Source organism: Streptomyces sp. DvalAA-43, assembly GCF_900091725.1.
GTDB lineage: Bacteria > Actinomycetota > Actinomycetes > Streptomycetales > Streptomycetaceae > Streptomyces > Streptomyces pulveraceus.
The window spans coordinates 1-114,905 of the sequence record NZ_FMBW01000026.1 but is presented as its reverse complement, the minus strand read 5'-3'; the positions used below and the strand labels follow the sequence as shown (position 1 = coordinate 114,905).

Below are 114,905 nucleotides of genomic sequence, written 5' to 3'. Positions count from 1 at the left end.
CGATCTTGTCGAGCAGCCGCGCCTCGACGTCCGGCAGACCGATCTGCTGGACGAGCTCGGCGAAGAAGCCGCGCACGACGAGCCGGCGGGCCTCCTCGGCCGGGATGCCGCGGGACTGGAGGTAGAAGAGCTGCTCGTCGTCGAAGCGGCCGGTCGCGGAGGCGTGGCCGGCGCCGACGATCTCACCGGTCTCGATCTCCAGGTTCGGTACGGAGTCGACCCGCGCGCCGTCGGTGAGGACGAGGTTGCGGTTCATCTCGTAGGTGTCGGTGCCCTCGGCCGCGGCCTGGATGAGGACGTCACCGATCCACACGGCGTGCGCGCCGTCGCCCTGGAGCGCGCCCTTGTACGCGACGTTGGACTTGCAGTGCGGGGTGTTGTGGTCGACCAGGAGGCGGTGCTCCTGGTGCTGGCCCCGGTCGGTGAAGTACAGGCCGAAGAGCTCGGCCTCGCCGCCGGTGCCCGCGTAGGCGATCCGCGGGTGGAGGCGCACGACGTCACCGCCGAAGGTGACGACGATCGACTTGAACGAGGCGTCCCGGCCGACCAGGGCGTTGTGCTGGCCGACGTGGACCGCGGTCTCGTCCCAGTCCTGCACGGAGACGACGGTGAGCTTCGCTCCGTCGCCGAGGACGTAGTCCACGTTGGCGGCGAGCACCGCGTCGCCGGTGTGGTCGATGACGACGACGGCCTCGGCGAAGGCACCCAGCTCGACGACCTGGTGCCCGTAGGCCACGCCGCCCTCGCCGTGCACCGCGATGCGGATCGGCTCGGTGAGCACGGCCTCCTTGGCGACCGTGACGACGGACGCCTGCTCGAAGGAGGAGTACGCCTGGGCCGCCACGCGGTCGACCGGGATGCCGGCCTTGCCGAGCCGGGAGTCGTCACGGCCGACGGTCTCGACGGTGACGCCCTCGGGGGCCTCGATCGCGACCTTCACGCCGCCGCCGGTGGCGGTGGCCGTGCCGTCGTGCAGCCCGCGCAGCCGTTCCAGCGGGGTGAACCGCCACTCCTCCTCACGGCCGTGCGGGACCGGGAAGTCCGCGACGTCGAAGGACGGGGGCGCGCTCATGCGCGTGGCGACGGTCGACTCGGCGGCCACCGCGATGGAACCGGTGGTGGTGGAACCCGCCGGGAAGTTCTGAGCCTCAGCCATGGCTGTCGTAGTGCTCGCTTTCTCTGTCAGTGGTCGGGGGATCCGGTCGTCAGGCTGCGCTAGCCGACCGAACCCTCCATCTGCAGCTCGATCAGCCGGTTGAGCTCAAGGGCGTACTCCATCGGCAGCTCCTTGGCGATCGGCTCGACGAAGCCGCGCACGATCATCGCCATCGCCTCGAACTCCGTCAGACCGCGGCTCATCAGGTAGAAGAGCTGGTCCTCGGAGACCTTGGAGACGGTCGCCTCGTGCCCCATCGACACGTCGTCCTCGCGGACGTCGACGTAGGGGTAGGTGTCGGAGCGCGAGATCGTGTCGACCAGCAGCGCGTCACAGAGCACGTTGGACTTCGCGCCCGGCGCGCCCTCGCCGATCTCGATCAGACCGCGGTAGGAGGTACGGCCGCCGCCTCGCGCCACCGACTTGGAGACGATGTTGGAGGAGGTGTTCGGCGCCATGTGGACCATCTTGGCGCCGGCGTCCTGGTGCTGGCCCTCGCCCGCGAAGGCGATGGAGAGCGTCTCGCCCTTGGCGTGCTCGCCCATCAGGTAGACGGCCGGGTACTTCATGGTGACCTTGGAGCCGATGTTCCCGTCGACCCACTCCATGGTCGCGCCCTCGTAGGCCACGGCGCGCTTGGTGACCAGGTTGTAGACGTTGTTCGACCAGTTCTGGATCGTCGTGTAGCGGCAGCGGCCGCCCTTCTTCACGATGATCTCGACGACCGCGGAGTGCAGCGAGTCGGAGGAGTAGATCGGGGCGGTGCAGCCCTCGACGTAGTGGACGTAGGCGTCCTCGTCGACGATGATCAGCGTCCGCTCGAACTGGCCCATGTTCTCCGTGTTGATACGGAAGTAGGCCTGCAGCGGGATGTCGACGTGGACACCCTTGGGCACGTAGATGAACGAGCCACCGGACCACACGGCCGAGTTCAGCGAGGCGAACTTGTTGTCGCCGACCGGGATGACGGTGCCGAAGTACTCCTTGAAGAGCTCCGGGTGCTCCTTCAGCGCGGTGTCGGTGTCGAGGAAGATGACGCCCTGCTCCTCCAGGTCCTCACGGATCTGGTGGTAGACGACCTCGGACTCGTACTGCGCGGCGACACCGGCGACCAGGCGCTGCTTCTCCGCCTCCGGGATGCCGAGCTTGTCGTAGGTGTTCTTGATGTCCTCGGGCAGGTCCTCCCAGGACTCCGCCTGCTTCTCCGTGGACCGCACGAAGTACTTGATGTTGTCGAAGTCGATGCCCGACAGGTCGGAGCCCCAGTTCGGCATGGGCTTCTTGTCGAAGAGGCGCAGGCCCTTGAGGCGCAGCTTCAGCATCCACTCGGGCTCGTTCTTCTTCGCCGAGATGTCGCGGACGACCTCCTCGGAGAGCCCGCGCTTGGCTGTGGCGCCTGCCGCGTCGGAGTCGGCCCAGCCGAATTCGTACGTGCCCAGACCCTCGAGCTCAGGGTGGGCAGTCTCCGTAGGGAGCGTCATGCGGGGTTCCTCCCGGCCGTGCTTGCAGATGCTGAATGGGTGGTCTGTGGTGCGGGGTGGCCGCTGCGCGGAATGTACGTCGTGCACACACCGTCGCCGTGGGCGATGGTGGCCAGACGCTGCACATGCGTCCCGAGGAGGCTGGAGAAGAACTCCGTCTCCGCCTCGCACAGCTGCGGGTACTGCTCGGCGACATGGGCGACCGGGCAGTGGTGCTGGCAGAGCTGCTCGCCCTGCTGCGGGCCGGGCGCGCTACGCGCCGTAGCAGCGTACCCGTCGGCGGACAGGGCCTTGGCCAATGCCTCGGTGCGGGCCTCGGGGTCCGCGGCCTCGACCGCCGAGCGGTACGCCTCGGACTGGGCCGCGATCCTGGCGCGGGCGAAAGCGATGACCGCTTCGTCGCCCGAGGTCTCGGCGATCCAGCGCAGGGCGTCCGCCGCGAGCTTGTCGTAGGACTGGTCGAAAGCGTCCCGGCCGCAGTCGGTGAGGGCGAACACCTTGGCCGGGCGGCCACGCGTCCGCGCCCCGTAGACCCGCTGCTCACGGGCCTCGACGACCTGGTCGGAGACAAGGGCGTCGAGATGGCGGCGGACCGCGGCCTGGGTGAGCCCGAGGCGCTTGGCCAGCTCGGCGACGGTGGACGGGCCGTGATCCAGGATGGAGCGCGCGACCCGGTTGCGCGTCGAGCGCTCTCCGGTCGCGAGTTCCTCCTGCGGAGCCTCGCCAACGTATTTCACAACGCCATTGTTGCGTAATTCATCCGGCCCTGACAACCACGGTCCGAAACGATCTATGGTGCCATTCATCACTTAGGGTTACCTAATTCGGCCCCGGGAGACGGGGTCATTCCGCCCCTGCCTAGACTTACCGGCCATGAAGAGCGAGTCGGCCGTAGAGGTCCGCGGCCTGGTGAAGCGGTACGGCCGCAAGACCGCTGTGGACGGCCTCGACCTGTGTGTACGCACCGGTGCCGTCACCGCCGTCCTCGGTCCCAACGGCGCCGGCAAGACCACCACCGTCGAGATCTGCGAGGGCTACCGCCGCCCCGACGCCGGGACGGTCCGGGTCCTCGGCCTCGACCCGGTCGCCGACGCCGCGAAGCTCCGGCCCCGGATCGGCGTGATGCTCCAGTCGGGCGGTGTCTACTCCGGCGCGCGCGCCGACGAGATGCTCCGCCACATGGCGAAGCTCCACGCCCACCCGCTCGACGTCGACGCCCTGATCGAGCGGCTCGGCCTCGGCAGCTGCGGCCGCACGTCCTACCGGCGGCTCTCCGGCGGCCAGCAGCAGCGTCTCGCCCTGGCCATGGCCGTCGTCGGCCGTCCCGAGCTGGTCTTCCTGGACGAGCCGACCGCCGGTCTCGACCCGCAGGCCCGCCGCTCCACCTGGGACCTGGTGCGCGAGCTGCGTGCCGACGGCGTGTCGACCGTCCTCACCACCCACTTCATGGACGAGGCCGAGGAACTCGCCGACGACGTCGCCGTCATCGACGCGGGCAAGGTCATCGCCCAGGGCAGCCCCGAGGCGCTCTGCCGCGGCGGCGCGGAGAACACCCTGCGCTTCACCGGCCGCCCCGGTCTCGACATCGGTTCGCTGCTGAAGGCGCTGCCCGACGGCACCGAAGCGGCCGAGATCCTCCCGGGCGCGTACCGCATCGGCGGCGACGTCAACCCGGAGCTGCTGGCCACCGTCACCTCCTGGTGTGCCCAGCACGGAGTCATGCCGTCCGGCATCTCCGTGGAGCGGCACACGCTGGAGGACGTCTTCCTGGAACTGACCGGCAAGGAGCTGCGCGCATGAGCGCCGGTACGTACACCCCGCGGCCGGGCGGTGCCCCGCTGGGCCGCATGATCACCGCGCAGACCGCCCTGGAGACGCGGATGCTGCTGCGCAACGGCGAGCAGCTGCTGTTGACCGTGATCATCCCGACGCTGCTGCTGGTGCTGTTCAGCGCGGTCGACATCGTGGACACCGGCGCGGGCGAGTCCGTCGACTTCCTGACGCCCGGCATCCTCGCGCTGGCCGTGATGTCCACGGCCTTCACGGGCCAGGCCATCGCCACCGGCTTCGAGCGGCGGTACGGGGTACTCAAACGGCTCGGGGCCTCGCCGCTGCCACGCTGGGCGCTGATGACCGCCAAGACCCTCGCCGTGCTGGTCACCGAGGTGCTCCAGGTGGTGCTGCTCACGGTGATCGCGTTCGCGCTGGGCTGGTCGCCCCAGGGCAACCCCTTCGCCGTCCTGCTGCTGCTGGTGCTCGGCACGGCGGCCTTCTCCGGGCTCGGGCTGCTGATGGCCGGGACGCTGAAGGCGGAGGCGACGCTCGCCGCGGCCAACCTGGTCTTCCTGCTGCTGCTGGTCGGCGGCGGGGTCATCGTGCCGCTGGACAAGTTCCCGGACGCGGTGCAGTCGGTACTCGGGCTGCTGCCGATCGCGGCCCTGTCGGACGGTCTGCGCGAGGTGCTCCAGCACGGGGCGTCGATGCCCTGGGGCGACCTCGGCATCCTGGCGGTGTGGGCGGTGCTCGGGCTGGGCGCGGCGGCGCGATTCTTCCGCTGGGAGTGAGAACACGCGCCGGGGCGCGACTGCGGGCGGCGAAGCCCCGGACGCGCTCCGTCGACGATTCGGGGTAACTCGTCCCCCTCGTGAAAGCTTGCACAAGCCGCCGCCTACGATGGTGCGCGTGCCCAAGCTGACCCGAGCCGAAGTCGCTCAAGCCGTGCGGAACCCGCTCCTGTACATCGCCGAGCGATGGACCCCTTCGCCCCGTACGGTCCGCCGTGCGGCCCTGTCGGCCGTCGTCATGGCCGTGCTCATCGTCGTGACCGGCGGCGCGGTCCGCCTGACCGGTTCCGGCCTCGGCTGCCCGACCTGGCCCAAGTGCACCGACGAGAGCCTCACCGCGACGAGCGAGATGGGCTTCCACGGCGTCATAGAGTTCGGCAACCGGATGCTGACGTACGTCCTGTGCGCGGCCGTCGGATGGGCGATCATCGCCGCCCGGTCCGCCAAGCCCTGGCGCCGCAGCCTGACCAGGCTCGGCTGGGTGCAGTTCTGGGTGGTCATGGGCAACGCCGTGCTCGGCGGCATCGTGGTGCTGGTCGGCCTCAACCCGTACACCGTCGCCGCGCACTTCCTGCTCTCCACGGCGCTGCTCACCGTCGCGATGGTGACCTGGCAGCGGACCCGCGAGGGCGACGAGGCGCCCCGGCCGCTGGTCGGCAAGGCGGTGTCCCAGCTGACCTGGCTGCTGACGGTCGCCGCGGGGCTGCTGATCGCGGTCGGCACGGTGGTCACGGGCGCCGGACGGCACGCGGGCGACTCCAGCGATGTGCACCGCATTCCGATCGACTGGAAGATGATCGCGCAGCTGCACGCCGATCTGGCCTGGGTCGTGGTGGCGCTGACCGTCGCGCTCTGGTTCGTACTGAAGGCCGTCGACGCGCCGGCCGGCCCGCTGCGCCGCGCCCGCGACCTCTTCCTGGTGCTGATGGCGCAGGGCGTGATCGGGTACGTGCAGTACTTCACCGACACGCCGGAGATCCTGGTCGGTCTGCACATGCTGGGCTCGTGCATGGTGTGGATCGCGGTCGTGCGGGTGCTCCTGTCGCTGCGCGAGCGCCCCGTGGCCCTGACCCCGGTGCCCGGCCCCGCGGCCGGGCAGCCGGAGCCCGCGGCGGCGGGCTGACCCCGGGCGGCCTCCCCCTCCGTACGCCGATCGCCGGACGGTTCCTTCCCGGAACCGTCCGGCGATCGGCGTACGGGGGAACTCCGCGGTCAGGCCTCGTCGGCGGGGCCGCCGATCTGGATGCCGGCCATCCGCGTCCACTCGTACGGGCCGGTGCGGACCTTCGCGGCGAACTCCCCGTCGAAGGAGTCGTGCATCGTGATCCCGGCCTTCCGCGTGGCGCTCTCGGCGATCGCGTAGGAGGGGGCGACCAGATCGCCCCAGCCGCCGTCCTCGCCCACGAGCACGATGCGGGCGCCCGTCTGCCCGAGGTAGGCGAGCTGTCCCTCCGCGCCGCCGTGCGCCTTGGAGAAGGCGCCGATCTCCTTGGCGAGCTTCGCCGCCCTGCGCTCCGCGCGGGCCGCCTGCTTGCCGCTCTCCACCTGGGTCTCTGCCGTCTCAGCCATGTCCAGGATGCTACCGACGAGTAGCCCGACGCGCGACGGGCGGGGTGCGTGGCCTGGGCCACGCACCCCGCCCGTCGGCAGGGATCGAGGAGCGGACTACCTCAGGAAGGGGTCGACCGCCACGGCGACGAAGAGCAGCGAGACATAGGTGATGGACCAGTGGAACAGCCGCATTTCCTTGAGCTTGCCCCCGGTCACGCCGGCCTTGGCCCGGTTCTGGAGGCCGTGCGCCTCCCAGAGCCAGAACCCGCCGGTCGCCAGCGCCACCACCGTGTAGAACCAGCCGGTGTAGCCCAGCGGGGTCAGCAGCAGCGAGACGGCCACCATCACCCAGCTGTAGACGACGATCTGGCGGGCCACCACCCGGTTGGACGCGATGACCGGAAGCATCGGGACGCCGACCCGGGCGTAGTCCTCCTTCACCTTCATGGAGAGCGGCCAGTAGTGCGGCGGCGTCCAGAAGAAGATGACGGCGAAGAGGATCACCGCGGCCCAGGACATCGAGTTCGTCACGGCCGACCAGCCGATGAGGACCGGCATGCAGCCCGCGATGCCGCCCCAGACGATGTTCTGCGAGGTCCGGCGCTTGAGCAGCATCGTGTACACCACGACGTAGAACAGCAGTGCGCCGAGCGACAGCGCCGCCGACAGCCAGTTCACCAGCAGCCCGAACCAGACCGTCGAGATCGCCGCGAGGGCGAAGCCGAAGGCCAGGCACTCGCGCGGGCTGACCATGCCGGTGACCAGCGGGCGCTGCGACGTACGGTCCATCAACGCGTCGATGTCACGGTCGATGTACATGTTCAGCGCGTTGGCACCGCCGGCGGAGAGATATCCGCCGATAGTGGTAACGACAACGAGCCACAGGTCGGGCACGCCCTGAGCGGCGAGGAACATCACCGGAACAGTGGTGATCAGCAACAGCTCGATGATCCGCGGCTTGGTCAGCGCCACGAAAGCCTTGACACGGGCCCCGAACGGGCGATGGCCCCCTGGGCTGGGAGTCAAGGCGACCCCTGCGGGTCGGGACTCGACGGCCGTCACGCACACCCCTGACAGAGAAATCCCAGCAAGCTCCGGGCGTGAAGGCCCAGTAAAGACTTGCGCGAACCAGACCACTGTAGACGTTGGGGACAGGCCGATCTTCGCGGGGGTGGGTCGTGTTGAAGCGGCACGGGAGCGGACCCCTGAGCTGGGGGTCCCGTCCGGCGGAGCGACGCATGAATGCCGGGGCCCGCTCATCGGAGTGGCGCATAAGTAAGGAGAAGCGCTCATCGGAGTGGCGCAGAAGTGAGCCGTCGCGCTCATACGGGAGGCGAACTCCGCAGGCCGCCTGCACCCTGGAAAGCAGCGGAAAATGCTTGTTCCGGCGGGGGTAGGCTCGACAACGCCCGGTGCGGTCACAGTCACCGGTTTACAACAGTGGAGAGGAGCCCTGACTCAGGGTGAGCACCAAGCCGACCACCACAGACCTCCAGTGGACCGAATTGGACCAGCGGGCCGTGGACACCGTCCGTGTCCTCGCGGCGGACGCCGTACAGAAGGTCGGAAACGGCCACCCTGGTACGGCCATGAGCCTCGCTCCCGCCGCGTACACCCTCTTCCAGAAGGTGATGCGCCACGACCCCGCCGACGCGGACTGGGCCGGCCGCGACCGGTTCGTACTCTCTGCGGGTCACACCAGCCTGACCCTCTACATCCAGCTCTACCTGGCCGGGTACGGCCTGGAGCTCGACGACCTCAAGGCCTTCCGTACCTGGGGCTCGAAGACCCCCGGTCACCCGGAGTACGGCCACACCACCGGCGTCGAGACGACCACCGGCCCGCTGGGCCAGGGTGTCGCCAACGCCGTGGGCATGGCGATGGCCGCCCGCTACGAGCGCGGCCTGTTCGACCCGGAGGCGGCCCCCGGCACCTCCCCCTTCGACCACATGGTGTGGGCCATCGCCGGTGACGGCTGCCTCCAGGAGGGCATCTCCGCGGAGGCGTCCTCGCTGGCCGGCCACCAGAAGCTGGGCAACCTGGTCCTGCTCTGGGACGACAACCACATCTCCATCGAGGGCGACACGGAGACCGCGGTCTCCGAGGACACCCTGAAGCGGTACGAGGCGTACGGCTGGCACGTCCAGCGCGTCGAGCAGCTGCCCAACGGCGATCTGGACCCGGCGGGTCTGTACCGCGCGCTCCAGGCCGCCAAGGCCGAGACCGGGCGCCCGTCGTTCATCGCGGCCCGCTCGATCATCGCCTGGCCCGCGCCGCACGCCCAGAACACCGAGGCCTCGCACGGCTCGGCGCTCGGTGACGAAGAGGTCGCCGCCACGAAGCGGGTCCTGGGCTTCGACCCGGAGAAGACCTTCGAGGTGGCCGACGAGGTCATCGCCCACACCCGTGAGGCGCTGGACCGCGGCCGCGAGGCCAAGGGCGAGTGGGAGAAGTCCTTCGCCGCGTGGCGCACCGCCAACCCGGAGCGCGCCGCCGAGTTCGACCGGATCTCCGCCGGCGAGCTGCCCGCGGGCTGGGAGGACAAGCTCCCGGTCTTCGAGCCGGGCAAGGGTGTCGCCACCCGTGCCGCCTCCGGCAAGGTGCTCCAGGCGCTCGGCGAGATCATCCCCGAGCTGTGGGGCGGCTCCGCCGACCTCGCGGGCTCGAACAACACCACGATCGACAAGACGTCGTCGTTCCTCCCGGCGGGCAACCCGCTGCCGGGCGCGGACCCGTACGGCCGCACGATCCACTTCGGCATCCGCGAGCACGCCATGGCCGCGGCCATGAACGGCATCGCGCTGCACGGCAACACCCGCATCTACGGCGGCACCTTCCTGGTGTTCTCCGACTACATGCGCAACGCGGTGCGCCTGTCCGCGCTGATGCACCTGCCGGTGACGTACGTGTGGACGCACGACTCGATCGGTCTCGGCGAGGACGGCCCGACCCACCAGCCGGTGGAGCACCTGGCCTCGCTGCGCGCCATCCCGGGCCTGAACATCGTCCGCCCGGCCGACGCCAACGAGACCTCCATCGCCTGGCGCGAGATCCTGCGCCGCTACACCAAGGTGTTCGGCAAGGGCGCCCCGCACGGTCTGGCGCTGACCCGCCAGGGCGTGCCGACGTACGAGGCGAACGAGGACGCGGCGAAGGGCGGATACGTGCTCTTCGAGGCCGAGGGCGGCAAGCCGCAGGTCCTGCTGATCGGTACCGGCTCCGAGGTCCACCTCGCCGTCGAGGCGCGCGAGGAGCTCCAGGCGGCCGGCATTCCGACCCGGGTGGTCTCGATGCCGTCGGTCGAGTGGTTCGAGGAGCAGGACCAGGCGTACAAGGACAGCGTGCTGCCGCCGTCCGTGAAGGCGCGCGTCGCCGTCGAGGCCGGCATCGGCCTGACCTGGTACCGCTACGTCGGTGACGCCGGCCGGATCGTGTCGCTGGAGCACTTCGGTGCCTCGGCCGACGCCAAGGTCCTCTTCCGCGAGTTCGGCTTCACCGGCGAGCACGTCGCCGCCGCCGCGCGGGAATCTCTCGCGGCAGCCACGCGCTGACGCCGTTATACGACTAGTAGGAGATGCAATTCTCATGACAGACGCACTCAAGCGCCTCTCCGACGAGGGCGTGGCGATCTGGCTCGATGACCTGTCGCGCAAGCGGATCACCTCGGGCAACCTCGCCGAGCTGATCGACCAGCAGCACGTCGTGGGCGTCACCACCAACCCGTCGATCTTCCAGAAGGCGATCTCGCACGGCGACGGTTACGAGCAGCAGCTCACCGACCTCGCCACCCGCAAGGTCACCGTCGACGAGGCCATCCGCATGATCACGACGGCCGACGTACGGGACGCCGCGGACATCCTGCGTCCGGTCTTCGACGCCACGGACGGCCAGGACGGCCGGGTCTCCATCGAGGTCGACCCGCGTCTGGCCCACCGCACCGACGCCACCGTCGCCGAGGCCAAGCAGCTGGCCTGGCTGGTGGACCGGCCCAACACGCTCATCAAGATCCCGGCGACGAAGGCCGGTCTCCCGGCGATCACCGAGGTCATCGGCAAGGGCATCAGCGTCAACGTCACGCTGATCTTCTCGCTGGAGCGCTACCGCGAGGTCATGGACGCCTACCTGGCGGGCCTGGAGAAGGCGAAGGCCGCGGGCCTGGACCTCTCCCTGATCCACTCGGTGGCCTCGTTCTTCGTGTCCCGGGTGGACACCGAGATCGACAAGCGCCTCGACACCGTCGGCACCGACGAGGCCAAGGCGCTCAAGGGCAAGGCGGCACTCGCCAACGCCCGGCTCGCCTACCAGGCGTACGAGGAGGTCTTCTCCTCGGACCGCTGGGCCGCCCTCGACCGGGCCCACGCCAACAAGCAGCGTCCGCTGTGGGCCTCGACCGGCGTCAAGGACCCCGCGTACAAGGACACCCTGTACGTCGTCGACCTGGTCGCCCCCGGCACGGTGAACACCATGCCCGAGGCCACCCTGGACGCCACGGCGGACCACGGCGAGGTCACCGGCAACACCATCGCAGGCACCTACGAGCAGGCCCGCGCCGAGCTCGACGCCGTGGCGAAGCTCGGGATCTCCTACGACGACGTCGTCCAGCTTCTTGAGGACGAGGGCGTCGAGAAGTTCGAGGCGGCCTGGATCGACCTGCTCAACTCGACCGAGGCGGAGCTCAAGCGCCTCGCCCCTTCGGAGGGCTGACCACCTTGTCTGGTGTTCCCGGAGCCAACCCGCTTCGTGACCCCCAGGACCGACGGCTCCCGCGCATCGCGGGGCCGTCGGGTCTGGTGATCTTCGGGGTCACGGGCGATTTGTCCCGCAAAAAGCTGATGCCCGCTGTCTACGACCTGGCCAACCGAGGCCTGCTGCCGCCGGGGTTCTCCCTCATCGGTTTCGCACGCCGCGAATGGCAGGACGAGGACTTCGCACAGGAGGTCCACGACGCCGTCAAGCAGCACGCCCGTACGCCGTTCCGCGAGGAGGTCTGGCAGCAGCTCATCCAGGGGATGCGCTTCGTCCAGGGCAACTTCGACGACGACGAGGCCTTCGAGCAGCTGAAGACCACGATCCAGGAGCTGGACAAGGCACAGGGCACGGGCGGCAACTTCGCCTTCTACCTGTCCGTGCCGCCGAAGTTCTTCCCCAAGGTCGTCCAGCAGCTCAAGAAGCACGGGCTCGCCGACCAGAAGGAGGGTTCCTGGCGGCGTGCCGTCATCGAGAAGCCCTTCGGCCACGATCTGAAGAGCGCTCAGGAGCTCAACCAGATCGTGCACGACGTGTTCCCGCCCAACGAGGTCTTCCGGATCGACCACTACCTGGGCAAGGAGACCGTCCAGAACATCCTGGCGCTGCGCTTCGCCAACACGATGTTCGAGCCGATCTGGAACAGGTCGTACGTCGACCACGTCCAGATCACGATGGCCGAGGACATCGGCATCGGCGGCCGGGCCGGCTACTACGACGGCATCGGCGCCGCCCGTGACGTCATCCAGAACCACCTGCTCCAGCTGCTGGCGCTGACCGCGATGGAGGAGCCCGGCTCCTTCCACCCGAAGGCCCTGGTCGCCGAGAAGCTCAAGGTGCTCACGGCGGTGGAGCTGCCGGAGGACCTGGGCAAGCACACCGTGCGCGCCCAGTACGCGCACGCGTGGCAGGGCGGCGAGGAGGTCCCCGGGTACCTCGAAGAGGACGGCATCGACCCCAAGTCGAAGACCGACACCTACGCCGCGATCAAGCTGACGATCAACAACCGCCGCTGGGCGGGCGTGCCGTTCTACCTCCGTACCGGAAAGCGGCTCGGCCGCCGGGTCACGGAGATCGCGGTCGTCTTCAAGCGGGCCCCGTACCTGCCCTTCGAGTCCGGCGCCACCGAGGAGCTGGGCAGCAACGCCCTGGTCATCCGGGTCCAGCCGGACGAGGGCGTGACCGTGCGGTTCGGCTCCAAGGTGCCCGGCACCTCCATGGAGGTCCGGGACGTCACGATGGACTTCGCGTACGGCGAGTCCTTCACGGAGTCCAGCCCGGAGGCCTACGAGCGGCTCATCCTCGATGTGCTGCTCGGCGACGCCAACCTCTTCCCCCGGCACCAGGAGGTCGAGCTGTCCTGGAACATCCTCGACCCGATCGAGGAGTACTGGGACAAGCACGGCAAGCCCGCGCAGTACCCGGCGGGCACCTGGGGCCCGGCCGAGGCCGACGAGATGCTCGCACGAGACGGACGGAGCTGGCGCCGGCCATGAAGATCGATCTCACGGAGACCACTTCCAGCAAGATCAACCAGGCGCTGGTCTCGGCCCGCCGAGCCATCGGCACCCCGGCCATCGGCATGGTGCTCACCCTGGTCATCGTCACCGACGAGGAGAACGCGTACGACGCGCTCAAGTCGGCCGGTGACGCCTCGCGCGAGCACCCCTCGCGGATCATCGCGGTGATCAAGCGGGTCAGCCGCTCGCCGCGCAGCCGCCGGGACGCCCGGCTCGACGCCGAGGTGCGGGTCGGTTCCGACGCGGGCACCGGCGAGACGGTCGTGCTGCGCCTCCACGGCGAGCTGGTCAACCACGCCCAGTCGGTGGTCCTGCCGCTGCTGCTGCCGGACGCCCCGGTCGTGGTCTGGTGGCCCGAGGACGCACCCGCCGACCCGGCGAAGGACCCGCTGGGCGCGCTCGCTCAGCGCCGGATCACGGACGCGTACTCGGCGGAGCACCCGGGCGAGGAGCTGGCGGTCCGCGCCGACTCGTACACCCCGGGCGACACCGATCTGGCCTGGACCCGCATCACGCCGTGGCGCTCGATGCTGGCGGCCTCGCTCGACCAGCAGTCCGCCCAGGTCGTCTCGGCGACGGTCGAGGGCGAGTCGGAGAACCCGAGCTGCGAGCTGCTCGCCATGTGGCTCGCGGACCGGCTCAAGGTGCCGGTCGAGCGCACCGTCTCCGCCGGCCCCGGTCTGACGGCCGTGCGGATGGAGACCAAGAACGGCGTCATCGTCCTGGACCGTCCCGACGGTTCGCTGGCCACGCTCTCGATGCAGGGCCAGCCGGACCGCGCGGTGGCGCTCAAGCGGCGGGAGACCGCCGAGCTGCTCGCCGAGGAGCTGCGCCGTCTGGACCCGGACAACACCTATGCGGCGACGGTGAAGTTCGGCGTGGCGAAGCTCGCCGGACAGGCGGCACCGACGCCGGCCGAGCCCGCTGCTGCTGCCGCCCCGGCCGCGGCGAAGAAGACCGCGGCCAAGAAGGCGGCGTCGAAGTGAGTGCTCCTCAGCTCGTCGTGCACCGCGACAAGGAGCTGATGGCGCAGGCCGCCGCGGCCCGGCTGATCACGAGGATCGTGGACGCCCAGGCCGCACGCGGCTACGCCTCGGTGGTCCTCACCGGCGGGCGCAACGGCAACGGCCTGCTGGCCGCGCTCGCCGCCGCCCCCGCCCGGGACGCGATCGACTGGTCGCGGCTCGATCTGTGGTGGGGTGACGAGCGGTTCCTCCCGGAGGGCGATCCAGAGCGCAATGTCACGCAGGCCCGTGAGGCCCTGCTGGACTCGGTGGAGCTGGACCCGTCCCGGGTGCACGCGATGCCCGCCTCGGACGGCCCGTACGGCAACGACGCCGACGCGGCGGCGGCCGCGTACGCCGAGGAGCTGGCCGCCGCGGCCGGTCCCGAGGACCACGGCCCGGTGCCGACGTTCGATGTGCTGATGCTGGGCGTCGGCCCGGACACGCATGTCGCGTCGCTCTTCCCGGAGCTGCCCGCGGTACGGGAGACCGAGCGCACCGTCGTCGGTGTGCACGGTGCCCCCAAGCCGCCGCCCACCCGCGTCTCGCTCACGCTGCCCGCGATCCGGGCTGCGCGCGAGGTGTGGCTGCTCGCCGCGGGCGAGGACAAGGCGGAGGCCGCGGAGATCGCGCTCTCGGGTGCCGGGGAGATCCAGGCCCCGGCGGCCGGTGCGTACGGACGCAGCCGCACCCTGTGGCTGCTGGACGCGGCGGCGGCCTCCCGGCTGCCGCGTGCGCTGTATCCGCCCGCCTCGCCCTGATCGACCGTCAGTACGCCGACGCACAGGCCCGGTTCGCTCCTCGGAGCGGCCGGGCCTGCCGCGTGGAAGACTCGGCCCATGGTGCGTATCGGAACCGTGGTGATGGGTGCGTCGGACGTACGGCGGGCGGCGCAGTTCTGGAAGGCGGCGCTCGGCCTCGTCGAGCGCGAGCCGGCGGAGGACGACTGGGTGGTGCTGGTCCCGGCCGAGGGATCCGGCGTCGGGCTGGCCCTGGGGCGCAGCGACGCGCCGGTGCAGGAGGTCCCCCGGGTCCACCTCGATCTGTACACCGGGAAGCAGGACGCCGAGGTGGACCGGCTGATCGCGCTCGGCGCGGTGCGGGTCGACTGGGATCTGTACCCGGACGACCCGGACTTCGTCGTACTGGCGGACCCCGAGGGCAATCGCTTCTGCGTGATCGACACCACGCGCGGCTGACCCGGGTCAGCCCAAGGGCGGGACGCGCTCCAGGAAGGGCTCCAGCAGGCCGGGCACGGCCTCGGCGGCGAAGCCGAGCCCCTGGCTCACACCGGTGTCGTGCGCCGTGTACGCGCCCGCTCCGGCGGCCGTCGTCGCGGTGACGCTCAGCACCCCGGACCGCCGCTGGAAGTACGTCTGCCGGACGGTCCAGCCGATGACCCCGGCCCGCTCCAGCGCGGCGGTCGAGCGCCGGACCGTACCCGCCCTCACCACCAGGTAGTCGCCGCTGACGGCGTGCCCGAGGCCGCGGTAGGCGTCCCGGGCCAGGAGGACGCCGACCGGCAGCCCCACGACGGCACAGCCGAGCGCGGTCCAGAGCAGGACCGGGGTCAGCAGCGCGCCCAGCAGGGCCAGGACGGAGACCGGGGCCCCGACGGCCCAGCATGCCCGGCGCAGCCTGCGGCCGCGGGCCGCGAGGGGGTGTGCGGTCAGCGGGGCTCCGGTCGGGGACGTGGTCTCGCGCAGGACGTCCGCGGCCACCGCGTCGGCGACCCGCCTGGGCACGGCGGGCAGCAGGGTGTTGTGGTCGCCGTGCTGCTCCTCGTCGTCCTTGACGAGTCCGGTGGTGATCGCGTCGACCCGGGCCGCGCCGAAGGTCCGGATGCCGAGCGGTTCGACGAGGTCGACCCCGCGCAGCCGCCTCTCCTCGATGGAGACGGACCGGGAGGTGAGCAGTCCGCGCCGGATGCGCAGGGTGCCGCCGGGCTCGCGCTCCAGCCGGTAGTTCCACCACATCTCGACCCACAGACCGAGCGCGCCGACGACCCCGGCGACCACCGCGGCGAGGGCGAGGAGCACGATCATGGTGAGCAGCGAGGTGTCCCGGAAGCGCTCGCCGATCCACTCGATCACCTGCCCCTGCGCCCCGAACCAGTCGCTGACCTGGAGCACCGCGCCGCCCGCCGCGCAGCCGAGCGCGGGGGCGACGAACGAGACCGGTGCGTAGCGGATCCAGCGCGGGTCGAGGGCGGCGAGCTCGCCCTCGCGATGGGTGCCCGGGGAGCCGGCGGCCGCGCGTTCCAGCAGTGCGCGGCGGAGCCGTTCGCCCTCGGGCCGGGTGACCGGGTCGAGTTCCAGGGTGGAGTCGTTGCCGGAGTGCTCGCCGGTGCCGATGCGGACGGTGACCAGGCCGAGGATCCGTTGCAGCAGATGGGCGGTGAGGTCGACGCTGCGGATGCGCTCCCGGGCCAGCGAGCGCTTCTTGACCAGGAACAGCCCGGTGTGGAGCTCGACCCGCTCGGCGCCGATGCGGTAGCGGGTGCGGCGCCACCGTACGTAGTCGCCGCCCGCCGCGGAACCGATCAGCAGGAGGGAGCCGGTGAGGACCCAGGCGACGGCGGCCCCGAAGCCGAGGCGCCCGGACAGGCCGAGCGTGGTGGGCACGGCCGCTCCGGCCACCACCCCGCCGGTGACGAGCGCGCTGGCGAGGACCGTGCGCCGGTCCAGCCGCCGCCAGTCGGCCGGGGCGGCCGCGCCGGGGCCCTGGGCGTGGCTCCGGTCCCGGTCGTCCCCGGCTTCCGGGGAGGGGGAGAGCGCCGCCTCGGAGCTCATGTGGCGTCCCCGGGGGTGTCCTGGGTGATCCGGGTCAGCCGCTCGGCCAGGCCGGCCGCCGTCTCGTGGTCGAGGCCCTCGATCCGCACCGCGCCCTTGGCCGACGCGGTGGTCACGGTGACCGTGGCGAGCCGGTAGAGCTGTTCGAGCGGTCCGCGCACGGTGTCCACGGTCTGGATCCGGGACATCGGGGCGATCCGCCACTCCTGCCGGAAGACCCCGGTCCTGACATACACCGCTTCGTCGGTGACCTCCCAGCGGTGGGTGCGGAACCACCAGGCGGGGAGGAGGACGGCGCAGCCGGTGCCGAGGACCGCGAGGACCGCGGCGGGCAGCAGCAGCCAGAACCTGGCGGGTGCGATGAGCGCGCCCAGCAGGGCCAGGACGACCACGGGGGCGGCGGTCAGCAGCAGCCACTGGGCCCGCCACCACCCCACGGCCCTCGGATCCAGCGTGTTGTTCGGCGGCCGCAGCCGCACCGTCCCCTCCCCCGTGGTCATCGGCTCAGCGCCCCCGGCGGGCGCGGTACGCCTCGACGAGCGCGGCGGTCGAGCTGTCCAGCTGCTCGCCCCCCTCGCCTCCGGTGAGCACCGGCTCGATCTTCTTGGCGAGGACCTTGCCGAGCTCGACGCCCCACTGGTCGAAGGAGTCGATGTTCCAGACGGCGCCCTGGACGAAGACCTTGTGCTCGTACAGCGCGATCAGCTGGCCGAGGACGGACGGGGTCAGCCGGTCGGCGAGGATCGTCGTGGTCGGGTGGTTGCCCTTGAAGGTCTTGTGCGGCACCAGCTCCTCGGCGACGCCCTCGGCACGGACCTCGTCCGGCGTCTTGCCGAAGGCCAGCGCCTGGGTCTGGGCGAAGAAGTTGGCCATCAGCAGATCGTGCTGGGCGACCAGGCCGGGCAGCAGGTCGGCGACCGGCTCGGCGAAGCCGATGAAGTCGGCCGGGATGACCTTGGTGCCCTGGTGGATCAGCTGATAGTAGGCGTGCTGACCGTTGGTGCCGGGGGTGCCCCAGACGACCGGTCCGGTCTGCCAGTCGACCGGATTTCCGTCCCGGTCCACGGACTTGCCGTTGGACTCCATGTCCAGCTGCTGCAAGTACGCGGTGAACTTGGACAGATAGTGGCTGTACGGCAGCACGGCGTGCGACTGGGCGTCGAAGAACGCGCCGTACCAGACGCCCAACAGGCCCAGCAGCAGCGGGACGTTCTCCTCGGCGGGGGCGGTGCGGAAGTGCTCGTCGACCAGGTGGAAGCCGTCGAGCATCTCGCGGAACCGGTCCGGGCCGATGGCGATCATCAGCGAGAGGCCGATGGCGGAGTCGTACGAGTAGCGACCGCCGACCCAGTCCCAGAACTCGAACATGTTGGCGGTGTCGATGCCGAACTCGGCGACCTTCCCGGCATTCGTGGACAGCGCCACGAAGTGCTTGGCGACCGCGTCCTGACCGGCGTTCAGGCCGGTCAGCAGCCAGTTGCGGGCGGAGGTGGCGTTGGTGATGGTCTCGATCGTGGTGAAGGTCTTCGACGCGATGACGAAGAGCGTCTCGGCCGGGTCGAGATCACGTACCGCCTCGTGGAGGTCGGCGCCGTCGACGTTCGACACGAAGCGGACGGTCAGCTCGCGGTCCGTGAAGGAACGCAGCACCTCGTACGCCATGGCGGGGCCGAGGTCGGAACCGCCGATGCCGATGTTGACGACGTTCTTGATGCGCCTGCCGGTGTGACCGGTCCACTCCCCCGACCTGACCCGGTCGGAGAACGCCGCCATCTTGTCCAGCACGGCGTGCACACCCGGCACCACGTTCTCTCCGTCGACCTCGATCACGGCGTCGCGCGGGGCACGCAGCGCGGTGTGCAGGACGGCGCGGTCCTCGGTGGTGTTGATCTTCTCGCCGCGGAACATCGCGTCCCGCAGCTCGGCCACCCCGGTGGCGGCGGCGAGCTCGCGCAGCAGCCGCAGCGTCTCGTCGGTGACCAGGTGCTTGGAGTAATCGACATGAAGATCGCCGACCCGGAGGGTGAATCCGGTACCGCGCTGCGGATCGTCCGCGAAGAGCTCTCGCAGATGTGTCGTTCCCAGCTGCTCACGGTGCTTGCCCAGAGCGGTCCACTCGGGCGTCTGGTTGAGCCTGGTGCGGCTTCGTGTATTCATCCCGGATATCAGCCCAATTCTTCTCGTGCCTGCAGATGCCCCGCTGCACCTCCAACCTAATTGATCAGAAGGGCCGACGAGACAAATGCAGACCCGCGGCACGGCAAAGGCCCGTCCGGCGGATCTGGGCCGGACAGGCCCGGAAGCGGCCCGGCCGGACACCCTGTGGGTGCCCGGCCGGTGAACTTCTAGATTTCGCCCCGGAGTTTCGCCAGGGCCTCGGCGAGGATCGCCTCGCCGTCCGCGTCGCTGCGCCGTTCCCGTACGTACGCGAGGTGTGTCTTGTACGGCTCGGTGCGCGGCGGGTCCGGGGGGCTGTCCCGGTCCTGGCCGGCCGGGAAGCCGCAGCGCGGGCAGTCCCAAGTCTCCGGTACCTGCGCGTCACTGGCGAAGCTCGGCTGCGTCTCGTGCCCGTTCGAGCACCAGAAGGAGATGCGGAGGCGAGGCGCGGACTCGCCGCGCTCGGCCTCCCCCATCGGCCCCGCTCCGACCCGGCTTCCCCGGATCGCGTTGCCACTTGCCACGGTCGTAACTCCCTGCGTGATGGTGCTCGAAGATGCCCCAGTCTACGTAAGGCCCAACGCGCGTCCAGTGAAAGGAGTTACACCGTCACCGGGAATCGCGTACGACGGGTCAGTTGTCCAGCTTGATCAGCAGACCAAGCACAACAATGCACGCGAACCACGCCAGGCCGACGACCACGGTGATCCGGTCGAGGTTCCGCTCGGCGACCGAGGAGCCGCCGACCGAGGACTGCATGCCGCCGCCGAACATGTCGGAGAGGCCGCCGCCCTTTCCCTTGTGCATCAGCACCAGCAGCATCAGCAGCAGGCTGAAGACGATCAGGGCGATCTCGAACGCCAAAATCACGGCTGGTCCCTACTTTCCGGAATTCCTCTGGACTGCATGTACGAACAACGGGGGCCGGGAGGCTACACCCTCCACGGCCCCCGCAAGGGTACGACGGATCCGCGCTACCGCATACTCACTGGTCGCGGAAGCGGACGATCTTGACGAACTCGTCGGCGTCCAGTGCGGCACCGCCGACCAGCGCACCGTCCACGTCCGGCTGCGCCATGATCGCGGCGACGTTGCCGGACTTCACCGAGCCGCCGTACTGGATCCGGACGGCGTCGGCCAGCTCCTGCGAGTACAGCTCGGCCAGCCGGCGGCGGATCGCACCGCAGACCTCCTGGGCGTCCTCGGGGGTGGCGACCTCACCGGTACCGATGGCCCAGACCGGCTCGTACGCGATCACGATGGACTCGGCCTGCTCGGCCGGGACGTCCTTCAGACCGCCGTCGAGCTGCGCGAGGGTGTAGGAGACCTGGTCACCGGCCTTGCGGACGTCCAGGCCCTCACCGATGCAGAGGATCGGGGTCAGGCCGTGCTTGTACGCGGCCTTCACCTTGGCGTTGCAGATCTCGTCGGTCTCGCCGTGGTACTGACGGCGCTCGCTGTGGCCGACCGCGACATAGGTGCACCGCAGCTTGGCGAGCATCGGGCCGGAGATCTCACCGGTGTAGGCGCCGGAGTCGTGCGCCGAGATGTCCTGGGCGCCGTACTTGATCTTCAGCTTGTCGCCCTCGACCAGGGTCTGCACGGAACGCAGGTCGGTGAAGGGCGGCAGGACGGCGACCTCGACGGCGTCGTAGTCCTTCTCGGTCAGCGCGAAGCCGAGCTTCTGGGTGTGGGCGATGGCCTCGAGGTGGTTGAGGTTCATCTTCCAGTTGCCCGCCATCAGCGGGGTACGAGTGGTCATGAAAGGTCAGTCCTCCAGTGCGGCGAGGCCGGGAAGCGTCTTGCCCTCGAGGTATTCGAGGCTGGCACCGCCACCGGTCGAGATGTGTCCGAAAGCATTCTCGTCGAAGCCCAGGGTGCGGACGGCCGCGGCGGAGTCGCCACCGCCGACGACACTGAAGCCCGAGGAGTCGACGAGGGCCTGGGCGACGGCCCGGGTGCCCTCGGCGTAGTCGGGGTGCTCGAAGACGCCCATCGGGCCGTTCCAGAAGACGGTGGCCGCGTCGGCGAGCTTCGATGCGTACAGCTTGTTGGTCTCGGGGCCGTTGTCCAGGCCGATGAACCCGGCCGGCATGGCGTCCGCGGGCACCGTGCGGTGCTCGGTCGGGGCCTTGGCCTTGAGGTCCGGGAACTGCTCGGAGACCACGACGTCGACGGGGAGCACGAACTCCACGCCCTTGTCCTCGGCGCGCCTGAGGTACTCCAGCACCGCCGGGATCTGGTCCTCCTGGAGGAGGGAGCTGCCGACCTCGTGGCCCTGGGCCTTGAGGAAGGTGTACGCCATGCCGCCACCGATCAGGATGCGGTCGGCGCGCTCCAGGAGGTGGTCGATGACGCCGAGCTTGTCGGAGACCTTGGAGCCGCCGAGCACCACGGCGTACGGACGCGCGACGTTCTCGGTGAGCTTCTTCAGGACGCCGACCTCGGTGGCGATCAGGTCACCGGCGGCGTGCGGCAGCCGGGCCGGGAGGTCGAAGACCGAGGCGTGCTTGCGGTGCACGGCTCCGAAGCCGTCGCCCACGTACAGGTCGGCGAGCTCGGCGAGCTGGTCGGCGAACGCGCCGCGCTCGGCGTCGTCCTTGGACGTCTCACCGGGGTTGAAACGGAGGTTCTCGATGACGGCGACCTCGCCGTTCCCCAGCGCGGCGACCGTGGCGCGGGCGGACTCGCCGACCGTGTCGGTCGCGAAGGCCACGTCGGCGCCGATGAGTTCACCGAGGCGGGCGGCGGCGGGCGCCAGCGAGAAGGCCGGGTCCGGGGCGCCCTTGGGGCGGCCCAGGTGCGAGGCGACGACGACCCGCGCGCCGGCCGCGACGAGCTTCTCCACGGTCGGCTGGACGGCACGGATACGGCCGTCGTCGGTGATGGTGGTGCCGCTCAGCGGCACGTTGAGGTCGGCGCGGACGAATACGCGCTTGCCGGTGACCCCTTCGGCGATCAGTTCGTCGATCGTCTTCATCTTGCTGGACTCCTTGGAGGGCGGGAGAGCGTGCGACGGGGCCCGAACGGCGCGTCGTTGCGCTGTTCGAGCCCCGTGCTCACATCGAGGTGCCTGCCGGTTCGACGGTCAGAGCTGGTTGCCGACGAAGACGGTCAGGTCGACGAGGCGGTTGGAGTAACCCCACTCGTTGTCGTACCAGCCGAGGATCTTCACCGACTTGCCCTCCTGAACCATGGTCAGCGAGGAGTCGAAGGTGCAGGACGCCGGGTCACCGACGATGTCCGAGGACACGATCTGGTCCTCGGTGTAGTACAGGATGCCCTTGAGGTCGCCGTCGTCGGCGGCCTTCTTGAACGCGGCGTTGACCTCGTCCTTGGTGACCTCGCGCTGCAGCTCCACGACCAGGTCGGTGGCCGAGCCGGTCGGGACCGGGACGCGCATGGCGATGCCGTCCAGCTTGCCCTTGAGCTGCGGGAGCACCAGGGCGGTGGCCTTGGCGGCACCGGTGGTGGTCGGGATGATGTTCTCGGCGGCGGCGCGGGCGCGACGCAGGTCCGAGTGCGGGAAGTCCAGGATGCGCTGGTCGTTCGTGTACGCGTGGACCGTCGTCATCAGGCCCTTGACGATGCCGAAGTTCTCGTCGAGAACCTTGGCCATCGGCGCGACGCAGTTGGTCGTGCAGGAGGCGTTGGAGATGACGTGGTGGTTGGCCGCGTCGTACTTGTCCTGGTTGACGCCCATCACGATGGTGATGTCCTCGCCCTTGGCCGGAGCCGAGATGAGGACCTTCTTGGCGCCGCCGGCGATGTGCTTCTCGGCGTCGGCCTTCTTCGTGAAGATGCCGGTCGACTCGATGACGATGTCGACGCCCAGCTCACCCCAGGGGATGTCGGCCGGGTTGCGCTCGGAGAGCACCTTGATCGTGTGACCATCGACGGTGATGGTGTCGGCGGTGTGGCTGACCTCTGCCTTCAGACGACCCAGAATGGTGTCGTACTTCAGCAGGTGGGCCGTGGTCGCGGTGTCACCCAGGTCGTTGACAGCCACGATCTCGATGTCCGCACCCTGCTCCAGCAGCGCGCGGAAGTAGTTACGACCGATGCGGCCAAAGCCGTTGATGCCTACGCGGATCGTCACGAACCGATCTCCTCGTTAGGTACGCGGGGCTTTCACCCCGGCGAGTTGTATGAGATGTCCCCGACCGCCTCCGACCCTACCTCTCCGAGGGGCCCGGGGTGACATCGAGCGGGGCCGTAAGAACCGCCGAGGCCCGTACTCCTCGGTAGGAGTACGGGCCTTCGAACGCTCGGCCGCACACGCAGCCGCCATTACGCAGCGTCAACACCCCGGGAGGCTCCGCGCGTCCCGGATCCGGCCGGAATCACCGCCGTCGGGGCTCAGCCCACCAGGCCGTCGGCGAGCTCCTCGCTGAGGGTGGATTCGGTGCCCGGGATACCCAGGTCCTGGGCCCGCTTGTCGGCCATCGCCAGCAGCCGGCGGATCCGGCCGGCGACCGCGTCCTTGGTCAGCGGCGGGTCGGCGAGCGCGCCCAGCTCCTCCAGGGACGCCTGCTTGTGCTCCATGCGCAGCCGGCCGGCCGCCGCGAGGTGCTCGGGCACCTCCTCGCCCAGGATCTCCAGCGCGCGCCCCACCCGGGCGCCCGCGGCGACCGCGGCCCGCGCGGAACGGCGCAGGTTGGCGTCGTCGAAGTTGGCCAGACGGTTGGCGGTGGCGCGGACCTCGCGGCGCATCCGCCGTTCCTCCCAGGCCAGCACCGAATCGTGGGCGCCGAGCCGGGTGAGCAGGGCGCCGATCGCGTCGCCGTCGCGGACGACGACCCGGTCCACCCCGCGCACCTCACGGGCCTTGGCCGCGATGGAGAGCCGGCGCGCGGCGCCGACCAGGGCGAGCGCCGCCTCCGGGCCGGGGCAGGTCACCTCCAGCGAGGAGGAGCGGCCCGGCTCGGTGAGCGAGCCATGGGCGAGGAAGGCCCCGCGCCAGGCGGCCTCGGCATCGCAGGTGGCCCCCGAGACCACCTGCGGGGGCAGTCCGCGGATGGGGCGGCCGCGGCCGTCCACGAGACCGGTCTGCCGGGCCAGCTGGTCGCCGCCCGCCACCACCCGTACGACGTAGCGGGAGCCGCGGCGCAGCCCGCCGGGCGCCATCACGATGAGCTCCGAGCTGTGCCCGAAGATCTCCAGGATGTCCCGCTTGAGCCGGCGTGCCGCCATCGAGGTGTCCAGTTCCGCCTCGATCACGATCCGGCCGCTCACCAGGTGCAGCCCACCCGCGAACCGAAGAATCGCCGAAACTTCTGCCTTCCTGCAGCAGGTCCGGGTCACGGGAAGCCGAGAGATTTCGTCCTTCACCGCCGGCGTCATCGCCATGGGCCGATCCTTCCATGCATCCGAAAAATACGGTCGTACGCGGCGGCCAACAGCTCCGGGTCGTGAATCGGAACGCCGTCGGGTGAGGCCACCGGCGCCAGCTCGACCGCGGCGCCGAGCCGTTTGGCGGCATCGGCGAGGGACTCACGATCGGGCACAGCGGCTTCGTCGGCCAACACCACGTCCAGGGCGAGTTTAGGGGCGTGTCGTCCCAAAACCTCCAAATGACGCTGCGGGGAGAAGCCATCAGTTTCACCGGGTTGCGGTGCGAGGTTGAGCGAGAGGACCTTGCGGGCCTTGGTCTCGACGAGCGCGTCGAGCAGTTCGGGGACGAGCAGGTGCGGGATCACGGAGGAGAACCAGGACCCCGGGCCGAGCACCACCCAGTCCGCGTCGAGGACCGCGGCGACGGCCTCGGGGACGGCCGGCGGGTCGTGCGGGACGAGGTGGACGGACTGCACCTCGCCGGGGGTGAGCGCCACGGTGGCCTGTCCGCGCACGGTGTCCACGTCGTCCGGACGGGCCGGGTCGTGTCCCCGGACGAGCGCCTGGAGCTCCAGCGGCACGGCGGACATGGGCAGCACCCGGCCCTGCGCCCCGAGGAGGCTGCCGACCAGGTCGAGAGCCTGGACATGGTCGCCGAGCTGCTCCCAGAGGGCGACGATCAGCAGATTGCCGACCGCGTGCTCGTGCAGGTCGCCCTTGGACTGGAAGCGGTGCTGGATCACCCGGGCCCAGGTCTGGCCCCAGTCGTCGTCGCCGCACAGGGCGGCGAGCGCCTTGCGCAGGTCGCCGGGCGGCAGGACGCCGAGCTCCTCGCGGAGCCGGCCGCTGGAGCCGCCGTCGTCGGCGACGGTGACCACGGCGGTGAGATCGCCGGTGATCCGGCGGAGCGACGTGAGCGACGCGGACAGGCCCATGCCGCCGCCGAGGGCGACGACCTTGGGCTGTGCGCCGCGCTTGCGGCCGGACAGCGCGGAGGCGGCCCTGCGCAGCCGCCGCAGGCGCAGGTTGCGGCTGGTCACTCGCGCCCCATGTCCCGGTGGACGAGGACGGTCTCGATGCCTTCGGTCGCGAGCCGGGCCGCCAGCTTCTCGGACATGGCGACCGAACGGTGCTTGCCGCCGGTGCAGCCGACGGCGATCGTCACGTAGCGCTTGCCCTCGCGGCGGTACCCGGCGGCGATGAGCTGGAGCAGTTCCGTGTACTGGTTGAGGAACTCCTTGGCGCCGGGCTGGTCGAAGACGTAGGCGGAGACCTCCTCGTTGAGCCCGGTGAACGGGCGGAGCTCGGGGACCCAGTGCGGGTTGGGCAGGAAGCGGCAGTCGACCACCAGGTCGGCGTCGACCGGCAGGCCGTACTTGAAGCCGAACGACATCACCGTGGCGCGGAGCTCCGGCTCCTCGTCGCCGGCGAACTGGGCGTCCATCTTGGCGCGCAGCTCGTGCACGTTGAGGCTGGAGGTGTCGATCACCAGGTCGGCGTCGCCGCGCAGCTCGCGCAGCAGGTCGCGTTCGGCGGCGATGCCGTCGACGATCCGGCCGTCGCCCTGGAGGGGGTGCGGGCGGCGGACCGATTCGAAGCGGCGGACGAGGGCGTCGTCGGAGGACTCCAGGAAGACGATCCGCCGGGTGACGTGCTTGGACTCCAGGTCGGCGAGGGAGTCGCGGAGATTGTCGAAGAAGCGGCGCCCCCGGACGTCGACGACGACGGCGATCCGCGCCACGTTGCCCTGCGAGCGGGCGCCGAGCTCGACCATGGTGGGGATAAGGGCGGGCGGGAGGTTGTCGACGACGAACCAGCCGAGGTCCTCCAGGCACTTTGCGGCCGTGCTGCGGCCGGCGCCCGACATCCCCGAGATGATCACCAGCTCGGGAATGGTCGCGTTCCCGTCGCTCGTCTCGATGGTGGTGCCCGTACTCACGTGTCCTGCTCCGTCTGCTCGGTCGGTGCCGTCGTGCTCGACTTCTTGCTCGCGCTCGACTTCTTGCTCGCGCTCGGCCTTTTGCTCGCGCTCGGCTTCGTGCGCGTTCTCACGCTCGGTCATGTCGTGCTGCCCCCGTCGTTCTCTTCAATGATCTCTCCTGTCGCCGTGTTCACGGCGGGCGCGGCCGGGGCGGTCGAGGCGAGGGCGACGGCCACTGATTCCGCCGTCCTGCGGCCTATTCCCGGAACCTCGCAGATCTCGTCGATTGTCGCCTGCTTCAGCTTCTTCACGGAGCCGAAATGCTTGATCAACGCCTGTTTCCGGGTTTCGCCGAGACCGGCGACGGCGTCCAGGGGGCTGGAACGGATGCGTTTGGCCCGCTTGGCGCGCTGGTACGTGATCGCGAAGCGGTGGGCCTCGTCACGGACGCGCTGGAGGAGATAGAGGCCCTCGCTGGAGCGGGGCAGGACGACGGGGTCGTCGTCCTCGGGCAGCCAGACCTCTTCCAGGCGCTTGGCGAGGCCGCAGACGGCGATGTCGTCGATGCCCAGCTCGTCGAGGGCCCGCTTGGCCGCGGCGACCTGCGGCTGGCCGCCGTCGACCACGACCAGCTGCGGCGGATAGGCGAACCGCTTGGGCCGCCCGTCGTCCTCACGGGGCTCGACGTCCGGCTCGGAGGCGGTGTCGGGGGCGGCGGTGGTGTCGGGGGCGGTGGTGTCCGCACCGGGCGCCGGGACCGGTCCGCTCGGCGCGGGGGTCTCCTCCCACTCCCCCGTCCGCTCCTTCTCCTGGAGGTACCGCTTGAAGCGGCGGCCGATCACCTCGTGCATGGACCGGACGTCGTCCTGGCCCTCGAAGCCCTTGATCTGGAAGCGGCGGTACTCGCTCTTGCGGGCGAGACCGTCCTCGAAGACGACCATGGAGGCGACCACGTCGTCGCCCTGGAGGTGCGAGATGTCGAAGCACTCGATGCGCAGCGGGGCGGTGTCGAGGCCGAGCGCCTCGGCGATCTCCTCCAGGGCGCGGGAGCGGGTGGTGAGGTCGGAGGCGCGCTTGGTCTTGTGCAGCCCGAGGGCCTGCTGGGCGTTGCGCTGGACCGTAGCCATCAGGTCCTTCTTGTCGCCGCGCTGCGGGATGCGCAGGCTGACCTGGGAGCCCCGGCGGCCGGCGAGCCACTGGGAGACCGCGTCCGGGTCCTCGGGCAGGGCCGGGACGAGGACCTCCTTGGGGACGGAGTCGCCCGTCTCCTCGCCGTAGAGCTGCTGGAGGGCGTGCTCGACCAGGCCCGAGGTGTCGACGTTCTCGACCTTGTCGGTGACCCAGCCGCGCTGGCCGCGGACCCGGCCGCCGCGGACGTGGAAGATCTGGACGGCGGCTTCGAGCTCGTCCTCGGCGACCGCGATCAGGTCGGCGTCGGTGGCGTCGGCGAGCACGACGGCGCTCTTCTCCATGGCCCGCTTGAGGGCCTCCACGTCGTCGCGGAGCCGGGCCGCCCGCTCGTACTCCATCTCCTCGGCGGCCGCCATCATGTCCTTCTCCAGGCGGCGGATGTACGTACCGGTGCGGCCGGCCATGAAGTCGCAGAAGTCGTCGGCCAGTTCGCGGTGTTCCTCGGGGGTGACGCGGCCGACGCAGGGGGCCGAGCACTTGCCGATGTAGCCGAGGAGGCACGGGCGGCCGGTCCGGGCGGCGTTCCTGAAGACCCCGGCGGAGCACGTACGTACCGGGAAGACCCGGAGCATCAGGTCGACGGTCTCGCGGATCGCCCAGGCGTGCCCGTACGGGCCGAAGTAGCGCACGCCCTTCTTCTTGGCACCTCGCATGACCTGGACGCGCGGGAACTCCTCGTCGAGCGTGACCGCGAGATACGGATAGCTCTTGTCGTCGCGGTACTTGACGTTGAACCGCGGGTCGAACTCCTTGATCCAGGAGTACTCCAGCTGGAGGGCTTCGACCTCCGTGGAGACGACCGTCCATTCCACCGAGGCGGCCGTGGTGACCATCGTGCGCGTACGCGGGTGGAGCGCGGCCAGGTCCTGGAAGTAGTTGGCCAGGCGCTGGCGCAGGTTCTTGGCCTTGCCGACGTAGATCACCCGGCGGTGTTCGTCGCGGAACTTGTAGACCCCCGGGGAGTCGGGGATCTGTCCCGGCTTGGGGCGGTAGCTGGAGGGGTCTGCCATGTGTCCCACCCTACTTGCGGGCAGTGACAGTACGGCCGGTCCGGACGTGGTGCCGTGCTCCGGGGCGCGGATCGCGGGAGCGCGCCCCGGAGCACGGTGTCAGTGGCCGGCCGTGCCCTCCCGACGGCGACGGCGGTTGCGCAGGGCGGTGAGGCCGCCGAGGGCGAGCACGAGGAGGGCGCCCGCTCCGGCGGCGGTCGAGGTGGCGGTCAGCGCGGGGCCGGACGCCGTACTCGCGGCGACCGCGCCGTGCTCCCGGCCGCCGGGCTCCGGGGCGGTGGACGGGGCGTAACCGCCCGCCTTGCCGGAGCGGGCGTATCCGGATCCGGGGAGCTTGTCGCCATAGGCGGCGCGCACCCGGGCGCGGTAGGCGGCCAGCGTGGTGCCGCGGGCGCCGACCGCGCGGACCGCGTCCTGGTCCAGCGGGAGCACCCGGGTCCCCTTCTGGACGAACCAGGCGTCCACCTGTGGCTCACGGAACACCGTCCCGCCGGGCAGCTTCCGGGCGCCGGCGGCGGCGTACCGCGTCTCGTCGTCGCCGGTGGCGATGTTCACCACCTGCCAGCCGCCCTCCTTCCCTTCCTTCGGAAGGGTCCACAGGGACGCCTTCTGGCCGTCCGAGGAGACGGCCGTGGTGGCGAGGTAGTCCAGCCGCGCGACGGGCGCCCCCGGCTTCCCGGCCACGAAGTCCGGATCGAGGCTGTGCACGGGGACGGCGGCGCCCTCGATGCGTGGTGCGGCCGCCGACCTGGCGATCGTGCCCTCGCGGGAGAAGAAACGGGCCAGGGTGTCCAGGGTCGCGGGGTCGGTGGCGGCCTGCCGGGCGGCGGCCAGGGCGGCCGGTCCGGCGGTGGGTCCGGTGGCGGCGGCCGCTCCGGGGGCCGCGACGGTGAACAGGGCGGCGCCGGCCAGAGCGCCGGTGGCGGCCAGGGCGGCGGCCGCGGACCGGGCGGCCCGCGGGGGCCGTGCGGCGTGTGCGGACCGTATGAGGCGTGCGGTGCGTGCGGTCTCGTGGCTCATCCCGTCACGCCCCGATCCGGTAGAGGGAGTGGGTCCAGGAGAACTCGTTGTTGTTCACGTACCAGGCGTGCGAGGCCCAGTTGTAGCGGTTGCTGGAGGGCCAGGGATCGCCCCAGTAGACCCAGCTGTTCGCGTCGTCGTACCCGTACAGGACATGCATGTGGCCGCCGCCCGACGACCACTGGATCCGGGTCTCGACGGGGCGGCCCGCGGCGATCTCGGCCTGGACGGTGGGGTAGCGCAGCCAGCCGGTGACGTAGGAACCGGGGTTGATCCCGGCCCAGTACAGACCGTCCTGGACATTGCCGAGCGAGGCCTGTGAGTTGGGGCAGTCGTAGCCCTGCGCACGGCCGAAGGCGGCGTTGCAGAACTGGTTCTGCGAGTAGTTCCGGCCGAACCAGGTGGCGATGGTGTTGCCGGACGCCGCCCAGCACCAGTTGGTCTTCTGCTGGGCCTGCATGGTGATGTTCAGCCGCTGTGTGGCGGCGACGGCAGGGCCGGCCGGGGAGGCCGGGGCGGGGGTCCGTGCGACGGAGACGCCGGTGGCGGGTGCCGGGGCCGCCGAGGCGGTCGCCATCGGCACGGCGAGGAGTACGGCGGCCAGGGCGGCGGTGGCCGGGAGCCGTCCCTTGCGGATTCTTCGGTTACGCATGACGTTCCTCCGAGGCGGGGGTGTGGGATCGGGGGAGCGCGTCCGGACGCTGTCCGAGGAGCATCAACCGTTGTCCGGGGCGGGTCAACACGCTTCAATGCGGGGGAACATCGCGGTGTGAACGGCGTGGCGGACACGTGAACGGCCCTCCCCCGGCCACCTGCGGCACCGCCCCCACCGGCGTGGTCCTCCCAGGCCGCGTCGTGAACGTTCACCTGGAGGACTCATGCAGCACACCGAGGCCGAACTGGCGCAGGTGCTGCACACCGGCCCGTTCCATCTGGCCCTGCGCACCGCGCTCTCGGTGCGGGGGCTGCCGCTCCAGCGGGTGCAGCACCATCTCGCGCACCGTGGGGTCAAGGTCGGGGTGACGAGCCTGAGTTACTGGCAGCAGGGGGCCAGGCGCCCACAGCGTGCCGAGTCCCTGCGGGCGGTGAAGGCGCTGGAGGAGGTGCTGGGGCTGCCGGAGAACTCGCTGCTCCGGTTGCTGGGGACGGAGGGCGTGCGCCCGGAGACCGGCCGTCCGGCGGCGCGTTCGTACCGTTCCCTGCTGGAGTCGTCCGGCACCGTGGAACGGCTGCTCACGGCCATGGGGGCACCGGTGGACGGCGGCCTGCACACGGTGGGGCACCACGAGCGGGTGCGGATCGGTCCGGGGCGTGAGCTGCGGCAGCGCGAGTCGCAGCATGTGGTGCGTGCCCACCGGGACGACATCGACCGCTACCTCGCCGTCCACCGGGGCGATCCGGGCTGCGATCCGGAGCGGGTGGCGGTGACCGCCGGGGAGAACTGCCGGACCGGGCGGGTCCGCTGGGACCGCGGGACGGGGGTGCTCGTCGCCGAGCTGCTCTTCGACACCCGGTTGCGGGCGGGCGACACGTACCTCTTCGGCTACGGCTTCGCGGACGGCACGGGAGGGCCGAGCCGCGAGTACGTGCGGGGGTTCAGCTTCGGCGGTGGGCAGTACGTGCTGCAGGTGGCCTTCGACGAGGCCGCGCTGCCGGTGCGGTGCCGGCGCTTCGCCCAGGTCTCGGCGGGGGCGCCGCGCGGCGCCCGTACGGATCTCACGCTGACCGGCCGGCACCGGACCGCTCACCTGGTCGAACAGGGGGTACGGCCCGGTCTCGTCGGCATCGACTGGGACTGGGAGTGAACCGAACCCCCGTGCGGTGCCGGGGGTTCGGTCCCCGGCCGGTGTCCTGATGCTCGGTCCCGGCCGGTGTCCGGCGTTCGGTGCCGGACGGGTCAGGCGTCGGGGCCCGCGACCAGCTTTCCGCTCTCGACCCTGACCGGGACCGAGGGCAGCGGCGCGGTCGCCGGGCCGTGCATCGCCTTGCCGGTCGTGGTGTCGAAGTGGCTGCCGTGGCAGGGGCACTTCCCCACGTTGTCCTCGACCTTGTCCAGCAGACAGCCCGCGTGGGTGCACTGGGCGCTGAACGCCTTGTACTGGCCCTTGGCCGGGCAGTTCACGATGACCCGCGCGTCGCGGTAGAGCTTGGACCCGCCGACCGGGACCTCGTCCGGCGCGCCGAGCTCGACGGGTGCGGTGGGCGTCGGCGTCTCGGCGTGGCCGAGCTTCGATTCGGTCGAGCAGGCGGACACGCCCAGCCCGGCGGCGCCGACGAGAGCGGCCCCCTTCAGCACGGTGCGGCGGGCGGCGGGCTGGCCGGACATGCGGTCTCCACTGGTCGGAGGGGCTGATGGGCACCGGGCTCGGCTGGAGCACCGCGCGTACCAGGAGTACCGCGGGGATCGGAGCCCATCGGTGCCATCGGTGACAGAACCGACGATACCGGCGGCGGCGGACGGCTCTGCGGGCGGGCCACCCGAGGCGGGTTGTCCCTGGTCAGCGGATCAGCTCGTCCCTGGTCGACGGATCGGCTGGTTCCCGGTGAACGGATCGGCTTGTTCCTGGTCGGCGGATCGGCGGCGGCAGAACGGGAGCGGCGGCCCCCGGAGATCCGGGAGCCGCCGCGCCGCGAGGGTGTCAGGCCTTGCGGGCGCGGGTCGCCTTCTTCGCCGCGGGCTTCTTCGCCGCGGCCGCCGCGGCGGTCTTGCCCGTCCCGGCCGTCTTGGCGGTGGCGGACTTCGTCGTCCGTCCCGCGCCCGTCCTGGCCGTCGCCGTCTTCCTCGCCGGGGCCGCCTTCGCGGCGACCGCCTTCTTCGCGGCCGTCTTGCGCACCGGCTTGCGGGCCGCGGGCACCGCGGCCTCGCTCACCCGCTCCGGGTCCAGGATGCCCTGGAGGAACTTGCCGGTGTGGCTGGCCGGAACCCCGGCGACCTCCTCCGGCGTCCCCTCGGCGATGACCAGACCGCCGCCGCTGCCGCCTTCGGGGCCCATGTCGATCACCCAGTCCGCGGTCTTGATCACATCGAGGTTGTGCTCGATGACGATCACCGAGTTGCCCTTGTCGACCAGCCCGGAGAGGACCTTGATGAGCTTGCTGATGTCCTCGAAGTGCAGACCCGTGGTCGGCTCGTCCAGGACGTAGACCGTGCGGCCGGTGGAGCGCTTCTGCAGCTCGCTGGCGAGCTTCACTCGCTGGGCCTCACCGCCGGAGAGCGTCGGCGCGGACTGGCCGAGCCGCACATATCCGAGGCCCACCTCGTTGAGCGTACGGAGGTGGCGGGCGATCGTCGGAACGGCCTCGAAGAACTCCAGGCCCTCCTCGATCGGCATGTCCAGCACCTCGGCGATGGACTTGCCCTTGTAGTGGACCTCCAGGGTCTCCCGGTTGTAGCGCGCTCCGTGGCAGACCTCGCACGGGACGTACACGTCCGGCAGGAAGTTCATCTCGATCTTGATGGTGCCGTCGCCGGAGCAGTTCTCGCAGCGGCCGCCCTTGACGTTGAAGGAGAAGCGGCCCGGCAGATAGCCGCGCACCTTCGCCTCCATCGTCTCCGCGAACAGCCTGCGGACATGGTCGAAGACGCCGGTGTACGTGGCCGGGTTGGACCGGGGCGTGCGGCCGATGGGCGACTGGTCGACGTGCACCACCTTGTCGACCAGGTCGTCGCCGTCGACCCGGGTGTGCCGGCCGGGCACCGACTTGGCGCCGTTCAGCTCGCGCGCCAGGTGTGTGTAGAGGATGTCGTTGACCAGCGTCGACTTCCCTGAACCCGAGACGCCCGTGACGGCCGTGAGCAGGCCGAGCGGGAAGGAGACGTCGATGTCCTGGAGGTTGTTCTCCCGGGCACCGTGCACCGTGAGCACGCGCTGTGGGTCGACGGGGCGCCGGATGCCGGGCATCGGGATCGACTTCTTGCCGGTCAGATACTGACCGGTGATCGACTCTCCGTTGGCCAGCAGCTCCTTGAGCGATCCGGAGTGGACCACCTTGCCGCCGTGCTCACCGGCGCCGGGGCCGATGTCGACGACCCAGTCGGCGACCTTGATGGTGTCCTCGTCGTGCTCGACGACGATGAGCGTATTACCCATGTCGCGGAGCCGGACCAGGGTCTCGATCAGCCGGTGGTTGTCCCGCTGGTGCAGGCCGATGGACGGCTCGTCCAGCACGTACAGCACGCCGACCAGACCGGAGCCGATCTGGGTGGCGAGCCGGATGCGCTGGGCCTCGCCGCCGGACAGGGTGCCGGCCGCGCGGTTGAGCGAGAGGTAGTCGAGGCCGACGTCGACCAGGAACTTCAGCCGCTCGTTGACCTCCTTCAGCACCCGCTCGGCGATCTTCTTGTCGCGGGCGTTGAGCTTCATCCGGCCGAGGAAGTCGGCGCACTCGCTGATCGACATCGCGGCGACCTGGGCGATGGACTTCTCCATCACCGTCACCGCGAGGACGATCGGCTTGAGCCGGGTGCCCTCACAGGCCGGGCAGGGCACCTCGCGCATATAGCCCTCGAAGCGCTCCCGGCTGGAGTCGCTCTCGGCGTCCGAGTGCCGCCGCTTGACGAACTGCACCGCGCCCTCGAAGGCCGGGGTGGTGTACGCGCGCTCCCGCCCGTAGCGGTTGCGGTAGCGGACCTCGGTCTGGATCTTGTGGCCGTGGAGCAGGGCCTTCTTGGCCCGCTGCGGCAGCCCGGCCCAGGGGATGTCCGTACGGAATCCGAGGGCGTCGGCGAGCGCGTCGATCTGTCGGCCGAAGTATTCCTTGGTGTGGCCGTGCGACCAGGGGTGGATCGCGCCCTCGTCGAGCGACTTCTCCTCGTCGGGGACGATCAGCTCCGGGTCGACCTCCATCCGCGTGCCGATGCCCGTGCAGTCGGGGCAGGCGCCGAAGGGCGAGTTGAAGGAGAAGGAGCGCGGTTCGAGCTCCTCGAAGGAGAGGTCGTCGTACGGGCAGTAGAGGTGCTCGGAGTACATCCGCTCGCGCTCGGGGTCGTCCTCGGGGAGGTCGACGAAGTCGAGCACGACCATGCCTCCGGAGAGGCCGAGCGCGGTCTCGACCGAGTCGGTCAGCCGGCGCTTGGCGCTGTCCTTCACCGTGAGACGGTCGATGACCACCTCGATGGTGTGCTTCTCCTGCTTCTTCAGCTTGGGCGGCTCGGAGAGCTGGATGGTCTCGCCGTCGACCCGGGCCCTGCTGTAGCCCTTGGTCTGCAGATCGGCGAAGAGGTCGACGAACTCTCCCTTGCGCTCGCGCACCAGCGGCGAGAGCACCTGGAAGCGGCTGCCCTCGGGCAGGCCGAGCACCTTGTCGACGATGGCCTGCGGCGACTGGCGCGAGATGGGCCGGCCGCACTCCGGGCAGTGCGGCTTGCCGATCCGGGCGAAGAGCAGCCGGAGGTAGTCGTAGACCTCGGTGATGGTGCCGACCGTCGAGCGCGGGTTGCGCGAGGTCGACTTCTGGTCGATGGAGACGGCGGGCGAGAGGCCCTCGATGAAATCGACGTCCGGCTTGTCCATCTGACCGAGGAACTGGCGGGCGTACGAGGACAGGGACTCCACGTAGCGCCGCTGGCCCTCGGCGAAGATCGTGTCGAACGCGAGAGACGACTTGCCCGACCCGGAGAGCCCGGTGAAGACGATCAGGGAGTCGCGGGGGAGGTCGAGCGAGACGTTCTTGAGGTTGTGCTCGCGAGCGCCACGGACGATGAGACGGTCGGCCACGCCGGTCCGCACCTTTCTGGAGAGAAATGGGGGAACTGAGCCCCTGTCCCAGGGTATGGGGGGCGCCACAGCGATGTACGAAGCTTTCGACTCCGAGCGTATAGCACGCACATTCGATTTATGGACGGCCACGGACTCCTTCACCCGAATGAGTGGCGAGGCTAGGCTCAGCCTCATGATTGATCATGCGCGCGACCTGGACGCCGTACGTGAAGCAACCGATCGACTGCTCAGCGCCACCGGAAAATTGGACGCCGACGCACTCACCGAGCCGTCGCGGCTGCCGGGCTGGAGCCGGGGCCATGTCGTTGCGCACCTCTCTCGTAACGCCGACGCGCTCGTAAATGTTCTCCAGGGCCGGCCCATGTACGCAGACAGCGAAACCCGCGACCGCGACATCGAGCGCGGCGCGCCCCGGTCGCAGGCCGAACAGCTGGCCGACCTGGCCGGGAGCGCGGACCGCTTCGAGGCCGCCGCCTCGGCTCTGGCCGACTGGTCCCGCACGGTCACCCTGCGCAACGGTGTGACGGACTCCGCCTCCCGGCTCCCCTTCCGCCGCCGCGTCGAGGTCGAGCTGCACCATGTCGACCTGGGGATCGGCTACGAGCTGGAGGACCTGTCGGACGAGTTCGTCTCGCGGGAGATCGACTTCCTCGCCGAGCGGTTCGGCGGGCACCCCGATGTCGTGTCCACGGAGCTGTCCGACGACCGGGGCCGGGTGTGGACGACGGGCGGCGGCGCGGAGGGCGGTCCGGTCGCGGTGCGCGGCACGGCCCCCGAGCTGCTCGGCTGGCTCAGCGGGCGGCGGGACGGGGCGACGCTGACCGTCGAGAACGGCCCCCTGCCCGCGCTGCCCCCGCTATAGGCTGAGCCGTATGACGTACAGCGGAGCGGTCAAGGTCGGCGGACCTGCGGAAGTGCATGAGCTGACGGATCTGATGATCTCCAAGGTCGCCGTCGGCGCGATGAACAACAACGCGTATCTGCTGCGCTGCCGGGCCACCGGCGAGCAGCTCCTGATCGACGCGGCCGCCGAGCCCGGGACGCTGCTGCGGCTGATCGGTGACGACGGCATCGCGTCCGTCGTCACCACCCATCGGCACGGCGACCACTGGCAGGCGCTGGACGAGGTGGTGGCGGCGACTGGGGCGCGCACCTACGCCGGGCGGTACGACGCCGAGGGCATCCCGGTCCCGACCGATGTCCTCGTCGACGACAACGACACGGTCCGGGTGGGCCGGGTGACCCTGACCGCCCGCCATCTCGTCGGTCACACCCCGGGCTCCATCGCGCTGGTCTACGACGACCCGCACGGCGCCCCGCACCTGTTCACCGGTGACTGCCTGTTCCCCGGCGGGGTCGGCAATACGCACAAGGACCCCGACGCCTTCGCGAGCCTGCTCCACGACGTGGAGACCAAGCTCTTCGACCAGCTGCCCGACGAGACCTGGGTCTACCCGGGCCACGGCCACGACACCACGCTCGGCGACGAGCGACCGCAGCTGCCGCTGTGGCGTGCCCGCGGCTGGTGACAGCGGCCGCACCGGGCCCCTGCGCATGAGGTGAGAAGCACCGGCCGGGACGGGCAACGAACCGTTGCGCGCCCCGGCCGGTGCCGGTTCCCGTCCTGCTGGACGGCTGTCCAGCCGTCCAGCTGTCCGCCGGGATCAGGCGTCTATGCCGGCGCCTTTGTCCGCGGTCTCGTCGGCGTCCTCGGCCGCTTCCGTCCGGGCCTGCTTCTTGTTGGCGACCAGGCTGGTGATCGTGGTGATCACCAGCACGCCGCAGATGACGCCGAGGGACACCGGGATGGAGATCTCGGGGACGTGCACACCGGACTCGTGCAGTGCGTGCAGCACCAGCTTCACGCCGATGAACCCGAGGATGACCGAGAGTCCGTAGCTGAGGTGGACCAGCTTCTTCAGCAGCCCGCCGATCAGGAAGTACAGCTGCCGCAGCCCCATCAGGGCGAAGGCGTTGGCGGTGAAGACGATGTACGGGTCCTGGGTCAGGCCGAAGATCGCCGGGATGGAGTCCAGGGCGAACAGCACATCGGTGGTGCCGATGGCGAGCATGACGACCATCAGCGGTGTCAGGACGCGCTTGCCGTTGTTCCGGATGAAGAGCTTGGTGCCGTGGTAGCGGTCGGCCACCCCGAAGCGGCGCTCGATCGTCTTGAGGAGACGGTTCTCCTCGAACTCCTCCTCTTCCTCGTCGGCCCGCGCCTCCTGGATGAGCTTCCAGGCGGTGTAGATCAGGAACGCGCCGAAGATGTAGAAGACCCACGAGAAGTTGGCGATCACGGCGGCGCCGGCGGCGATGAAGATCGCCCGCAGCACCAGCGCGATCAGCACACCGACCAGCAGCACCCGCTGCTGGAGGTGCGAGGGGACCGAGAACTTCGCCATGATCAGGACGAAGACGAAGAGGTTGTCGACACTGAGCGACTTCTCGGTGATGAAGCCGGCGAAGAATTCGCCCGAGGCCTGGCTCTCGCCGAAGAGCAGCAGGCCGAGCCCGAAGAGGGCGGCCAGCGCGATCCAGACGATCGTCCAGATTCCGGCTTCCTTGGTCGTCACGTCATGGGGCTTGCGCCCGATGAAGAAGTCGACGGCGATAAGGGCTGACAGACCAAGAATGGTCAGCACCCAGAGGGTCCATGAAACGTCCACTGCGCCTCCGGCAGTTCGCTACGGCTACTGATCAGCGTCGTCGCTGCCGGAGGTCTCTTCCACCCGGGCGCACGGGATGCGCGCCTCGGGCCGACGCCCCGGGACCGGTCACGGTCCGTATTGACGGGAACGCCGCGTATGGGAGTACTCCCCTCCGCTCAATGAACAGTACAGGGAACACCAAGGAAAGGTAAAGAGCAGGGTAAAGATCTTTCAAATGCACAGGTCAGGGCGGTGCGGGGGCGGAGCCGGTACGCCCGGCTCAGGAGCGCCGGGAGCGGCGGGCCGCGGCCACCTGGGCGAGCACCTGCTCCAGGACCCGGCTGCCCTGCGGGATCCGCGGCGGCTCGTACGTCCAGGCGTGCCCCACCCAGGGGTCGGCCAGGTGGTCGTCGGCGACCGGGGTGATCCGCAGCAGCGAGCGCCACAGCGGGTCGAGCACCGGCCCGTACGCCCTGGCGTCCTCCCGGTCCGCGACCATCATCAGATGGACGCCGACCGAGGGCCCCTCGTCGGCGAGGTAGCGCAGCTGGGTGACGGACCGGTCGTCGAAGCCGTGCGGGAAGTCGTTGACGATCAGCAGCTGCTCGCCCGTGTCCAGATCCGGCGGGAGCGAGTCGGCGGCGCCGGCCCGGATCGCCATCTGCACCAGGTCGACGCGCCGGGTGAGCCGGGCCAGGACCGAGGCCACGCCTCCGGCCCCGGAGGCGGGCGGACCGGCGAGCGCCCCGGACCGGACCAGAGGTGCGAGCGCCCCGGCCGCCGAGCCCGCGGGGTCGATGACATGGACCGAGAACTCGTCGGCCGGGTAGACGGCCAGCAGCCGGGCCGCGTGCGCGACCGCGGTCTCCATGGCGAGGCCGCGCAGCCGGGCGCCGTCCGTCAGGGCCGCGTCCTCGGAGGAAGTACGGCCGCTGTCGACCCAGATGCCGCGCTCCAGCGGCAGCCGGACCAGCAGCGGGATGCGCAGGCCGGGGTTCTCGGGCAGGTGGAGGTCGCCGATGCGCAGCGCCATGGGGATCTCCATCGGGACGCGGTAGGCGTGCCAGACGGGGTTGTCCCAGCCCGCGAACGGGGCGGGCAGCGCGGGTTCCACCACGGCGGCCTCGGCGGCGAGCTGGGCGAGGTCACGGTCGAGGGCCTCGCGTGCGCGCGTGGTCAGCTCGTCGCGCTTGGCCCGCGCCTCCGCTCGGGCCCGGTCCCCCGCGCCGCCGATCCGGCTGCGCGGGTCGGACAGGGTGCGTTCGAGCTCCTGGTCCATGCGGGACTCGGCGAAGTCGACGGCGCTGCGGTAGGCGGCGGTGGTGCGGGCCAGGTCCTCGAACATGCCCCAGATCTGGTTGTAGAGGCGCTCGTCCATGGACCAGCCGGTGGCGTCCCCTGCGACGGGCTGTGCGGGGCGGCCCGGCTCGGCGGGCGGCGCGGTGGGCGGGGGCGGCGGGGGCGCGGATGCCTGGCGGCGCGGGTGCGCGTAGTTGATGGGGCCGCCGGTCGTGGCGGCGGACGGCGGGGTGACCGGCTCCGCGAGCGGCTCGGGCGGCTGGGCGGCGGGCCGACGACCGTCCGGGGGCAGCACGGGGCCGGCGCCGGATCCGACCCGGTCGGCGTCGGGGGTGCGCGGCGGGGGCGGGGTGACCGAGCGGGCCGTCGCCCGGGTGACCGCGTCCTGGATCGAGCGGGCCAGCTCGGCGGCGCGGGGCAGGCCCTGGTCGGCGAGCATGGCGTCGAGGCCGCCCGCGTAGCCCTGACCGACGGCGCGCACCTTCCAGGCGCCCTGGCGGCGGTAGAGCTCCAGGGCCGCGACCGCGGATTCGGTGTCCAGGCCGGTGAGGGTGAAGGTGGCGATCTCGGTGCCGTCGAGTCCGGTGACGGCGACGAACGGGGAGGCGACCGCGCCGAACCTGACCGGGCCGCCGATTCCTGTCGGCAGGGCCAGCAGGACGGTGACCCGGTGCACCGGGGCGGGCAGGGCGTCGAGGTCCACGGCGAGGCGGTGGTCGGCGGCGGCCTGCCTGGACACCTCGATCCCGGGGAGCTGGGGCGATCCCGGGTGGGCGATCCATTCGGTGCCGCGCACCGTGCCATGCTCGTCCGCCAGCGTGGCACCGGCCACGACGGGCGTGCCGGCCGCTACCCGGATCTCCAGACGGGTCTGGGGCAAGGTGTGGTTCTGCCCCCGGACCAGCTCGGCCGTCATTGCCCTGTCCCCTCGACGATTCGCTGCTGTGCTGTGCAGTGCTCTGCGGTGCTGGTGCGACGTGTGCGACGCGGCGTGGTGCCTGCCGACGCGGTGTGCGTGCGACGCGTTGTGATGCGTATGGGTGCGACGCGATGTGGTGCAGCTCCCGGCGGCCGATGCCTCCGGGAGCTGCGCGTACCGATGTGTACCGGCTTGGCCGGACCCTGGCTACAGGTGCGGCAGGATCGCCGGCATCAGGTCCTGGAAGGTGCGGCCGTTGGCCGGGTTGCCGAGGGCGGTCATCTGCCACCCGTTCCCCGAGCGGTGCACCTTCGCCATGATCTGGGCGGTGTACTGCCCGCCGCCGTCCAGCGTGTAGCGGGCGAGCTCCTGGCCGTTGGTCTCGTCGACGATGCGGCAGAAGGCGTTCTGCACCTCCTGGAACGTCTGGCCGGTGAAGGAGTTCACCGTGAAGACGATCTGGTCGATGTGGACCGGCACCCGCTGCAGGTCGACGAGGATCGCCTCGTCGTCGCCGCCGGAACCGGCGCCGCCGACCAGGTTGTCCCCGGTGTGCTTGACCGAGCCGTCGTCACTGACCAGATGGCGGAAGAAGACCACGTCGACCGGCTGCTTGTCGGCGAAGAGCACCGCCGACGCGTCGAGGTCGATCTCCCGCGTACGCGAACCGAACAGTCCCCGGCGCGGCGCCGCCTGCCAGCCCAGCCCCATCCGTACCGCGGTCAGGGTCCCCCCGTCGCTCTTCTGCAGGCTGATGGCCTGACCCTTGGTCATATTGACCGTCACGCGCTGTCCCCTCTCCGCTTTCCCCGCAACCGTCCGTGCGCGGTTTCCCAGCACCCTACGCAGTCGCGCCGGTGACGTGACCGCTCGGGGCCGTTTTGTGTCGGTCCTGCAACACACCGAGTGCGGCGGGCTCAGGCGAGACCCGCTTCCCGCATCTGGCGCAGTTCCTTCTTCAACTCCCCGACCTCGTCGCGCAGTCGCGCCGCCACCTCGAACTGGAGGTCCGCGGCGGCCGCCCGCATCCGGTCGGTCATCTCCTCGATGATCCCGGCGAGTTCGGTGGCGGGCCGGTCGGTGACCGTTTCGCCGCCGCCCTTGGCCTTCCTGGATCCGGCCGACTTGGCGCCCAGCGCGGGCACGGGGGCCTTGGCGCCCTTGGTCTGGCGGTAGCCGGTGCCGAGCAGCTGCTCGGTGTCGACCTCCTCGCGGGCGATCGTCGCGACGATGTCGTTGATCTTCTTCCGCAGCGGCTGCGGGTCGAGACCGCGCTCGGTGTTGTAGGCGATCTGCTTCTCGCGGCGGCGGTTGGTCTCGTCGATGGCCTGCGCCATCGCCGGGGTGATCTTGTCCGCGTACATATGGACCTGGCCCGAGACGTTTCGGGCGGCACGGCCGATGGTCTGGATCAGGGACGTCCCCGAGCGCAGGAAGCCCTGCTTGTCCGCGTCGAGGATGGCGACGAGCGACACCTCGGGCAGGTCGAGGCCCTCGCGCAGGAGGTTGATGCCGACCAGTACGTCGTACTCACCGGAGCGCAGCTCGCGCAGCAGCTCGATGCGGCGCAGCGTGTCGACGTCGCTGTGCAGATAGCGGACCTGGATGCCGAGTTCCAGGAAGTAGTCGGTGAGGTCCTCGGCCATCTTCTTGGTGAGGGTGGTGACCAGGACCCGCTCGTCCTTCTCGGCGCGGGTGCGGATCTCGTGGACCAGGTCGTCGATCTGGCCCTCGGTGGGCTTGACGACCACTTCCGGGTCGACGAGACCGGTGGGGCGGATGATCTGCTCCACGAAGCCGTCGCCCCGGGACAGCTCGTACTTCCCGGGGGTGGCGGAGAGGTAGACGGTCTGGTCGATCCGGCTCAGGAACTCCTCCCACTTCAGGGGGCGGTTGTCGAGCGCGGAGGGGAGCCGGAAGCCGTGGTCGACGAGGGTGCGCTTGCGGGAGGCGTCGCCCTCGTACATCGCGCCGATCTGCGGCACGGTGACATGCGACTCGTCGAGGACGAGGAGGAAGTCCTCGGGGAAGTAGTCGAGGAGGGTGTTGGGGGCGGTGCCCGGCGAACGGCCGTCGAAATGCATCGAGTAGTTCTCGACTCCGGAGCAGGTGCCGATCTGGCGGAGCATCTCGATGTCGTACGTGGTGCGCATCCGCAGCCGCTGGGCCTCCAGCATCTTGCCCTGCTTCTCCAGCTCGGCGAGGCGCTGCTCCAGCTCCCGCTCGATGCCGTTGACCGCCTTCTCCATGCGCTCGGGGCCCGCGACGTAGTGGCTGGCGGGGAAGACGTGGAGGGACTGGTCCTCGCTGATCACCTCGCCGGTGAGCGGGTGGAGGGTGGAGAGCGCCTCGATCTCGTCGCCGAACATCTCGATGCGGACGGCGAGCTCCTCGTAGACCGGGAAGATCTCGATGGTGTCGCCGCGGACCCGGAAGGTGCCCCGGGTGAACGCGAGGTCGTTGCGGGTGTACTGGATCTCGACGAAGCGGCGCAGCAGCTGGTCCCGGTCGATCTCGTCGCCGACCTTGAGCTGGACCATCCGGTCCACGTACTCCTGGGGCGTACCGAGGCCGTAGATGCAGGAGACGGAGGCGACCACGACGACATCGCGCCGGGTGAGCAGCGAATTCGTCGCGGAGTGGCGCAGCCGCTCGACCTCCTCGTTGATCGAGGAGTCCTTCTCGATGTAGGTGTCCGACTGCGGGACGTACGCCTCGGGCTGGTAGTAGTCGTAGTACGAGACGAAGTACTCGACGGCGTTGTTGGGCAGCAGCTCGCGGAACTCGTTCGCCAGCTGGGCGGCGAGCGTCTTGTTCGGTGCCATCACGAGCGTGGGGCGCTGCAGCTTCTCGATCATCCACGCGGTGGTCGCCGATTTGCCGGTGCCGGTCGCGCCGAGCAGGACGACGTCCTTCTCGTCGGCGCGGATGCGCCGCTCCAGCTCGGCGATGGCCGCGGGCTGGTCGCCACTGGGCTGGTAGGGACTGACGACCTCGAAAGGCGCCACCGAACGTTCGATCTTCGAAACGGGCCGCATGCAACCACCGTACGACCCGCCACTGACAACCGGGCCGGGTCGGTCTGCGCACCGGGCCGAGTCGGCCGATGTACCGGGCCGGATCCGCCTGCCCACCGGGCCGGGGTCACCATTCGCCCGGCGGGGCGGGGTCGCGTGGCCGGGAGTGGAAGGATGCCGGGTCGGCGTGCGTCCCGAACCTCGGCACCTGCCGCTGGGCCGGGATGCCGGGGGGCCGGCCGGCCCCGTTCAGGGCCCTGGGGTCGTTCCAGTCCGGGGTGCCCATCACCATCAGCGGATCGAACATCACGACCACCGCGGCGAGGAGCAGGAAGCAGCCGGGGCCGATCAGCAGCGGCACGAGCGGTGCGGTCGCCCCGTCGGCCGTGGCGTTCTCGGGGAGGGCGCCGGGGTGCAGATGGACGCTGAGCGCGGCCATGCCGGTGTAGTGCATGCCGCTCACCGCGACGCCCATGACGACGCTGGCTCCGAGACTGGGCAGGAAACCATTGACGGCGACGGCCGCCCAGAGCGCGGCCGTGGCGGCCACCACGGCGATGACGACGGAGAGGGACACGGTGATCGTGTCGTACTCCAGCTGTCCTTCGAGACGTATTCCGGCCATCCCCAGGTAGTGCATGGTGGCCATGCCGAGTCCGGTGATGGTGCCGCCCGTCACCAGGGCCATTCTGGTGGCGCCGCGGTATCCGACGATGAAGATGCCGACGCCGACCATGCCGATGGCGACCGCGAGACTGGCGAAGGTGATCGGCTTGTCGTAGCCGATGGTCACCCCCTCGACGGTGAAGCCCATCATCGCGATGAAGTGCATCGTCCATATGCCGGAGCCGATGGAGGTCGCGCCGAGGGCCAGCCAGCCGGCCTTGAAGGAACGCTCGGTGCGCAGCGAGCGGTTCATACAACGCAGTCCGAGGGCTGCGCCGAGGCAGGCCATGAGGAAGGCCGCGACGGGCGTCACCGCTCCGTAGCTGAAACCGTCGATCGTGCCCTGCATGCTCGTACGCCCTTCGCGGAAGCCCGGGTTCGGGGTGACCCTAAGGCGCGAGTCCCGGCAAACAAACAGAAGAGCTGCATTTTATCGAGCAGGAATCCGGCCCGTGACCCGGTGTCGCCGGCCGCGTTCACGTTGTGGCCATCCTTCGCCTGTCCCCTGTTGGGGCGCGGCTGTCACTCTCGGCCCGTCCGCAACTCTGACGCAAGGAGTACACGTGTACGCACGCACCGCTACCGCCGCTCTCGCTGCCGCCGCCCTGATGGGAACCGGCGCCGTTCTGATGTCGACCGCCGATACGCGGACCGCGGACAGGGCCGGCGCCGGGCACGTGACCGCGGTCACCGGTGTCAGCACCGTGAGCGCCCTGACCACGAACGCGAAGCGGACCGCGCCCGTCGTCTTCGCCCACCGGGGCGCCTCGGCCTATGCGCCGGAGAACACCCTGGCCGCCGTCGACAAGGCCGATGCGCTCGGCTTCGACTGGGTGGAGAACGACGTCCAGTTCACCAAGGACGGTGTGCTGGTGGTCGTGCACGACACCGATCTGAAGCGGACCACCGATGCCGAGGAGGTCTTCCCGGACCGGACCTCGTGGGCGGTCAAGGACTTCACGGCGGCGGAGATCGCCCGGCTGGACGCGGGCAGCTGGTTCGGTCCGCAGTTCGCCGGGACCCGGGTGCCCACGCTCAAGCAGTACCTGGACCGGGTCGAGCGCAACCGGCAGAAGCTGCTGCTGGAGATCAAGAGCCCCGAGATCTACCCGGGCATCGAGAAGGAGACCCTTCGGGTGCTGCGCCAGAAGGGGTGGCTCGACCGCGCCCACGTGAAGAACCGGCTCGTGATCCAGAGCTTCGGCGCGGACAGCGTGAAGAAGGTGCACCAGCTGCGCCCGGACATCACTACGGGCTTCCTCGGCACCCCGGCGGTGGCCGAACTGCCGTCGTACGCGGCCTTCACCGACCAGATCAACCCCGCCTACACCTCGATCTCGGCCGACTACGTGGACGCGGTACACGCGCTGAAGGGCGCGCACGGCAAGAAGCTCCGGGTCAACACCTGGACGGTCAACGACGCCGAGACCGCCACGAAGGTGGCGGGCCTCGGCGTGGACGGGATCATCACCAACACCCCCGACGTGGTGCGCGAAGCCACGGGCTGACCGAGAACCGGGCCGGTTGTCAGTGGCCGGCCGTACGGTGGTTCCCATGGACAGCAACGGGGTCGTCGAGTGGGCCGTCGTCGGGAGCGACATCGGCCCGCTGCTGCTTGCCGCGACCGGCTCGGGGTTGGTGAGCGTGGTCTTCCACGCCCGTCCCGAGGTGCGGGAGAAGGCGGTCGGTCAGCTGAGGGTACGGCTCGGCGCGGAGCCGGTGGAGAGTCCCGGCTCCGCCCGGCTCGCCGAGCCGATACGTCAGCTCGCTGCGTATTTCGCGGGCTCCTCGCGGGAGTTCTCGCTCGGCCTGGACTGGTCGCTGACGTCCGGCTTCAACCGCCAGGTGCTCCGCGAGCTGGCCTCGGGGGTGCCGTACGGGACGGTCGTCGGATACGGGGATCTCGCCGGGCGGGTGGGACAGCCGGGGGCCGCCCAGGCGGTCGGGGTGGCCATGGCGTCCAACCCGCTGCCGGTGGTGGTGCCGTGCCACCGGGTGGTGGAGAGCGACGGCGGGCTGGGCGGTTTCGGCGGGGGGCTGGAGACCAAGCGGCAGCTGCTGGCCCTGGAGGGCGTGCTGCCCCAGCCGCTGTTCTGAAAGAGGGTGCTGGTCCGGCCGCCGTTCCTGAAGGGCGCAGGCGCCCCGGGGTGAGCCCGGTCCCGCGTGCCGGGACGGACCGGCCGGACCGTCCCGAACCCGGTTTCGTACCTGTGTGCGGGCTGGCACACTGCGCCAGTGACCAACACCCTCGACGCACCTGACACCCCCACCGGGCCCGGCAGTCCCGCCGCCCGGGTCCCGGCGGACGAGCTGCCCGGACTGCGGCGCAGAACGTCCGCGGTGCTCATCGGCAGCCAGATACTCGGCGGCCTCGGCGTGCCCATCGGCATCGCCCTGGCGCCCGTGCTGGCCACGGAGGTGAGCGGCTCCGAAGCGCTCTCCGGGCTGGCCCCGACCGCTTCGGTGACCGGGACCGCGCTGCTCTCGCTGCCGCTGGCCGCGCTGATGACCTCGCGTGGCCGGCGCCCCGGCCTCGTACTGGCGTATGTGATCGGTGCGCTCGGCGCGGGGCTCGTGGTCCTGTCCACCCTCGTGGAGAGCTTCCCGTTGCTGCTGCTCGGCATGGCCGGGTTCGGCGCGGGTTCCTCGGCCAATCTGCAGGCCCGGTTCGCCGCCGCGGATCTGGCCGAGCCGGACCGGCGCGGCCGGGCGATCTCCACCGTCATCTGGGCCACCACGATCGGCTCGGTCCTCGGGCCGAACATCGCCGCCCCGGTGGGCCACCTCTTCCGCGGCACCTCGATACCCGAGAAGGCGGGCCCGTTCGTCTTCGCGGCCGGGATCTTCCTGCTGGCCGCCGTGGTGGTCGGGGCGCTGCTGCGGCCGGACCCGCTGCTCACGGCAAGGGCGCTGGCGCCGCAGGGCGACGGGTCCCCGGCCGGCCGTTCGCTGCGTGCCGGGGTCACGGCGGTCCGGGCCTCGCCGATGGCACGGCTGGCGCTGGTGACGGTGGCCGTCTCGCACACCGCGATGGTGTCGATCATGGTGATGACCCCCGTCGACCTGAGCCATCACGGCGCCGGGCTCCAGCTGATCGGCCTGGTCATCAGCGGCCACATCGCGGGGATGTACGCGTTCTCCCCGGTGATGGGCTGGCTGTCGGACCGCTTCGGCCGACTCGCCGTGATCGGTCTGGCGGTCGGGCTGCTCTCCTGCGCCGCACTGCTGGCCGGAACCGCGGGCCCCAGCCACGGGCAGACGGCGGCCGGTCTCTTCACGCTCGGCCTCGGCTGGTCGGCGGGGCTGGTCGCCGGTTCGGCGCTGCTCACCGACTCCGTGCCGCAGGCGGCCCGCGCGGCCGTGCAGGGCCTGTCGGATCTGACCATGAACACGGCTGCGGGCATCGGCGGAGCCGTCGCCGGGGTCGTCGTCGCCCAGGCGAGCTACGGCTGGCTGAACGTGGCCGGGGCCTGTCTGCTGCTGCCGATGGCGGCGCTGGCGCTGCGCCGGGCGCTCGCCCGGCGCACGGAACCGGCTGCGCCCGCCGCGGCCGGTGCAGCCGATGCGGTCAATGCGACCGATGCGGTCGGCGCACCGGCACCTCCGCACGACGCCTGAGCACCCCAGGGGTTTCAGCGGCTCCCGGGGTTTCAGAGGCTGATGTGGTACGCCTTGCGCAGCGTCTCGTGCACGGTCCACGTCGTACGGTCGCCCTCGCGCAGCACACAGGCGTCACCCGGCCCGATCTCCAGCGTCGCGCCGCCCTCGACCGCCACGGTCGCGCGCCCGCTGACGACCACGAAGAGCTCGTTGGCCTCGGTGTCGGTGACGACGCCGGGCGTGATCTGCCAGATGCCGCGCAGCTGCTTGCCTTCGGGCGACTCCCAGAGCACCTTGCCGGTCACCACGGGCTCGCCCGAGACGATCTGCGCGGGGTCGAGCGGTTCCGGTTCGAGTTCGGCATCCGGAATGTGCACGGCGAAGGAGGCAGGAGCTTGATCAAATGTGGTCATGGCCGGTCACCTTAGCGACCGCCCGGTGGCGCCCCGGCAGCAGGATGCGCCGAGTCGCCTCCGGGCGGCCGGAAGCGAACCCGGCCGTCCGGTCCGGAGCCCGACGACCGCCCGGTCCACGGCCCGACAGCCTCCCGATCCGGAGCCCGGCGGCCCTCCGATCCGGGACCCGTCCGATCCCAGCCACACGGCTCCGCCGTCCCGGCCCGCACGTTTGAGGCGGGCGCGCCCGCGACAGGGATGTGGACATGTCATTGAACGCGTCGCACGGCGCACACCCCTGCGCCCCCGTCCTCTCCGCAGAGGTACGGGCGGCCCTCGCCACGCACCACCCCGTCGTGGCCCTGGAGTCGACGATCATCGCCCACGGTCTGCCGCGCCCCCGCAATCTGCGGGTCGCCGAGGAGCTCGAAGGGCTCGTACGGTCCGCGGGTGCGGTGCCCGCGACGATCGCCGTGCTCGACGGAAAGGCCCGCATCGGCCTGGACAAGTCCCAGTTGGAGCGGGTCGCCTGCGACACCGCGATGCGGAAGCTGGGGCACCGGGACCTCGCGCCCGCCCTGGCGGCGGGCGCGAGCGGCGCGACGACCGTGTCCGCGACGGCCTTCCTGGCCGCCCGTGCCGGACTGCGCGTCTTCGCGACCGGCGGCCTCGGCGGCGTACACCGGGAATGGACGCGGACCCAGGACGAGTCCGCCGACCTCCGGCTCCTCGCACGGACCGGCATCACCGTGGTGTGCGCCGGGGTGAAGTCGATCCTGGACGTCCCGGCAACGCTGCAACGACTGGAGACGCTGGGGATCCCGGTGCTCGGTTACGGCACCGACCGCTTCCCCGGCTTCTATCTGACCAGTTCGGGCGAGCCGGTCGACTGGACGGTGCGGACGCCCGAGGAGGTCGCGGCGGTGATGCGGGCCCAGGACGTGCTCGGCGGCCCCCGCTCCGCGCTGATCGTCGCCAACCCCGTCTCCCTGGCCGACCAGTTGGAACCCGCGCTCCACGACCGCGTGCTGGCGGAGGCCCTGGCGGAGTGTCAGGAGCGTGGCGTGGTGGGCCAGGCCGTCACACCGTTCCTGCTGGACCGGCTGATGCGGGGCACCGGGGGCGCCTCGCTCGAAGCCAATCTGGCCGCCGTGCGCGGAAACGTATCGCTGGCCGCGCGGATCTCCGGCGCGTGGACCGACGCGTCCGAGGACCCGGCGGCCGGGGCATGACCGACGGCGGCCTGCTCGTCATCGGGGACGTGGTCACGGACGTGGTGGCCCGGCACGGAACGGCGCTGGTCCACGGCACGGACACCCCGGCCCGGATCCGCACCCTGCCCGGCGGGGCGGGCGCCAACGTCGCCTGCTGGGCGGCACGTTCGGGATGTTCCGACGTACGGTTGCTGGCCAGGGTCGGCGCCGACAGCGCGGACTGGCACCGCGACGCGCTGCGGCGGGCGGGGGTGCGCTGCCTGCTGGCCGTGGACGACGACGTGCCGACCGCCACCGTCGTCGCGCTCGTCGATTCCGCGGCCGAGCGCACCTTCCTCACCGACAGCGGCGCCGTGCTCCGTCTCTCCCCCGACGACTGGTCGCCGTCGATGCTGGACGGCGTCGCCCATCTCCATCTCTCCGGCTATCTCCTCTTCGCCGCGACGAGCCGCGCGACGGCCCTGCTCGCCCTGCGGGAGGCACGGCGGCGAGGGATCCCGGTGAGCGTCGATCCGGCCTCGGCGGGCTTCCTCGCCGAGCTGGGCGTCGACCGGTTCCTGGCCGTCGTGGAGGGCGTCGATCTGCTGCTGCCCAACTCGGACGAGGCCCGACTGCTCACCGGACTGCCCGAACCGGCCGACGCCGCAGCCAAGTTGAGCCTCCAGGCGGACCGGGTGGTCGTCACGCTCGGCGAGGGCGGGGCGCTGCTCGCCACCGCGGGCGCGGTGACCCGGCGCGTCCCGGCCGTTCACGTGCGCGGGGCGGTGGACTCGACCGGGGCGGGCGACGCGTTCACCGGCGGATTCCTCGCGGCGTACCTGGCAGGGGCGGATGACGCCTCGGCCACGGCGGCGGGCTGCCGGGCGGGAGCGGAGGCGGTCACCACCGTGGGCGGCCGCCCCGACCCGCAGGACCGCGCCCCGGGCCCCTGACCACGGGGCAAACCGCCACCCCGCCCTCCCCACAACCACAACACCGAACCGTCAGGCCGTCGCTCCGCCCCATCCGGCCCAGGCCGGGTGCAGTGGGTCGTCGGCCCGTACGACCACGTCCGCGCGGTCGCCGGGCGCCGCCTCCTCCTCGTACCGCGCGAAGGCGGGCAGCGTCCAGTGCTCGGCCTGCCCGGTACGGCGCCGCAGCGCGCCCTGCGACAGCCGCAGATGGACGCTCAGGTCGAACGGGAACCAGTGCCCGAGCAGCAACGGGCCGTGCACCACCAGCACTCCGCCCTCGGGCAGCGGCCGGTACGGGCTGCGCGTGGCCCGGTCGGTCACCGGATCCCAGAGGTCGGGCAGCACCCGCCCGCTCCCCCCGGCCTCCAGCGGTCCGAAGACCTCACGCCACAGCGCGCCCGTGTCGAACCAGCTGTCGTAGTACGAATCGGGGTCCTCCTTGCCGTACTCGTACCGCAGACTCGCCGGACGCAGGAACCCTTCGGTGGACACGACCAGCACCGCCCGGCCCCGGACCCGCAACGCCTGCGCGACCCGCTCGGCCAGGTCCCCGGTACGGGCCGCCGGGGCACCGTCGACGGCGACCTTCAGCCAGGGTCCGCCGTCGGCGGGTCCGAGGGCGTCGGCACGCGCGGCGAAGGCTTCGGCCAGCCGCTCCCAGGTGATCGCTTGGAATCGCACCCGCCCATCATCGCCCCGGGTCCCGGGCTCAGTCCCGGCCGTCCCACCAGCGGGGGGCGTCCATATCGGGCTCGTCGGGGCCGACGAAGCGGAACGGGACGCCGAGCCGCTCCGCCAGCTCCCGTCCCGTCCGCGCCGCCTCGCCGGTCCCCGCCGCGCCGATCCGGAAGTCCGCCAGGGCGACGCCCTCCCACGGCCGGGCCAGCACGGCGGTCAGCACCACGATCCAGCCCCGGGTGTCACCGTCCCAGACCGCCTCGACGGCCACGGGGTCGCGGGGCAGGGCGCCGGCCGCGGCGGCCAGGGTGTCCACGTCGTGGCGGAGCGGGGGCGGCATGCGGTCCGCGAGCGCACGGTGGCGCCCGGTCAGCACGTCCATGCACAGGTGCAGGTCCGGACGGGGTTCGATGCCGCTCTCCCGCATCGCGTGGACGGCCTGGATGTCCCGGCCCACCAGGACCAGTTCGTCGACCCGCTCACGTACACCGGCGGGAAACGTCCACCACAGGAGCTGTACCAGGTGGCTCCCGGCGAGGCGCAGCACACGGTCGGCGAGCGGACTCAGGCCCGGTTCGCGGACGGCCGCCGTCTCGGCGAGACGGCAGATGTCGTCGAACCACCGCCCGGACGGGCCGTCCGGCGCTCCGGCGCGCCGGAGGCCGCGCTCCAGCAGCCCCTGGGCGTTCTGCGGCTGTCCGCGCAGTACGGCCTTGGTCGCCGCGACCGCGTTGGCCAGCGCGCTCGCGTACGGCGACCAGTCGTCACCGTGCGCCGCGGAGTGGCCCTCGCCCCGGGCGGCCGGGGACGCCGCGATCTCCAGATCCACCCGCCAGAACAGCGGAAGCCCCCGGAAGGCGGCGAAGACCAGCCGCCGCTCCCGGGAGTTCCGCGACTCCGGGTCCGTACGCAGGGAGTCCAGCGGCCGCACCGCTTCGAGCACCTCGCGGACCGAGGCGAGGCAGGCGTCGAACCGGTCGCCGGGCACGGTCCAGGCGAGGTCGATGTCGCTGTAGGCGTCCGCTGTTCCCCGGGCGAGCGAGCCGCGCAGCTCCGCCCGCGAACCGGGGCAGTGCGCGGCGAGCGCCCGCATCAGCTCCTGCGCGAACGCGGCGCGGCGTACCGGGTCGAGTTCGCCCTCACCCGTTCCGCCCCGAGGTTCCTCCCCGTTCATGGCCGCTCCCTCCCTCGCCAGAAAATGTGCCGTCCCCGGCGGGTCCGCCTTCTACGATCCCCTCATGGACCTCGAATTCGCCCGCACGTTCGCCGCCGAGTGGCTGGACGGCTGGAACTCCCATGATCTGGAACGCATTCTGACGCACTATCACGAGGACGTGACGTTCAGCTCGCCCGTCATCGCGCAGCTGACCGGCGACGCGTCCGGCACGGTGCACGGCAAGGAGGCGCTGCGGGCGTACTGGGCGACGGGGCTGGAGCGCATCCCCGAGCTGCGGTTCGAGCTGGTGGACGTCCGGGTGAGCGTCCATGCCCTGGTGATCGACTACCGCAACCAGATCGGCGGCCGGGTCAGCGAGGTGCTGGCCTTCCGCGACGGGCTGGTGATCTCCGGCTTCGGGGCGTACGGGGAGACGCTCGCCAACTGACTTCCGGCCAACCGGAATCCGACCAACTGACGTCCGGCCGGCCGCCGCCGGTGGCCTCGCGGGACGGGCGGCGGGAAGCCTTTCGGGCCGGCACCGATGTCGCGCGGGCCCAGCCACAGAGCCCCCCTCCGGACCGGATCGTCACTCGCCGCGCAGCTCGGCGGCGAGCGGCCCGTCGCCCGACACCTCTACGCGCCCGCCCGCGACGGCCTCGGCGAGGGTCAGCCCGCCCCGCGCCAGCTCCAGGCAGACCTCGACGTCGAGGGCGATACGGGCATCGGCGCGGGCGGCGGGACCATCCCCGTAGACGGCCGCCCCGCCCTCCTCGCCACCAGCACGTACATGGAACTCGCCCTCGTCCAGGTGCACTTCGACGGTCCCGGCGTGGGCCAGCCCGTCCAGCGCGCGCAGCAGCGGCAGGGCGAACCAGTGGGCCCGGACCGCGTCGGTGGGCCGCCGTTCGGCGAGCGCGGGCGCGCCCCACTCGGCGAGGGCGGCGAGTACCGGCATCAGCGCGTGGCCGCGCGCGGTCAGTTCGTAGACCGAGGCGGCGGCGGGCGGCGGAAGCCGACGGCGGGTGGCGAGGCCGCTCTGCTCCATGTCCCTGAGCCGGGAGGCGAGCACGTCCGTGCTGACGCCCGGCAGGTCGGCGTGGAGGTCGGTGTAGCGGCGCGGGCCCGCCAGCAGTTCACGGACGATCAGCAGGGTCCACCGGTCGCCCACGGAGTCGAGGGCACGTGCGGCGGCGCAGAACTGGTCGTAACTCCGGCGGCGGACCGGGCGTGTTGCGGGCTGTTGCTGACGTGGCATGCGACGCAGTCTAGACATGTTGTTGGACTTTCCAAGCCCAAGCTTGGTAAAACCAAGTATCGCAATCAGGTCGGGGAGGCCACCGCATGGAATTCCGGCAGTCCAGCAAGCTCGACGAGGTCTGTTACGAGATCCGGGGCCCGGTCATCGAGCACGCCAACGCCCTGGAGGAGGCGGGCCACAGCGTGCTCCGGCTCAACACGGGCAACCCCGCGCTCTTCGGTTTCGAGGCGCCGGAGGAGGTCGTCCAGGACATGATCCGGATGCTTCCGCAGGCCCATGGCTACACGGATTCGCGCGGCATCCTGTCCGCCCGCCGCGCGGTGGCGCAGCGCTACCAGGCGATGGGGCTGCCGGATGTCGGGGTCGACGACATCTTCCTCGGCAACGGTGTCTCCGAGCTGATCTCGATGGCCGTCCAGGCGCTGCTGGAGGACGGCGACGAGGTGCTCGTCCCGTCCCCCGACTACCCGCTGTGGACCGCGGTGGTGACCCTCGCGGGCGGCAAGCCCGTGCACTACACCTGCGACGAGGCCTCGGACTGGAACCCCGACCTCGCCGACATGGCGGCGAAGATCACCGACCGCACCAGGGCCGTCGTGATCATCAACCCGAACAATCCGACCGGCGCCGTCTACCCGCGCGAGATCCTCGACGGAATCCTCGATCTGGCGCGCAGGCACGGCCTGATGGTGTTCGCCGACGAGATCTACGACCAGATCCTGTACGACGACGCCGAGCACCACAGCGTCGCGGTCCTCGCCCCCGACCTGGTCTGCCTCACCTTCAGCGGTCTGTCGAAGACGTACCGGGTGGCGGGCTTCCGCTCCGGCTGGATGGTGGTCTCGGGCCCGCAACAGCACGCCCGCGGATATCTGGAGGGGCTGAACACGCTCGCCTCCATGCGCTTGTGCCCCAACGCGCCCGCGCAGTACGCCATCCAGGCGGCGCTCGGCGGCCGGCAGTCGATCCGGGAGCTGGTCGCGCCGGGCGGCAGGCTGCACGAGCAGCGCAACCGGGCCTGGGAGAAGCTGAACGAGATCCCGGGGGTGTCGTGCGTGAAGCCGAAGGGCGCGCTGTACGCGTTCCCGCGCATCGACCCCAAGGTGCATCACATCGTCGACGACGAGAAGTTCGTGCTGGATCTGCTGCTGCGGGAGAAGATCCAGGTGGTCCAGGGCACCGGCTTCAACTGGCCGCGGCCCGACCATTTCCGCATCCTCACGCTCCCGTACGCTGACGATCTCGACGCGGCGATCAGCCGCATCGGCCGCTTCCTGACCGGATACCGCCAGTGATCGGATGCTCCCGGTGACCTGCCCCGCCTGCCGCTTTCCCGTGCATACCCAGTTCGCCTCGGCCGAGCTCGTCGGCCCGATCGTGGAGGGCGGACTCGACCCGGCCACCGACCCGGCCTGGGCGGAGTCAGGGGCGGCCTCACCGGCCGAGTACGCGCGCTGGTCGGGCCATCTGTGCGGTATGACCTGCCTGCGCATGGCGCTCGGGGCCGGGGCCCCGTCCCTGTTCGCGCTGCGCGACGGGGCGCTCCGGTACGGCGCGTACACACAGGACGCGCAGGGGGAGATCCGGGGCCTGATCTACGCCCCCTTCGCCGAGTACGCACGCGAGGTGCACGGCGTGGACGCAACGGTGCACCGCCATCTCGCGGCACAGGAGATCCTCGGCCTGCTGGACGCCGGGCGCACGGTCATGGCCTCGGTGCACTACGGCATCCGGCACCCGGGGCGGCCGGCCCCGGGGCGGGGCGGGCACCTGGTGCTGCTGACGTCCCGTACGGCCGACGGCACGGGCGTCCACTTCCACAACCCGTCGGGCACGACGGCGGGGACCAGGGCCGCGGATCTCGCGCTGCCCGACTTCGAGCGCTTCTTCGCGGGACGCGGGGTGTCGCTGCCGACGAGCGTCTGAGCGGCGCCTCGCGGAAAACGGGAGCGGGCCCGGGGGCGTAGCCGGCCCCCGAGCCCTGAGGTGCCACCCATGCGGCACGCCGACACTTTTAAGGACCCGTGTCAGGTTGATGTCGCCGCGTCCTGCCTTTAGACGACCGCAGATCGAAGCTCTGCGGGCCGGAGTCGAACCGGCATCTCGACGCCCATGGGCACGGGCCCGTTTGATTCGGCGATGGGTGGCGAATGCTGAGTCTGGAGCAAGAGTCTGAGATTGATCGCGGTCTGCCTCTACCATTTGGGCCACCCCGGCCCGTTCGTGCGCCGGGGCGCACGGAGTGCCGGGGGGAGGACTCGAACCTCCACTGGAACCGCGTCGTCACGACAAGCTTCAGTTTCAGCTTGCGCTCCTCGCGCACCCCGGCCGCAATGAATCGGCCGGGGAATCAATGGTCGGTCACCCGAAGAGGTAACCGAATACCGCATCACCCACCCGCTGGTCCGTGACGTCCGCGCCGTTGGCCTCCTCGCGGGCGTACTTCACGGCCTGCTGGAGCTTCTCCACCCGGTCCAGCAGCTCGTTGACGCGCCGTGCGGGAAGGGCGCCGGAGAACTTCACCGTCGTCCAGTAGCCGATCGGGATGTCCTCGTAGTACACCTCGACCTGTGCCGGGTGCTTGTCGGTGGCCTCCGCCTTCACGTGGTTGCGGGGCACCTTCTTCGTACGGAGGGTCCGTACCGGCTCGGTCTTCCAGGAGTCCGTCGACGGGTCCTGGGTCCAGGCCTCGGCGGCGTCGAGCACCGGCAGCTTGCGGATGAAGGTGTTGAGGTCCGTCAGCTGCTTCTCCAGGAAGAGCAGATACGAGACCGGCACCTCGCTCACGAGCACCCGCCCGTCGACCTTGACATCCGCGCGGGCCGAGCAGTTGGCCCAGTCCTTCGTGGCGGTCACATCGAAGAGCCGGGTCAGGGTCGCCGCGGTCTCCCGCAGCACGTCCTCGGCCTTGATCTGCACCAGCGTCGACTCGGGCGGCAGCTGTTCGCCCTCCTCGTCCTTCGGCTGGTACGTCCGGGAGATCCCGGCGAGCAGGCCGGTCTTCTGGAGGCCGTGATGCGCCGCCGTCAGGTCCTGGTGAGCCTTGGACTTGACGCCCTTCTCCACTGCGATGATCTGATTGAGTTTCGCCACGTCGAGGAAGCTAGCAACGCCGCATCCATCAGAACAAACGCTTTTCCCACAGTCAGTTGGCCGAATTACCGAGGGGCCGTTGCCCGGATGACCGGACGGGGATCATCGGCCGGTAGTCCGGACGGGGATCATTCGCCGGGAGTCCGGGCGGGCAGGGCCGCGGTGAGGTCGACCTCGACGAGTTGTCCGGTGAATCCGAGCCGTGCGACTCCGAGGAGCGTGCTCGCGGTGGTGAACGCGGGCCCGATGACCGAGCCGGTCAGCCGGCGCCAGGCGGCCCCCAGGATCGCGACATCGTCGCTGACCACGTAGATCACCGAGCGGACGACCCGTTCCGGTCCGGCGTCCACGGCCGCCAGAGCGACGAGGGCGTTGGCCGCGACCTGGTCGATCTGGGCATCGAGGTCGCCCGGACCCACCAGGGTGCCGGAGCGGTCGAGTGGGCACTGCCCGGCCAGATAGGCGGTCCGGCCCGCCTCCACGACGGTGATGTGGTGGTAGCCGGGGGTGGGGTGCGACTTCTCCGGGTCGATCCGGCTGATGTCCGCGGTCATGAAGGCGAGTCTGGCGGCCGGGGCCCCGGGGTGCGACGGGAATTCCGGCAACGCCCCGGACCGACCGTACGGGTGGTTTCCCTCGGATGCCCATGTCCTTGCCGCTGTCCGGCGGGGGCCGCTTGTCACAGTGAGGCCGCGCATCAGCACCACCGGCCCGCAGGCTCCCCGCTCGCGCACGGACTCCGCCCTCGCGGGCTCTCCCCCGCCCGCGTCCGCACATCACCGGCCCACCGCCTCCCCCAGGCACCGAACGAAGGTATCCGCCGTGCCCCGTTTCCTCCCCATCACCGCCCCGAAGCGCCCCACCAGTACGAAGAAGCGCACCGCGCTCACCGCGACGACCGCCGCCCTGGCCGTGCTGGCCGTGGGAACGCCCGTCGCGTACGCCACACTCGGCGACGAGGCCCCGGCGGCCTCGCGGTCCACGGCGCGGGCCGCCGCCTCACGCGGGAAGGACTACATCGAGACCCGGCTCCTCTTCGGCACGGAACGCCCGGACGGTGGACCCGCAGTGACGGATCGTCAATTCCTGGCCTTCGTCGACGAGGAGGTGACACCGCGCTTCCCGAACGGACTGAACATCCAGGACGGCCGGGGACAGTGGCGCGACTCCCAAGGTGTCATCGGACGGGAGCGCAGCTACGAACTGACCCTGCTCTACCCCGCGTCCGAGGCCCGTGTGCGCGACACCCAGGTCGAGCGGATCCGCGACGCCTACGAGAAGGCCTACGCCCAGGACTCGGTGGCCCGGATCGAGGAGCGCACGACCGCCGACTTCTGATGCCCGTCCGCAGACCGCCGGTCACCGGTCGTCGGTCGTCAGCGTCCGGCGAACGGCGACCGCGCGGGTGTCTCCGTCGCCCGGTCGGGTACTGTGCCGCCGCCGGGTACGGGACCGGTCACGGGGCCGGTACACGAGGCCGGACGGACGCACGGAACGGGGAACGATCCACATGGGCACGCCAGTACGTCACTTCACGGCCACGACACCGGACGGCCAGGTGTTCACGGTCAATATCGAGCGGGACTTCCGGTTCGACCCGTACCGCGACTCCCTCGTCTGTACCCACTGCGACTGGTCGCCGTCACTGCTGACCATGAAGAAGATCGTCGACATGGCCGGGGAGCATCTGGCATCGGCGCACGGTGCCGACCGGGGCCTGTCCCAGCAGGACAACGAGGGGTTCCGCAAAGCACGGCTGATCATGCTGCCGTTCGTCGCCGTGTTGCTGATCGCTCTCTTCGTCTATCTGCAGAACTCCTGAGAGCAGGCCGGCACCGGTGCCGGCCTGATTCAGCCCCCGCTGAGTGCCATGAGCGCGTTCACCGGGTCGGTGTCCGGGGTGGCGCGGGGCCACCAGTCGTCCTCGCCCGGCTCGGACTCGTAGCCGTACCAGCGCCCGTCGTGGCCGAAGCGGAGCTGGAGCGTGCCGCTGGGGTGTGTGAGGTGGTTGCGCCGGGGCTGGAAGCGGGGGAAGCCGGCGGCGAAGAGCGCGGGGCGGGCCCGGTCGAACGGGCCGGCCGGGGGGTCCCAGGGAGTTTCCAGGACGGCCAGCCCTCCGGCGCCGCCCTGGCGCCAGGCCGCGACCGCTCGGGCCAGGTCGGTGGTGGTGCGACCGGTGGCGTAGGCCAGCTCGCGGTAGAGGGCGCGGGTGGTGGCGGTGAGCCCGGCGGTGGGGCGGGACGCGGCCAGACGGACCGCGTCCTGCCAGGGGGTGAGTCCGGCGAGCGGGTCGGTGCCGGTGGTGAGGAGCGCGTGGGCGCGGGCCGCCGCATCCGTGGCGAGGTGGTCGAGGGCGAGCGGGTCGCGTGCCCCGGGCAGGCTCGGGTACGAGGGTGGCTGCGCGGGATGCGGCAGCACCGGCAGCGGGGCGGGGAGCGGCGGGAGATAGCGGCCGGCGAGGGCTTCGCGGGCCGGTACGGAGGGGGCCGCGGGGGCCGCGGGGCGTTCCCGGGCGGAGTGGGCGGCGTTGCGGCGGCCCAGCTCTTCGAGGAGTTCTCGTTCGCCCCGGCCGCGCAGCAGCAGCAGGACGAACGGGTCGGTGTCCAGAAGCCGCGCCATCTGGTAGCAGAGCGCGGCCACGTGCTTGCAGGGCCAGCCGTGGTCCGGGCAGGAGCAGCCGGGGTCGAGGTCCCCCGCGGCGGGCAGCAGCCCGATGCCGGCCTCGGCCGCCGTGTCGGCCAGCGAGTGCGGCATCTCCTTGGTGAGCAGCGCGGCGAGGTGGCCGGGCCGCGCCGCGACCGCGTCGAGAAAGGTGTCCCAGTCGGGGTCGGCGAGGGTCCGCAGCCGCAGTTCGCAGCGGTAGGGGCGGGGGCGGCTGCCGTGGACGTAGGCGACGACCCGTCCGGGGGTGACGGTGATCGCGGCGACCTTTCCGCTGTCGGCGTACGTACGGCCCCGGGAGAGCCGGCCCTCGTCCATCGAGAGGGATTCCAGGGCGGCCACCCAGGCACGGCCCCACCAGCTGTCCGCGAAGGGTTCGTCGCCGACGGAGGTGCGGGGCGGTACGGCCTCGAAGGTGCGGCGCAGGTCGTCGGGGCCGGGGCGCGGGCGGGCGGCGGGACGGGGGTCGTGGCCGGGGTGCGGGCGGGGGCTCATGCCGGCCTCCGGAGCGAGACGAGATCGGCCAGATCGCGGACGCTGAGCTCGGTCAGCGCGGTCTCACCGGTCCCGAGGACCGTGTCGGCCAGGGCCCGCTTCGCCTCCAGCAGCTCGCCGATCCGGTCCTCGACGGTGCCTTCCGCGATCAATCGGTGCACCTGCACGGGCTGTGTCTGGCCGATGCGGTACGCCCGGTCCGTGGCCTGTTCCTCGACGGCCGGGTTCCACCAGCGGTCGTAGTGGATGACATGGGCGGCCCTGGTGAGATTGAGTCCGGTGCCCGCGGCCTTGAGGGAGAGCAGGAAGACCGGGACCTCGCCGGACTGGAAGCGGTCCACCATCCGTTCCCGCTCGGCGACCGGCGTTCCGCCGTGCAGCAGCTGGGAGGGGACGGCCCGCGAGGCGAGGTGGGCGGAGAGCAGCCTGGCCATGGTCACGTACTGGGTGAAGATGAGGACGGAGCCGTCCTCGGCGAGGATCGTGTCGAGGAGTTCGTCGAGCAGGGCGAGCTTTCCGGAACGGCCGACGAGGCGGGTCGGCTCCTCCTTCAGATACTGCGCGGGGTGGTTGCAGATCTGCTTGAGCGAGGCCAGCAGCTTCATGATCAGGCCGCGCCGGGCGATGCCCTCGGACGCCTCGATGAACGTCATCGTCTCGCGGACCGCCGCCTCGTACAGCGTGACCTGCTCGCGGGTGAGGAAGACGGGGTGGTCGGTCTCCGTCTTGGGCGGCAGTTCGGGGGCGATGCCCGGGTCGGACTTCTTGCGGCGCAGGAGGAAGGGCCGGACCAGGCGGGAGAGCCGTTCGACCGCTTCGTCGTTGGCGAGCCCGGCGGCCGTACCGGTGTTCTCGACGATACGGGCGTGCCGGGCCCGGAACGCCTTGAGGGGGCCGAGCAGTCCGGGGGTGGTCCAGTCGAGCAGGGCCCAGAGCTCGGAGAGGTTGTTCTCCACCGGGGTGCCGGTGAGGGCGACTCTGGCCGGGGCCGGGATGGTGCGCAGCGCCTTCGCCGTGGAGGACTGGGGGTTCTTCACGTGCTGGGCCTCGTCCGCGACGATCAGTCCCCAGCCGTGGCCCGCCAGTTGCGCCGCGCTGGAACGCATCGTGCCGTAGGTGGTGAGGACGAAGCCGCCGTCGGGTTCGGCGAGTGTGCGGTCGGTGCCGTGGAAGCGGCGCACGGGGACACCGGGGGCGAAGCGGTTGATCTCCCGGTGCCAGTTGCCCAGGAGGGAGGCGGGGCAGATCACCAGAGTGGGCGCGGGGTGGGCGCGGTGCAGATGGAGGGCGATGAGGGTGATCGTCTTACCCAGGCCCATGTCGTCGGCGAGGCAGCCGCCCAGGCCGAGCGAGGTCATCCGGTCCAGCCAGGCCAGGCCGCGGAGCTGGTAGTCGCGGAGCGTGGCGTCGAGGCCGGGCGGCGGGGCGATCGTGGTGTGCTCGGCGGTGATGCGCTCACGGAGTGCGGCCAGCGCGCCGATGGGCACGGCCTCGACCTGCTCGCCGTCGACCTCGGCGGTGCCGGTCAGGGCGACGGCGAGGGCGTCGACCGGATCGAGCAGACCGAGCTCCCGCTTGCGTGCCTTGCGGACGAGCGCGGGGTCGACCACGACCCACTGGTCACGCAGGCGCACCACCGGCCGGTGGGCCTCCGCGAGGAGGTCCATCTCCGCCTCGGTGAGCCGGTCGTCGCCCAGCGACAGCTGCCAGTTGAAGGCGAAGAGCTGCTCGGCGTCGAAGAACGAGGTGCCGTCGGTGGCCGAACCGGGCGCGGGCCGCACGACGGCGGAGGCGGTGAGCGAGCGGACGAGCTCCCTGGGCCAGTGGACACTCACCCCGGCCGCCGCCAGCCGGGCTCCGGCGTCGCCGAGCAGCTCGTACAGCTCGTCCTCGGTCAGGGCGAGCACATCGGGCACCGGCTGGTCCAGCAGCCGCTCCAGCGGCGCCCAGACGCGGGCGGCGCGGCGCAGGGCGAGCACGGCGTCGATCCTGGCCCGCGGGCCGAACGGCTCGCCCGCCCCGCCGTTCCACAGCGTGGCGGCGTCGGTGACATAGGTCGGATCGGCGAGGCTGTGCACCTGGGTGATGGCCGCGGCGGCGTGTCGGGCGGCGCCCGGGGTGCGGCCGCCGGGGCCGCCGGGCACGGTGAATTCGGCACCGTCAAGGCCGGGAGCGTCGGCGCCGTCGGAACCGGGGGCTCCGGAGGTGTCGACCGTATCGGCCGTATCGAAGAGCTCGTACGCCGACAGGTCGAGGCGCAGCGACACGCGGACGCCCGCGTCGAGCCCGGACGCCACCTCGACCGCCCATTCGCGGGCTCCCGGCAGATGCTGGGCCTCGCGGGCCGCGAAGGGTGCCCCCATCGCATACGCCGCTGCGGGCGTGCGGGGCAGGGTGTCGGCGACCGCGTCGAGGAACGATCCGAGCAGCCACTCGGGGTCGGGGAGGCGGAGCGGTGTGCGGTCCGGCAGCGGGACGGCGTGGCCCTCGGCCGGCATGGCGGCGGCGATGGCCCGGAGGTGGGCGATGTCCTCGGCGTCGCGCGGCCCTGCCCGCCAGGCGTCGTGGTCGTCCCCCGTCAGACCGGGGAGCAGCCTGCCGCGCGCCGCCAGGCCGAGCGCCTGGAGCGCGGCGGCGCCCCAGCACCGCGCGGCGGGGTGGGCGGACTCCTGGTGCCGGGCGCGCACCAGCAGCGGCAGCGCGTCGGCGACGGGCAGCAGAACCGCGGGGACCGTACGTCGGCGCACCCCGTCCCCCTGGCCGTGCCGGCCGACGACGGTGATCTCGGCCGTACGCGCGCCGGGGGCGGGACTTGCCGGGTCCGCCGGGTGTCCGCAGACCTCGCCGGGCTCCGGGAGCGGGCCGCCGTCGGGATCCCAGAAGGCGACGCTCCCCTCCCTCGGCAGCGCTGCGGGCAGGAACACGGCGGCACAGCGCAGAAGACGGGCGGCGGAGGCGTCCTGCCGGTGTGGTGCCGTGGTCATCGGTCCCGCTCCCCTCCCGCCCTGATCCTCGTGATCGCCTTGTTCCTCATGACTCCTGCGAGTCTAGGCGGGGGGTCTGACAACCGGTCGCGCGGCTGCATTTCAGCAGGTCAGGCACGATATGGAACGCCTCGGTCCGGGCTTGCCGGGCCGAGGCGGGGAACGCCGGACGGACGGTCCGGTTCAGTGCTTGGCCAGCGGCTTCGCACTCGGGCGGGAGGGCCGCACCGGAGCAGCGGCCGGGGGCGCGGGCATGGGCGCGGGTGCCGCCGCCGTCTGCTGCGACGGAGCCGGTGCCGGGCGCCGGGCCGGTCCGGGGCGCGGCCGTGGTGCGGGGCGGGGCGCCTGCGCGTGGAGCTGCTGCGTCGACTGCTGCGCCCGGACCGCCTGCGGCGGCTCCGCCGCCTGCTGCCGCACGGACTGCTGCTGTGCGGGCTGCTGCACGGGCTCCTGCGGTACGGGCCGCTGCCCGAGCTGCTGCTGTTGTACGGGCTGCTGCGCCCGCTCCAGGAAGCGGAGCAGCTCCACCGGGAACGGCAGCACCAGCGTGGAGTTCTTCTCCGCCGCGACCGCCACCACCGTCTGCAACAGACGCAGCTGGAGCGCGGCCGGCTGGGAGGACATCTCCTTCGCCGCCTCGGCGAGCTTCTTCGACGCCTGGAGTTCGGCGTCCGCGTTGATGACCCGGGCACGCCGCTCACGGTCGGCCTCGGCCTGGCGGGCCATGGAGCGCTTCATCGTCTCCGGCAGCGACACGTCCTTGATCTCCACCCGGTCGATCTGCACGCCCCAACCCACCGCGGGGCTGTCGATCATCAGCTCAAGGCCCTGGTTCAGCTTCTCGCGGTTGGACAGCAGATCGTCCAGATCGCTCTTGCCGATGATCGACCGCAGCGAGGTCTGCGCCATCTGCGACACCGCGAACCGGTAGTCCTCCACCTGGATCACGGCACTCGCCGCGTCGACGACCTTGAAGTAGATGACCGCGTCCACCCGCACCGTCACGTTGTCCCGGGTGATCCCGTCCTGGGCCGGGACCGGCATCGTCACGATCTGCATGTTGACCTTGCGCAGCCGCTCGACGCCCGGGAGCACCATGGTGAAGCCGGGCCCCCGTACGTCGTTGCGGAGCCTGCCGAGCCGCAGCACGACGCCCCGCTCGTACTGCTTGACGACCTTGGCCGCCGCCGCCGTGTACAGCGCGCATGCCGCCACCGCCGCCACTATCGCGATCACGAGCTCCTGGACCATGGTGGCCCCCTGAAAGCCGGAAACTGCCTGGGTCTTCCTGTGGCGAATGAATCACTCGCCCCTACCACGATATGCCCGATATGAACAGATATGAACACGGCCCGGTCTCCCGGCGCCCGGGGCCTCCCCCGCCCGGCCGCGCACCGGATGCCGGGGCGCCGGGGAGCGGGCAGGGTGACCAGCGTCAGCACGTACTCCGTACGTACTCCGCGGCCCGCCCGGCACCGGTGCCGGTGCGACGGGCCCGACGAGACACCGGACGAGACAGACGAGGACCCGCCCATGCCCGTGATCGCCCACCGACGCCGCCTCGGCATCGCAGCCGGGACCGCGCTCCTGACCCTCACCGTCGCCGGCTGCTCCGGCCTCGGCCGGACCGCGGTCGGGCCGGTCATCTACACGACGGAGCGGGACGCCGTGATCACGGTCCAGAGCCCGCCCGTGAAGGGCTGCCACCGGCTCGCCCCCGCGGGCGCCAAGGAGGTGAACAACGGCACCCTGGTCGACATCATCCTGTACCGCACCCCCGACTGCACCGGTCCGGGCACGACGTACCTCGCGAGGTCGTTCACCGATGTCAACGCGGGCTCCGCCCTGCCCTGGCGCAGCTTCAGCACGGTCCACTGACCGGGCGGAGCGCCCCCGGCCGCTCACCGGAGCACGGCGCGCGTCCAGGTGCCGTCATCCGCCCGACCGCGCAGCCGTCGGGCGTGATCGCCCCGGGCCCCGTCCCCCGGACAACCCTCACGCACCAGTTGTCCGCTCACGCACGGCCGGACGAACGGCCGTTGACGGCGGTTCCGGACGCGAATTCCTCCGGCCGCCGGTCGCCGTTGCGCGTTCACACCGAGCGACGGGCCACCAGTGCCGCGCTGATGTGCTGGAGATCGGCCGGGCGGGCCGGGGAGAGGCCGGTCAGCCGGTCGATGCGGCGAATGCGGTAGTCGACGGTGTTGGGGTGGATGTGCAGCGCGGCCGCGGTGGCCCGCCGGTCCAGGCCCAGTTCGAGATAGGTCTCCAGGGTGCGCAGCAGCTCCGGCTTCACCTCCAGCGGCCTCAGCAGCTGCGCCAGCCCGTGCAGGGCCTCGCTGGGCCGGCTGAGCTGGTACTCCAGCAGGACATCGGCCAGCCGGTAGAGGCCGGGAGGCCGTCCGGTACGGGCGACCAGATCGACGATCTCGGCGTTACGGGCCACGGCGGCCGGTACCGCCTCCGGTTCCGCGGTCTCCGCGGCGGCCGTGATGGGCACACCGGCCGCACGGGCCGCCTCCTCGATCAGCGCGCACAGACCGCCCGGCCCGTGCCACGGCGGCGGTGGCTCGGCGGCGGGCAGCAGCACCGTGCCGCCGGAGGCGTCGAGGGCGGTGAGCGCCGGCGTACCGGCGAAGTGGTCGAGCGCCGTGCGGACGCGGCGGATCTTGCGCCGGGCCGCGATGCCCGAGCCCGGCCCCGGTGACTGGCCGAGTTCGTCGGGGTGCGGGGCCAGCGCGAGCGTCATGGTCAGATAGCGGGCGGCGGGGCGCAGTCCGGTGCGGTGGGTGAAGCGGTCCAGGGGTTCGCCGGTCAGCAGGGCGGCCATCAGGGCGTGCCGGCCGCCGTGTTCCTGGCTGTCGAGGATCTGCCGGGCCTCCAGGTAGGCGCTGCTGACGGCGGACGTCAGCTGCTGCTGGAGGACCATGATGCGGTCCATGATCTCCAGGACGGTGGGGAGATCGCCGGGCAGCGCCCCCTCGGCGGTCTCCTGCCAGCACATCGCCGTGCCGACCTGGTAGGCGGTGAGGATGGCGTCCAGCGGCACACCCTCCTCGGCGCGCTGGGCCGCCGAGTCGCGCTGCTGCGCGAGTTCGGCGTCCGTGGCGGGGCGGCGGTGCTCGACGACGTCCGCGAAGAGCCGCAGATTGTGCTGGACGATGTCGGCGATGTCGCCGGAGATCTCCTCGTGCGGCAGATCGGCGTAGACCGGCAGATCAGCCAGGAGCCGGGCGACGACACGGCCGGTCAGGGCGGGGACCCGGGCGCGCAGATACGCGGCCGCCGGACGCCCGCCGATGGTCAGCGGCCGGCCCTCCGGCCCCGCCGGGACACCGTGCTCCCCCGTGCTGACGAGCGGCCGCTTGTCACGCGTCACAAGGTCCCCCGCGGAAGTCTGCGTTACCCACCAGTTAAACGACGGCACTTGAGTCTGCATGATGACCGGCGTCACACGCCATCCCACGTCCCGCCCCCCACCGTCGGAGGATTCCGTGAACCTGCCGCAGCACAAGGGTTTCTGTCGATCCGTCAGGACCATCGTGGGCGCGCTCGCCCTGACCGGTCTGGCGGTGGGAACCGGCGCGGTTCCGGCATCCGCCGCCACCGAGGACGGCGCCACCTCCTATGTCGCGCTCGGCGACTCCATGGCCTCCGGGCCGCTCATCCCGGACATCACCGGGCCGGTGGCCTGCGGCCGCTCGACACACAACTACGCCCACGAACTCGCCTCGCGCCTCGGCGCGTCACTGCGCGACGTCACCTGCAGCGGCGCCGCGTCCAAGCACATGACCGAGAAGCAGTCGCTGTCGCTGCTGGACATCCCGATGGGTTCGGCACCGCCCCAGTTCGACGCGCTGCGCCCGGACACCGACCTGGTGACGCTGACCATCGGCGGCAACGACACCGGCCTGGTCGGCATCGCGCAGAAGTGCACCACCCTCGACCCGAACGCCACCCCGTGCAAGGAGAAGTACAACGAGGGCGGCGTGGACCAGGTGGGTCAGCGCATCGCCGAGTTCGCGCCGAAGCTGGGCGTCGTACTGGACTCGATCCACCAGCGTTCGCCGCACGCCCGGGTGATCGTCACGGGGTACGGGCTGTACATCAAGCCCGGCGGCTGCTGGCCGCTCCAGCCGGTCCTCCCTGTGGACGCCGACTTCCTCCAGGGCAGCGTCGACCGGATGAACACGGTGATCGCCGAGCAGAGCGCCGCGCACGGCGCCGAGTACATCGATCTCGCCACGCCCAGCAAGGGCCACGACTCCTGCCAGGCCCCGTCGGACAAGTGGGTCGAGGGCTACGTGCCGACCGCGGCCGCCGCCCCGCTGCACCCCAACCGGAACGGTGAGGAGAACTACGCCGCCCTCATCGGTGCCCACCTCCAGGGGAGCTGACCGGAGGTGCGACACCGCCTGCTGCGCGGGCTGACGGCGGCGGCGCTCTGCGCCGCCGCCGTGCTCGTCCCGGACTCCCCCGCGGCGCGGGCCGCCGGGGAGTCCGGGTCCGGCTGCGACCCGCTGGCCCCCGCCGAGTGCCTGCTGCCGTTCCCGAACGACTGGTACACCCGGCCCGACCCGGCCACCGACACCGGCCGCCGGGTGTCCTTCGGCGCCACCACGCTGCCGCACGCCGCGACCGGCCGCCCCGTCGACCCGACGGCCTGGAACCGGTCCGACGGCTTCTCCCCCGGCTCGACGCTGATCGCGCACGTCCCCGGCCTCGACCCGGCGGCGACCGGCACCGCCCCGCTCACCGACATCGGCCGCTCCCTCGCCCCGGACGCCCCCGTCGTACTGCTGGACACCCGGACCGGGGAGCGGTGGCCGTACTGGGCCGAGGCGGACGCCAACGCCACCGACCCCGCGCGCCGGGCCCTGCTGATCCACCCCGCACGCAACCTCCGCGACGGCCACCACTACGCCGTCGCCCTGAGACACCTCAAGGACGGCGCGGGGCACCCGATCCCGGCCGCCACGCCGTTCGCCGCCGTCGCCGGGAAACCGCTGCCCGCCGGAGATCCGCTGCACACCCGGCAGCAACGGCTGCGCCCGGCCCTCAGGGCCCTGCACCGGGCCGGAGTGCGGTCCGAAGGGCTGTACCTCGCCTGGGACTTCACCGTCGCGAGCACCCGCAGCCTCACCGGCGACCTCCGCACCGTCCGCGACGACGCGTTCCGTCGGCTCGGCGGCCGTTCGCCCGCGTTCGCCGTCACCGGTGTCACCGACTTCACGGCCGACCAGGACCCCCGGATCGCCCGGGAGGTGACCGGCCGGATCAGCGTGCCCGGCTATCTGGACCTGCCGGGCGGCCCGCCCGGCTCCGTACTGCACCGCGGCCCCGACGGCCTGCCGCGACGGCTCCCGCAGAGCACCCAGAGCGCCATGTTCCGCTGCGAGATACCGCGCTCCGCCTTCCGCGCCCCCTCGCACCCCGCCCTCTACGGGCACGGCCTCCTCGGCCGCCGCTCCGAGGTCGGCGCGGGCAACGTCAAGGCGATGGCGGCGGAGCACGACTTCACGTTCTGCGCGACGGACTGGATCGGGATGGCCGAGGAGGACATCCCCGTGGTGCTCGGCGTCCTCGCCGACCCGAACCTCTTCCCCGCCGTTCCGGAACGCACCGAACAGGGCATGCTGAACGCCCTCTTCCTCGCCCGCGCCCTGATCCACACCGACGGACTGACCACCGACGCGGCCTTCCGCGACGCGCACGGCCGCCCGCTCGTCGACATCCGGCACGGCATCGGCTACGACGGGAACAGCCAGGGCGGCATCCTCGGCGGCGCCCTGGTCGCCGCCTCGCCCGACATCCGGCGCGGCGTCCTCGGCGTCACCGGCATGAACTACGGCCTGCTCCTCAACCGCAGCGTCGACTTCGCACCGTTCCAGCAGGTCCTGGACGCCGCCTACCCGGACAAGCTGCGCCAGCAGATCGTCCTCCAGCTGTTCCAGATGGTGTGGGACCGGGGCGAGACCGACGCGTACGCCAACCACCTCACCGACCGCCACCAGGTACTGATGCACATCGCGTACGGGGACCACCAGGTCGCCAACGCGGCGGCCGAGGTGGAGGCACGCACCATCGGCGCCCGGCTGATCACCCCCGCGCTCGCCCCGGGCCGCAGCCCGGACACCGTCCCGTACTGGGGCATCGGGACCGTCGCCGCCGGACAACTGCCGTACCGGGGCTCCGCGATGACCGTGTGGGACAGCGGCACACCCACCCCGCCGCTCACCAACACCCCGCCCGCCGGGCCGCAGTACGGCCACGACCCGCACGCGGACCCCCGCAACTCGTCGGCCGCTCGTCAGCAGAAGGCCACCTTCCTGACCACCGGCCGTGTCATCAATGTCTGCGGCACCACGCCGTGCACCGCCGCACCCACCTCCTGACACCCCCCACACCCCGACAGGGACGCAGACAAGGAGCACCATGCGCACGCACCGCATCACCCAGGCAGCCGTCGCGGCCGTCCTGCTCGCCGGTACGGTCCTCGTCCCGCCCGCCCTCGCCGCCACCCCCTCCGGCGCACCGGCGGCGAGCACCGGGGCCGTACGGGCCGCCGCCGTGCCGTTCACCGCGGCCACCGCCCGGCGCTCCGCCGACGGCGGCTACACGCTCTCCTGGTCCTCCGCCGCCGGATCGGTGACCGTCACCGCCGTCACCTCCCCCGACGCCACCACCGGCACCCCGGTGGGCACCGCCCCCGGCACCGGCTCGCTGACCGTCCCCGCCGGAACCCTCGCCGAGGCGGGGCGCTGGTACTTCCGGCTGGTACCGGACAGCGGCTCCCCGCTCGTCGTCGCCGAACGCTCGCTCGGGATCGACTCCGCCCGCAACTTCCGGGACATCGGTGGCTACCGCACCACCGACGGGCGCTGGGTACGCCCCGGTCTGGTCTACCGCTCCAACAAGCTCAACAGCCTCACCGACGCCGAGCAGCAGCGCCTCCTCTCCCAGCACCTCACCCTCGACGTGGACCTGCGCAACGCGGTGGAGCGGCACGACGACCCGGACCGGGTGCCCGCCGGGGTGACGTACCAGGTCGCCGACGTGGTGTCGCTCAACCACGGCATCCGCTTCCACGACTCGGCGCTGATGACACTGGCCGAGGCCATCGCGGCCGGACTGTTCTCCGGCTCGTCCGACCTCGGCCAGTCCATCGGCTACCCGTTCATGGTCAACTTCGTGGGCGCCGACTACGCCTTCCGCGACCTGGTCACGGCCGTCGCGACCAACGACTCCGGCGCGACGGTCTACCACTGCAGTTCGGGCAAGGACCGCACCGGCTGGAGCACGGCCGTCCTGCTCACCCTGCTCGGCGTCCCGCGCGAGACCGTCGAGGCGGACTTCCTCGCCAGCAACGACTACCTGGGCAACCCGAAGGCCGTCGAACTGAGCTGGCTGCGCGCGGCGTTCGACGAGGTGGACCACCTGTACGGCGACTTCGGCACCTACGTACGCGAAGGTCTCAGGCTCGACGACGCGACGGTGGCGGCGCTGCGCACCAAGCTGCTCACCGGCTGACGCATCGACCGACGCACCGACCGACGCACTGTCACCATCCGGCGTACTGACCAGAGATGCCCCCGTCGCCCGGCGACGGGCCGCCGTCCGTCAGTACGCCGGGTAGCGGTCGGCCGGCCAGCCGACCGCGTGCTCGAACTCCACGCACAGATCGTCGGCCACCTCGGTGATCACGGCCCGGCCCTCGGTCGCCACCAGCCAGGACGGCGGAAGGCGCACATCGCCGTGGCGGGCGCCGAGCAGATTGCCGCAGACCGCCCCCGTGGAGTCGCTGTCGCCCGAGTGGTTGACCGAGAGCAGCAGTGACCGGGCCACCTGATCGGCGCCGGGCAGCACGAGGGCGCAGTACACGGCGATCGCGAGGGCCTCCTCGGCGACCCAGCCCGCGCCCAGCGTCTCCACCTTCTCGCCGGTCGGCGCGCCCTGTGCGGCCAGGTCGACGGCGGCCCGCAGCGCCGCCGTCGTCTCCTCGTGGCCCGGGTGGCGGCGCAGCAGCTCCATCGCCCGCAGGACGGCGCCCTCCGTCGAGTCGCCCTCCAGGAGGTACGCGACGATCGCGGCGAAGGCCCCGGCCGCGTACGCGCCGGTGGGGTGACCGTGGGTGATCTGCGCGCACCAGTAGGCGAGCCGGAAGCCCTCCTCGGCGTCCTGCGCCACCAGCCCGAAGGGGGCGGACCGCATCACCGTGCCGCACCCCTTGGACCCGGTGTTGACGGGCCCGGGGTCACCGAGCCGGCCGGTCGGTTCGGGAACGTGGCCGGTCGCGAGCCCGGTCAGGCAGGCGTTTCCGGGGGCCCGGCGTGCGTACAGCCAGGGCTGTTGCCTGAGCCAGCCGGTACGCACCGGGTTGTCGCCGCCGCGGGCCGGCGGCGCGGGGTGGTTCTGGGTGTCCAGCCAGCGCAGATAGGCGTTCCGTACGATCCGGGTTCCGGCGCCGCCGTCCTCGGTGCCACCGCCCTTCGACGCCGCCCGGGAATGGGCCCTGATCAGCCCTTCGGCCGTGAACAGGGTCATCTGCGTATCGTCCGTGACCCGTCCGACGACCCCCTCGTCGTCCGGGAGGAGTCCCTGTACGCCGTGCTCACCGTGCGCACGGCGGATACCGGCCAGGGACAGGAATTCCACCGGATTTCCCAGCGCGTCCCCGATCGCCCCGCCCAGCAAAGAGCCCCGGACCCGCGACCTGCGGCCTGTGCGGTCCTCCCACGATGCGCCGTTCACGCACGATCCCCTCGATCCGATGTCCACATGTCCCAAAACGCCGTCGTGGGTCCATCCTGGTAGGAGAGGCGATCGCCATGCGTACCGGCAATGAACCGACGACTGCCCGCAGTCCTTTGCGGCTGCGGTTCTGGCTGAGTCTATGGGGGCTGGTCTGGGCCGTCTTCGGCGTGGTCGCCTTCACGATGACCGGCCGGCCCGGCTGGGCCGCCGCATGCGGCCTGCTGCTCCTGCTGGTCCTGGTGGACCTGGCGGTGATCGTCCACCACATCCACCAGGGACCGCACTACCAGCCCGGCCGCAACATCCCACCGTACGAACCCGACCACGGCGGGCGCGGCAGGTACGGGCACTGACCCCGGGCCGGGGGCGCGCCCGCCCGGCCCGGACGTCAGTCCTGGGCCGGGAAGCGGGCCGCCTTCAGATACTCCGGATTCGGGTCGAGGGCGGCGGCCAGCCGGAAGTGGCGGGCCGCCCGCTCGGTGCGGCCGGAGCGCTCGAAGGTACGGGCCAGCGCGAAGTGCGCGAAGGCGTTGTCCGGTTCACGTTCCAGGACGAGTTCGAATTCCAGCTCGGCGGGGCGCAGCTGGGCGGCGGCGAAGAAGGCACGGGCGCGCAGCAGCCGGGCGGCGGTGTTCTCCGGATGGGCGGCGATCACCGAATCCAGCAGCTTGACCGCGCCCCGTGGGTCGCGCGCCGCCAGCAGGTGTTCGGCCGCGCGGAAGTCGATGACGTCGGTTTCCGGGGTCCTCTCGGGCACGGTGTCGTCCCTCCCTTCCTCACCGGGTCCTCAACGTCCGGCCGGGGTCCGGTATTCCGGGGCGGGGCCGCGGCCCGCACGCCGGGGTCAGCCGGCCGCGGCCCGCCCGGTCAGCTCCGACCAGACCTTGCGGACCTGCGGCTCCAGGTCCGCCAGCGGTCCGTCGTTGTCGATGATCAGATCGGCCACGGCCCGCCGCTGCTCCCGGGTGGCCTGGGCGGCCATCCGGGCGCGGGCCTCTGACTCGGTCATGCCGCGCAGCCGTACCAGCCGGTCGAGCTGGGTCCCGGGGCTCGCGTCCACGACGACGACCAGGTCGTAGAGCGGCGCCAGGCCGTTCTCGGTGAGGAGGGGCACGTCGTGGACGACGACCGAGTCGGGCCCCGCGGCCCGCTCCAGCTCGGCGGAGCGGACGCCGACCAGCGGGTGGACGATGGCGTTGAGGGCGGTGAGCCGGTCGGTGTCGGAGAAGACGATCGAGCCGAGCTTCGGCCGGTCCAGGGTGCCGTCCGCGGTGAGGATGCCGGCGCCGAACTCCTCGACGACGGCCGCGAGCCCGGGTGTCCCCGGCTCGACGACCTCACGGGCGATGCGGTCCGCGTCGATCAGCACGGCTCCGTATCCGGCCAGCAGCCGGGACACCTCACTCTTGCCGGCGCCGATCCCACCGGTCAGGCCCACTTTCAGCATGACCGGCAGCCTAGTACGCACGAGGCGTGGCGGAAGGGGTCGGAGCCTGTCGGATGACCTCCCACCGGGCGGCCGCGCCCTGGCACGCACGCTGTCCGGTCCGAGGTCACCCGACAGCCTCTCAGGCGTCGCCCTCGCGCTCCGCGAGAAACCGCTCGAATTCGAGGCCGATCTCGTCGGCGGACGGCAGATCCACCGGCTCGGCGACCAGATTGCCGCGGGTCTCGGATCCGGCGACCGCGTCGTACTGGTGCTCAAGGCCCTCGACGAGCGAGACGAGCTCCTCGTCGCCCTGGTCGATCTGGCGCGCGATCTCGGTCTGGGTGCGATGCGCCTCCGTGCGCAGCGCATGGGCGACGGTCGGCAGCACCAGGCCGGTCGCGGCCGTGATCGACTCCAGCGCGGTGAGCGCCGCGTCCGGGTACGCGGAGCGGGCGACGTAGTGCGGCACATGGGCGGCGACACCGAGGACGTCGTGTCCGGCCTCCATCAGCCGGTACTCCACCAGGGACTCCGCGGAACCGGGCACCTGCGCCTCGTCGAAGGGGCTGCGGTGGCCGGGCATGAGGTCCGTGCGGTTGCCGTGCGGGGTGATGCCGACGGGGCGGGTGTGCGGGACGCCCATCGGGATCCCGTGGAAATTGACGGCGAGGCGGACGCCGAGGCGCTCGACGATCTGCTCGACGGCGGCGGCGAAACGCTCCCACTCCACATCGGGCTCGGGCCCGGACAGCAGCAGGAAGGGCGCTCCGGTGGCGTCCTGCACGACCCTGACGTCGAGCGTCGGGGTCTCGTAGGCGGCCCAGCGGTCGCGCCGGAAGGTCAGCAGCGGACGCCGTGCGCGGTAGTCGACGAGACGGTCGTGGTCGAACCTGGCCACGACCTGGTGCGGCAGCGTTTCGAGCAGGCCGTCCACGATCTGCTCGCCGGTCTCACCCGCGTCGATGTATCCGTCGAAGTGGTAGAGCATGACCAGGCCGGCCGACTCCTGGGCGAGCGCCATGTCGACGACGGCCAGGCCCTTCGGCTCCCATTCGTACAAACTCTGCGGATCAGGCACGGTTACCGCTCCTCCTCGTGTTCGTCGAGAAGAACGTCCGGCAGGGCACATGCATTCCCGGACTGTGCCCTTTCACCCGCCGGTTCATGCCGGAACATCCGCCGGTTCACGCCGGAACCCGTGCCAACCCCGGGGCGCCGAGACCGCGGTGGGGCGCACGCCCCGCCTTCCAGGACACCGGCGTTGACGTTCATGTCACTGAACGGCCGGGCAGGGAAGCCGAGTTCAGGAGACGGCCGGGGCCGCCGGAGTCCTCGCCGGAGCCCGTCATGAGCCGTCGGCTTCCCGCGCATCACACGGGCGTTCCCCTGTTCACCCGACCCTCCCGGGCAATGGTCCAGACATTGACACGGCCACACCGCGTCCCTACCGTCACTGGGCAGAAAGTTCAGAGACTCGCCCCACATTCATGTACGAGAACCTCGAACTCCTTCGACGGGAAGGCACCCCCATGCGCACCCGCACGCTGCTCCCGGCCCTGCTGGCCACCACGCTCGCCACCGGCGGCCTCGCCCTCGCCTCCGCCACCACGGCCGGCGCGGCGACGGTCATCGATGTGAGCACCGCCGCCCAGCTCAAGTCCGCGCTCACCGCCGCGGCCCCCGGCGACACGATCCGCCTCGCGGACGGCACCTACACCGGCAACTTCAAGGCGACCGTCACCGGCACCGCCTCCGCCCGGATCACCCTCACCGGCTCCGCCAAGGCCGTCCTCACGGCCGGCGGGGGCTACGGGCTGCATCTCGACGGAGCCTCCTACTGGACCGTCAAGGGCATCACCGTCACCGGCGGCCAGAAGGGCATCATGGCCGACACCGCCACCGGCGTCGTCATCGATTCGGTGACCGTGCACGACCTGGACATGGAAGGCGTCCACTTCCGCAAGTCCAGCAAGGACGGCATCATCCGGAACTCACGGATCTACGACACCGGGCACGACGGCCGCGGCATGGGCGAGGGCGTCTACGTCGGCACGGCCGGCGATCTCTCCGACCGGAGCGACCGGGTCCAGATCCTGGACAACACCATCGGCCCGGGGGTCGGCGGCGAGAACGTCGACATCAAGGAGGGCACCACCGGGGCGCGGATCACCGGCAACACCTTCGACGGCAGCGGGCTGACCGGCGCCAACTACGACGACTCCTGGGTCGACGTGAAGGGCAATGACGTCCTGGTCGAGAACAACAAGGGCTCCCGTACGACCAACAACGGCTACGAGACCCACACCCAGCAGAGCGGCTGGGGCTGTGGCACCGTCTTCCGCGACAACACCTCGGACCTGACCGGCGCCAAGGGCGACAAGCGGATCGCCATCAACGTCACCAACTACGGCACCGGCTGCCCGACCACCGTCTACCGCAGCAACACGGTGACCGGCGGCAAGGGCCTGACCAACATCGCCGTCACCCCGTAACCGCCCCTGCGGAAACGAGTGTGGCCCGCTCCCCGGAGGGAGCGGGCCACACTTTCAGCTACTGCGGTCGATCAGCGACCGGAGGGGGTGCAGAGCGTCAGCTCTGGCCGCCCGCCAGCTTCTCGCGCAGGGCAGCCAGGGCCTCGTCCGACGCCAGGGCGCCGGAGTTGTCCGCGGACTCCGAGGAGTACGAGCCGCCACCGCTGCCGCCGGAGGCAGCCGGGGCGCCACCGGCCGGGGCGGCAGCGCCCTCGGCAGCAGCGGCCTCGTCGGCCTCGCGGGACTTGATGACCTGGGCCTGGTGCTGCTCGAAGCGCTGCTGCGCCTCGGCGTACTGCGTCTCCCACGCCTCGCGCTGGGTCTCGTAGCCCTCGAGCCAGTCGTTGGTCTCGGGGTCGAAGCCCTCGGGGTAGATGTAGTTGCCCTGGTCGTCGTAGGACGCGGCCATTCCGTACAGGGTCGGGTCGAACTCGACCGAGGCCGGGTCGGCACCGAAGGACTCGTTGGCCTGCTTCAGCGAGAGGCTGATGCGACGGCGCTCGAGGTCGATGTCGATGACCTTGACGAAGATCTCGTCGTTGACCTGGACGACCTGCTCCGGGATCTCCACGTGGCGCTCGGCCAGCTCGGAGATGTGGACCAGACCCTCGATGCCCTCGTCGACGCGGACGAACGCACCGAACGGAACGAGCTTGGTGACCTTACCGGGAACGACCTGCCCGATCTGGTGCGTACGGGCGAACTGCTGCCACGGGTCTTCCTGCGTCGCCTTGAGCGACAGGGAGACGCGCTCGCGGTCCATGTCGACGTCGAGAACCTCGACGGTGACTTCCTGGCCGACCTCGACAACCTCGGAGGGGTGGTCGATGTGCTTCCAGGAGAGCTCGGAGACGTGCACGAGACCGTCGACGCCGCCGAGGTCCACGAACGCACCGAAGTTGACGATCGAGGAAACGACGCCGGAGCGGACCTGACCCTTCTGCAGGGTCGTGAGGAACGTCTGGCGGACCTCGGACTGGGTCTGCTCCAGCCAGGCACGGCGGGACAGGACCACGTTGTTGCGGTTCTTGTCCAGCTCGATGATCTTGGCCTCGAGCTCCTTGCCCACGTAGGGCTGGAGGTCGCGGACACGGCGCATCTCGACGAGGGAGGCCGGCAGGAAGCCACGGAGGCCGATGTCGAGGATGAGACCACCCTTGACGACCTCGATGACGGTACCGGTGACGATCCCGTCCTCTTCCTTGATCTTCTCGATCGTGCCCCAGGCACGCTCGTACTGAGCGCGCTTCTTGGACAGGATGAGGCGGCCTTCCTTGTCCTCCTTCTGGAGAACCAGGGCCTCGATCTCGTCGCCGACCTTGACGACCTCGTTCGGGTCGACGTCGTGCTTGATCGAAAGCTCGCGGGAGGGGATGACGCCTTCGGTCTTGTAACCGATGTCGAGCAGGACCTCGTCCCGGTCGACCTTCACGATGACGCCGTCGACGATGTCGCCGTCGTTGAAGTACTTGATCGTCTCGTCGATCGCGGCGAGGAAGGCTTCCTCGTTACCGATGTCGTTGACCGCTACCTGCGGGGTGGTGGCGGTGGTCTCGGTGCTGCTCGTCATGTGGGAAAGGGCTCCGGTACGGACAGTGAGTCGTAGGTACTGCTACGCCGGGAGCCCGTATCACCTCTGCAGAAGCCGGACAGCTCGGGAAGCACCGAACCCGCCGGACGGGAGGCGCCTCGTGAACCGAGGGGACATACAACAGACGCGAGCGCGGCCTGCTAGGTCTGAGGCGCGCAGGCTCGCAGCGCAACTTGTAGCATACGGGGGCAGCCGGGCACGGTCAATGCGCGAAGGCGCACACCGGGGGCGCAACGGCTCATATCCGGCACAACTCGTGTTCCCCGAGGCCAGATCGGCCCCGGGAGACATTCCATGGGCACGGGAGCCGTGCCCACAGGTACCCCCAGGTACGTACCGCGTGCGGCGGGGTGAAGGCAAACTACAACGACGGACACGATGAGCCAAGAGATCTACGCGGCCGAACCCGAGGCGACCCGCCGCGACGCGTCGGAGGCCGAGAGCAGCCGGGCCAGTCGCGGCTGGTGGGACCGGAACGCCGACGAGTACCAGAGCGACCACGGCGACTTCCTCGGCGACGACCGCTTCGTCTGGGGTCCGGAGGGCCTGGACGAGGAGGAGGCCGGCCTGCTGGGCCACACCGCGTCGCTGCGGGACCTGGACGTCCTGGAGATCGGCGCGGGCGCCGCCCAGTGCTCGCGCTGGCTCGCCGCGCAGGGCGCCCGCCCGGTGGCCCTGGACCTCTCGCACCGGCAGTTGCAGCACGCGCTGCGGATCGGCGGCGGGGTCCCCCTGGTGGAGGCGGACGCCGGAGTGCTGCCCTTCCGGGACGGCTCCTTCGACCTGGCGTGCTCCGCCTACGGCGCGGTGCCCTTCGTCGCCGACCCCGTGCAGGTCTTCCGCGAGGTGCGCCGGGTGCTCCGCCCCGGGGGCCGCTGGGTCTTCTCGGTGACGCATCCGGTCCGCTGGGCGTTCCCGGACGAGCCGGGACCGGAGGGGCTCTCGGTCGCGGCCTCCTACTTCGACCGCACTCCCTACGTCGAGCAGGACGAGCGGGGCGACGCCGTGTACGTCGAGCACCACCGGACGGTGGGCGACCGGGTGCGGGACGTGGTGGCCGGCGGCTTCCGGCTGGTCGACCTGGTCGAGCCGGAGTGGCCCGCCTGGAACCACCAGGAGTGGGGCGGCTGGTCCCCGCTGCGCGGCAACCTCATCCCCGGCACGGCGATCTTCGTCTGCGAACGGGACTGACCCCGTACCGCCCTCGGGGTACGGGAGCGGAGGCGCACCGTACGAGACTGGGGGCGTGATCCGTACCGATGCCCTGGACCAGTTGCCCGTACGCACCGCTGTGCCCGCCCTGGGGCGGGCACTCGACGACCGCGGGGTCGCGGTGCTGTGCGCGCCGCCCGGCACCGGCAAGACGACCCTCGTACCGCTGGTCCTGGCCGGTCTGACCGGGGACGGGCCGGTGCGCAGGGTGGTGGTGGCCGAGCCCCGGCGGATCGCCGCGCGGGCGGCGGCGCGGCGGATGGCGTGGCTCATCGGCGAGCGGGCCGGCGGCCGGGTGGGGTTCACGGTCCGCGGGGAGCGGGTGGTGGGGCGCGACACGGTGGTGGAGGTGGTGACCACCGGTGTGCTGCTCCAGCGGCTCCAGCGCGACCAGGAGCTGGCCGGGATCGACGCGGTGATCATCGACGAGTGCCACGAGCGTCATCTGGACGCCGACACGGTCGCCGCGTTCCTGCTCGATGTGCGGGAGGCGATCCGGCCCGATCTGCGGCTGGTCGCCGCGTCCGCGACCACGGACGCGCAGGGCTGGGCCCGGCTGCTGGGCGACGCCCCGGTGATCGAGGCGCAGGGGGTCGCGCATCCGGTGGAGGTGGTCTGGGCACCGCCCGCCGTGCCGGTGCGCCCGCCGCACGGGATGCGGGTCGATCCGGCGCTGCTGACGCATGTGGCCGCGACGGTGCGCCGGGCGCTCGCCGAGCGGGACGGCGACGTGCTGTGCTTCCTGCCGGGCGTCGGCGAGATCGGCCGGGTGGCGGGCCAGCTGTCCGGGGCGGCCGCCGAGGTCCTCCAGGTGCACGGGCGGGCCCCGGCGGCGGTGCAGGACGCGGTGCTGGCCGGGTCGTCCGGCGAGGGGCGGCGGGTGGTGCTGGCGACCTCGGTGGCGGAGTCGTCCCTCACCGTGCCCGGAGTACGGGTCGTGGTCGACTCGGGCCTGGCCAGGGAGCCGCGTACCGATCACGCGCGGGGGCTGAGCGCGCTCACGACGGTGCGGGCCTCCCAGGCGGCGGGGCAGCAGCGGGCGGGCCGGGCCGGGCGGGAGGCGCCCGGGACGGTGTACCGGTGCTGGGCGCAGGCCGAGGACGGCAGGCTCGCCCGGTTCCCGTCACCGGAGATCAAGGTCGCGGACCTGGCGGCGTTCGCGTTGCAGGCCGCGTGCTGGGGCGATCCGGACGCGTCGGGGCTGGCGCTGCTCGACCCGCCGCCCGCGGGAGCGATGGGGGCGGCGCGCGAGGTGCTGACGGCGGTCGGCGCGGTGGACGCGGGCGGACGGGTGACCGGCCGGGGCGTACGGATGTCCCGCCTCGGCCTGCATCCCCGGCTGGCGCGGGCGCTGCTGGACGGAGCCGCCGAGGTGGGCGGGCGACGGGCGGCCGAGGTGGTGGCGCTGCTGAGCGAGGAGCCGCCGCGGGAATACGGGGACGACCTGGCGGCCGCGCTGCGTACCGCCCGGCGGGGCGGGGACGGCTACGCGGCGCGGTGGCGGCAGGAGGTCCGGCGGCTGTCCTCGTCGGTGCGGGACGTGGCCGGGGGCTCCGGTCCGGACGACGCGGCCGTCGGTCTGGTGGCCGCGCTGGCGTTCCCGGAGCGGGTGGCACGGGCCCGCGGCGAGGGGGTGTTCCTGATGGCGTCGGGGACGGGCGCGGAGCTGCGGGACGGCTCCGGGCTGCGCAGTGCGCCCTGGCTGGCGGTCGCGGTCGCCGACCGGCCCGCGCACGCGGCGTCCGCACGGGTGCGGCTGGCCGCCGTCATCGACGAGGACACGGCGCGGGCGGCCGCCGGGCATCTGCTGCGCGGCGGCGAGGAGGTCCGCTGGGCCGACGGCGATGTGGTGGCCCGCCGGGTGGAGCGGCTGGGCGCCGTCGAGCTGTCGGCGCGCCCGCTGAAGCAGCCGGCACCCGCGCTGGTGCGCGAGGCGCTGGTGGCGGGTCTGCGGCGCGAAGGGCTCGGGCTGCTGCGCTGGACGCGGGAGAGCGAGCAGTTGCGGGAGCGGCTCGCCTTTCTCCACCGTGAGCTGGGCGCGCCCTGGCCGGATGTGGCGGAGGACGCGCTGCTGGAGCGTACCGAGCAGTGGCTGGAGCCCGAGCTGTCACGGGCCCGGCGGCGCTCCGATCTGGCGCGGATCGACGCGGGGCAGGCGCTGCGGCGGCTGCTGCCGTGGGCGACGGGTGAGGCGGTGCGGCTGGACGAGCTGGCGCCGGAGCGGATCGAGGTGCCGAGCGGTTCCCGGGTCCGGGTGGAGTACGGCGGGGCACAGCCCGTACTCGCGGTGAAGCTCCAGGAGCTGTTCGGTCTGCGGGAGACCCCGAGGGTGGCCGGGGTGCCGGTCCTGGTCCATCTCCTCTCCCCGGCCGGCCGTCCCGCCGCCGTCACCGCGGATCTGGCGTCGTTCTGGCGGGACGGCTACCGGGCCGTGCGGGCGGAGCTGCGCGGCCGCTATCCGAAGCATCCGTGGCCGGAGGATCCGACGACGGTGGAGGCGACGCGGTTCACCAAGGCGCGGCTCAAGCGGGAGTAGGTCCGGGGTCCGGCTCAAGGGGAGTGGATCCAGGCACGGCTCAAGCGGGAGCCGGTCCGGGGTCCGTCGTCCCGGCCGGGCGGCGGGAGCGTGCCTCCAGCCACAGGGCGAGGGCGAGCAGTCCGATGCCGAGGGCCAGGAAGCCCCAGGGCAGGTAGGAGGTGAGCAGCAGGACCAGCAGGCGCTGGGACTTGACCAGGTCGACGATCGATTCGACGTAGTCCGGGCGCATCTTCACATGCCCGGCGAACACGGTCATGGTGTCCTGCGGCATCCCCATCTTCTTGGCGTTGCGCAGCTCCTCCTTGTGGATCTCCTCGCCGTTGACCGGTGCTCCGGTGACGGGGTCCACCCAGAACATCCGCTTGGTGGTGTACCAGCGGGTCATGCCCGTCTTCGCGATCTGTTCCGGGCTGACGCCCTTGATCGGCATCTTCTTCGGCATGGGGACCTTGGTCCACGGGATGGTCTGCTCGAAGTAGTAGACGTCCATGCCGTGGAAGGTGCGGGTGCCCTTGTAGTGGATGGGCGAGCTGGTGCGGGCCTGGGCGTCGAAGTACTCGTAGTCGCGCTTCTGGGTGAGGAAGGGCCACTTGAACTCGATGCCCTCGCGCCGGACCGGGTCGCCGTCGACGGATTCGCCGGTGGCGTGGACGGGGGCCTGGCTGTGGGCGTCGAAGATGTAGCGCTCGGGGATCTCAGAGACCATCTTGCCGTCCGGGCCCACCACGTAGCTGAGGGCGTCCCAGACGACGACGTCGCGGCCGGCGCTGCGTTCGATCTTCTCGGACTCCTCGACGTTGCCCTTGAGGGTCTGCACGATGGTGACCTTGGGGACCTTCTTCACCTTCATGTTGTCGTTGTAGTCGAGGAGGGTGGCGGGCTTCGCCTCCAGCACCGTTTCCTGGTACTGACTGGGCGGGATCTTCGCCAGCCTCGGGAAGGCGTACCAGCGCGTCAGTGGCGACATGGCGGCGAAGAAGACGGCGAATGCCAGGAGTACGAGGCTGGCTCGGCGGCGCATGTGGTGCCCTCCCTCGGCTTCTGCTTTCCGGAACTAGTTCTTGGGGCCCGGGACGGTGGTCAGCAGGGGTTTGGGCGAGGTCTCTCCGGGCGGGGCGCCGATCGCCGTGATGGTGAAGACGAGCGCGAGGGCTGCGGCCAGCCCGATGGCGGCGGCGACGAGAGCACGCATGCCGGTCCTCCCGGAGAGCGCGGATCTGATGGGTCGTCAGGGTCGGGGCACCGTAGCAACGCGGGCGCGAGATGAGAACACGTAGAACAGCCCCTCTGCCGGGTGGCGGCAAAGGGGCTGCTCCGACGTGCGGACGAACGGGGTCAGTCGGCGGGCGTTCCGGGGGTCTCGGACGCCCCGGGGGTCGGGGACGCCCCGGCGGTCTCGACCTTCAGCTCGATGACGAGGGTGGCGCCGCCCTCGGTGGTCAGGCGCAGCTTGTAGGTGCCCTCGGTGTCGTCGGCGTAGATCGTGGGGAGCTTCAGGGTGCCGTCGGCGCCGGTCTTCAGCTCGGTGAGGGTGCGGACCGTCTTGCCGTCGGCGTCCTTGAAGTAGGGGCCCTTGTCGTTCTCGGCCGGCTCGTCGGCGTCGGTGATCATGGTGGCGGTGACGGCGACACCGGCCGCGACCGCGTCCTTGTACGTGGCCTCGACCTCGACGGTGTCGGCGAACTCGGTGCCGGGCGCCGCGGTCAGTGCCTTGTCGTCGGTCCTGGCGATCGCGTCGGCCTGCCGGGCGGTGACGGTCGCGGCGTAGGTGACGGGGGGCAGCGAGCGCCCGGTGGCGGTGGCCCGCACCGTGAACTTGCCGGTCTTCTCGCCCGCTTCCAGCACCGGGGCGGTGACCGTGCCGTCGGTCCCGGTGCGGAGGGTGACCGACTTCTTCCCGCCGTCGAAGGCGGCGTCGGTGTCACCGGTGATGGTGAAGGTCACCGACGCCTTGGCGAGCGGGCCGCCGAGGCCGTTCTTGGCCCGTACCTTGATCCGCTCGGCGAACTCGTCGCCCGCGGTGGCGGTCAGCCGGCCGGTGCCCGCGTTCTCCAGGCCCGCGAGGGTCTGCGCCGGCGGGGTCGTGGGCGGGGTGGTCGGAGGTTTCGTGGGCTTGGTCGGGCCGGTCGATCCGCCGTCACCCGGCTTCGGCGGGTCCGGGCTCGGCTTCGGCTTGTGCGTTCCGGACGGCGAGGGCGACGGATCCGGGTCGCGGTCCGCGCCTCCGCCGAGGCCGGGCGGGAGGGCACCGGTTCCGTCGGGGATCTCGTGGGTGCCGCGGTTGTAGTAGTCGAACCACGAGCGGACGGTACGCAGGTAGGCGTCCGAGTGGTTGTAGCTCAGGACCGCCCGGTCGAGATCCGCGGCGAGCGACAGATCACGGGAGCCGGCGCAGAGGTAGTGCCCGGCGGCGAGCGCCGCGTCGTAGATGTTGTTGGGGTCCTTGCGGCCGTCGCCGTTGCCGTCCTGGCCCCAGGTCGCCCAGGTGGACGGGATGAACTGCATCGGGCCGACGGCACGGTCGTGGGTCGAGTCCCCGTCGTACGCCCCGTTGTCGGTGTCCTTGATCATGGCGAAGCCCCGGCCGTCGAGGACCGGGCCGAGGATCGGCGAGAACGTCGTGCCGTTCGCGTCGACCCGGCCGCCGCGGGCCTGGCCGGACTCGACCTTGCCGATCGCGGCGAGCAGCTGCCAGGGCAGCCGGCAGGCGGCGTCATCGGCGGCGAGGGCCTGTTCGGCCTTCTTGTACGCGGCCAGGATCGAGGCCGGGATGCCGGATTCCGCGCTGCCGGTGACGGGCAGGTTCGTCGAAGTGCCCGGCCTGTCGGGGGTGTTCAGCGGGGGCAGGTCCGTGTAGTACGGCGAGTTGCCGGTGGCCGCGCTGTCGTCGGGCGGCGGTGTGGTCCCGCTGGACTGCTGGTCGCCGCTCTGGGTGACCAGCGATGTGCCGGAGGCCCCCGAGGCGGAGAGCGCCGCCACGACGGCGGCGGCCACAGCGGTCGTGGTCGCCCCCTTGCGAAGTCGGCGACCGAATTGCGCTGCCATAACCTCTGGCCCCTCCCCTTCGACGGCTGTCCACGCTCCCCAGCAGCAGGACTCAGGCGACCCTACGGCAACTTGTGCTGCCGGGACACCGTGCACTGACCGGTTCTTACCTCTTTTTCACGTTCCGGACAGCAAGTTGTAAGGCGGTGGCCGGGCTGATTGCACGTCAACGATCAGGCAGTCGCACAGCCGTGGTCGGGCACGTCGTACGGCCATGGCCGGACGAGTCGTACGGCCGTGGGCAGGCACGTCGTACGGCCGTGGTCGGGCCTGCTGCGGCGGCTCGCGCATACTTGCCGCCATGCCGTTCACACTCAGCCATGCCGCCGCCGTTCTCCCGGGAATGCGGCGGGACGGCACGGCGCGCGGACCGCTGTTCGCCTCGGCCCTCGTCGCGGGCTCCTTCGCCCCCGACATGACGTACTACGCGGACACCGCGATCCCCGGCGCCATGGAGTTCGGGCAGGTCACGCACTCGGTGTGGGGCGTGTTCACGGTCGATGTGCTGATCACCACGGCCGTGGTGGCGCTGTGGCTGCTGCTGCGCGAGCCTCTGGTGGCGCTGCTGCCGGGCCTCTGGCAGGGGCGGGTGCACGCGTTCGTACGGGGGCGGCCGGGCACCCGGGGTGTCCGGGAGGCCGCGGGGTTCGTGCTGTCGGCGGTCGTCGGGGCCGCCACCCATGTCGTCTGGGACGCCTTCACCCACCATGACCGGTGGGGGGTGCGTCTGGTGCCGGTGCTCGACGGGAGCGTCGGCGGACTTCCGGTGTTCCAACTGGTGCAGTACGGCAGTTCGGCGGTGGCCCTGGCCGTGCTCGCCGGGTTCACGGCGTCGGGGCTGCGGCGGACCGGGGAGCGCCCGGTGCCCCCGTCCGTGCCGGTGCTTGACCGCCGGGCACGGTGGTCGGCGGGGGTCCTGCTGGGCGTCTGCGCAACGCTCGGAGTCGTCCACCGGTGCGCACGCTGGTACGCGTACTTCGGGCACGTCGACACCCCGCTGGACATCATCCCGACCGCCTGCTTCGGCGCGGGAGCGGGGCTGGCGGTGGGCCTGGTGCTGTACGGGGCCTGGATGCGGCTGCGGCGACCGCGCACGCCCGCACCCACGGCGGCAGGGCGGGCATAGGGATCCGGGCCGGCACCGGGGGTCCGTCCGGCACCGGGGGTCCGTCCGGCACCGGGGAGGTCCGGTCCGGCACGGACACCGCGGGCGGCCCGGGGGATCCGGACGGAGCCAGGGGCCTCGCGCCCCCGGCCGCCCGGCTCCCCCGGCACCCTCGGCGGGTCAGTGCGCCGCGGACTCCCAGTCCGTACCGACACCCACCGAGACATCCAGTGGGGCACGCAGCTGCACGGCCGTGGACATCTCGCGGCGGAGGATCTCCTCCAGCTGTGCCCGCTCGCCCTCGGCGACCTCCAGCACGATTTCGTCATGGACCTGGAGCAGCATCCGGGACTTCAGCTTCGCCTCGGTCAGCGCCCGGTCGACCTGGAGCATGGCGACCTTGACGATGTCCGCGGCCGTGCCCTGGATCGGTGCGTTGAGCGCCATCCGCTCAGCCATCTCGCGGCGCTGGCGGTTGTCGCTGTTGAGGTCGGGGAGGTAACGGCGGCGGCCGAAGACCGTCTCCGTGTATCCCGTGGCCCTGGCCTCCTCCACCACCCGGTGCAGATAGTCACGCACTCCGCCGAACCGCTCGAAGTAGGTGTCCATCAGGCCGCGCGCCTCGCCCGCCTCGATGTTCAGCTGCTGGGAGAGACCGAACGCGGAGAGCCCGTACGCCAGTCCGTAGCTCATCGCCTTGATCTTGCGGCGCATCTCCGGGTCGACCGCCGACTTGTCGACGCCGAAGACCTGCGAGGCGACCGTGGTGTGCAGGTCCTCGCCGGAGGTGAACGCCTCGATCAGGCCCGCGTCCTCGGAGAGGTGGGCCATCACCCGCAGCTCGATCTGGCTGTAGTCGGCCGTCATCAGCGTCTCGAAGCCCTCGCCGACGACGAAGCCGCGACGGATGGCCCGGCCCTCGTCCGTACGGACCGGGATGTTCTGCAGATTGGGGTCGGTGGAGGAGAGCCGCCCCGTCGCCGCCACTGTCTGGTTGAACGTGGTGTGGATACGGCCGTCCGCCGCGATCGTCTTGATCAGGCCCTCGACCGTGACCCGCAGCTTGGCCTGCTCACGGTGGCGCAGCATGATCACCGGGAGCTCGTGCTCGGTCTGCGCGGCGAGCCAGGCCAGCGCGTCGGCGTCCGTCGTGTACCCGGTCTTCGTCTTCTTCGTCTTGGGAAGGCCCAGCTCGCCGAAGAGGACCTCCTGGAGCTGCTTGGGCGAACCGAGGTTGAACTCACGGCCGACCGCCGCGTGCGCCTCCTTCACCGCCTGCTGCACCGCACCGGCGAACTGCTGCTCCATGCCCTCCAGATGGGCCCGGTCGGCGGCGATGCCGTGCCGCTCCAGCCGGGCCAGCAGCGCGGACGTCGGCAGCTCCATGTCGTGCAGCAGCTCCGCCGCACCGACCTCCGCCAGCCGGGTGGTGAACGCGTCGCCCAGATCCAGGACGGCGCGGGCCTGCGCCATCAAGGACTCGGCCTCGGCCTGGTCGTCCGCGCCGAAGGCCAGCTGCCCGTCGGACGCCGCGGCCGGCGCCAGCTCACGGCCCAGATACTCCACCGCCAGCGCGTCCAGCGCGAAGGAACGACGGCCGGGCTTGACCAGATAGGCCGCCAGCGCGGTGTCCATCGTGACGCCGTCGACCCGCCAGCCGTGCTCGGGGAAGACCCGCATGGCGCTCTTCGCGTTGTGCATGACCTTGGGCCGGGACGCATCGGCGATCCAGGCGGCGAACGCCTGCTCGTCGCCCTCGTCGAGCTGGGCCGGGTCGAACCAGGCCGCCGCACCGTCCGCCGCGGCCAGCGCGATCTCGGTGACCGTGCCGCTGCCCACCGCCCAGGTGTCGACCGTGGCCACACCGAGCGGCTGCCCGCCGTGCCCGGCCAGCCAGGGCGCCAGCTCGCCCGCGCCCAGTACCACACCGTCCAGCTCGACGCCCGCGGCGGGCGCCGGGGCCTCGTCCTCGGCCGCGCCCGGGTCCACGGCCAGCAGCCGCTCGCGCAGGCTCGGATTGCGGATCTCCAGGACATCCAGCACACCCGTCACCGCCGTGCGGTCGTACGGCGCGCGCGCCAGGTCCTCGGGGGTCTTCGGCAACTCCACGTCACGGACCATCTCGGTCAGCCTGCGGTTCAGCCGCACCGCGTCCAGGTGGTCCCGGAAATTCTGGCCCGCCTTGCCCTTGACCTCCTCGGCCCGCTCGACCAGCTCGTCGAACGAACCGAACTGATTGATCCACTTCGCGGCCGTCTTCTCACCGACACCGGGAATGCCCGGAAGGTTGTCCGACGGGTCACCGCGCAGCGCCGCGAAATCCGGGTACTGCTGCGGCGTGAGCCCGTACTTCTCCTCGACCTTCGCCGGGGTGAAACGCGTCAGCTCCGAGACGCCCTTGGTCGGGTACAGCACCGTGACGTTGTCCGTGATCAGCTGGAACGAATCCCGGTCACCGGTGACGATCAGCACCTCGAAACCGGCCGCCTCGGCCTGCGTGGCCAGCGTGGCGATGACGTCGTCCGCCTCGAAACCGTCGACCGCGAAACGGTCCGCGCGCATCGCGTCCAGCAGCTCGCCGATCAGCTCGACCTGCCCCTTGAACTCGTCCGGGGTCTTCGAGCGATTCGCCTTGTACTCCGGGAACTCCTGAGCGCGCCAGGTCTTGCGGGACACGTCGAACGCCACCGCGAAATGCGTCGGCGCCTCATCACGCAGCGTGTTCGCGAGCATCGACGCGAAGCCGTACACCGCGTTCGTCGGCTGCCCCGACCCTGTCGTGAAATTCTCCGCAGGCAGCGCAAAGAACGCCCGGTACGCCAGGGAGTGCCCGTCCATCAGGAGCAGGCGCGGTCGGTTGTCTGCCGTCTTCTTCGATGCCGTCTCAGCCACGCCCCCGATCCTGCCACGGACCACTGACATTCCCGACCGACCCGGCTCGCCGCCCTTCCGCCCGGCGCCGCGTGACAGGATCGTAAGAAGAAAGAAGAACGAGGAACACGGACAGCCACGACGCGCACCGCGCAGCTACGCAGCCGGCCCGAGGAGGAGCACACCATGGCCACCAAGCCGCCCACCGGTGACCCGGTCCAGGACGCGCCGCACATCGAGCCGCCCCAGCACGCCGCCGCCGGACTGCCCGCCGTCGCCCACAGCCTGCGCATCGCCCAGCAGCAGATGGGCGTCCGGCGCACCGCGCAGACCCTCCTCAAGGTCAACCAGAAGAACGGCTTCGACTGCCCCGGCTGCGCCTGGCCCGAGGGCGACGAACGGCACACCGCCGAATTCTGCGAGAACGGCGCCAAGGCCGTCGCCGAAGAGGCCACCCTGCGCCGGGCCACCCCCGACTTCTTCGCCGCGCACCCCCTCCCCGACCTCGCCACCCGCAGCGGGTACTGGCTGGGCCAGCAGGGGCGGATCACCCAGCCGATGTACCTCCCCGAGGGCGCCTCCCGGTACGAGGCGGTGACCTGGGAACGCGCCTTCGCCATCATCGCCGAGGAGCTGAACGCCCTCGCCTCCCCCGACGAGGCCCTCTTCTACACCTCGGGCCGCACCAGCAACGAGGCCGCGTTCCTGCTCCAGCTCTTCGCCCGCGAATTCGGCACCAACAACCTCCCCGACTGCTCCAACATGTGCCACGAGTCCTCCGGCTCGGCGCTGACGGAGACCATCGGCATCGGCAAGGGCAGCGTCTCCCTGGAGGACCTCCACCAGGCGGACCTGATCATCGTCGCCGGACAGAACCCCGGCACCAACCACCCCCGCATGCTCTCCGCCCTGGAGAAGGCGAAATCCGCGGGCGCGAAGATCATTTCGGTGAACCCGCTCCCCGAGGCCGGCCTGGAACGGTTCAAGAACCCCCAGACCCCCCTCGGCATGATCAAGGGCGCCCCGCTCAACGACCTCTTCCTCCAGATCCGGATCGGCGGCGACCAGGCCCTCTTCCGGCTCCTGAACAAAATGATCCTGGACACCGAGGGCGCCGTCGACGAGACCTTCGTACGCGACCACACCCACGGCTACGAGGAATTCGCCACCGCCGCCCGCGAGGCCGACTGGGAAGAGACCCTCACCGCCACCGGCCTCGACCGCGCGGCCATCGAAGAAGCCCTGGCCATGGTCCTCGCCTCGAAGCGCACCATCGTCTGCTGGGCCATGGGCCTCACCCAGCACAAGCACTCCGTGCCCACCATCCGCGAAGTCGTCAACTTCCTGCTGCTGCGCGGCAACATCGGCCGCCCCGGCGCCGGCGTCTGCCCCGTCCGCGGCCACTCCAACGTCCAGGGCGACCGCACCATGGGCATCTTCGAACGCCCCGCCCCCGCCTTCCTCGACGCCCTCGACCGGGAATTCGGCATCACCTCACCACGCCACCACGGCTACGACGTCGTCCGCTCCATCCAGGCCCTGCGCGACGGCGACGCCAAGGTCTTCTTCGCCATGGGCGGCAACTTCGTCGCCGCCACCCCCGACACCGACGTCACCGAGGCCGCGATGCGCCGCGCCCGCCTCACCGTGCACGTCTCCACCAAACTCAACCGCTCGCACGCCGTGACCGGCACCCGCGCACTGATCCTCCCCACCCTGGGACGCACCGACAAGGACGTCCAGGCGGGCGGCAAGCAGTTCGTCACCGTCGAGGACTCCATGAGCATGGTCCACGCCTCACGCGGCAACCTCACCCCCGCCGGCCCCCACCTGCTCTCCGAACCCGCCATCATCGCCCGCCTCGCCCGAGCCGTCCTCGGCCCCCGATCGGCCACCCCCTGGGAAGGGTTCGAGAAGGACTACGCGACGATCCGCGACCGCATCTCCCGCGTCGTCCCCGGCTTCGAGGACTTCAACGCCCGCGTCGCACAACCCGGCGGCTTCACCCTCCCGCACGCCCCCCGCGACGAACGCCGCTTCCCCACCGCCACCGGCAAGGCCAACTTCACCGCCGCCCCCGTCGAGTACCCCGAACTCCCCGAAGGCAGACTGCTGTTGCAGACCCTGCGCTCCCACGACCAGTACAACACCACCATCTACGGCCTCGACGACCGCTACCGCGGCATCAAGGGCGGCCGCCGCGTCGTCCTGGTCAACCCCGACGACGCCCACGCCCTCGGCCTGCCCGACGGCGCGTACACCGACCTCGTCAGCGAATGGAAGGACGGCGTGGAACGCCGCGCCCCCGGCTTCCGCATCGTCCACTACCCGACCGCCCGGGGCTGCGCCGCCGCCTACTACCCGGAGACCAATGTGCTGGTCCCCCTCGGCTCCACCGCCGACACCAGCAACACCCCGGCCAGCAAGTCCGTCGTCATCCGCTTCGAGAACACCGCCGCATGACCCGACCCCCAGGGCCCGTCCGGCCCTGATCCTCCGGCCGGGGCCTAAGCGTCCGCTCAGTCGTCTGATAAGAACAACCCACACGGAAACGAAGCCGTGAACCACCGCAGACGATCGGAGCCGGCCCATGGGCGAGCACACCACACCCACGTTCCCCCAGGAGATCATCGACGAGTACGCCGCACTCGGCGTCGACCTGCCCGCCCTCTTCTCCGCCGGCCACCTCGGCGAACGCATGGGCGTCACCATCGTCGAAGCCTCCGCGGACCGCGTCGTCGGCACCATGCCCGTCGAAGGCAACACCCAGCCCTACGGACTGCTCCACGGCGGCGCCTCCGCCGTCCTCGCCGAAACCCTCGGCTCCATCGGCTCCATGCTCCACGGCGGCGCCGGCAAGCTCGCCGTCGGCGTCGACCTGAACTGCACCCACCACCGCGGCGTCCGCAGCGGACTCGTCACCGGCGTCGCCACCCCCGTACACCGCGGCCGCTCCACCGCCACGTACGAGATCACCATCACCGACGAACAGGACAAGCGGGTCTGCACCGCACGCCTCACCTGCATGCTCCGTGACACCCCCCGGCCCGACGCCGCCTGACCGACCCACAACACACCGCACGCACCGCGACACCCCTGCCCGGCCGGAACACAATCCGGCCGGGCAGCGTCATATCCAGCCACAACCACCCACCCACGCCTACGGATTGACAGCCGAACACCCCAACTTCCTTGACCGGAAACCCTGTTGCGCACCACCCCCGGCACCCGAACCACACCCACCCCGCACCCCACGCACACAACACCGCGTCGACCACACCACCCCCGACCTCACACTGCGTAACCAACGGCCGGTCCACGGAAACCCCCCGCACGACCCCGCCGAACCGCCCCCACCACCACCGCACACCCCAACAGCCTGCGCACACCCCACCCCGCACCCCACCAGGCGACAGCACCAAGATCTACCCAAGCCCCTTAGCAGAGCTGCAAGTTCTCAGAATGCGGTCACTTCACCATCCAGCAAAAAACCGTACATGTCAGCACAGCCACCTCAAGCCTTCCTCAACGGCATAACAAGACAGTCACATCCTGCGGCGGACCCATCCCCGACCCCCACACCTACGCCTAGAGTCACCGCCAGTCACCGCGCCGCCGGGCGCGTCTGCAGCACGGCCCTGTACCAACCAGTACGGCCCGGCGAACGACACGGCACCTCAAGCAGAGGAGGCCGCGCCAGGGAAAGGACCTTTCGTGCGACACCGTTCTTTGCTCATACTCACCACCGTGCTCACCACCGGAGCACTGACCCTCACCGCCTGCGGGTCGCGCGACGACAACAAGAAGAGCAGCGACAGCGGCGGCACCCAGACCGTCGTCATCGGCGTCGACGCGCCCATCACCGGCGACCTCTCCGCCCTCGGCCTCGGCATCAAGAACTCCGCCGACCTCGCCGCCAGGACGGCCAACAAGGAAAACACCGTCCCCGGCATCAAATTCGAGGTCAAGCCGCTCGACGACCAGGCACAGCCCTCCGTAGGCCAGCAGAACGCCCAGAAGTTCATCGACGACGACACCGTCCTCGGCGTCGTCGGCCCCCTGAACTCCGGCGTCTCCCAGTCGATGCAGAAGCCCCTCAACGACGCCAGCCTCACCCAGGTCTCCCCCGCCAACACCGGCACCGAACTCACCCAGGGCGAGAACTGGAAGACCGGCGACAAGAAGCGCCCCTTCAAGACCTACTTCCGCACCGCCACCACGGACCAGATCCAGGGCGCCTTCGCGGCGAAGTACCTCTTCAACAACGCGAAGATCAAGCAGGTCTACCTCATCGACGACCAGAAGCCCTACGGCGCCGGTCTCGCCGCGTCCTTCAAGAACACCTTCACCACCCTCGGCGGCAAGATCGTCGGCGCCGACCACGTCAACCCCGACGACCGCGACTTCAACGCCGTCGTCACCAAGGTCAAGAAGTCCGGCGCCAAGGCCGTCTACTACGGCGGCGAATACCCCGCCGGCGCACCCCTGAGCCAGCAGCTCAAGGACAGCGTCCAGATCCCCCTCATGGGCGGCGACGGCATGTACAGCGCCGACTTCATCAAGCTCAACAAGAAGGCCCAGGGCGACATCGCCACCTCCGTCGGCAAGCCCGTCGAAGAACTCGACTCCGCCAAGAAGTTCATCGCCGACTACAAGACCGCCGGATACAAGGACGCCTACGAGGCCTACGGCGGCGGCACCTACGACGCCACCTGGTCGATCATCGAAGCCGTCAAGATCGCCGTCGCCGACAACGGCGGCAAGCTCCCCACCGGCGACGACGCCCGCGCCAAGGTCCTCGCAGCCATGGCCAAGGTCAAGTTCGACGGCGTCACCGGCCCCGTCTCCTTCGACGAATACGGCGACACCACCAACACCATGATGACCGCCTACCAGGTCAACGGCGGCAAGTGGACCTCCAAGCTCAGCGAGGCCTACAAGCCGTAACGAACCCCCCGGGCCACGCCTGACCCGCACCAGACCGCGCGGGAGCGCCACCAGCCCTCCCGCGCGGTGCCATATCCGAACCACTCCACGGAGGCCCTGCGGTGAACGAACTGCCGCAACAGCTGGCCAATGGACTCATCCTCGGCGCGATGTACGGACTCATCGCGATCGGCTACACGATGGTCTACGGAATCATCCAGCTCATCAACTTCGCCCACGGCGAGATCTTCATGATCGGAGGCTTCGGAGCTCTCACCGTGTACCTCTGGATGCCGGCCGGTGTCTCCCTCCTCGCAATCATCCCACTCATGATCATCGGCGGCGTCATATGCTCCGTCGCCGTCAGCACAGCCGCCGAACGCTTCGCCTACCGGCCCCTGCGCAACGCCCCCAGACTGGCCCCGCTCATCACCGCGATCGGACTCTCCCTCGCACTCCAGCAGGCCATCTGGAAGTGGTACCCCGACGCCAAGAAGGACCGCTCCTTCCCCCAGTTCAAGGGCGAAGCGATCGACATCTTCGGCGCCCACATCCAACGCGGTGACCTCTTCGTCCTCATCACGGCACCCATCTGCATGATCGCCCTCGGCCTCTTCGTCTCCAAGACCCGCTCCGGCCGCGGCATGCAAGCCACCAGCCAGGACCCCGACACCGCCAAACTCATGGGCATCAACACCGACCGCATCATCGTCATGGCCTTCGCCATCGGTGCCGCGTTCGCCGCCGTCGCCGCCGTCGCCTACGGGCTCAAGAACGGCCAGATCGGCTTCAAAATGGGCTTCATCATGGGCCTCAAAGCCTTCACCGCAGCCGTACTCGGCGGCATCGGCAACATCTACGGCGCCATGCTCGGCGGCGTCGTACTCGGCATCGCCGAATCCCTCGCCACCGGCTACATGAGCAACGTCCCCGGCATGGAACTCTTCGGCGGCGGCGCCTGGAAGGACGTATGGGCCTTCGTCCTCCTCATCATCGTCCTCCTCCTCCGCCCCCAGGGCCTGCTCGGCGAACGCGTCGCGGATCGGGCGTGATACGGATGACCACCAACCACACCACACCCGCCCCCTTCCTGCCGATCCCCGCCCCCGCGGCCCGCATCGGCACCGCCGCAGGCGCGACCCTCGCCCTCATCGGCACCTTCCTCGCCTGGACCTGGACCGACCAATTCCCCGGCGACCTCACCGTCACCGGCTACCCCGGCGGCCTCCAGGTCCTCACCCTCATCAGCGCCGCACTCACCCTGCTCCTCGCCCTCTCCGGGTACGGCATCCGAGGCCTGCGCTGGCTCACCCCCGGCGGCACCAACAGCCCCGTCCGCCTCCTCGCCCTCGGCACCCTCGGCACCACCGGCTACACCATCGGCGCCATCGCCTACGACCTCGGCGGCATCGTCAACCTCGAACCCGGCGCCTGGGTCAGCGGCATCGGCGCACTCATCGCCGCCCTCACCGCACTCGGACTCCCCGGCGACCAACCACACACCGACACCCGAGCCACCGCCTGGCAACGCTTCCGCAACAGCCTCGGCGCCCCCCAGGCCCCCCGCCCCAAAGCCCTCCCCTCCTGGGCCGAAATCCTCATCATCGTCGCCGCGTTCGGCATCGGCCTCTACGTCTTCGCCTACGGCATCGACACCGACTACACCGAACTCTTCATCGGCTTCCTCATCACCACCGGCTTCGCCTTCACCGCACTCCACCGAGCCGGACTCGTCTCCCGCCTCACCGCGCTGACCACGAAGCACCGCAACATCACCCTCGCCGCAGCCCTCGTCGCCGCCGTCTGCTTCCCCTTCACCCAGCAGAAAGAGGAATACGCGCTCATCGGCGCCAACATCCTCATCTTCGGCACCGTCGCACTCGGCCTCAACGTCGTCGTAGGCCTCGCCGGCCTCCTCGACCTCGGATACGTCGCCTTCCTCGGCGTCGGCGCCTACGCCGCCGCCCTGGTCTCCGGCTCCACCATGTCCGCCATCGGCGTCGAATTCCCCTTCTGGGCCGCCGTCCTCACCGGCGCCGGAGCATCACTCGTCTTCGGCGTACTCATCGGCGCACCCACCCTCCGACTCCGCGGCGACTACCTCGCCATCGTCACCCTCGGCTTCGGAGAAATCTTCCGCCTCACCGTCAACAACCTCAACGGCAACAGCGGACCCGACCTCACCAACGGCTCCCAAGGCATCCCCAGCATCCCCGACCTCAACTTCTTCGGATTCGACTTCGGCCTCAAGCACAACATCCTCGGCTTCGACCTCGGCAGGTCCGCCAACTACTACCTGCTGATGCTCGTCTTCACCGCCGTCGTCGTCCTCGTCTTCCGCCGCTCCGGAGAATCCCGCATCGGCCGCGCCTGGGTCGCCATCCGCGAAGACGAAACCGCGGCCACCGCCATGGGCATCAACGCCTTCCGGCTCAAACTGCTCGCCTTCGCCCTCGGCGCCACCCTCGCCGGACTCGCCGGAACCGTCCAGGCACACGTCAACTACACCGTCACACCCGAGCAGTACCAGTTCGCCGGCTCCGTACCCCCCAACTCCGCCTTCCTCCTCGCCGCCGTCATCCTCGGCGGCATGGGAACCCTCAGCGGACCCCTCGTCGGCGCCGCACTGCTCTACCTCATCCCGGCCAAACTCCAGTTCATGCAGGACTACCAGCTCTTCCTCTTCGGCATCGCACTCATCCTCCTGATGCGCGTGCGCCCCGAAGGACTGGTCGCCGACCGCAGGAAGCAACTCGAATTCCACGAGAACGACCAGCCCGACGTACCGGAACCACGGCAGTCCGAAGAAACCGGCGCCGGCATCGCCAAGGCGGGGGCGTGAACACCATGACCACCACCAAGACCCCCACCACCGTCCTCGACGCCAACGGCGTCACTATGCGCTTCGGCGGCCTCACCGCCGTACGCGACGTCGACCTCACCGTCAACACCGGCGAGATCGTCGGCCTCATCGGCCCCAACGGAGCCGGCAAGACCACCTTCTTCAACTGCCTCACCGGCCTCTACGTCCCCACCGAGGGCAAGGTCAGCTACAAAGGCACCGTCCTGCCGCCCAAGCCCCACCTCGTCACCCAGGCAGGCATCGCCCGCACCTTCCAGAACATCCGGCTCTTCGCCAACATGTCCGTCCTGGAAAACGTCCTCGTCGGACGCCACACCAGGACCAAGGAAGGCCTCTGGTCCGCCCTGCTGCGCCTCCCCGGCTTCACCAAGGCCGAGAACGCCAGCCGCGAACGCGCCATGGAACTCCTGGAGTTCATCGGCCTGGCCGACAAGGCCGACCACCTCGCGCGCAACCTCCCCTACGGAGACCAGCGCAAGCTGGAAATCGCCCGCGCACTCGCCAGCGACCCCGGACTCCTCCTCCTCGACGAGCCCACCGCCGGCATGAACCCGCAGGAAACCCGCGTCACCGAAGAACTCATCTTCGCCATCCGCGACCAGGGCATCGCCGTCCTCGTCATCGAGCACGACATGAGGTTCATCTTCAACCTCTGCGACCGCGTCGCCGTCCTCGTCCAGGGCGAAAAGCTCGTAGAAGGCACCCCCGACATCGTCCAGAGCGACGAACGCGTCGTCGCCGCCTACCTAGGCACCCCCTTCGAAGGCGCCCCCGGCGCCGAAGAAGCCGCCGAGGTCGAAGCCGCCGAGGCCAGCACCGCCAAAGCCACGGCCGCCACGGACGCCGACAGCAACACCAGCACCAGCACCGAGGAGGAGGACACCCGATGACCGCACTGCTAGAGGTCGAGGACCTCCGCGTCGCCTACGGCAAGATCGAAGCCGTCAAGGGCATCTCCTTCACCGTCGAGGCCGGCCAGGTCGTCACCCTCATCGGCACCAACGGCGCCGGCAAGACCACCACCCTGCGCACCCTCTCCGGCCTGCTCAAACCGGTCAGCGGCCGCATCGTCTTCGACGGCAAACCCCTCACCGACGTCCCCGCACACAAGGTCGTCTCCCTGGGCCTCGCCCACTCCCCCGAGGGCCGCCACATCTTCCCCCGGCTCACCATCACCGAGAACCTCCAGCTCGGCGCCTACCTCCGCAACGACAAGGCAGGCATCGAGAAGGACATCCAGCGCGCCTACGACCTCTTCCCCATCCTCGGGGAACGCCGCAAGCAGGCCGCCGGAACCCTCTCGGGCGGCGAACAGCAGATGCTCGCCATGGGCAGGGCCCTCATGTGCCAGCCCAAACTCCTGATGCTCGACGAACCCTCCATGGGCCTCTCCCCGATCATGATGCAGAAGATCATGGAGACCATCGTCGAACTCAAGGCCCAGGGCACCACCATCCTGCTCGTCGAGCAGAACGCCCAGGCCGCACTCTCCCTCGCGGACCACGGCCACGTCATGGAGGTCGGCAAGATCGTCCTCTCCGGCACCGGCGCGGACCTCCTCCACGACGAATCCGTCCGCAAGGCCTACCTCGGCGAGGACTGACGCACACGAGAAAGGCCCGCGCCCCGGACATCTCCGGGACGCGGGCCCTCTCCATGCCCGGGGACGGACGACTACTCCGCCGCCCTCTTCTTCTCCTCGGCGTCCTCGATCAACGCCTCGGCGAGCTGCTGCATCGACAGCCGACGATCCATCGACGTCTTCTGGATCCACCGGAACGCGGCAGGCTCGGACAGCCCGTAATCCGTCTGCAGAATGCTCTTCGCCCGGTCCACCAGCTTCCGCGTCTCCAGCCGCTGCGCGAGATCCGCGACCTCGTTCTCCAGCGCCTTCAGCTCCGCGAACCGCGACACCGCCATCTCGATGGCCGGCACCACGTCGCTCTTGCTGAACGGCTTCACCAGATACGCCATCGCCCCGGCGTCCCTGGCCCGCTCGACGAGATCGCGCTGCGAGAACGCGGTCAGCATCAGGACCGGCGCGATGGACTCCTCGGCGATCTTCTCGGCGGCGGAGATCCCGTCCAGCACCGGCATCTTCACATCGAGGATGACCAGATCCGGCCGGTGCTCCCGCGCCAACTCCACGGCCCGCTGCCCGTCCCCGGCCTCGCCGACGACCGCGTAGCCCTCTTCCTCCAGCATCTCTTTGAGGTCGAGACGGATCAGGGCCTCGTCCTCGGCGATGACGACGCGGGTCGTCAGCGGCGGAACGTGCGACTTGTCGTCGTCGGCGGGCTGGGGCGACTCGGGGGTAGTCACGGGGCTCCTCGTTTCAAGGGCAGGCATAGCTTCTATGAGCCTACCTAGCAGCGGAGCGGACATGTCACCCGGTACACTTTCCGGCAGCAGCCTCGCCGGGTTGGTGGAATGGCATACACGGATGTCTCAAACACATCTGCCCGAAAGGGCTTGCGGGTTCGAATCCCGCACTCGGCACGCACAAGAGAAAGCGGATGTTCACGTTCTCGTGAACATCCGCTTTCTGCTGCACGCGGTAGCACATAGTCACTCATAGTGTTCACATGAACTTTCACGGCCCGGAGTTACGTCAGAGGGCACTCACGCTCCTTCGTGGCGGCGCAAAGAACGCGGACGTGGCACGGAGGCTGAACGTCCCCGCAGGCACGATCAGCTACTGGAAACACATGGACCGCGCCAAGCGTGGCGAGTGTCCGGGAGCCCATCGTTCATACTGCCCCCGGTGCGAAGGGGAGCTGGATCGGTCGGCGTACGCCTACCTCCTGGGCCTCTACCTCGGCGACGGACACATAGTCCAGAACCAAGCGATGCACACGCCCAGCCTGTCGATCGCCTGTGCAGATTCCTGGCCTGGACTGATGGAACTGTGCGAGAACGCTATGCGCGCCGTCTTCCCTGAGAACTCCGTATGCAGAGTCCGCAGGAAAGGGTGCCATCAAGTGAAGATGTACTCGAAGCACCTCTGGTGCCTCTTCCCTCAGCACGGACCAGGCAAAAAGCACCAGCGCCGGATCATCCTCGAAGCCTGGCAGCGGGACATCGTGGACGCACACCCCTGGATGTTCATCCGTGGCCTGATCCACTCCGACGGATGTCGCATCACCAACTGGACCACGCGCCTCGTCGGCGGGGAGCGGAAGCGCTACGAGTACCCGCGCTATTTCTTCGCCAACAAGTCCGACGACATCCGCAAGCTCCTCTCCGACACTCTAGACAAGGTCGGAGTCGAGTGGACGACCCTCGCGCGCGGCAGCGACCCGTTCAACATCTCCGTCGCCCGACGGGCGTCCGTCGCTCTCATGGACGCCCACGTCGGGCCGAAGCACTGACGACCGGCCTACTTCGGGCTGTCGTCCTCGCCGATGTGGTGCACCCGCACCAGGTTCGTCGAGCCCGGGACGCCCGGCGGGGAGCCGGCCGTGATGACCACGATGTCGCCCTTCCGACAGCGGCCGATCTTCAGCAGCTCCTCGTCGACCTGGGCGACCATCGCGTCCGTCGAGTCCACGTGCGGGCCGAGGAAGGTCTCGACGCCCCAGGTCAGGTTCAGCTGGGAACGGGTGGCCGGGTCCGGGGTGAAGGCGAGGAGCGGGATGGGTGAGCGGTAGCGGGACAGTCGCCGGACGGTGTCGCCGCTCTGGGTGAAGGCGACCAGGAACTTCGCGCCGAGGAAGTCGCCCATCTCGGCCGCCGCGCGGGCCACCGCGCCGCCCTGGGTGCGGGGCTTGTTGCGGTCGGTCAGGGGCGGGAGGCCCTTGTCGAGGATGTCCTCCTCGGCCGCCTCGACGATGCGGGACATCGTGCGGACCGTCTCGATCGGGTACTTGCCCACGCTGGTCTCGCCGGAGAGCATCACCGCGTCCGTGCCGTCGATGACGGCGTTGGCGACGTCGGAGGCCTCCGCCCGGGTGGGGCGGGAGTTGTCGATCATCGAGTCGAGCATCTGGGTGGCGACGATGACCGGTTTGGCGTTGCGCCTGGCGAGTTTGATCGCGCGCTTCTGGACGATCGGTACCTGTTCCAGGGGCATTTCGACGCCGAGGTCGCCCCGGGCGACCATGATGCCGTCGAAGGCGGCGACGATGTCGTCGATGTTCTCGACGGCCTGGGGTTTCTCCACCTTGGCGATGACGGGGAGGCGGCGGCCCTCCTCGTCCATGATGCGGTGGACGTCCTCGATGTCGCGTCCGCTGCGTACGAAGGAGAGGGCGATGATGTCGGCGCCGGTGCGCAGGGCCCAGCGGAGGTCTTCGATGTCCTTCTCGGAGAGTGCGGGGACGGAGACGGCGACGCCGGGGAGGTTGAGGCCCTTGTGGTCGGAGACCATGCCGCCTTCGATGACGGTGGTGTGGACGCGGGGGCCGTCGACTTCGGTGACTTCGAGGGTGACGCGGCCGTCGTCGACGAGGATGCGTTCGCCGGTGGTGACGTCGGCGGCGAGGCCGTCGTAGGTGGTGCCGCAGGTGTGGCGGTCGCCTTCGACGGGTTCGACGGTGATGGTGAAGGTGTCGCCGCGTTCAAGGAGTACGGGGCCTTCGCGGAAGCGTCCGAGGCGGATCTTCGGGCCTTGAAGGTCGGCGAGGATGCCGACGCTGTGTCCGTTCTCGTCGGATGCTTTGCGTACGCGGTGGTATCGCTCTTCGTGTTCGGCGTAGGTGCCGTGGCTGAGGTTGAGGCGGGCGATGTCCATTCCCGCTTCGACCAATGCCTTGATCTGGTCGTATGTGTCGACGGCGGGGCCCAGGGTGCAGACGATTTTTGCTCGGCGCATGGTTCGACCCTAGACCTTACCTACGGGTAGTTGATTGGCGTGCCGTGACTGCTCAACGACCTTTGGATGAAAGGTTGTTGACAAGTGTTGAATTGTGCGGCGGGGCGCTCGGATGAGCATTTCGTCCGGGTGGGACAGCGGGTGGTCATCAGATCGAAACCCGCAGGGGGTGTTGCGGGGTGTGGCTCCTGGGTCATTATCTACGCGCGTTGTGTGCGGTGGTCCTTGCTGTCGGGGTGCCGTGCCGTGCGAGAACCGGGTTGCGTGAGAACTGAGATGTGGGAGACGAAATGCCGCTGAACCGTAGGACGTTCCTGGGCACATCGGCGGCTGCCGGTGCGGGTGTGGCGATCGCGGGGGGTTCCGCGGTGCCGGCCGCGGCTCATGGGCACGGGCATGGGCATGGCCATGGGCGTCCGCCGAAGCGGTACTCGTTCACGGTGATGGGGACGACGGATCTGCATGGGAATGTCTTCAACTGGGACTATTTCACCGACAAGGAGTTCGACGACAAGGATCACAATGATGTCGGCCTGGCGAAGATCTCGACTCTGGTGAACCAGGTGCGCCAGGAGAAGGGGCGCGCCAACACGCTGATGATCGATGCGGGTGACACGATCCAGGGCACGCAGTTGTCGTACTACTACGCGAAGATCGATCCGATCACGGCGAAGCGTGGTCCGGTTCATCCGATGGCGCAGGCGATGAATGCGATCGGGTACGACGCGGCGGCGTTGGGTAACCATGAGTTCAATTACGGCATTCCGGTTCTGCGGAAGTTCGAGGAGCAGTGTGATTTCCCGCTGCTGGGTGCGAATGCGCTGGATGCGAAGACGTTGCGGCCGGCGTTCGCTCCGTATGTGATCAAGAAGATGCGTACTCCGCATGGTCGGGATGTGAAGGTGGCGATTCTGGGTCTGACCAATCCGGGTATCGCGATCTGGGACAAGGCGAATGTGAGCGGGAAGATGGTGTTCCCGGGTCTGGAGGAGCAGGCGGCGAAGTTTGTGCCGCGGCTTCGTTCGATGGGTGCGGATGTGGTGATTGTTTCGGCGCATTCGGGGAACAGTGGTACGTCGTCGTACGGTGATCAGATTCCGTATGTGGAGAATGCGGCGGGTCTGGTGGCGGAGCAGGTGCCGGGTATCGACGCGATTCTGGTGGGTCACGCGCATCTGGAGATCCCCGAGTATTTCGTGGAGAACAAGCAGACGGGCAAGAAGGTGGTGCTCTCCGAGCCGTTGAAGTGGGGGCAGCGGCTGACGCTGTTCGACTTCGATCTGGTGTGGGAGAAGGGCCGCTGGGTGGTGGAGCGGGCGGGTTCGCAGGTGTTGAACTCCAACACGGTGGCGGAGGACCGGAAGATCACGAGGTTGCTGGCGGACGAGCACAAGAAGGTTGTGGCGTATGTCAATCAGGTGATCGGTACGTCGACGGCGGCGATGACGACGGCGGAGGCTGCGTGGAAGGACGAGCCGATCATCGATCTGATCAATGTCGTTCAGGCGGAGACGGTGAAGGCGGCGTTGGCGGGTGGTGCGTATGCGGCGCTTCCGGTGCTTTCGCAGGCGTCGTGTTTCTCGCGTACGGCGCAGATTCCGGCCGGTGATGTGACGATCAAGGATGCGGCGGGGCTGTATCCGTTCGAGAACACGCTTGAGGCGCGGCTGCTGACGGGTGCGCAGTTGAAGGATTACCTGGAGTTCTCGGCGAGGTATTACGTGCAGACGGCGGCGGGTGTGCCGGTGGACACGGCGAAGTTGACGAATGCGGGCAATACTCCGGATTACAACTATGACGCGGTGTCGGGTCTGACGTATGAGATCGATATTGCGAAGCCGAATGGTTCGCGGATTGTGAATCTGTCGTTCGAGGGGAAGCCGATCGATGCGGCGGCGCAGTTTGTGCTGGCGGTGAATAATTATCGGGCGAGTGGTGGTGGGAACTTCCCGCATGTGGCGGGTGCGAAGCAGTTGTGGGCGAATTCGGAGGAGATCCGGAACACGATCATTGCTTGGGTGCAGGCGAAGGGTTCGGTGGATGGTGCGCAGTTCGCTTCGGTGGACTGGCGTCTGACGCGTGAGGGTACGCCGGTGTTCTAGGCGGTGTGGTGGTGGGCGGCCGTTCTCTCTTGTGTGGAGGGGGCGGCCGCCTTTTTGTGTGGTGGGGTCAGTTGTGCTGGGTGAGGGGGATGAGGTCGGGGTCCTGGGTGGGGTGTGGGGGGTGTGGGGGGTGAGGCCGAAGGTGGTGAAGGCGGTGCGTTCGGGGAGGGGTAGGGGTTGGTGCCGGTGAGGTCGTTGAGGATGGTGGCGCTGCGCCAGGCGGCGAGTCCGAGGTCGGGGGCGCCTACGCCGTGGGTGTGGCGTTCGGCGTTCTGTACGTAGATGTTGCCGGTGATGGTGGGGTCGAGGTCGAGGCGGAATCGGTGGTCGATGCGGGGGCGTTGGGAGGCGTCGCGGCACATGTGGGGGTGGAGGCCGGTGAGGATGCGGTCGAGGGAGCGTTCGCGGTAGCCGGTGGCGAGGATGACGGCGTCGGTGGTGAGTCGGGTGCGGGTGTTCTGTTGGGTGTGTTCGAGGTGGAGTTCGATGCGGTTGTTGGCGAGGCGTCCTGCGGTGCGTACGGAGACGCCGGGGGTGAGGGTGGTGTGGGGCCAGCCGCCGTGGAGGGTGCGGCGGTAGAGCTCGTCGTGGATGGCGGCGATGGTGTCGGCGTCGATGCCTTTGTGGAGTTGCCATTGGTGGGGGACGAGTTCGTCGCGTACGGATTCGGGGAGGGCGTGGAAGTAGCGGCTGTAGTCGGGGGTGAAGTGTTCGAGGCCGAGTTTGGAGTACTCCATGGGTGCGAAGGCTTGGGTGCGGGCGAGCCAGTGGAGGTTTTCGTGTCCGGTGGGGCGGGCGCGGAGGAGGTCGAGGAAGATTTCGGCGCCGGATTGGCCTGAGCCGATGACGGTGATGTGGTCGGCGTCGAGGAGTTGTTGGCGGTGGTGGAGGTAGTCGGCGGAGTGGATGACGGGGATGCCGTCGGCTTCGGTGAGTGGTTTGAGGGGTGCGGGGATGTGGGGTTCGGTGCCGATGCCGAGGGCGATGTGGCGGGCGTGGGCGCGGCCGAGTGCTTCGGCTTCGCCTTCGTCGTCGAGTTGGGTGAAGTCGATTTCGAAGAGGTGGCGTTGGTTGTTCCAGCGGACGGCGTCGACCTGGTGGCTGAAGTGGAGGTTGGGGAGTTGGCTGGTGACCCAGCGGCAGTAGGCGTCGTATTCGGCGCGTTGGATGTGGAAGCGTTCGGCGAAGTAGAAGGGGAAGAGCCGGTCGCGGCTGCGTAGGTAGTTGAGGAAGGTCCAGGGGCTGGTGGGGTCGGCGAGGGTGACGAGGTCGGCGAGGAAGGGGACTTGGAGGCTGGCTCCGTCGATGAGGAGGCCGGGGTGCCAGTGGAAGGCGGGGCGTTGTTCGTAGAAGGTGGCGGTGAGGGGGTGGTGGGTGGTGGGGGTGCCGTGGGCGAGGGCGGCGAGGGAGAGGTTGAAGGGGCCGATGCCGATGCCGATGAGGTCGTGTGGCTGGTCGGTGTCGGGGGTGGGCAGGTCGGTCATCGGGGGGTGTTGCCTTCCGCGAGGTCGTGGGTGAGTTGGTTGACGAGGTCGAGGAGTGTGTGGAGGTGGTGGGGGGTGGTGTGGGGGTTGAGGAGGGTGGCTTTGAGCCAGAGGCGGTTGTGGGCGTGGGCGCGGCCGAGTACGGCGTGGCCGCGGGTGAGGAGGGTGCGGCGGATGGTGGCGACGGTGGTGTCGGTGGCGTTGGTGGGGCGGAAGAGGACGGTGCTGATGGTGGGGTGGTCGTAGAGGTCGAGGGTGGGGGTTTTGTCGATGAGGTCGGCGAGGTGGTGGGCGGTGGTGAGGGTGCGGTCGATGAGGTCGGCGAGTCCGGTGCGGCCGAGTGCTTGGAGGGTGACGGCGATTTTGAGGGCGTCGGGGCGGCGGGTGGTGCGGAGGGAGCGGCCGAGGAGGTCGGGGAGGCCGGCTTCGGTGTCGTCGTCGGCGTTGAGGTAGGGGGCTTGGTGGTGGAGTGGGGTGAGGTGGTTGCGGTGGGGGACGGCGAGGATGCCTGCGGGTGCGGGTTGCCAGCCGAGTTTGTGGAGGTCGAGGGTGACGCTGTGGGCGCGGTCGAGGCCGTGGATCTTGTTGCGGTGGGTGGGGCTGAAGAGGAGGGGGCCGCCGTAGGCGGCGTCGATGTGGAGTTCGGCGCCGTGGGTGGTGCAGAGGTCGGCGATGGCGGTGAGTGGGTCGATCTGGCCGGTGTCGGTGGTGCCGGCGGTGGCGGTGACGAGGAGGGGTTGGTGGCGGTGGTGGGTGAGGGCTTGGTGGAGTGCGGTGAGGTCCATGACGCCGTTGGGGGCGGGGATGGTGAGGGGTGTGGGGAGGCCGAGGAGCCAGGCGGCGCGGGTGATGCTGTGGTGGGCGTTGGTGGCGCAGATGGTTTGTACGGGGCCGTTGCGTTCGCGGGCGAGGAGGAGGGCGAGTTGGTTGGATTCGGTGCCGCCGGTGGTGATGAGTGCGTCGGGGGTGGGTTGGTGGGGGTAGATCTCGGCGGCGAGGGCGGCGGTGGTGTCGGCTTCGAGGGCTGAGGCGGCGGGGGCCTGGTCCCAGGAGTCCATGGAGGGGTTGAGGGCGGAGGCGGCGAGGTCGGCTGCGGTGGCGAGGGCGAGGGGTGGGGTGTGGAGGTGGGCGGTGCAGAGGGGGTCTGCGGGGTCTGCGGCGCCTTCGGTGAGGGCGGTGACGAGGGTGCGCAGGGCGTGGTGGGGGCCGGTGCCGTGGTCGGGGATGAGGGGGTGGGTGGCGGTGCGGGTGTGGGGGGTGACGGCGTCGGGGCCGCCGGCGGGGAGGGGGCCGTCGCGTCGGTGGGCTCCGTCGTGGAGTGCGGTGAGGACGGTGTCGATGAGGGGGCGTAGGGCGGTGGGGCCGGTGGTGGTTCCGGCGAGGGGTGGGAGTGGTGGGGGTGGGGTGGGCATGGTGGTGGGGCCCTTCGGGGTGCGGGGCGGGGCATGGGTCGACGTGCCAGCTTGTCCGGGTTTCCGGGGGCGTGGTCGTGGAGTGGGGTGAGGTGAACTCGAAAGAGGGATGGGCGTTGGTGTCGGGGTGAGTTCCGGTGGTATGGGGGTGCGGGGGTGGACATGGGTGTGCCCGGCGTCTCCCCTGTGGGGTGGCGCCGGGCACGGGTGGTGCGGGTGTGGGGTGGTGGGTCAGTGGGCGTTGCGTACGGCGAGGGCGCGGCGCAGGTCGTCGATCTGGTCGGCGAGCCTGCGGTGGAGGGCGGGGGTGAGGGTCTTGTCGTTCAGGGCTTGTTCGCCGTGGTTGAGGCTGTCGTGGTCGACGGCGTACGCGGGGAAGGCGTAGCGTCCGACCGCGTCGGCGATGGCGGGGCCGCGGCGGGCGGCGAGTCCGGTGGCTTCGGGGTAGTAGCGGGGTACGTACTCGTGTACGAGGTCGGCCTGTTCGGGTTGCCAGAAGCCCTGGGCGATGGCGATGAAGAGGTAGTTGGAGAGGCTGTCGTCGTGGAACAGGGTGTTCCAGGCGGTGGCTTTGGCTTCGGGGGTGGGGAGGGCGGCGCGGCAGCGGGCGGCGCCTTCCTGTCCGGTGGCGCTGGGGTCCTGTTCGAGTGCGGCGGCGATGGTGGTTTCGTCGGTGGCGCCGAGGACGGCGAGGCGGGTGAGGATGCGCCAGTTGAGTTCGGGGTCGAGTTCGGGTCCGCCGGGGACGGTGCCGTTGGTGAGCCAGTCCTGGATGGTGTCGGGCTGGGTGGCGGCGTCGATGAGGTGGCGTACGGCGGTGAGGCGGAGGCCTGGGTTGTGGCCGTCCTCGGTGCGGCGGATGAGGTCGCGGCAGAGTGCGGTGAGGGTGGCGAGGGCGGCGGGGCGTTGTTCGGGGGCGAGGTAGCGGCGGGCGATGTGGGTGCCGGCGAAGGCGAGTACGCCTTGGGTGAGGGCGAGGTCGGTTTCGTGGGGGAGGTGGGTGCGGGCCGCTTCGAGGTAGGTGGTGGGGGCGAGTTGGCCGTCGCGGACCATGTCGCGGGCGGCGTTCCAGATGACGGCGCGGGTCAGGGCGTCGGGGATGCCGGAGAGGTTGGTGAGGACGGTGTCCCAGGACTGGGCGTCGAGGCGGATCTTGGCGTAGCTGAGGTCGCCGTCGTTGAGGACGAGGAGTGCGGGGCGGTGGCCGGGGTGCGGGTCGGGTGTGCCGGCCTGGGGGACGTCGATGTCGAAGCGGTCGCGCAGGACGAGGCGGTCGGTGGCGGTGTGGGTGTCCGGGGCGTGGTCGTAGGCGCCGACGGCGATGCGGTGGGGGCGGTTGCCGTGGTGGTCGACGGTGAGGGCCCAGGTGGAGTCGGTTTCTTCGACGTGGGAGGTGAGGGTGTCGACTCCGGTGGTGCGGAGCCAGGCGTCGGCCCAGGCGTGGACGTCGCGGTCGGTGGCCGATGCGAGGTTGTCGATGAAGTCGGCGAGGGTGGCGTTGGCGAATTTGTGGCGGGCGAAGTGGGTGTTGATGCCGGCGAGGAAGTCTTTTTCGCCGAGCCAGGCGACGAGTTGGCGCAGGGCGGATGCGCCCTTGGCGTAGGAGATGCCGTCGAAGTTGAGCATGGCGGACGCGGTGTCGGGGACGGCGTCCGGGTCGGGGGCGACGGGGTGGGTGGAGGGGCGCAGGTCGGCGTCGTAGCCCCAGCCCTTGCGGGCGACGCCGAAGTCGACCCAGGTGTCGGTGAAGCGGGTGGCTTCGGCGAGGGTCTGGTAGCCCATGTATTCGGCGAAGGACTCGTTGAGCCAGATGTCGTCCCACCAGGCGAGGGTGACGAGGTCGCCGAACCACATGTGGGCCATTTCGTGGGCGATGACCATGCCGCGGGTCTGGCGTTCGGTATCGGTGACGGCGGAGCGGTAGACGAATTCGTCGCGGAAGGTGACGAGTCCGGGGTTTTCCATGGCGCCGGCGTTGAATTCGGGGACGAAGGCCTGGTCGTAGGAGTCGAAGGGGTAGGGCTCGTCGAACTTCTCGTGGAAGCGGTCGAAGCAGGCGCGGGTGATGTCGAGGATCTCGTCGGCGTCGGTGTCGAGGTGGGGGGCGAGTGAGCGGCGGCAGTGGATGCCGAAGGGCAGTCCGGCGTGTTCGGTGGTCACGGAGTGCCAGGGACCTGCGGCGATGGCGACGAGGTAGGTGGAGATGATGGGGGTGGTGGCGAGGGTCCAGTGGCCGTTGCCCTGGTGGTCGGCGATGCCGTTGCCGAGGACGGTCCAGCCTTCGGGGGCGGTGACGGTGAGCGCGAAGACGGACTTGAGGTCGGGCTGGTCGAATGCGGCGAAGACGCGTTGGGCGTCGTCGAGGCAGAGTTGGGTGTAGAGGTAGGTCTCGCCGTCGGTGGGGTCGGTGAAGCGGTGCATGCCTTCGCCGGTGCGGGAGTAGGTCATGGCGGCGTCGACGCGCAGTTCGTGGGTGCCGGGGGTGAGTGCGGTGAGGGGGAAGCGGTTGTCGACGAGGTCGGCGGGGTCGAGGGGGTGTCCGTCGAGGCTGATGGAGCGCAGGGTGGCCGGCTTGAGTTCGACGAAGGTGTCTCCGGCCGCGGTTGCGGTGAACTGGATGACGGTGCGGGAGTCGAAGGTCTCCTCGCCCGTGGTCAGATCGAGGTCGATCGTGTACCGGTGTACGTCGAGGAACTGGGCTCGGGTCTGCGCTTCGTCGCGCGTCAGTACGGACATGTGTCCATGCTGCCGTATGCGGTGGGCGGGCCGCAGGCGGGTTCTCCCATGGCTGAGGGGGGTCGCCGGGTGGGTCCGTACTGGCGCGGCCGTTGGTGTCCGGGGGGTGTTCCGCGCGGTGCTGTGGGCGCTCGGTCGTGCGGTGCTGTTGGCGGTGGGTGCTCGGGGGTCGTTGCGGTGCTCGCGTCGTGTGCGGTTCGGCCGGGGTGGTGCCGGGCCTGGTGGGGGTGGGCCTGCTGGTCCTCCCCCACTGCGCGGCTGCCGGGCTGCCCGCGCCTCGGGCGCGGGCATGGGGCTCCGTCGTACCGGCGGGCTCAGGCCTCCGGGTTCGTGGCTGATTCCTCTGCGATCCGTTCGTGGTGGCGGATGACTTCCGCCACGATGAAGTTCAGCAGCTTCTCGGCGAAGGCCGGGTCCAGGTGGGCGCTTTCGGCGAGCTGCCTCAGCCGGGTGATCTGCCTGCTCTCGCGGGCGGGGTCGGCCGGGGGGAGGTGGTGGGCGGCCTTGAGGTGGCCGACCTGCTGGGTGCACTTGAAGCGCTCGGCGAGCATGTGGACAACAGCGGCGTCAATGTTGTCGATGCTCTCGCGCAGCCGGTTCAGTTCCGCGTTCACGGACTCGTCGATGTCCCTCGTCGTCATGGTCAGTGAGCTTAGGCCTTTCGTTCGGATCGGGCCGGATCAGGGAGCGGGGTCCGGTGCCGTGCGTCGCAAGGCGGATGAGGGAGTCGACGCGGAGCGTCGTCGATCGACGTCAACGCGGCGAGGTGCGGCACCGGGGCACGCGAGCCCGGCATGATCCGGGCGGGAGGTCTTAGACGGCCGGGCCCTGCGGGGTGATCGTCGGTGGGTGCTCGGGGTCGGGGACCTGGTCGCTCCAGCCGCCGGGGACGTTGCGGCCCTGCTGTTCGCGGAAGCGGACGGGGGCGGTGCCGACGCGGCGGGCGAAGAGGCGGGAGAAGTACGCCGGGTCGTCGTAGCCGACGCGTCGGGCGACGGCGGCGACCGGCAGGTCCGTGGCGGCGAGGAGTTCCTTGGCGCGGCCGAGCCGGATGGTGAGGAGGTAGTCCTTGGGGCTGCACCCGGCGCCCCGCCGTACCGCGGTGCGCAGTTCGGCGGGTGTCATGCCGTGCCGGGCGGCGTGTTCGGCGACGGACAGGGACTGGAAGGCGTCGCGGGCCAGGGCGTGCAGGACGGGGTCGCCGTCGGGGCTGACGTCGGCGCGGGCGCGGCGCAGGGCGACGAGGAGTTCGTGGACGGCGGCGCCGGTCTCGACCTCCAGCAGCGGGTTGCCGCGGCGGGCCGCGCGTACGATCCGGCCGATCGCGGCGCGTGGGGCGGCGGTGTCCGCGAGCGGGACGAGCGGGCGGTCGGGCTCGATGTAGCCGAGTTCGGTGTAGGTGGTGGTGGCGGGGCCGGTGAAGTCGACGAAGCTCTCGTCCCAGCCGGTGCCGGGGTCGGCGCCGTAGTGGTGCGGGGTGCCGGGGGTGAGCCAGATCAGGCTGGGTGCGGTGACGGGTGTCCGGCGGCCGTCGGGGCCGGTGAACCAGCCGCTGCCGGAGTGGATGACGACGGCCACGTGGTGGTCCAGGGTGCGTGGGCCGACGGTCGGCAGTGCGCCGTGCTGGAGTCCCACGCCCAGGCAGACGAGGCCCAGCCGGTGGTGGAGCGGGCTGGGGGTGAAGAAACGCATCCAGGTGTGGTACATCGGCCGTCCTTCCTCCCCTTCTTCGTGTCGGTTCTTCGTGTCGGTCCGGAATTGGTCCGAACAATTGTGTCCAAACAGCAGTGATCTTTGTCCATGGACCGGCTGGACGCCAGGGGGCGAGGCTGGTGGCACCATTCCTCCCGGGTTCGCCCGCTCCGTGGTGCGTGCCGTCGTACGGTCCCGGGGTCTCGCGGTGCCGGGGGGCCACACGCACAGGAGAGTACGAGCACGATGGCTGACTTCACCGTGGGGGACGACCACTTCCGGCTCGACGGGAAGCCCGTACGGCTGCTGTCGGGGGCCCTGCATTACTTCCGGGTGCACGAGGCGCAGTGGGATCACCGGCTGTCGATGCTGCGTGCCATGGGGCTGAACTGTGTCGAGACGTATGTGCCGTGGAATCTGCACGAGCCGCAGCCGGGCCGGTTCCGGGACGTGGCGGCGCTCGGCCGGTTCCTGGACGCGGCGCAGCGGGCCGGGCTGTGGGCGATCGTCCGCCCGGGTCCGTACATCTGCGCCGAGTGGGAGAACGGTGGTCTGCCGGTCTGGGTGACGGGGCGGTTCGGCCGGCGGGTGCGGTCGCGTGACGCGGAGTATCTGGGGGCGGTGGAGCGGTGGTTCACGGCGTTGCTGCCGCAGGTGGTGCAGCGGCAGATAGGGCGCGGCGGGCCGGTGATCATGGTCCAGGCGGAGAACGAGTACGGGAGTTTCGGCTCCGATCAGGTCTATCTCCGGCGGGTGGCCGGGATGCTGCGTGAGCGCGGGGTGACGGTGCCGCTGTTCACGTCGGACGGGCCGGAGGACCACATGCTCACGGGTGGTTCCGTGCCGGGGCTGCTGGCCACGGCGAACTTCGGGTCGGGTGCGCGGGAGGCGTTCGAGGTGCTGCGCCGTCATCAGCCGAAGGGGCCGTTGATGTGCATGGAGTTCTGGTGCGGGTGGTTCGAGCACTGGGGTGCCGAGCCGATCGTACGGAGGCCGGCGCAGGCCACGGAGGCGTTGCGGGAGGTCCTGGAGTGCGGGGCGTCGGTGAACGTCTACATGGCGCACGGGGGAACGAATTTCGCCGGGTGGGCGGGGGCGAACCGGTCCGGTCCGATCCAGGACCAGGATTTCCTGCCGACGGTGACGTCGTACGACTACGACGCGCCGGTCGACGAGTACGGCCGTGCCACGGAGAAGTTCCGGCTGTTCCGCGAGGTGCTCGCCGAGTACGTGGACGGGCCGCTTCCGGAGCTTCCGCCGGAGCCGGTGGGGCTTGCGGTTCCGGTGCGGGCGGAGCTGACGGAGTGGGCGTCGCTGGATGCCGTGCTGGAGGCGCTGGGTGATGAGGAGGCGGCGCCGTCCGGTGTTCCGCCGACCTTCGAGGAGCTGGGTGTCGACCGGGGTCTGGTGCGCTATCGGGTGGGTGTGCCCGGTCCGCGCCGGCCGTACGAGCTGAGTGTGACGGGGCTCCGGGACCGGGCCGTGGTGCTTGTGGACGGGGTCCGGGCGGGTGTGCTGACCGAGGAGGACAGCACCCTGGGCGAGCCGGTGGCCGGGCCCGCGGAGGTCGAGCTGTGGGTGGAGTCGCTGGGCCGGGTCAATTACGGGCCGCGGCTCGGTGAGCCCAAGGGGATCACGGGCGGGGTGCGGCACGAGCGGCAGTATCTGCACGGGGTGCGGGCGCGGGCGCTGCGTCTGGACGCGTTCGAGGAGCCGGGCGCGGTGGCGGAGGTGGCGTTCGGCAGTGCCGAGGGGGCCGGTTCCACCGGGCTCTTCCGGGGGACGTTCGAGGTCGCCGGGGTGGACGGTACGGACCACGCGGGGCTGGAACTGCCGGGCTGGACGCGCGGGTTCGTGTGGGTGAACGGGTTCTGCCTGGGGCGGTACTGGTCGGTGGGTGCGCAGCGGACGCTGTATGTGCCGGGGCCGGTGCTGCGGGAGGGGGCCAACGAGGTGTGGGTGCTGGAGCTGGAGGGTGCGGGCGCGCCGTATGCGGAGCTGGGTCCGGGGGTGTCCGTCCGGACGGACACCCCCGGGGATGATGCTCAGGTGTGACTCGGCGACCGGCCGGGCCCTGGGTCAGAGCGTGGCTGCCGCGGCCGCGATGTTGGCGGCGAACGTCGAGACCTCGCTGTACACGCCGGGGTAGCCGGGCTCGGCGCAGCCCTGGCCCCAGCTGACGATGCCGACCTGGATCCAGGCTCCGGCGTTGTCCTTGCGGAACATGGGGCCGCCGGAGTCGCCCTGGCAGGTGTCCACACCGCCGGTGTCGATCAGTCCGGCGCAGATCTCGTCGCCGGGGACGAGGTCGCTGCCGTAGGCGGCCTGGCAGTCGGCGTCGGAGACGAACGGCACGGTGGCCTTGAGGAGGTAGCGCTGCTGGGCGCCGCCTTCGGTGGCCGCGCCCCAGCCGGCGATGGTGAAGGTGCCGTTGTTGTACGCGGTGTTGGTGGCGATCTTCAGGGTCGGCTGGTCGATGGGCTTGGCGAGCTTGATGAGCGCCCAGTCCTTGCCCGCGCCGTTGTAGCCGGGGGCCTGGAGGACCTTGGTGGACTTGACCTTGACCGCGCTGGAGGACTGCAGGTCGACGACGCCCGCGGTGGCGGTGATGGAGGTGTTGTTGCCCGAGCCGTCCACGCAGTGCGCGGCGGTGAGGACGATGTCCTTGGCGTAGAGGGCGCCGCCGCAGCCCATCGAGAGCCGGACCATGAACGGGAATTCGCCCTGGGCGGCGCGGGTTCCGCCGACGACCGGCTGGGGGGCCGCGGATGCTCCGGCGGGCTGGAGGCTGACGGCCGCGAGGACGACGGCGGCTATGACGGAACATCTCTTCACGGCACGCAGAAGCTGCTTCAAGAGACTGCCTTCTTTCGTGGGGGGTGCTTGTGGGGGGTGCGTATGAGGGTGCTTGTGGGGAGTACCTGTGCCCGAGCCGGGTTCTGACCTGCGGGCGACACAGCACCGCACCGTTGGTCATGCCCCCGACAAAGGCATGGTTCGGATTATCGGGAAATGATCACGGCGCCCACAAGGATCACTTTTCGGCCAAGATCATCCACAATGCTGCGGCTACAGTGAAAGCCGGTCGATCCTCGCGGATTGGGGGGACATGGCGGACGGCAGCGGGAACCACGTCCGGAGCACCGGCAGCCCGGTGGTCCACGGCTTCCCGCATCTCGAAACGGTCCGGTCCGCGATCACGGCGCTCTACCGGCGGCTCTCGTACGACGGTGTCCGCGGCTACGCCACGAGCCTCGCCCCCGTCGACGCGGCCTTCTCCGACCAGGACGATCTGTATCTCGGCGCCCAGCGGGTGGCCCGTTCGGTGGTCCAGCATCTGCACCTGCCGGACGCCCGCATGATCGTCGGCTTCCGGACGATGGAGCACGCCGCCGGCGTCGAACTGGCAGCGGGGCCCGAGTACTTCGTCGAACTCAACGACCGCTTCCGCACCCACCGCAGGGACATCGGCGCCGCGCTCGCGCACGAGGTCACCCATGTGCTGCTGCACCGCCTCGGCCTGGAGTTCCCCGGGACGCGCGACAACGAGATCCTCACCGACACCGTGACCACCTACCTCGGCGCGGGCTGGCTGCTGCTCGACGCCTTCCGCGAGGACGCGGTCTCCAGCCAGAAGCTCGGCTACCTCACCCCCGAGGAGTTCGGATACGTCCTCGCCAAGCGGGCGTTCGCCTTCGACGAGGACCCCTCGCCGTGGTTCACCAGCCCGCAGGCCTACGAGGCGTTCACGGCGGGGCGGGAACGGGCGCTGCGGGACTCCCGACAGCCGCCGCTCGCGGCGGCCGGCTGGGCGGACCGCCGCCGTTACGCGAAGGACCGGCGGCACGCCCAGGCCCGTCCGGGCACCCCCGCGGCCCCCGGTGCTCCGTACGCCTTCGAGAGCGGCCCGGCCGGGCCGGGGGTCTCCTTCGCGTGCCCGACCTGCCACCAGCGCATCCGCGTCCCGGTGCGCGGCCGGGTGCGGGCCCGGTGCGGGCTGTGCCGGACGGTCCTGGACTGCAACACCTGAGCCGTGCCGCCGCGACGGCCCCGGTGTTTCCCGTGCCACCGCCGCACGTCCGGCGGGAAGGACGGCCGCGTAGCCTTCGGAGCGGACCGGGAAGAGTCACGGGTCGGTGCGGGAGGACGGGATGACGGTGTCCGGGGGCGGCTGGTCATGGCTGCTGGACGACGTCGTCCGCGTGGTCTTCTCGTGGGACGAGGAACCCGCCCTGGCCGCGCGCCGTCTCGACGGCGTGCTCCGAAGGGTGACCCCGCACGAACTGATCCGGCTCGAATCGGGCTACCGGAGCCGGCGCTACAGCCTCGGCGCACTCGGTCGCGGTGCCCTGCCCGGTGACCTGACGCCGGACGATCCGACGGCCGACGCGACGGACGACCGGTACGGCACGGCCGTGGCGGCCCTGATGTCGTTCGACCGGTCGGGGTATCTGCGGGAGGCCGGCGTCGCGCGGCTCGCCGACACCGATGCCCCCTTCGCGGTGCCCTTCCTCCTGCTGCGGCTGAACGACCCGGTCGAGCAGGTGCGAGTGCTCTCGCAGGACGCGGTGGCCGCGCGGCTCCGTCCCGAACACGTGGGACTCCTCGTCGAGCTCCTCCCCCTCATCGACGGGCTGCGCCGGCGCCGCAGGGCCGGCCGGGTACTGGCCGCGGTGGAGGAGCTGCTCCACCGCGGCGGCATGGAGGCGCTGTGGAACGGTGCCCGGTCGGACGACCCCCTGGTGCGCGAGAGCAGTCTTCGGTGGCTCGCCCGGACCGATCCGGTCGCGGCCGCCGGGACCGCGTTCACGACCCGGGACCCCGCCCTGTGGCAGTGGGCCGCCCGCACCGCCACGTCCCCGCGGCTGACCCCGGCCGAGCAGGACGCGCTGCTGCCGCTCCTCGAAGGCAGCAGCAGCCCCCGTATCCGCCTGCGGGCCCTGCGGGCCAGGGCCCGGCAGCCGCACGGCGAAGCACAGCTGCGGCGGGCCGTGCTCGACCCGGACGCCAGGATCCGCTACCACGCCCGCGCCACGCTGTACGCCCGCGGGCACACGGATCTGGCGCCCCGGGTGTACCGCGACGCCCTGGCACCGGCCGCCGTGCCGGACACCACCGCCATCGGCGCACTCGGCGGACTGGCCGACCTCGGGAACGCCCGCGACGTGCCCCGGATACTGGACTTCACCGCCCACCCCAAGGCCCGCGTACGCGCCGAGGCCTGGCGGGCCCTGAGCATCCTGGCCCCGGAGGAAGTGAGCCGGAGAACCGACCGGCTGGCCGCCGACCCCAGCAACAAGGTGCGACGCCACCTCCCCGCCCCGCCCGCGGACTGACCGACGCCGCAGCGACGTCCGGGGCGCGGCTTCGTCACTCCGTCACGCGGGGTCGCCCCACCCGAGGTACCGCTGGACGCACGAGGGCGCCCGGATCGGATGATCCGGGCGCCCTCGTGATCCGCTACACGTCCTGCACGGTCACATGCCCCGTACAGGCTCCGCGCGCCTGCGCGGCTACGTACTCCGTACGACTACGCGGCCCTGCGGCCGCGTCCTGCCGCCGCGCCGCCGCGCCCGGCACCGGAGCGCCCG

General features: G+C 70.7%; 95 protein-coding genes, 1 tRNA gene and 2 pseudogenes (1 of these 98 running past the window's edge). 44 read left to right on the top strand and 54 right to left on the bottom strand.

Features of this window, described 5'->3' with window-relative positions; all coding sequences use genetic code 11:
• The 3 genes in view from sufD to GA0115234_RS05365 are tightly spaced (at most 59 nt apart) and all read right to left on the bottom strand, a layout consistent with a single transcriptional unit that may run on beyond the window.
• Positions 1-1,156 carry the 5' portion of a Fe-S cluster assembly protein SufD gene (gene sufD, locus GA0115234_RS05375; protein ID WP_093539685.1) on the bottom strand. The gene continues 26 nt to the left of window position 1, outside the view, so the window shows 1,156 of its 1,182 coding nt (coding positions 1-1,156); it begins with the start codon at positions 1,154-1,156; the stop codon falls past the left edge of the window.
• A gap of 59 nt (positions 1,157-1,215) precedes the next feature.
• On the bottom strand, positions 1,216-2,637 hold the full coding sequence (gene sufB / locus GA0115234_RS05370; protein ID WP_093539684.1) for a Fe-S cluster assembly protein SufB: 1,422 nt from the start codon (positions 2,635-2,637) through the stop codon (positions 1,216-1,218).
• Complete coding sequence (locus GA0115234_RS05365; RefSeq protein ID WP_093539683.1) at positions 2,634-3,374, bottom strand: helix-turn-helix transcriptional regulator; 741 nt, start codon at positions 3,372-3,374, stop codon at positions 2,634-2,636. Before GA0115234_RS05365 ends, sufB begins: the two co-directional genes overlap by 4 nt.
• Positions 3,375-3,510: 136 nt before the next feature.
• Between GA0115234_RS05365 and GA0115234_RS05360 the strand changes: the two genes are divergently transcribed.
• The 3 genes from GA0115234_RS05360 (at position 3,511) to GA0115234_RS05350 (ending at position 6,324) form a co-directional block, all read left to right on the top strand.
• A complete protein-coding gene (locus GA0115234_RS05360) occupies positions 3,511-4,437 on the top strand; it encodes an ABC transporter ATP-binding protein (RefSeq protein WP_093539682.1) in 927 nt (308 codons plus the stop codon).
• Positions 4,434-5,201: an ABC transporter permease gene (locus GA0115234_RS05355; RefSeq protein ID WP_093539681.1), complete on the top strand. Its 768-nt coding sequence runs from the start codon at positions 4,434-4,436 to the stop codon at positions 5,199-5,201. The genes GA0115234_RS05360 and GA0115234_RS05355 overlap by 4 nt, the downstream gene beginning before the upstream one ends.
• 109 nt (positions 5,202-5,310) lie before the next feature.
• Complete coding sequence (locus tag GA0115234_RS05350; RefSeq protein ID WP_093539680.1) at positions 5,311-6,324, top strand: COX15/CtaA family protein; 1,014 nt, start codon at positions 5,311-5,313, stop codon at positions 6,322-6,324.
• Between the two features lie 89 nt (positions 6,325-6,413).
• Here GA0115234_RS05350 and GA0115234_RS05345 read toward each other — a convergent pair whose 3' ends face one another.
• Positions 6,414-6,770: a hypothetical protein gene (locus tag GA0115234_RS05345; protein ID WP_093539679.1), complete on the bottom strand. Its 357-nt coding sequence runs from the start codon at positions 6,768-6,770 to the stop codon at positions 6,414-6,416.
• A gap of 96 nt (positions 6,771-6,866) precedes the next feature.
• Complete coding sequence (locus tag GA0115234_RS05340; protein WP_161275573.1) at positions 6,867-7,820, bottom strand: heme o synthase; 954 nt, start codon at positions 7,818-7,820, stop codon at positions 6,867-6,869.
• Positions 7,821-8,215: 395 nt separating this feature from the next.
• Here GA0115234_RS05340 and tkt point away from each other — a divergent pair, with 395 nt between their 5' ends.
• The 6 genes from tkt to GA0115234_RS05310 all read left to right on the top strand — a co-directional run bounded on the left by tkt (position 8,216) and on the right by GA0115234_RS05310 (position 15,221).
• Complete coding sequence (tkt, locus tag GA0115234_RS05335) at positions 8,216-10,303, top strand: transketolase (RefSeq protein WP_093539678.1); 2,088 nt, start codon at positions 8,216-8,218, stop codon at positions 10,301-10,303.
• Between the two features lie 34 nt (positions 10,304-10,337).
• Positions 10,338-11,456, top strand: coding sequence for a transaldolase (tal, locus tag GA0115234_RS05330; protein ID WP_093539677.1), 1,119 nt, complete (start codon positions 10,338-10,340; stop codon positions 11,454-11,456).
• Between the two features lie 5 nt (positions 11,457-11,461).
• On the top strand, positions 11,462-12,994 hold the full coding sequence (zwf, locus tag GA0115234_RS05325; protein ID WP_093539676.1) for a glucose-6-phosphate dehydrogenase: 1,533 nt from the start codon (positions 11,462-11,464) through the stop codon (positions 12,992-12,994).
• Entirely contained in the window at positions 12,991-14,004 is a 1,014-nt protein-coding gene (gene opcA / locus GA0115234_RS05320) for a glucose-6-phosphate dehydrogenase assembly protein OpcA (RefSeq protein ID WP_093539675.1), read from the top strand. Before zwf ends, opcA begins: the two co-directional genes overlap by 4 nt.
• Positions 14,001-14,783, top strand: coding sequence for a 6-phosphogluconolactonase (pgl, locus tag GA0115234_RS05315; RefSeq protein ID WP_093539674.1), 783 nt, complete (start codon positions 14,001-14,003; stop codon positions 14,781-14,783). Before opcA ends, pgl begins: the two co-directional genes overlap by 4 nt.
• A gap of 78 nt (positions 14,784-14,861) precedes the next feature.
• Positions 14,862-15,221 (top strand): VOC family protein, encoded by a 360-nt coding sequence (locus GA0115234_RS05310; protein ID WP_093539673.1) that lies wholly within the window; start codon positions 14,862-14,864, stop codon positions 15,219-15,221.
• 6 nt (positions 15,222-15,227) lie between these two features.
• On the opposite strand, the gene GA0115234_RS05305 is transcribed toward GA0115234_RS05310, so the two are convergent.
• From GA0115234_RS05305 to GA0115234_RS05240, 14 genes are all read right to left on the bottom strand, one after another.
• Complete coding sequence (locus tag GA0115234_RS05305) at positions 15,228-16,814, bottom strand: PH domain-containing protein (RefSeq protein ID WP_093539672.1); 1,587 nt, start codon at positions 16,812-16,814, stop codon at positions 15,228-15,230.
• Positions 16,811-17,314 (bottom strand): PH domain-containing protein, encoded by a 504-nt coding sequence (locus GA0115234_RS05300; protein WP_093539671.1) that lies wholly within the window; start codon positions 17,312-17,314, stop codon positions 16,811-16,813. Before GA0115234_RS05300 ends, GA0115234_RS05305 begins: the two co-directional genes overlap by 4 nt.
• 4 nt (positions 17,315-17,318) lie before the next feature.
• Complete coding sequence (gene pgi / locus GA0115234_RS05295; RefSeq protein ID WP_093539670.1) at positions 17,319-18,971, bottom strand: glucose-6-phosphate isomerase; 1,653 nt, start codon at positions 18,969-18,971, stop codon at positions 17,319-17,321.
• 188 nt (positions 18,972-19,159) lie between these two features.
• Entirely contained in the window at positions 19,160-19,495 is a 336-nt protein-coding gene (locus GA0115234_RS05290; protein WP_072483070.1) for an RNA polymerase-binding protein RbpA, read from the bottom strand.
• Positions 19,496-19,604: 109 nt separating this feature from the next.
• Positions 19,605-19,841: a preprotein translocase subunit SecG gene (secG, locus tag GA0115234_RS05285; protein WP_093539669.1), complete on the bottom strand. Its 237-nt coding sequence runs from the start codon at positions 19,839-19,841 to the stop codon at positions 19,605-19,607.
• Positions 19,842-19,956: 115 nt separating this feature from the next.
• Positions 19,957-20,733, bottom strand: a complete 777-nt coding sequence (gene tpiA, locus GA0115234_RS05280) for a triose-phosphate isomerase (RefSeq protein WP_093539668.1) — start codon at positions 20,731-20,733, stop codon at positions 19,957-19,959.
• A gap of 6 nt (positions 20,734-20,739) precedes the next feature.
• Entirely contained in the window at positions 20,740-21,951 is a 1,212-nt protein-coding gene (gene pgk, locus GA0115234_RS05275) for a phosphoglycerate kinase (protein ID WP_093539667.1), read from the bottom strand.
• Between the two features lie 108 nt (positions 21,952-22,059).
• Positions 22,060-23,070, bottom strand: a complete 1,011-nt coding sequence (gene gap / locus GA0115234_RS05270; protein ID WP_093539666.1) for a type I glyceraldehyde-3-phosphate dehydrogenase — start codon at positions 23,068-23,070, stop codon at positions 22,060-22,062.
• A 260-nt stretch (positions 23,071-23,330) separates the two neighbouring features.
• Positions 23,331-24,320 carry a DNA-binding protein WhiA gene (gene whiA, locus GA0115234_RS05265; protein WP_093539665.1) on the bottom strand — a complete coding sequence of 330 codons (990 nt, stop codon included), beginning with the start codon at positions 24,318-24,320 and terminating at the stop codon, positions 23,331-23,333.
• A complete protein-coding gene (yvcK, locus tag GA0115234_RS05260; RefSeq protein WP_093539664.1) occupies positions 24,311-25,345 on the bottom strand; it encodes a gluconeogenesis factor YvcK family protein in 1,035 nt (344 codons plus the stop codon). Before yvcK ends, whiA begins: the two co-directional genes overlap by 10 nt.
• The gene (gene rapZ, locus GA0115234_RS05255; protein WP_093539663.1) at positions 25,342-26,367 is read right to left on the bottom strand and encodes an RNase adapter RapZ; all 1,026 of its coding nucleotides are present in this window, start codon (positions 26,365-26,367) and stop codon (positions 25,342-25,344) included. Before rapZ ends, yvcK begins: the two co-directional genes overlap by 4 nt.
• The gene (uvrC, locus tag GA0115234_RS05250) at positions 26,364-28,427 is read right to left on the bottom strand and encodes an excinuclease ABC subunit UvrC (RefSeq protein ID WP_093539662.1); all 2,064 of its coding nucleotides are present in this window, start codon (positions 28,425-28,427) and stop codon (positions 26,364-26,366) included. Before uvrC ends, rapZ begins: the two co-directional genes overlap by 4 nt.
• Before the next feature lie 99 nt (positions 28,428-28,526).
• Entirely contained in the window at positions 28,527-29,447 is a 921-nt protein-coding gene (locus tag GA0115234_RS05245) for a hypothetical protein (protein WP_237541105.1), read from the bottom strand.
• A gap of 4 nt (positions 29,448-29,451) precedes the next feature.
• Positions 29,452-30,099 carry a papain-like cysteine protease family protein gene (locus GA0115234_RS05240; RefSeq protein WP_093539661.1) on the bottom strand — a complete coding sequence of 216 codons (648 nt, stop codon included), beginning with the start codon at positions 30,097-30,099 and terminating at the stop codon, positions 29,452-29,454.
• 226 nt (positions 30,100-30,325) lie between these two features.
• Between GA0115234_RS05240 and GA0115234_RS05235 the strand changes: the two genes are divergently transcribed.
• On the top strand, positions 30,326-31,252 hold the full coding sequence (locus GA0115234_RS05235) for a hypothetical protein (protein ID WP_093539660.1): 927 nt from the start codon (positions 30,326-30,328) through the stop codon (positions 31,250-31,252).
• Positions 31,253-31,344: 92 nt separating this feature from the next.
• On the opposite strand, the gene GA0115234_RS05230 is transcribed toward GA0115234_RS05235, so the two are convergent.
• Together GA0115234_RS05230 and uvrA are read right to left on the bottom strand one after the other, a co-directional pair.
• Positions 31,345-31,773 carry a Rieske (2Fe-2S) protein gene (locus GA0115234_RS05230; protein WP_093539659.1) on the bottom strand — a complete coding sequence of 143 codons (429 nt, stop codon included), beginning with the start codon at positions 31,771-31,773 and terminating at the stop codon, positions 31,345-31,347.
• A gap of 313 nt (positions 31,774-32,086) precedes the next feature.
• Positions 32,087-35,164 carry an excinuclease ABC subunit UvrA gene (gene uvrA / locus GA0115234_RS05225; RefSeq protein WP_093539658.1) on the bottom strand — a complete coding sequence of 1,026 codons (3,078 nt, stop codon included), beginning with the start codon at positions 35,162-35,164 and terminating at the stop codon, positions 32,087-32,089.
• 175 nt (positions 35,165-35,339) lie between these two features.
• On the opposite strand from uvrA, the gene GA0115234_RS05220 reads away from it, so the two are divergent.
• Positions 35,340-36,029 carry a maleylpyruvate isomerase family mycothiol-dependent enzyme gene (locus GA0115234_RS05220; protein ID WP_093539657.1) on the top strand — a complete coding sequence of 230 codons (690 nt, stop codon included), beginning with the start codon at positions 35,340-35,342 and terminating at the stop codon, positions 36,027-36,029.
• A gap of 10 nt (positions 36,030-36,039) precedes the next feature.
• Positions 36,040-36,696 carry an MBL fold metallo-hydrolase gene (locus GA0115234_RS05215; protein WP_093539656.1) on the top strand — a complete coding sequence of 219 codons (657 nt, stop codon included), beginning with the start codon at positions 36,040-36,042 and terminating at the stop codon, positions 36,694-36,696.
• Positions 36,697-36,831: 135 nt separating this feature from the next.
• Here the strand turns inward: GA0115234_RS05215 and GA0115234_RS05210 are convergent, their stop codons facing one another.
• From GA0115234_RS05210 to GA0115234_RS05190, 5 genes are all read right to left on the bottom strand, one after another.
• Positions 36,832-37,836: a TerC family protein gene (locus GA0115234_RS05210; protein ID WP_093539655.1), complete on the bottom strand. Its 1,005-nt coding sequence runs from the start codon at positions 37,834-37,836 to the stop codon at positions 36,832-36,834.
• A 262-nt stretch (positions 37,837-38,098) separates the two neighbouring features.
• A complete protein-coding gene (locus tag GA0115234_RS05205; protein WP_093539654.1) occupies positions 38,099-40,033 on the bottom strand; it encodes a TerD family protein in 1,935 nt (644 codons plus the stop codon).
• A 210-nt stretch (positions 40,034-40,243) separates the two neighbouring features.
• Positions 40,244-40,822 (bottom strand): TerD family protein, encoded by a 579-nt coding sequence (locus GA0115234_RS05200; protein ID WP_073747806.1) that lies wholly within the window; start codon positions 40,820-40,822, stop codon positions 40,244-40,246.
• 131 nt (positions 40,823-40,953) lie between these two features.
• A complete protein-coding gene (gene uvrB / locus GA0115234_RS05195) occupies positions 40,954-43,074 on the bottom strand; it encodes an excinuclease ABC subunit UvrB (protein ID WP_093539653.1) in 2,121 nt (706 codons plus the stop codon).
• 106 nt (positions 43,075-43,180) lie between these two features.
• Positions 43,181-44,068, bottom strand: a complete 888-nt coding sequence (locus GA0115234_RS05190; RefSeq protein WP_093539652.1) for an MHYT domain-containing protein — start codon at positions 44,066-44,068, stop codon at positions 43,181-43,183.
• A gap of 214 nt (positions 44,069-44,282) precedes the next feature.
• On the opposite strand from GA0115234_RS05190, the gene GA0115234_RS05185 reads away from it, so the two are divergent.
• The 3 genes from GA0115234_RS05185 to GA0115234_RS05175 all read left to right on the top strand — a co-directional run bounded on the left by GA0115234_RS05185 (position 44,283) and on the right by GA0115234_RS05175 (position 47,337).
• Positions 44,283-45,227: a glycerophosphodiester phosphodiesterase gene (locus GA0115234_RS05185; RefSeq protein WP_093539651.1), complete on the top strand. Its 945-nt coding sequence runs from the start codon at positions 44,283-44,285 to the stop codon at positions 45,225-45,227.
• Positions 45,228-45,273: 46 nt separating this feature from the next.
• Positions 45,274-45,816, top strand: coding sequence for a methylated-DNA--[protein]-cysteine S-methyltransferase (locus GA0115234_RS05180; protein ID WP_093539650.1), 543 nt, complete (start codon positions 45,274-45,276; stop codon positions 45,814-45,816).
• Between the two features lie 138 nt (positions 45,817-45,954).
• The gene (locus GA0115234_RS05175) at positions 45,955-47,337 is read left to right on the top strand and encodes an MFS transporter (protein WP_093539649.1); all 1,383 of its coding nucleotides are present in this window, start codon (positions 45,955-45,957) and stop codon (positions 47,335-47,337) included.
• A gap of 32 nt (positions 47,338-47,369) precedes the next feature.
• Here the strand turns inward: GA0115234_RS05175 and GA0115234_RS05170 are convergent, their stop codons facing one another.
• The gene (locus GA0115234_RS05170) at positions 47,370-47,732 is read right to left on the bottom strand and encodes a cupin domain-containing protein (protein WP_093539648.1); all 363 of its coding nucleotides are present in this window, start codon (positions 47,730-47,732) and stop codon (positions 47,370-47,372) included.
• Positions 47,733-47,980: 248 nt separating this feature from the next.
• On the opposite strand from GA0115234_RS05170, the gene GA0115234_RS05165 reads away from it, so the two are divergent.
• Positions 47,981-48,946 (top strand): pseudouridine-5'-phosphate glycosidase, encoded by a 966-nt coding sequence (locus GA0115234_RS05165; protein ID WP_093539647.1) that lies wholly within the window; start codon positions 47,981-47,983, stop codon positions 48,944-48,946.
• Positions 48,943-49,860 carry a carbohydrate kinase family protein gene (locus GA0115234_RS05160; protein ID WP_093539793.1) on the top strand — a complete coding sequence of 306 codons (918 nt, stop codon included), beginning with the start codon at positions 48,943-48,945 and terminating at the stop codon, positions 49,858-49,860. Before GA0115234_RS05165 ends, GA0115234_RS05160 begins: the two co-directional genes overlap by 4 nt.
• Before the next feature lie 51 nt (positions 49,861-49,911).
• Here GA0115234_RS05160 and GA0115234_RS05155 read toward each other — a convergent pair whose 3' ends face one another.
• Both GA0115234_RS05155 and GA0115234_RS42220 read right to left on the bottom strand, forming a co-directional pair.
• A complete protein-coding gene (locus GA0115234_RS05155; RefSeq protein ID WP_093539646.1) occupies positions 49,912-50,562 on the bottom strand; it encodes a uridine kinase in 651 nt (216 codons plus the stop codon).
• 28 nt (positions 50,563-50,590) lie between these two features.
• Entirely contained in the window at positions 50,591-51,733 is a 1,143-nt protein-coding gene (locus GA0115234_RS42220) for a nucleotidyltransferase domain-containing protein (protein ID WP_176729078.1), read from the bottom strand.
• A gap of 64 nt (positions 51,734-51,797) precedes the next feature.
• Between GA0115234_RS42220 and GA0115234_RS05145 the strand changes: the two genes are divergently transcribed.
• A complete protein-coding gene (locus tag GA0115234_RS05145) occupies positions 51,798-52,163 on the top strand; it encodes a nuclear transport factor 2 family protein (protein ID WP_093539645.1) in 366 nt (121 codons plus the stop codon).
• 141 nt (positions 52,164-52,304) lie between these two features.
• Here GA0115234_RS05145 and GA0115234_RS05140 read toward each other — a convergent pair whose 3' ends face one another.
• Positions 52,305-52,973 carry a winged helix-turn-helix transcriptional regulator gene (locus GA0115234_RS05140; RefSeq protein ID WP_093539644.1) on the bottom strand — a complete coding sequence of 223 codons (669 nt, stop codon included), beginning with the start codon at positions 52,971-52,973 and terminating at the stop codon, positions 52,305-52,307.
• Positions 52,974-53,059: 86 nt separating this feature from the next.
• Between GA0115234_RS05140 and GA0115234_RS05135 the strand changes: the two genes are divergently transcribed.
• Together GA0115234_RS05135 and GA0115234_RS05130 are read left to right on the top strand one after the other, a co-directional pair.
• The gene (locus GA0115234_RS05135) at positions 53,060-54,271 is read left to right on the top strand and encodes a pyridoxal phosphate-dependent aminotransferase (protein ID WP_093539643.1); all 1,212 of its coding nucleotides are present in this window, start codon (positions 53,060-53,062) and stop codon (positions 54,269-54,271) included.
• Positions 54,272-54,284: 13 nt separating this feature from the next.
• Positions 54,285-54,902: a peptidase gene (locus GA0115234_RS05130; RefSeq protein ID WP_093539792.1), complete on the top strand. Its 618-nt coding sequence runs from the start codon at positions 54,285-54,287 to the stop codon at positions 54,900-54,902.
• A gap of 317 nt (positions 54,903-55,219) precedes the next feature.
• Here the strand turns inward: GA0115234_RS05130 and GA0115234_RS42215 are convergent.
• From GA0115234_RS42215 to GA0115234_RS05120, 3 genes and pseudogenes are all read right to left on the bottom strand, one after another.
• Positions 55,220-55,305: pseudogene (locus GA0115234_RS42215) on the bottom strand.
• Between the two features lie 32 nt (positions 55,306-55,337).
• Positions 55,338-56,069, bottom strand: coding sequence for a DUF7873 family protein (locus GA0115234_RS05125; RefSeq protein WP_093539642.1), 732 nt, complete (start codon positions 56,067-56,069; stop codon positions 55,338-55,340).
• 128 nt (positions 56,070-56,197) lie between these two features.
• Positions 56,198-56,623: a RidA family protein gene (locus tag GA0115234_RS05120; protein ID WP_093539791.1), complete on the bottom strand. Its 426-nt coding sequence runs from the start codon at positions 56,621-56,623 to the stop codon at positions 56,198-56,200.
• A 268-nt stretch (positions 56,624-56,891) separates the two neighbouring features.
• Between GA0115234_RS05120 and GA0115234_RS05115 the strand changes: the two genes are divergently transcribed.
• Together GA0115234_RS05115 and GA0115234_RS05110 are read left to right on the top strand one after the other, a co-directional pair.
• Complete coding sequence (locus tag GA0115234_RS05115) at positions 56,892-57,407, top strand: DUF3574 domain-containing protein (protein WP_093539641.1); 516 nt, start codon at positions 56,892-56,894, stop codon at positions 57,405-57,407.
• Positions 57,408-57,579: 172 nt separating this feature from the next.
• Positions 57,580-57,891, top strand: coding sequence for a hypothetical protein (locus GA0115234_RS05110; protein WP_093539640.1), 312 nt, complete (start codon positions 57,580-57,582; stop codon positions 57,889-57,891).
• Between the two features lie 29 nt (positions 57,892-57,920).
• Here GA0115234_RS05110 and GA0115234_RS05105 read toward each other — a convergent pair whose 3' ends face one another.
• The 3 genes from GA0115234_RS05105 to GA0115234_RS05095 all read right to left on the bottom strand — a co-directional run bounded on the left by GA0115234_RS05105 (position 57,921) and on the right by GA0115234_RS05095 (position 63,460).
• Positions 57,921-59,225, bottom strand: a complete 1,305-nt coding sequence (locus GA0115234_RS05105; RefSeq protein ID WP_093539639.1) for an SWIM zinc finger family protein — start codon at positions 59,223-59,225, stop codon at positions 57,921-57,923.
• Entirely contained in the window at positions 59,222-62,209 is a 2,988-nt protein-coding gene (locus GA0115234_RS05100) for a DEAD/DEAH box helicase (RefSeq protein WP_093539638.1), read from the bottom strand. The genes GA0115234_RS05105 and GA0115234_RS05100 overlap by 4 nt, the downstream gene beginning before the upstream one ends.
• A 183-nt stretch (positions 62,210-62,392) precedes the next feature.
• Positions 62,393-63,460 (bottom strand): slipin family protein, encoded by a 1,068-nt coding sequence (locus GA0115234_RS05095; RefSeq protein ID WP_093539637.1) that lies wholly within the window; start codon positions 63,458-63,460, stop codon positions 62,393-62,395.
• 282 nt (positions 63,461-63,742) lie between these two features.
• Here GA0115234_RS05095 and GA0115234_RS05090 point away from each other — a divergent pair, with 282 nt between their 5' ends.
• The gene (locus GA0115234_RS05090) at positions 63,743-64,087 is read left to right on the top strand and encodes a hypothetical protein (protein WP_093539636.1); all 345 of its coding nucleotides are present in this window, start codon (positions 63,743-63,745) and stop codon (positions 64,085-64,087) included.
• 214 nt (positions 64,088-64,301) lie between these two features.
• On the opposite strand, the gene GA0115234_RS05085 is transcribed toward GA0115234_RS05090, so the two are convergent.
• Entirely contained in the window at positions 64,302-65,516 is a 1,215-nt protein-coding gene (locus GA0115234_RS05085) for a PucR family transcriptional regulator (RefSeq protein ID WP_093539790.1), read from the bottom strand.
• A gap of 187 nt (positions 65,517-65,703) precedes the next feature.
• Here GA0115234_RS05085 and GA0115234_RS05080 point away from each other — a divergent pair, with 187 nt between their 5' ends.
• From GA0115234_RS05080 to GA0115234_RS05070, 3 genes are read left to right on the top strand one after another with little or no spacing between them, the layout of a single operon-like run.
• Positions 65,704-66,606: an SGNH/GDSL hydrolase family protein gene (locus GA0115234_RS05080; RefSeq protein ID WP_093539789.1), complete on the top strand. Its 903-nt coding sequence runs from the start codon at positions 65,704-65,706 to the stop codon at positions 66,604-66,606.
• A 6-nt stretch (positions 66,607-66,612) separates the two neighbouring features.
• The gene (locus GA0115234_RS05075; RefSeq protein WP_093539635.1) at positions 66,613-68,604 is read left to right on the top strand and encodes a hypothetical protein; all 1,992 of its coding nucleotides are present in this window, start codon (positions 66,613-66,615) and stop codon (positions 68,602-68,604) included.
• 40 nt (positions 68,605-68,644) lie between these two features.
• The gene (locus GA0115234_RS05070; RefSeq protein WP_093539634.1) at positions 68,645-69,739 is read left to right on the top strand and encodes a tyrosine-protein phosphatase; all 1,095 of its coding nucleotides are present in this window, start codon (positions 68,645-68,647) and stop codon (positions 69,737-69,739) included.
• 90 nt (positions 69,740-69,829) lie between these two features.
• Here GA0115234_RS05070 and GA0115234_RS05065 read toward each other — a convergent pair whose 3' ends face one another.
• Entirely contained in the window at positions 69,830-70,960 is a 1,131-nt protein-coding gene (locus GA0115234_RS05065; RefSeq protein ID WP_176729077.1) for an ADP-ribosylglycohydrolase family protein, read from the bottom strand.
• Here GA0115234_RS05065 and GA0115234_RS05060 point away from each other — a divergent pair.
• A complete protein-coding gene (locus GA0115234_RS05060) occupies positions 70,948-71,316 on the top strand; it encodes a DUF6343 family protein (RefSeq protein ID WP_343335932.1) in 369 nt (122 codons plus the stop codon). The genes GA0115234_RS05065 and GA0115234_RS05060 overlap by 13 nt on opposite strands.
• 35 nt (positions 71,317-71,351) lie before the next feature.
• Here GA0115234_RS05060 and GA0115234_RS05055 read toward each other — a convergent pair whose 3' ends face one another.
• From GA0115234_RS05055 to GA0115234_RS05045, 3 genes are all read right to left on the bottom strand, one after another.
• Positions 71,352-71,720 carry a tetratricopeptide repeat protein gene (locus GA0115234_RS05055; protein ID WP_093539631.1) on the bottom strand — a complete coding sequence of 123 codons (369 nt, stop codon included), beginning with the start codon at positions 71,718-71,720 and terminating at the stop codon, positions 71,352-71,354.
• Positions 71,721-71,807: 87 nt separating this feature from the next.
• Positions 71,808-72,410: a dephospho-CoA kinase gene (gene coaE / locus GA0115234_RS05050; RefSeq protein WP_093539630.1), complete on the bottom strand. Its 603-nt coding sequence runs from the start codon at positions 72,408-72,410 to the stop codon at positions 71,808-71,810.
• Between the two features lie 121 nt (positions 72,411-72,531).
• Complete coding sequence (locus GA0115234_RS05045) at positions 72,532-73,470, bottom strand: PAC2 family protein (RefSeq protein WP_176729076.1); 939 nt, start codon at positions 73,468-73,470, stop codon at positions 72,532-72,534.
• Between the two features lie 451 nt (positions 73,471-73,921).
• Here GA0115234_RS05045 and GA0115234_RS05040 point away from each other — a divergent pair, with 451 nt between their 5' ends.
• The gene (locus GA0115234_RS05040; RefSeq protein ID WP_093539628.1) at positions 73,922-74,884 is read left to right on the top strand and encodes a right-handed parallel beta-helix repeat-containing protein; all 963 of its coding nucleotides are present in this window, start codon (positions 73,922-73,924) and stop codon (positions 74,882-74,884) included.
• Positions 74,885-74,981: 97 nt separating this feature from the next.
• Here the strand turns inward: GA0115234_RS05040 and rpsA are convergent, their stop codons facing one another.
• Positions 74,982-76,493 (bottom strand): 30S ribosomal protein S1, encoded by a 1,512-nt coding sequence (gene rpsA, locus GA0115234_RS05035; RefSeq protein WP_072483117.1) that lies wholly within the window; start codon positions 76,491-76,493, stop codon positions 74,982-74,984.
• Between the two features lie 399 nt (positions 76,494-76,892).
• On the opposite strand from rpsA, the gene GA0115234_RS05030 reads away from it, so the two are divergent.
• Both GA0115234_RS05030 and hrpB read left to right on the top strand, forming a co-directional pair.
• Entirely contained in the window at positions 76,893-77,705 is an 813-nt protein-coding gene (locus tag GA0115234_RS05030; protein ID WP_093539627.1) for a class I SAM-dependent methyltransferase, read from the top strand.
• Positions 77,706-77,760: 55 nt separating this feature from the next.
• Positions 77,761-80,262, top strand: coding sequence for an ATP-dependent helicase HrpB (gene hrpB, locus GA0115234_RS05025; protein ID WP_093539626.1), 2,502 nt, complete (start codon positions 77,761-77,763; stop codon positions 80,260-80,262).
• A 40-nt stretch (positions 80,263-80,302) separates the two neighbouring features.
• Here hrpB and GA0115234_RS05020 read toward each other — a convergent pair whose 3' ends face one another.
• The 3 genes from GA0115234_RS05020 to GA0115234_RS05015 all read right to left on the bottom strand — a co-directional run bounded on the left by GA0115234_RS05020 (position 80,303) and on the right by GA0115234_RS05015 (position 83,310).
• Entirely contained in the window at positions 80,303-81,286 is a 984-nt protein-coding gene (locus tag GA0115234_RS05020; protein WP_093539625.1) for a DUF3068 domain-containing protein, read from the bottom strand.
• Positions 81,287-81,319: 33 nt separating this feature from the next.
• Positions 81,320-81,457, bottom strand: coding sequence for an SPW_0924 family protein (locus GA0115234_RS41310; protein WP_107405773.1), 138 nt, complete (start codon positions 81,455-81,457; stop codon positions 81,320-81,322).
• Positions 81,458-81,600: 143 nt separating this feature from the next.
• Positions 81,601-83,310, bottom strand: a complete 1,710-nt coding sequence (locus tag GA0115234_RS05015; RefSeq protein WP_093539624.1) for a lytic transglycosylase domain-containing protein — start codon at positions 83,308-83,310, stop codon at positions 81,601-81,603.
• Positions 83,311-83,611: 301 nt separating this feature from the next.
• On the opposite strand from GA0115234_RS05015, the gene GA0115234_RS05010 reads away from it, so the two are divergent.
• Complete coding sequence (locus GA0115234_RS05010) at positions 83,612-84,436, top strand: DUF4184 family protein (protein ID WP_093539623.1); 825 nt, start codon at positions 83,612-83,614, stop codon at positions 84,434-84,436.
• 159 nt (positions 84,437-84,595) lie between these two features.
• On the opposite strand, the gene polA is transcribed toward GA0115234_RS05010, so the two are convergent.
• Positions 84,596-87,307 carry a DNA polymerase I gene (gene polA / locus GA0115234_RS05005; RefSeq protein ID WP_093539622.1) on the bottom strand — a complete coding sequence of 904 codons (2,712 nt, stop codon included), beginning with the start codon at positions 87,305-87,307 and terminating at the stop codon, positions 84,596-84,598.
• Between the two features lie 165 nt (positions 87,308-87,472).
• Between polA and GA0115234_RS05000 the strand changes: the two genes are divergently transcribed.
• The 7 genes from GA0115234_RS05000 (at position 87,473) to GA0115234_RS04970 (ending at position 96,678) form a co-directional block, all read left to right on the top strand.
• The gene (locus GA0115234_RS05000; RefSeq protein ID WP_093539621.1) at positions 87,473-89,749 is read left to right on the top strand and encodes an FdhF/YdeP family oxidoreductase; all 2,277 of its coding nucleotides are present in this window, start codon (positions 87,473-87,475) and stop codon (positions 89,747-89,749) included.
• 127 nt (positions 89,750-89,876) lie between these two features.
• Positions 89,877-90,347, top strand: coding sequence for a PaaI family thioesterase (locus GA0115234_RS04995; protein ID WP_093539620.1), 471 nt, complete (start codon positions 89,877-89,879; stop codon positions 90,345-90,347).
• Positions 90,348-91,015: 668 nt separating this feature from the next.
• Positions 91,016-92,233, top strand: coding sequence for a branched-chain amino acid ABC transporter substrate-binding protein (locus GA0115234_RS04990; protein ID WP_093539619.1), 1,218 nt, complete (start codon positions 91,016-91,018; stop codon positions 92,231-92,233).
• A 101-nt stretch (positions 92,234-92,334) separates the two neighbouring features.
• Positions 92,335-93,264 (top strand): branched-chain amino acid ABC transporter permease, encoded by a 930-nt coding sequence (locus GA0115234_RS04985; protein ID WP_093539618.1) that lies wholly within the window; start codon positions 92,335-92,337, stop codon positions 93,262-93,264.
• A gap of 5 nt (positions 93,265-93,269) precedes the next feature.
• The gene (locus tag GA0115234_RS04980) at positions 93,270-95,054 is read left to right on the top strand and encodes a branched-chain amino acid ABC transporter permease (RefSeq protein WP_093539788.1); all 1,785 of its coding nucleotides are present in this window, start codon (positions 93,270-93,272) and stop codon (positions 95,052-95,054) included.
• Positions 95,051-95,965, top strand: a complete 915-nt coding sequence (locus GA0115234_RS04975) for an ABC transporter ATP-binding protein (protein WP_093539617.1) — start codon at positions 95,051-95,053, stop codon at positions 95,963-95,965. The genes GA0115234_RS04980 and GA0115234_RS04975 overlap by 4 nt, the downstream gene beginning before the upstream one ends.
• Positions 95,962-96,678, top strand: coding sequence for an ABC transporter ATP-binding protein (locus GA0115234_RS04970; protein WP_093539616.1), 717 nt, complete (start codon positions 95,962-95,964; stop codon positions 96,676-96,678). Before GA0115234_RS04975 ends, GA0115234_RS04970 begins: the two co-directional genes overlap by 4 nt.
• 71 nt (positions 96,679-96,749) lie before the next feature.
• Here the strand turns inward: GA0115234_RS04970 and GA0115234_RS04965 are convergent, their stop codons facing one another.
• Positions 96,750-97,397, bottom strand: a complete 648-nt coding sequence (locus GA0115234_RS04965) for an ANTAR domain-containing response regulator (protein WP_093539615.1) — start codon at positions 97,395-97,397, stop codon at positions 96,750-96,752.
• 94 nt (positions 97,398-97,491) lie between these two features.
• On the opposite strand from GA0115234_RS04965, the gene GA0115234_RS04960 reads away from it, so the two are divergent.
• A tRNA-Leu gene (locus GA0115234_RS04960) sits at positions 97,492-97,574 on the top strand.
• 86 nt (positions 97,575-97,660) lie between these two features.
• Positions 97,661-98,446, top strand: coding sequence for a hypothetical protein (locus tag GA0115234_RS04955; protein ID WP_093539614.1), 786 nt, complete (start codon positions 97,661-97,663; stop codon positions 98,444-98,446).
• An 8-nt stretch (positions 98,447-98,454) separates the two neighbouring features.
• Here GA0115234_RS04955 and pyk read toward each other — a convergent pair whose 3' ends face one another.
• On the bottom strand, positions 98,455-99,888 hold the full coding sequence (pyk, locus tag GA0115234_RS04950; protein ID WP_093539613.1) for a pyruvate kinase: 1,434 nt from the start codon (positions 99,886-99,888) through the stop codon (positions 98,455-98,457).
• Positions 99,889-100,178: 290 nt separating this feature from the next.
• On the opposite strand from pyk, the gene GA0115234_RS04945 reads away from it, so the two are divergent.
• Positions 100,179-101,990 carry a bifunctional metallophosphatase/5'-nucleotidase gene (locus tag GA0115234_RS04945; RefSeq protein ID WP_093539612.1) on the top strand — a complete coding sequence of 604 codons (1,812 nt, stop codon included), beginning with the start codon at positions 100,179-100,181 and terminating at the stop codon, positions 101,988-101,990.
• An 84-nt stretch (positions 101,991-102,074) separates the two neighbouring features.
• Here GA0115234_RS04945 and GA0115234_RS04940 read toward each other — a convergent pair.
• The 5 genes and pseudogenes from GA0115234_RS04940 to GA0115234_RS04920 all read right to left on the bottom strand — a co-directional run.
• Positions 102,075-103,474 (bottom strand): annotated as a pseudogene (locus GA0115234_RS04940) (lysine N(6)-hydroxylase/L-ornithine N(5)-oxygenase family protein); the annotation flags it as partial.
• On the bottom strand, positions 103,471-104,886 hold the full coding sequence (locus GA0115234_RS04935) for a pyridoxal phosphate-dependent decarboxylase family protein (RefSeq protein ID WP_093539611.1): 1,416 nt from the start codon (positions 104,884-104,886) through the stop codon (positions 103,471-103,473). The gene GA0115234_RS04935 and the pseudogene GA0115234_RS04940, both read right to left, overlap by 4 nt.
• 231 nt (positions 104,887-105,117) lie before the next feature.
• A complete protein-coding gene (gene pepN / locus GA0115234_RS04930; RefSeq protein ID WP_093539610.1) occupies positions 105,118-107,622 on the bottom strand; it encodes an aminopeptidase N in 2,505 nt (834 codons plus the stop codon).
• Positions 107,623-107,936: 314 nt separating this feature from the next.
• Positions 107,937-108,263 carry a chorismate mutase gene (locus GA0115234_RS04925; protein WP_093539609.1) on the bottom strand — a complete coding sequence of 109 codons (327 nt, stop codon included), beginning with the start codon at positions 108,261-108,263 and terminating at the stop codon, positions 107,937-107,939.
• 172 nt (positions 108,264-108,435) lie between these two features.
• A complete protein-coding gene (locus GA0115234_RS04920; RefSeq protein WP_093539608.1) occupies positions 108,436-109,329 on the bottom strand; it encodes a helix-turn-helix domain-containing protein in 894 nt (297 codons plus the stop codon).
• 231 nt (positions 109,330-109,560) lie between these two features.
• Between GA0115234_RS04920 and GA0115234_RS04915 the strand changes: the two genes are divergently transcribed.
• Positions 109,561-111,369, top strand: a complete 1,809-nt coding sequence (locus GA0115234_RS04915) for a glycoside hydrolase family 35 protein (protein ID WP_093539607.1) — start codon at positions 109,561-109,563, stop codon at positions 111,367-111,369.
• Between the two features lie 24 nt (positions 111,370-111,393).
• Here the strand turns inward: GA0115234_RS04915 and GA0115234_RS04910 are convergent, their stop codons facing one another.
• Complete coding sequence (locus GA0115234_RS04910) at positions 111,394-112,170, bottom strand: S1 family peptidase (RefSeq protein WP_093539606.1); 777 nt, start codon at positions 112,168-112,170, stop codon at positions 111,394-111,396.
• A gap of 253 nt (positions 112,171-112,423) precedes the next feature.
• Between GA0115234_RS04910 and GA0115234_RS04905 the strand changes: the two genes are divergently transcribed.
• Positions 112,424-113,344, top strand: a complete 921-nt coding sequence (locus tag GA0115234_RS04905) for a hypothetical protein (protein ID WP_093539605.1) — start codon at positions 112,424-112,426, stop codon at positions 113,342-113,344.
• 121 nt (positions 113,345-113,465) lie between these two features.
• Positions 113,466-114,650, top strand: coding sequence for a hypothetical protein (locus tag GA0115234_RS04900; RefSeq protein ID WP_093539604.1), 1,185 nt, complete (start codon positions 113,466-113,468; stop codon positions 114,648-114,650).
• Positions 114,651-114,905: the final 255 nt, after the last annotated feature.

Excerpts from the sequence above, each read along its gene's own strand:
- sufB (WP_093539684.1), bottom strand. The coding sequence starts at position 2,637 with ATGACGCTCCCTACGGAGACTGCCCACCCTGAGCTCGAGGGTCTGGGC.
- GA0115234_RS05360 (WP_093539682.1), top strand. The coding sequence starts at position 3,511 with ATGAAGAGCGAGTCGGCCGTAGAGGTCCGCGGCCTGGTGAAGCGGTAC.
- GA0115234_RS05355 (WP_093539681.1), top strand. The coding sequence starts at position 4,434 with ATGAGCGCCGGTACGTACACCCCGCGGCCGGGCGGTGCCCCGCTGGGC.
- GA0115234_RS05350 (WP_093539680.1), top strand. The coding sequence starts at position 5,311 with ATGGTGCGCGTGCCCAAGCTGACCCGAGCCGAAGTCGCTCAAGCCGTG.
- GA0115234_RS05345 (WP_093539679.1), bottom strand. The coding sequence starts at position 6,770 with ATGGCTGAGACGGCAGAGACCCAGGTGGAGAGCGGCAAGCAGGCGGCC.
- tal (WP_093539677.1), top strand. The coding sequence starts at position 10,338 with ATGACAGACGCACTCAAGCGCCTCTCCGACGAGGGCGTGGCGATCTGG.
- opcA (WP_093539675.1), top strand. The coding sequence starts at position 12,991 with ATGAAGATCGATCTCACGGAGACCACTTCCAGCAAGATCAACCAGGCG.
- GA0115234_RS05310 (WP_093539673.1), top strand. The coding sequence starts at position 14,862 with ATGGTGCGTATCGGAACCGTGGTGATGGGTGCGTCGGACGTACGGCGG.
- GA0115234_RS05305 (WP_093539672.1), bottom strand. The coding sequence starts at position 16,814 with ATGAGCTCCGAGGCGGCGCTCTCCCCCTCCCCGGAAGCCGGGGACGAC.
- GA0115234_RS05300 (WP_093539671.1), bottom strand. The coding sequence starts at position 17,314 with ATGACCACGGGGGAGGGGACGGTGCGGCTGCGGCCGCCGAACAACACG.
- pgi (WP_093539670.1), bottom strand. The coding sequence starts at position 18,971 with ATGAATACACGAAGCCGCACCAGGCTCAACCAGACGCCCGAGTGGACC.
- tpiA (WP_093539668.1), bottom strand. The coding sequence starts at position 20,733 with ATGACCACTCGTACCCCGCTGATGGCGGGCAACTGGAAGATGAACCTC.
- pgk (WP_093539667.1), bottom strand. The coding sequence starts at position 21,951 with ATGAAGACGATCGACGAACTGATCGCCGAAGGGGTCACCGGCAAGCGC.
- whiA (WP_093539665.1), bottom strand. The coding sequence starts at position 24,320 with ATGGCGATGACGCCGGCGGTGAAGGACGAAATCTCTCGGCTTCCCGTG.
- rapZ (WP_093539663.1), bottom strand. The coding sequence starts at position 26,367 with ATGACCGAGCGTGAGAACGCGCACGAAGCCGAGCGCGAGCAAAAGGCC.
- uvrC (WP_093539662.1), bottom strand. The coding sequence starts at position 28,427 with ATGGCAGACCCCTCCAGCTACCGCCCCAAGCCGGGACAGATCCCCGAC.
- GA0115234_RS05245 (WP_237541105.1), bottom strand. The coding sequence starts at position 29,447 with ATGAGCCACGAGACCGCACGCACCGCACGCCTCATACGGTCCGCACAC.
- GA0115234_RS05240 (WP_093539661.1), bottom strand. The coding sequence starts at position 30,099 with ATGCGTAACCGAAGAATCCGCAAGGGACGGCTCCCGGCCACCGCCGCC.
- GA0115234_RS05235 (WP_093539660.1), top strand. The coding sequence starts at position 30,326 with ATGCAGCACACCGAGGCCGAACTGGCGCAGGTGCTGCACACCGGCCCG.
- GA0115234_RS05230 (WP_093539659.1), bottom strand. The coding sequence starts at position 31,773 with ATGTCCGGCCAGCCCGCCGCCCGCCGCACCGTGCTGAAGGGGGCCGCT.
- GA0115234_RS05220 (WP_093539657.1), top strand. The coding sequence starts at position 35,340 with ATGATTGATCATGCGCGCGACCTGGACGCCGTACGTGAAGCAACCGAT.
- GA0115234_RS05215 (WP_093539656.1), top strand. The coding sequence starts at position 36,040 with ATGACGTACAGCGGAGCGGTCAAGGTCGGCGGACCTGCGGAAGTGCAT.
- GA0115234_RS05205 (WP_093539654.1), bottom strand. The coding sequence starts at position 40,033 with ATGACGGCCGAGCTGGTCCGGGGGCAGAACCACACCTTGCCCCAGACC.
- uvrB (WP_093539653.1), bottom strand. The coding sequence starts at position 43,074 with ATGCGGCCCGTTTCGAAGATCGAACGTTCGGTGGCGCCTTTCGAGGTC.
- GA0115234_RS05190 (WP_093539652.1), bottom strand. The coding sequence starts at position 44,068 with ATGCAGGGCACGATCGACGGTTTCAGCTACGGAGCGGTGACGCCCGTC.
- GA0115234_RS05180 (WP_093539650.1), top strand. The coding sequence starts at position 45,274 with ATGGACAGCAACGGGGTCGTCGAGTGGGCCGTCGTCGGGAGCGACATC.
- GA0115234_RS05170 (WP_093539648.1), bottom strand. The coding sequence starts at position 47,732 with ATGACCACATTTGATCAAGCTCCTGCCTCCTTCGCCGTGCACATTCCG.
- GA0115234_RS05165 (WP_093539647.1), top strand. The coding sequence starts at position 47,981 with ATGTCATTGAACGCGTCGCACGGCGCACACCCCTGCGCCCCCGTCCTC.
- GA0115234_RS05160 (WP_093539793.1), top strand. The coding sequence starts at position 48,943 with ATGACCGACGGCGGCCTGCTCGTCATCGGGGACGTGGTCACGGACGTG.
- GA0115234_RS42220 (WP_176729078.1), bottom strand. The coding sequence starts at position 51,733 with ATGAACGGGGAGGAACCTCGGGGCGGAACGGGTGAGGGCGAACTCGAC.
- GA0115234_RS05145 (WP_093539645.1), top strand. The coding sequence starts at position 51,798 with ATGGACCTCGAATTCGCCCGCACGTTCGCCGCCGAGTGGCTGGACGGC.
- GA0115234_RS05140 (WP_093539644.1), bottom strand. The coding sequence starts at position 52,973 with ATGCCACGTCAGCAACAGCCCGCAACACGCCCGGTCCGCCGCCGGAGT.
- GA0115234_RS05135 (WP_093539643.1), top strand. The coding sequence starts at position 53,060 with ATGGAATTCCGGCAGTCCAGCAAGCTCGACGAGGTCTGTTACGAGATC.
- GA0115234_RS05120 (WP_093539791.1), bottom strand. The coding sequence starts at position 56,623 with ATGACCGCGGACATCAGCCGGATCGACCCGGAGAAGTCGCACCCCACC.
- GA0115234_RS05110 (WP_093539640.1), top strand. The coding sequence starts at position 57,580 with ATGGGCACGCCAGTACGTCACTTCACGGCCACGACACCGGACGGCCAG.
- GA0115234_RS05105 (WP_093539639.1), bottom strand. The coding sequence starts at position 59,225 with ATGAGCCCCCGCCCGCACCCCGGCCACGACCCCCGTCCCGCCGCCCGC.
- GA0115234_RS05100 (WP_093539638.1), bottom strand. The coding sequence starts at position 62,209 with ATGACCACGGCACCACACCGGCAGGACGCCTCCGCCGCCCGTCTTCTG.
- GA0115234_RS05095 (WP_093539637.1), bottom strand. The coding sequence starts at position 63,460 with ATGGTCCAGGAGCTCGTGATCGCGATAGTGGCGGCGGTGGCGGCATGC.
- GA0115234_RS05090 (WP_093539636.1), top strand. The coding sequence starts at position 63,743 with ATGCCCGTGATCGCCCACCGACGCCGCCTCGGCATCGCAGCCGGGACC.
- GA0115234_RS05070 (WP_093539634.1), top strand. The coding sequence starts at position 68,645 with ATGCGCACGCACCGCATCACCCAGGCAGCCGTCGCGGCCGTCCTGCTC.
- GA0115234_RS05060 (WP_343335932.1), top strand. The coding sequence starts at position 70,948 with ATGCGCCGTTCACGCACGATCCCCTCGATCCGATGTCCACATGTCCCA.
- coaE (WP_093539630.1), bottom strand. The coding sequence starts at position 72,410 with ATGCTGAAAGTGGGCCTGACCGGTGGGATCGGCGCCGGCAAGAGTGAG.
- GA0115234_RS05040 (WP_093539628.1), top strand. The coding sequence starts at position 73,922 with ATGCGCACCCGCACGCTGCTCCCGGCCCTGCTGGCCACCACGCTCGCC.
- rpsA (WP_072483117.1), bottom strand. The coding sequence starts at position 76,493 with ATGACGAGCAGCACCGAGACCACCGCCACCACCCCGCAGGTAGCGGTC.
- GA0115234_RS05030 (WP_093539627.1), top strand. The coding sequence starts at position 76,893 with ATGAGCCAAGAGATCTACGCGGCCGAACCCGAGGCGACCCGCCGCGAC.
- GA0115234_RS05020 (WP_093539625.1), bottom strand. The coding sequence starts at position 81,286 with ATGCGCCGCCGAGCCAGCCTCGTACTCCTGGCATTCGCCGTCTTCTTC.
- GA0115234_RS41310 (WP_107405773.1), bottom strand. The coding sequence starts at position 81,457 with ATGCGTGCTCTCGTCGCCGCCGCCATCGGGCTGGCCGCAGCCCTCGCG.
- GA0115234_RS05015 (WP_093539624.1), bottom strand. The coding sequence starts at position 83,310 with ATGGCAGCGCAATTCGGTCGCCGACTTCGCAAGGGGGCGACCACGACC.
- GA0115234_RS05010 (WP_093539623.1), top strand. The coding sequence starts at position 83,612 with ATGCCGTTCACACTCAGCCATGCCGCCGCCGTTCTCCCGGGAATGCGG.
- GA0115234_RS05000 (WP_093539621.1), top strand. The coding sequence starts at position 87,473 with ATGGCCACCAAGCCGCCCACCGGTGACCCGGTCCAGGACGCGCCGCAC.
- GA0115234_RS04995 (WP_093539620.1), top strand. The coding sequence starts at position 89,877 with ATGGGCGAGCACACCACACCCACGTTCCCCCAGGAGATCATCGACGAG.
- GA0115234_RS04980 (WP_093539788.1), top strand. The coding sequence starts at position 93,270 with ATGACCACCAACCACACCACACCCGCCCCCTTCCTGCCGATCCCCGCC.
- GA0115234_RS04970 (WP_093539616.1), top strand. The coding sequence starts at position 95,962 with ATGACCGCACTGCTAGAGGTCGAGGACCTCCGCGTCGCCTACGGCAAG.
- GA0115234_RS04955 (WP_093539614.1), top strand. The coding sequence starts at position 97,661 with ATGAACTTTCACGGCCCGGAGTTACGTCAGAGGGCACTCACGCTCCTT.
- pyk (WP_093539613.1), bottom strand. The coding sequence starts at position 99,888 with ATGCGCCGAGCAAAAATCGTCTGCACCCTGGGCCCCGCCGTCGACACA.
- GA0115234_RS04945 (WP_093539612.1), top strand. The coding sequence starts at position 100,179 with ATGCCGCTGAACCGTAGGACGTTCCTGGGCACATCGGCGGCTGCCGGT.
- GA0115234_RS04935 (WP_093539611.1), bottom strand. The coding sequence starts at position 104,886 with ATGCCCACCCCACCCCCACCACTCCCACCCCTCGCCGGAACCACCACC.
- pepN (WP_093539610.1), bottom strand. The coding sequence starts at position 107,622 with ATGTCCGTACTGACGCGCGACGAAGCGCAGACCCGAGCCCAGTTCCTC.
- GA0115234_RS04925 (WP_093539609.1), bottom strand. The coding sequence starts at position 108,263 with ATGACGACGAGGGACATCGACGAGTCCGTGAACGCGGAACTGAACCGG.
- GA0115234_RS04920 (WP_093539608.1), bottom strand. The coding sequence starts at position 109,329 with ATGTACCACACCTGGATGCGTTTCTTCACCCCCAGCCCGCTCCACCAC.
- GA0115234_RS04915 (WP_093539607.1), top strand. The coding sequence starts at position 109,561 with ATGGCTGACTTCACCGTGGGGGACGACCACTTCCGGCTCGACGGGAAG.
- GA0115234_RS04905 (WP_093539605.1), top strand. The coding sequence starts at position 112,424 with ATGGCGGACGGCAGCGGGAACCACGTCCGGAGCACCGGCAGCCCGGTG.
- GA0115234_RS04900 (WP_093539604.1), top strand. The coding sequence starts at position 113,466 with ATGACGGTGTCCGGGGGCGGCTGGTCATGGCTGCTGGACGACGTCGTC.